Origin of the sequence: Nocardia sp. NPDC127606 (genome assembly GCF_042671725.1) — a bacterium.
Taxonomy (GTDB): Bacteria; Actinomycetota; Actinomycetes; order Mycobacteriales; family Mycobacteriaceae; genus Nocardia.
In genome coordinates, this window is sequence record NZ_JBHXWQ010000008.1 from 1 (window position 1) to 110346 (window position 110346).

The 110346-nt window shown below is 67.8% G+C and carries 117 protein-coding genes, 2 tRNA genes and 1 other RNA gene (1 of these 120 only partly in view); 62 read left to right on the plus strand and 58 right to left on the minus strand.

The window, feature by feature from the left end; all coding sequences use genetic code 11:
• The first annotated feature begins 208 nt into the window (after positions 1-208).
• The 3 genes from ACFVJ5_RS28040 to ACFVJ5_RS28050 are packed head-to-tail and all read left to right on the plus strand — an operon-like array spanning position 209 to position 2461.
• A complete protein-coding gene (locus ACFVJ5_RS28040) occupies positions 209-637 on the plus strand; it encodes a hypothetical protein (RefSeq protein ID WP_378996987.1) in 429 nt (142 codons plus the stop codon).
• A complete protein-coding gene (pip, locus tag ACFVJ5_RS28045) occupies positions 637-1599 on the plus strand; it encodes a prolyl aminopeptidase (RefSeq protein ID WP_379224579.1) in 963 nt (320 codons plus the stop codon). The genes ACFVJ5_RS28040 and pip overlap by 1 nt, the downstream gene beginning before the upstream one ends.
• Before the next feature lie 4 nt (positions 1600-1603).
• Entirely contained in the window at positions 1604-2461 is an 858-nt protein-coding gene (locus ACFVJ5_RS28050) for a CHAD domain-containing protein (protein ID WP_379224581.1), read from the plus strand.
• A gap of 9 nt (positions 2462-2470) precedes the next feature.
• On the opposite strand, the gene ACFVJ5_RS28055 is transcribed toward ACFVJ5_RS28050, so the two are convergent.
• Both ACFVJ5_RS28055 and ACFVJ5_RS28060 read right to left on the minus strand, forming a co-directional pair.
• Complete coding sequence (locus tag ACFVJ5_RS28055; RefSeq protein ID WP_379224583.1) at positions 2471-3901, minus strand: RNB domain-containing ribonuclease; 1431 nt, start codon at positions 3899-3901, stop codon at positions 2471-2473.
• Between the two features lie 20 nt (positions 3902-3921).
• On the minus strand, positions 3922-4254 hold the full coding sequence (locus tag ACFVJ5_RS28060) for a hypothetical protein (protein WP_379224585.1): 333 nt from the start codon (positions 4252-4254) through the stop codon (positions 3922-3924).
• Positions 4255-4668: 414 nt separating this feature from the next.
• Between ACFVJ5_RS28060 and ACFVJ5_RS28065 the strand changes: the two genes are divergently transcribed.
• Positions 4669-5040: a hypothetical protein gene (locus ACFVJ5_RS28065; RefSeq protein ID WP_379224587.1), complete on the plus strand. Its 372-nt coding sequence runs from the start codon at positions 4669-4671 to the stop codon at positions 5038-5040.
• 64 nt (positions 5041-5104) lie between these two features.
• Here ACFVJ5_RS28065 and rnpB read toward each other — a convergent pair.
• An RNA gene (gene rnpB, locus ACFVJ5_RS28070) (RNase P RNA component class A) lies at positions 5105-5512 on the minus strand.
• 36 nt (positions 5513-5548) lie between these two features.
• On the opposite strand from rnpB, the gene ACFVJ5_RS28075 reads away from it, so the two are divergent.
• On the plus strand, positions 5549-6436 hold the full coding sequence (locus ACFVJ5_RS28075) for an alpha/beta hydrolase (RefSeq protein WP_379224589.1): 888 nt from the start codon (positions 5549-5551) through the stop codon (positions 6434-6436).
• A gap of 40 nt (positions 6437-6476) precedes the next feature.
• Complete coding sequence (locus ACFVJ5_RS28080; RefSeq protein ID WP_379224591.1) at positions 6477-7019, plus strand: NUDIX domain-containing protein; 543 nt, start codon at positions 6477-6479, stop codon at positions 7017-7019.
• Positions 7020-7083: 64 nt separating this feature from the next.
• Here ACFVJ5_RS28080 and ACFVJ5_RS28085 read toward each other — a convergent pair whose 3' ends face one another.
• The 3 genes from ACFVJ5_RS28085 to ACFVJ5_RS28095 form a co-directional block, all read right to left on the minus strand.
• Positions 7084-7773: a S1 family peptidase gene (locus tag ACFVJ5_RS28085; RefSeq protein ID WP_378639444.1), complete on the minus strand. Its 690-nt coding sequence runs from the start codon at positions 7771-7773 to the stop codon at positions 7084-7086.
• 141 nt (positions 7774-7914) lie between these two features.
• The gene (locus ACFVJ5_RS28090; RefSeq protein ID WP_379224593.1) at positions 7915-9045 is read right to left on the minus strand and encodes a bifunctional RNase H/acid phosphatase; all 1131 of its coding nucleotides are present in this window, start codon (positions 9043-9045) and stop codon (positions 7915-7917) included.
• A gap of 16 nt (positions 9046-9061) precedes the next feature.
• Positions 9062-9799 carry a zinc ribbon domain-containing protein gene (locus tag ACFVJ5_RS28095; protein ID WP_378639441.1) on the minus strand — a complete coding sequence of 246 codons (738 nt, stop codon included), beginning with the start codon at positions 9797-9799 and terminating at the stop codon, positions 9062-9064.
• A 134-nt stretch (positions 9800-9933) separates the two neighbouring features.
• Here ACFVJ5_RS28095 and ACFVJ5_RS28100 point away from each other — a divergent pair, with 134 nt between their 5' ends.
• On the plus strand, positions 9934-10536 hold the full coding sequence (locus tag ACFVJ5_RS28100; protein ID WP_379224595.1) for a hypothetical protein: 603 nt from the start codon (positions 9934-9936) through the stop codon (positions 10534-10536).
• A 6-nt stretch (positions 10537-10542) separates the two neighbouring features.
• Here the strand turns inward: ACFVJ5_RS28100 and ACFVJ5_RS28105 are convergent, their stop codons facing one another.
• Complete coding sequence (locus ACFVJ5_RS28105) at positions 10543-11658, minus strand: Nif3-like dinuclear metal center hexameric protein (RefSeq protein ID WP_379224597.1); 1116 nt, start codon at positions 11656-11658, stop codon at positions 10543-10545.
• A 31-nt stretch (positions 11659-11689) separates the two neighbouring features.
• Positions 11690-12826: an Rv2231c family pyridoxal phosphate-dependent protein CobC gene (cobC, locus tag ACFVJ5_RS28110; protein WP_379224599.1), complete on the minus strand. Its 1137-nt coding sequence runs from the start codon at positions 12824-12826 to the stop codon at positions 11690-11692.
• Between the two features lie 44 nt (positions 12827-12870).
• Here cobC and ACFVJ5_RS28115 point away from each other — a divergent pair, with 44 nt between their 5' ends.
• Entirely contained in the window at positions 12871-13374 is a 504-nt protein-coding gene (locus ACFVJ5_RS28115) for a low molecular weight protein-tyrosine-phosphatase (protein WP_378639435.1), read from the plus strand.
• Complete coding sequence (locus ACFVJ5_RS28120; RefSeq protein ID WP_379224601.1) at positions 13374-14240, plus strand: SURF1 family protein; 867 nt, start codon at positions 13374-13376, stop codon at positions 14238-14240. The genes ACFVJ5_RS28115 and ACFVJ5_RS28120 overlap by 1 nt, the downstream gene beginning before the upstream one ends.
• 391 nt (positions 14241-14631) lie before the next feature.
• Here ACFVJ5_RS28120 and ACFVJ5_RS28125 read toward each other — a convergent pair whose 3' ends face one another.
• Positions 14632-15570, minus strand: coding sequence for a cobalamin biosynthesis protein (locus tag ACFVJ5_RS28125; protein WP_379224603.1), 939 nt, complete (start codon positions 15568-15570; stop codon positions 14632-14634).
• 117 nt (positions 15571-15687) lie between these two features.
• Between ACFVJ5_RS28125 and sigJ the strand changes: the two genes are divergently transcribed.
• Positions 15688-16614, plus strand: coding sequence for an RNA polymerase sigma factor SigJ (gene sigJ / locus ACFVJ5_RS28130; protein ID WP_379224605.1), 927 nt, complete (start codon positions 15688-15690; stop codon positions 16612-16614).
• 17 nt (positions 16615-16631) lie between these two features.
• Here the strand turns inward: sigJ and ald are convergent, their stop codons facing one another.
• A complete protein-coding gene (gene ald / locus ACFVJ5_RS28135; RefSeq protein ID WP_379224607.1) occupies positions 16632-17744 on the minus strand; it encodes an alanine dehydrogenase in 1113 nt (370 codons plus the stop codon).
• 28 nt (positions 17745-17772) lie between these two features.
• On the minus strand, positions 17773-17985 hold the full coding sequence (locus ACFVJ5_RS28140; protein ID WP_379224609.1) for a hypothetical protein: 213 nt from the start codon (positions 17983-17985) through the stop codon (positions 17773-17775).
• Between the two features lie 261 nt (positions 17986-18246).
• On the opposite strand from ACFVJ5_RS28140, the gene ACFVJ5_RS28145 reads away from it, so the two are divergent.
• Positions 18247-18480, plus strand: coding sequence for a hypothetical protein (locus ACFVJ5_RS28145; RefSeq protein WP_379224610.1), 234 nt, complete (start codon positions 18247-18249; stop codon positions 18478-18480).
• An 8-nt stretch (positions 18481-18488) separates the two neighbouring features.
• Here the strand turns inward: ACFVJ5_RS28145 and ACFVJ5_RS28150 are convergent, their stop codons facing one another.
• Complete coding sequence (locus ACFVJ5_RS28150) at positions 18489-19259, minus strand: MBL fold metallo-hydrolase (RefSeq protein ID WP_379224612.1); 771 nt, start codon at positions 19257-19259, stop codon at positions 18489-18491.
• A 71-nt stretch (positions 19260-19330) separates the two neighbouring features.
• On the opposite strand from ACFVJ5_RS28150, the gene ACFVJ5_RS28155 reads away from it, so the two are divergent.
• The 4 genes from ACFVJ5_RS28155 (at position 19331) to ACFVJ5_RS28170 (ending at position 21746) form a co-directional block, all read left to right on the plus strand.
• A complete protein-coding gene (locus ACFVJ5_RS28155; protein WP_379224614.1) occupies positions 19331-20287 on the plus strand; it encodes a GlxA family transcriptional regulator in 957 nt (318 codons plus the stop codon).
• An 8-nt stretch (positions 20288-20295) separates the two neighbouring features.
• Positions 20296-20811: a gamma carbonic anhydrase family protein gene (locus ACFVJ5_RS28160; RefSeq protein ID WP_101469311.1), complete on the plus strand. Its 516-nt coding sequence runs from the start codon at positions 20296-20298 to the stop codon at positions 20809-20811.
• A 115-nt stretch (positions 20812-20926) separates the two neighbouring features.
• Positions 20927-21115 carry a hypothetical protein gene (locus tag ACFVJ5_RS28165; RefSeq protein WP_101469192.1) on the plus strand — a complete coding sequence of 63 codons (189 nt, stop codon included), beginning with the start codon at positions 20927-20929 and terminating at the stop codon, positions 21113-21115.
• Positions 21116-21122: 7 nt separating this feature from the next.
• On the plus strand, positions 21123-21746 hold the full coding sequence (locus ACFVJ5_RS28170) for a TetR/AcrR family transcriptional regulator (RefSeq protein WP_379224616.1): 624 nt from the start codon (positions 21123-21125) through the stop codon (positions 21744-21746).
• Here the strand turns inward: ACFVJ5_RS28170 and ACFVJ5_RS28175 are convergent.
• Entirely contained in the window at positions 21714-23501 is a 1788-nt protein-coding gene (locus tag ACFVJ5_RS28175; RefSeq protein ID WP_379224618.1) for an Eco57I restriction-modification methylase domain-containing protein, read from the minus strand. The two genes, ACFVJ5_RS28170 and ACFVJ5_RS28175, sit on opposite strands and share 33 nt — an antisense overlap.
• Before the next feature lie 194 nt (positions 23502-23695).
• Here ACFVJ5_RS28175 and ACFVJ5_RS28180 point away from each other — a divergent pair, with 194 nt between their 5' ends.
• Together ACFVJ5_RS28180 and ACFVJ5_RS28185 are read left to right on the plus strand one after the other, a co-directional pair.
• Entirely contained in the window at positions 23696-25531 is a 1836-nt protein-coding gene (locus ACFVJ5_RS28180; protein WP_379224620.1) for a VWA domain-containing protein, read from the plus strand.
• Positions 25532-25647: 116 nt separating this feature from the next.
• Positions 25648-26343 carry a nitroreductase gene (locus tag ACFVJ5_RS28185; RefSeq protein ID WP_379224622.1) on the plus strand — a complete coding sequence of 232 codons (696 nt, stop codon included), beginning with the start codon at positions 25648-25650 and terminating at the stop codon, positions 26341-26343.
• A gap of 22 nt (positions 26344-26365) precedes the next feature.
• Here the strand turns inward: ACFVJ5_RS28185 and ACFVJ5_RS28190 are convergent, their stop codons facing one another.
• The 7 genes from ACFVJ5_RS28190 to aceE form a co-directional block, all read right to left on the minus strand.
• On the minus strand, positions 26366-26830 hold the full coding sequence (locus ACFVJ5_RS28190; protein ID WP_379224624.1) for a winged helix-turn-helix transcriptional regulator: 465 nt from the start codon (positions 26828-26830) through the stop codon (positions 26366-26368).
• A gap of 133 nt (positions 26831-26963) precedes the next feature.
• On the minus strand, positions 26964-28394 hold the full coding sequence (locus tag ACFVJ5_RS28195) for an acyl-CoA carboxylase subunit beta (RefSeq protein WP_379224626.1): 1431 nt from the start codon (positions 28392-28394) through the stop codon (positions 26964-26966).
• A 117-nt stretch (positions 28395-28511) separates the two neighbouring features.
• On the minus strand, positions 28512-29768 hold the full coding sequence (locus ACFVJ5_RS28200; protein ID WP_266299014.1) for a KasA/KasB family beta-ketoacyl-ACP synthase: 1257 nt from the start codon (positions 29766-29768) through the stop codon (positions 28512-28514).
• 9 nt (positions 29769-29777) lie between these two features.
• Positions 29778-30083, minus strand: coding sequence for a meromycolate extension acyl carrier protein AcpM (gene acpM / locus ACFVJ5_RS28205; protein WP_056821158.1), 306 nt, complete (start codon positions 30081-30083; stop codon positions 29778-29780).
• A gap of 81 nt (positions 30084-30164) precedes the next feature.
• A complete protein-coding gene (locus ACFVJ5_RS28210) occupies positions 30165-31079 on the minus strand; it encodes an ACP S-malonyltransferase (protein WP_379224628.1) in 915 nt (304 codons plus the stop codon).
• 127 nt (positions 31080-31206) lie between these two features.
• The gene (locus ACFVJ5_RS28215) at positions 31207-32508 is read right to left on the minus strand and encodes a PucR family transcriptional regulator (RefSeq protein ID WP_379225098.1); all 1302 of its coding nucleotides are present in this window, start codon (positions 32506-32508) and stop codon (positions 31207-31209) included.
• Positions 32509-32552: 44 nt separating this feature from the next.
• Positions 32553-35435: a pyruvate dehydrogenase (acetyl-transferring), homodimeric type gene (gene aceE, locus ACFVJ5_RS28220; RefSeq protein WP_379224630.1), complete on the minus strand. Its 2883-nt coding sequence runs from the start codon at positions 35433-35435 to the stop codon at positions 32553-32555.
• Between the two features lie 216 nt (positions 35436-35651).
• On the opposite strand from aceE, the gene ACFVJ5_RS28225 reads away from it, so the two are divergent.
• From ACFVJ5_RS28225 to ACFVJ5_RS28250, 6 genes are all read left to right on the plus strand, one after another.
• The gene (locus ACFVJ5_RS28225) at positions 35652-36200 is read left to right on the plus strand and encodes a hypothetical protein (RefSeq protein ID WP_378639088.1); all 549 of its coding nucleotides are present in this window, start codon (positions 35652-35654) and stop codon (positions 36198-36200) included.
• Positions 36201-36327: 127 nt separating this feature from the next.
• Positions 36328-36750, plus strand: coding sequence for a DUF3052 domain-containing protein (locus ACFVJ5_RS28230; protein ID WP_101469203.1), 423 nt, complete (start codon positions 36328-36330; stop codon positions 36748-36750).
• A 73-nt stretch (positions 36751-36823) separates the two neighbouring features.
• Positions 36824-37288 (plus strand): peroxiredoxin, encoded by a 465-nt coding sequence (locus tag ACFVJ5_RS28235; RefSeq protein WP_067456651.1) that lies wholly within the window; start codon positions 36824-36826, stop codon positions 37286-37288.
• A gap of 32 nt (positions 37289-37320) precedes the next feature.
• Positions 37321-37392: transfer RNA gene (locus ACFVJ5_RS28240), tRNA-Val, on the plus strand.
• 3 nt (positions 37393-37395) lie between these two features.
• Positions 37396-38892 (plus strand): IS607 family element RNA-guided endonuclease TnpB, encoded by a 1497-nt coding sequence (gene tnpB, locus ACFVJ5_RS28245; RefSeq protein WP_379224633.1) that lies wholly within the window; start codon positions 37396-37398, stop codon positions 38890-38892.
• Positions 38893-39078: 186 nt separating this feature from the next.
• On the plus strand, positions 39079-39297 hold the full coding sequence (locus tag ACFVJ5_RS28250; protein ID WP_379224635.1) for a hypothetical protein: 219 nt from the start codon (positions 39079-39081) through the stop codon (positions 39295-39297).
• 346 nt (positions 39298-39643) lie between these two features.
• Here the strand turns inward: ACFVJ5_RS28250 and ACFVJ5_RS28255 are convergent, their stop codons facing one another.
• Positions 39644-40396: a GTP-binding protein gene (locus tag ACFVJ5_RS28255; protein ID WP_379224637.1), complete on the minus strand. Its 753-nt coding sequence runs from the start codon at positions 40394-40396 to the stop codon at positions 39644-39646.
• 119 nt (positions 40397-40515) lie between these two features.
• Here ACFVJ5_RS28255 and ACFVJ5_RS28260 point away from each other — a divergent pair, with 119 nt between their 5' ends.
• A complete protein-coding gene (locus ACFVJ5_RS28260; protein ID WP_356982260.1) occupies positions 40516-40962 on the plus strand; it encodes an OB-fold domain-containing protein in 447 nt (148 codons plus the stop codon).
• Positions 40955-42157 (plus strand): lipid-transfer protein, encoded by a 1203-nt coding sequence (locus ACFVJ5_RS28265; RefSeq protein WP_301905639.1) that lies wholly within the window; start codon positions 40955-40957, stop codon positions 42155-42157. Before ACFVJ5_RS28260 ends, ACFVJ5_RS28265 begins: the two co-directional genes overlap by 8 nt.
• 70 nt (positions 42158-42227) lie before the next feature.
• Here the strand turns inward: ACFVJ5_RS28265 and ACFVJ5_RS28270 are convergent, their stop codons facing one another.
• Positions 42228-42881 carry an FMN-dependent NADH-azoreductase gene (locus ACFVJ5_RS28270; RefSeq protein ID WP_379224640.1) on the minus strand — a complete coding sequence of 218 codons (654 nt, stop codon included), beginning with the start codon at positions 42879-42881 and terminating at the stop codon, positions 42228-42230.
• A gap of 133 nt (positions 42882-43014) precedes the next feature.
• Between ACFVJ5_RS28270 and ACFVJ5_RS28275 the strand changes: the two genes are divergently transcribed.
• From ACFVJ5_RS28275 to ACFVJ5_RS28295, 5 genes are all read left to right on the plus strand, one after another.
• Positions 43015-43356 carry a winged helix-turn-helix transcriptional regulator gene (locus ACFVJ5_RS28275; protein WP_379224642.1) on the plus strand — a complete coding sequence of 114 codons (342 nt, stop codon included), beginning with the start codon at positions 43015-43017 and terminating at the stop codon, positions 43354-43356.
• Between the two features lie 210 nt (positions 43357-43566).
• On the plus strand, positions 43567-45339 hold the full coding sequence (locus ACFVJ5_RS28280) for a hypothetical protein (RefSeq protein WP_379225099.1): 1773 nt from the start codon (positions 43567-43569) through the stop codon (positions 45337-45339).
• The gene (locus ACFVJ5_RS28285) at positions 45336-45530 is read left to right on the plus strand and encodes a hypothetical protein (protein WP_379224644.1); all 195 of its coding nucleotides are present in this window, start codon (positions 45336-45338) and stop codon (positions 45528-45530) included. Before ACFVJ5_RS28280 ends, ACFVJ5_RS28285 begins: the two co-directional genes overlap by 4 nt.
• Positions 45527-45904 carry a hypothetical protein gene (locus ACFVJ5_RS28290; RefSeq protein WP_379224646.1) on the plus strand — a complete coding sequence of 126 codons (378 nt, stop codon included), beginning with the start codon at positions 45527-45529 and terminating at the stop codon, positions 45902-45904. The genes ACFVJ5_RS28285 and ACFVJ5_RS28290 overlap by 4 nt, the downstream gene beginning before the upstream one ends.
• Positions 45901-47229, plus strand: coding sequence for a hypothetical protein (locus tag ACFVJ5_RS28295; protein ID WP_379224648.1), 1329 nt, complete (start codon positions 45901-45903; stop codon positions 47227-47229). Before ACFVJ5_RS28290 ends, ACFVJ5_RS28295 begins: the two co-directional genes overlap by 4 nt.
• 5 nt (positions 47230-47234) lie before the next feature.
• On the opposite strand, the gene ACFVJ5_RS28300 is transcribed toward ACFVJ5_RS28295, so the two are convergent.
• Positions 47235-48377 (minus strand): serine hydrolase domain-containing protein, encoded by a 1143-nt coding sequence (locus ACFVJ5_RS28300; RefSeq protein WP_379224650.1) that lies wholly within the window; start codon positions 48375-48377, stop codon positions 47235-47237.
• Positions 48378-48562: 185 nt separating this feature from the next.
• Between ACFVJ5_RS28300 and ACFVJ5_RS28305 the strand changes: the two genes are divergently transcribed.
• The gene (locus tag ACFVJ5_RS28305; protein WP_379224652.1) at positions 48563-49207 is read left to right on the plus strand and encodes a GNAT family N-acetyltransferase; all 645 of its coding nucleotides are present in this window, start codon (positions 48563-48565) and stop codon (positions 49205-49207) included.
• A 51-nt stretch (positions 49208-49258) separates the two neighbouring features.
• Here the strand turns inward: ACFVJ5_RS28305 and ACFVJ5_RS28310 are convergent, their stop codons facing one another.
• The 3 genes from ACFVJ5_RS28310 to ACFVJ5_RS28320 form a co-directional block, all read right to left on the minus strand.
• Positions 49259-49531: a hypothetical protein gene (locus tag ACFVJ5_RS28310; protein ID WP_379224654.1), complete on the minus strand. Its 273-nt coding sequence runs from the start codon at positions 49529-49531 to the stop codon at positions 49259-49261.
• Positions 49521-50087 carry an RNA polymerase sigma factor gene (locus ACFVJ5_RS28315; protein ID WP_379224656.1) on the minus strand — a complete coding sequence of 189 codons (567 nt, stop codon included), beginning with the start codon at positions 50085-50087 and terminating at the stop codon, positions 49521-49523. Before ACFVJ5_RS28315 ends, ACFVJ5_RS28310 begins: the two co-directional genes overlap by 11 nt.
• A 232-nt stretch (positions 50088-50319) precedes the next feature.
• Entirely contained in the window at positions 50320-51081 is a 762-nt protein-coding gene (locus ACFVJ5_RS28320) for a class I SAM-dependent methyltransferase (protein ID WP_379224658.1), read from the minus strand.
• 146 nt (positions 51082-51227) lie between these two features.
• On the opposite strand from ACFVJ5_RS28320, the gene ACFVJ5_RS28325 reads away from it, so the two are divergent.
• Positions 51228-52118, plus strand: a complete 891-nt coding sequence (locus ACFVJ5_RS28325; protein ID WP_379224660.1) for a ribonuclease Z — start codon at positions 51228-51230, stop codon at positions 52116-52118.
• Positions 52119-52159: 41 nt separating this feature from the next.
• Here the strand turns inward: ACFVJ5_RS28325 and ACFVJ5_RS28330 are convergent, their stop codons facing one another.
• Both ACFVJ5_RS28330 and ACFVJ5_RS28335 read right to left on the minus strand, forming a co-directional pair.
• Positions 52160-52564 carry a hypothetical protein gene (locus tag ACFVJ5_RS28330; protein ID WP_379224662.1) on the minus strand — a complete coding sequence of 135 codons (405 nt, stop codon included), beginning with the start codon at positions 52562-52564 and terminating at the stop codon, positions 52160-52162.
• A gap of 74 nt (positions 52565-52638) precedes the next feature.
• Positions 52639-53292, minus strand: a complete 654-nt coding sequence (locus ACFVJ5_RS28335; RefSeq protein ID WP_379224664.1) for a TetR/AcrR family transcriptional regulator C-terminal domain-containing protein — start codon at positions 53290-53292, stop codon at positions 52639-52641.
• 94 nt (positions 53293-53386) lie between these two features.
• Here ACFVJ5_RS28335 and ACFVJ5_RS28340 point away from each other — a divergent pair, with 94 nt between their 5' ends.
• Positions 53387-53758: a nitroreductase family deazaflavin-dependent oxidoreductase gene (locus ACFVJ5_RS28340; protein ID WP_379224666.1), complete on the plus strand. Its 372-nt coding sequence runs from the start codon at positions 53387-53389 to the stop codon at positions 53756-53758.
• A 65-nt stretch (positions 53759-53823) separates the two neighbouring features.
• On the opposite strand, the gene ACFVJ5_RS28345 is transcribed toward ACFVJ5_RS28340, so the two are convergent.
• Complete coding sequence (locus tag ACFVJ5_RS28345; RefSeq protein ID WP_378639037.1) at positions 53824-54360, minus strand: DUF3145 domain-containing protein; 537 nt, start codon at positions 54358-54360, stop codon at positions 53824-53826.
• Positions 54361-54463: 103 nt separating this feature from the next.
• Complete coding sequence (locus ACFVJ5_RS28350; RefSeq protein WP_379224668.1) at positions 54464-55279, minus strand: serine hydrolase domain-containing protein; 816 nt, start codon at positions 55277-55279, stop codon at positions 54464-54466.
• Between the two features lie 39 nt (positions 55280-55318).
• On the opposite strand from ACFVJ5_RS28350, the gene ACFVJ5_RS28355 reads away from it, so the two are divergent.
• Positions 55319-56515: a serine hydrolase domain-containing protein gene (locus ACFVJ5_RS28355; protein WP_379224670.1), complete on the plus strand. Its 1197-nt coding sequence runs from the start codon at positions 55319-55321 to the stop codon at positions 56513-56515.
• 78 nt (positions 56516-56593) lie between these two features.
• On the opposite strand, the gene aztD is transcribed toward ACFVJ5_RS28355, so the two are convergent.
• From aztD to aztB, 3 genes are all read right to left on the minus strand, one after another.
• Positions 56594-57754 carry a zinc metallochaperone AztD gene (gene aztD, locus ACFVJ5_RS28360; RefSeq protein ID WP_379224672.1) on the minus strand — a complete coding sequence of 387 codons (1161 nt, stop codon included), beginning with the start codon at positions 57752-57754 and terminating at the stop codon, positions 56594-56596.
• A gap of 26 nt (positions 57755-57780) precedes the next feature.
• Positions 57781-58743, minus strand: a complete 963-nt coding sequence (gene aztC / locus ACFVJ5_RS28365; RefSeq protein ID WP_379224674.1) for a zinc ABC transporter substrate-binding protein AztC — start codon at positions 58741-58743, stop codon at positions 57781-57783.
• Positions 58744-58805: 62 nt separating this feature from the next.
• Positions 58806-60920, minus strand: a complete 2115-nt coding sequence (aztB, locus tag ACFVJ5_RS28370; RefSeq protein WP_379224676.1) for a zinc ABC transporter permease AztB — start codon at positions 60918-60920, stop codon at positions 58806-58808.
• Positions 60921-60968: 48 nt separating this feature from the next.
• On the opposite strand from aztB, the gene aztA reads away from it, so the two are divergent.
• Positions 60969-61646: a zinc ABC transporter ATP-binding protein AztA gene (gene aztA, locus ACFVJ5_RS28375; RefSeq protein ID WP_379224678.1), complete on the plus strand. Its 678-nt coding sequence runs from the start codon at positions 60969-60971 to the stop codon at positions 61644-61646.
• A 10-nt stretch (positions 61647-61656) separates the two neighbouring features.
• A complete protein-coding gene (locus ACFVJ5_RS28380; RefSeq protein WP_379224680.1) occupies positions 61657-62013 on the plus strand; it encodes an iron chaperone in 357 nt (118 codons plus the stop codon).
• Here ACFVJ5_RS28380 and ACFVJ5_RS28385 read toward each other — a convergent pair whose 3' ends face one another.
• The 3 genes from ACFVJ5_RS28385 to ACFVJ5_RS28395 form a co-directional block, all read right to left on the minus strand.
• Positions 62014-63144: an NDMA-dependent alcohol dehydrogenase gene (locus ACFVJ5_RS28385; protein ID WP_379224682.1), complete on the minus strand. Its 1131-nt coding sequence runs from the start codon at positions 63142-63144 to the stop codon at positions 62014-62016.
• 104 nt (positions 63145-63248) lie between these two features.
• Positions 63249-63773, minus strand: coding sequence for a DinB family protein (locus ACFVJ5_RS28390; protein WP_379224684.1), 525 nt, complete (start codon positions 63771-63773; stop codon positions 63249-63251).
• Between the two features lie 70 nt (positions 63774-63843).
• Complete coding sequence (locus ACFVJ5_RS28395; RefSeq protein WP_379224686.1) at positions 63844-64908, minus strand: phosphotransferase family protein; 1065 nt, start codon at positions 64906-64908, stop codon at positions 63844-63846.
• Between the two features lie 70 nt (positions 64909-64978).
• Here ACFVJ5_RS28395 and pabB point away from each other — a divergent pair, with 70 nt between their 5' ends.
• Positions 64979-67039 carry an aminodeoxychorismate synthase component I gene (gene pabB, locus ACFVJ5_RS28400; protein ID WP_379224687.1) on the plus strand — a complete coding sequence of 687 codons (2061 nt, stop codon included), beginning with the start codon at positions 64979-64981 and terminating at the stop codon, positions 67037-67039.
• A 66-nt stretch (positions 67040-67105) separates the two neighbouring features.
• Here pabB and ACFVJ5_RS28405 read toward each other — a convergent pair whose 3' ends face one another.
• The gene (locus tag ACFVJ5_RS28405; RefSeq protein WP_379224689.1) at positions 67106-67600 is read right to left on the minus strand and encodes a hypothetical protein; all 495 of its coding nucleotides are present in this window, start codon (positions 67598-67600) and stop codon (positions 67106-67108) included.
• Between the two features lie 279 nt (positions 67601-67879).
• Here ACFVJ5_RS28405 and ACFVJ5_RS28410 point away from each other — a divergent pair, with 279 nt between their 5' ends.
• A complete protein-coding gene (locus tag ACFVJ5_RS28410; protein ID WP_379224691.1) occupies positions 67880-69739 on the plus strand; it encodes a TerD family protein in 1860 nt (619 codons plus the stop codon).
• On the opposite strand, the gene ACFVJ5_RS28415 is transcribed toward ACFVJ5_RS28410, so the two are convergent.
• The gene (locus ACFVJ5_RS28415) at positions 69736-70026 is read right to left on the minus strand and encodes a hypothetical protein (protein WP_378637732.1); all 291 of its coding nucleotides are present in this window, start codon (positions 70024-70026) and stop codon (positions 69736-69738) included. The genes ACFVJ5_RS28410 and ACFVJ5_RS28415 overlap by 4 nt on opposite strands.
• Before the next feature lie 205 nt (positions 70027-70231).
• Between ACFVJ5_RS28415 and ACFVJ5_RS28420 the strand changes: the two genes are divergently transcribed.
• The gene (locus ACFVJ5_RS28420; protein WP_101469239.1) at positions 70232-70504 is read left to right on the plus strand and encodes a hypothetical protein; all 273 of its coding nucleotides are present in this window, start codon (positions 70232-70234) and stop codon (positions 70502-70504) included.
• A 163-nt stretch (positions 70505-70667) separates the two neighbouring features.
• Here ACFVJ5_RS28420 and ACFVJ5_RS28425 read toward each other — a convergent pair whose 3' ends face one another.
• The 6 genes from ACFVJ5_RS28425 to ACFVJ5_RS28450 form a co-directional block, all read right to left on the minus strand.
• On the minus strand, positions 70668-71156 hold the full coding sequence (locus tag ACFVJ5_RS28425; RefSeq protein ID WP_379224693.1) for an FBP domain-containing protein: 489 nt from the start codon (positions 71154-71156) through the stop codon (positions 70668-70670).
• Between the two features lie 117 nt (positions 71157-71273).
• The gene (locus ACFVJ5_RS28430) at positions 71274-72227 is read right to left on the minus strand and encodes a VWA domain-containing protein (protein WP_379224695.1); all 954 of its coding nucleotides are present in this window, start codon (positions 72225-72227) and stop codon (positions 71274-71276) included.
• 51 nt (positions 72228-72278) lie between these two features.
• The gene (locus ACFVJ5_RS28435) at positions 72279-72899 is read right to left on the minus strand and encodes a response regulator (protein ID WP_379224697.1); all 621 of its coding nucleotides are present in this window, start codon (positions 72897-72899) and stop codon (positions 72279-72281) included.
• Entirely contained in the window at positions 72896-74038 is a 1143-nt protein-coding gene (locus tag ACFVJ5_RS28440) for a sensor histidine kinase (RefSeq protein WP_379224699.1), read from the minus strand. The genes ACFVJ5_RS28435 and ACFVJ5_RS28440 overlap by 4 nt, the downstream gene beginning before the upstream one ends.
• Entirely contained in the window at positions 74038-74850 is an 813-nt protein-coding gene (locus ACFVJ5_RS28445; RefSeq protein ID WP_379224701.1) for an ABC transporter permease, read from the minus strand. The genes ACFVJ5_RS28440 and ACFVJ5_RS28445 overlap by 1 nt, the downstream gene beginning before the upstream one ends.
• The gene (locus ACFVJ5_RS28450) at positions 74847-75773 is read right to left on the minus strand and encodes an ABC transporter ATP-binding protein (RefSeq protein WP_379224703.1); all 927 of its coding nucleotides are present in this window, start codon (positions 75771-75773) and stop codon (positions 74847-74849) included. Before ACFVJ5_RS28450 ends, ACFVJ5_RS28445 begins: the two co-directional genes overlap by 4 nt.
• A gap of 371 nt (positions 75774-76144) precedes the next feature.
• Here ACFVJ5_RS28450 and ACFVJ5_RS28455 point away from each other — a divergent pair, with 371 nt between their 5' ends.
• Positions 76145-76696, plus strand: a complete 552-nt coding sequence (locus ACFVJ5_RS28455) for a nitroreductase family deazaflavin-dependent oxidoreductase (protein ID WP_379224705.1) — start codon at positions 76145-76147, stop codon at positions 76694-76696.
• Positions 76697-76729: 33 nt separating this feature from the next.
• Positions 76730-77509 carry an ATP-grasp domain-containing protein gene (locus tag ACFVJ5_RS28460; RefSeq protein WP_379224707.1) on the plus strand — a complete coding sequence of 260 codons (780 nt, stop codon included), beginning with the start codon at positions 76730-76732 and terminating at the stop codon, positions 77507-77509.
• A gap of 7 nt (positions 77510-77516) precedes the next feature.
• On the opposite strand, the gene ACFVJ5_RS28465 is transcribed toward ACFVJ5_RS28460, so the two are convergent.
• Positions 77517-78536: an aldo/keto reductase gene (locus ACFVJ5_RS28465; protein WP_379224709.1), complete on the minus strand. Its 1020-nt coding sequence runs from the start codon at positions 78534-78536 to the stop codon at positions 77517-77519.
• Positions 78537-78656: 120 nt separating this feature from the next.
• Here ACFVJ5_RS28465 and ACFVJ5_RS28470 point away from each other — a divergent pair, with 120 nt between their 5' ends.
• Positions 78657-79229 (plus strand): TetR/AcrR family transcriptional regulator, encoded by a 573-nt coding sequence (locus ACFVJ5_RS28470; protein ID WP_379224711.1) that lies wholly within the window; start codon positions 78657-78659, stop codon positions 79227-79229.
• A 101-nt stretch (positions 79230-79330) separates the two neighbouring features.
• Here the strand turns inward: ACFVJ5_RS28470 and ACFVJ5_RS28475 are convergent, their stop codons facing one another.
• Entirely contained in the window at positions 79331-80005 is a 675-nt protein-coding gene (locus ACFVJ5_RS28475; RefSeq protein WP_379224713.1) for a TetR/AcrR family transcriptional regulator, read from the minus strand.
• A 136-nt stretch (positions 80006-80141) separates the two neighbouring features.
• Between ACFVJ5_RS28475 and ACFVJ5_RS28480 the strand changes: the two genes are divergently transcribed.
• Positions 80142-80972, plus strand: a complete 831-nt coding sequence (locus tag ACFVJ5_RS28480) for an SDR family NAD(P)-dependent oxidoreductase (RefSeq protein WP_379224715.1) — start codon at positions 80142-80144, stop codon at positions 80970-80972.
• Positions 80973-81004: 32 nt separating this feature from the next.
• Here ACFVJ5_RS28480 and ACFVJ5_RS28485 read toward each other — a convergent pair.
• Both ACFVJ5_RS28485 and ACFVJ5_RS28490 read right to left on the minus strand, forming a co-directional pair.
• Positions 81005-81078 (minus strand) — tRNA-Ile (locus ACFVJ5_RS28485).
• Positions 81079-81445: 367 nt separating this feature from the next.
• On the minus strand, positions 81446-82450 hold the full coding sequence (locus tag ACFVJ5_RS28490) for a zinc-binding dehydrogenase (protein WP_379224717.1): 1005 nt from the start codon (positions 82448-82450) through the stop codon (positions 81446-81448).
• Between the two features lie 520 nt (positions 82451-82970).
• On the opposite strand from ACFVJ5_RS28490, the gene ACFVJ5_RS28495 reads away from it, so the two are divergent.
• Entirely contained in the window at positions 82971-83474 is a 504-nt protein-coding gene (locus ACFVJ5_RS28495) for a hypothetical protein (protein ID WP_379224719.1), read from the plus strand.
• 5 nt (positions 83475-83479) lie between these two features.
• Here ACFVJ5_RS28495 and ACFVJ5_RS28500 read toward each other — a convergent pair whose 3' ends face one another.
• The 5 genes from ACFVJ5_RS28500 to ACFVJ5_RS28520 form a co-directional block, all read right to left on the minus strand.
• Positions 83480-85252 (minus strand): SDR family oxidoreductase, encoded by a 1773-nt coding sequence (locus ACFVJ5_RS28500; protein ID WP_379224721.1) that lies wholly within the window; start codon positions 85250-85252, stop codon positions 83480-83482.
• 31 nt (positions 85253-85283) lie between these two features.
• A complete protein-coding gene (locus ACFVJ5_RS28505; RefSeq protein WP_379224723.1) occupies positions 85284-86378 on the minus strand; it encodes a PDR/VanB family oxidoreductase in 1095 nt (364 codons plus the stop codon).
• Positions 86375-87277, minus strand: coding sequence for a metal-dependent hydrolase (locus ACFVJ5_RS28510; RefSeq protein WP_379224725.1), 903 nt, complete (start codon positions 87275-87277; stop codon positions 86375-86377). Before ACFVJ5_RS28510 ends, ACFVJ5_RS28505 begins: the two co-directional genes overlap by 4 nt.
• A gap of 115 nt (positions 87278-87392) precedes the next feature.
• Complete coding sequence (locus ACFVJ5_RS28515; protein ID WP_379224727.1) at positions 87393-88397, minus strand: YdcF family protein; 1005 nt, start codon at positions 88395-88397, stop codon at positions 87393-87395.
• A 231-nt stretch (positions 88398-88628) separates the two neighbouring features.
• Positions 88629-89342, minus strand: a complete 714-nt coding sequence (locus tag ACFVJ5_RS28520; protein WP_379224728.1) for a rhomboid-like protein — start codon at positions 89340-89342, stop codon at positions 88629-88631.
• 81 nt (positions 89343-89423) lie between these two features.
• Here ACFVJ5_RS28520 and ACFVJ5_RS28525 point away from each other — a divergent pair, with 81 nt between their 5' ends.
• Genes ACFVJ5_RS28525 through ACFVJ5_RS28535 form a run of 3 tightly spaced genes read left to right on the plus strand, consistent with a single transcriptional unit; the run spans position 89424 to position 91484 of the window.
• Complete coding sequence (locus ACFVJ5_RS28525) at positions 89424-89702, plus strand: plasmid stabilization protein (RefSeq protein WP_379224730.1); 279 nt, start codon at positions 89424-89426, stop codon at positions 89700-89702.
• A 20-nt stretch (positions 89703-89722) separates the two neighbouring features.
• Entirely contained in the window at positions 89723-90682 is a 960-nt protein-coding gene (locus tag ACFVJ5_RS28530) for a TIGR03557 family F420-dependent LLM class oxidoreductase (protein WP_379224732.1), read from the plus strand.
• A gap of 28 nt (positions 90683-90710) precedes the next feature.
• The gene (locus ACFVJ5_RS28535; protein WP_379224734.1) at positions 90711-91484 is read left to right on the plus strand and encodes a DUF72 domain-containing protein; all 774 of its coding nucleotides are present in this window, start codon (positions 90711-90713) and stop codon (positions 91482-91484) included.
• 107 nt (positions 91485-91591) lie between these two features.
• Here the strand turns inward: ACFVJ5_RS28535 and ACFVJ5_RS28540 are convergent, their stop codons facing one another.
• Positions 91592-93625, minus strand: a complete 2034-nt coding sequence (locus ACFVJ5_RS28540; protein WP_379224736.1) for a CocE/NonD family hydrolase — start codon at positions 93623-93625, stop codon at positions 91592-91594.
• Between the two features lie 155 nt (positions 93626-93780).
• Between ACFVJ5_RS28540 and ACFVJ5_RS28545 the strand changes: the two genes are divergently transcribed.
• Positions 93781-94434, plus strand: a complete 654-nt coding sequence (locus ACFVJ5_RS28545; protein WP_379224738.1) for a TetR/AcrR family transcriptional regulator — start codon at positions 93781-93783, stop codon at positions 94432-94434.
• Positions 94431-95312 (plus strand): transcriptional regulator CynR, encoded by an 882-nt coding sequence (gene cynR / locus ACFVJ5_RS28550; protein WP_379224740.1) that lies wholly within the window; start codon positions 94431-94433, stop codon positions 95310-95312. Before ACFVJ5_RS28545 ends, cynR begins: the two co-directional genes overlap by 4 nt.
• A gap of 18 nt (positions 95313-95330) precedes the next feature.
• Here cynR and ACFVJ5_RS28555 read toward each other — a convergent pair whose 3' ends face one another.
• The gene (locus ACFVJ5_RS28555; RefSeq protein ID WP_379224742.1) at positions 95331-96095 is read right to left on the minus strand and encodes an ankyrin repeat domain-containing protein; all 765 of its coding nucleotides are present in this window, start codon (positions 96093-96095) and stop codon (positions 95331-95333) included.
• A gap of 198 nt (positions 96096-96293) precedes the next feature.
• Here ACFVJ5_RS28555 and ACFVJ5_RS28560 point away from each other — a divergent pair, with 198 nt between their 5' ends.
• Genes ACFVJ5_RS28560 through ACFVJ5_RS28570 form a run of 3 tightly spaced genes read left to right on the plus strand, consistent with a single transcriptional unit; the run spans position 96294 to position 98277 of the window.
• Positions 96294-96512 carry a three-helix bundle dimerization domain-containing protein gene (locus tag ACFVJ5_RS28560; protein ID WP_379224744.1) on the plus strand — a complete coding sequence of 73 codons (219 nt, stop codon included), beginning with the start codon at positions 96294-96296 and terminating at the stop codon, positions 96510-96512.
• Between the two features lie 59 nt (positions 96513-96571).
• On the plus strand, positions 96572-97657 hold the full coding sequence (locus tag ACFVJ5_RS28565; RefSeq protein ID WP_379224746.1) for an S-(hydroxymethyl)mycothiol dehydrogenase: 1086 nt from the start codon (positions 96572-96574) through the stop codon (positions 97655-97657).
• Entirely contained in the window at positions 97651-98277 is a 627-nt protein-coding gene (locus tag ACFVJ5_RS28570) for an MBL fold metallo-hydrolase (protein ID WP_379225101.1), read from the plus strand. The genes ACFVJ5_RS28565 and ACFVJ5_RS28570 overlap by 7 nt, the downstream gene beginning before the upstream one ends.
• 18 nt (positions 98278-98295) lie before the next feature.
• On the opposite strand, the gene ACFVJ5_RS28575 is transcribed toward ACFVJ5_RS28570, so the two are convergent.
• Entirely contained in the window at positions 98296-98679 is a 384-nt protein-coding gene (locus ACFVJ5_RS28575) for a DUF6223 family protein (RefSeq protein ID WP_379224748.1), read from the minus strand.
• A gap of 219 nt (positions 98680-98898) precedes the next feature.
• Here ACFVJ5_RS28575 and ACFVJ5_RS28580 point away from each other — a divergent pair, with 219 nt between their 5' ends.
• A complete protein-coding gene (locus tag ACFVJ5_RS28580) occupies positions 98899-99996 on the plus strand; it encodes a sensor histidine kinase (protein ID WP_379224750.1) in 1098 nt (365 codons plus the stop codon).
• Entirely contained in the window at positions 99993-100655 is a 663-nt protein-coding gene (locus ACFVJ5_RS28585) for a response regulator (RefSeq protein ID WP_379224752.1), read from the plus strand. Before ACFVJ5_RS28580 ends, ACFVJ5_RS28585 begins: the two co-directional genes overlap by 4 nt.
• A 3-nt stretch (positions 100656-100658) precedes the next feature.
• Here the strand turns inward: ACFVJ5_RS28585 and ACFVJ5_RS28590 are convergent, their stop codons facing one another.
• Positions 100659-101102, minus strand: coding sequence for a MarR family winged helix-turn-helix transcriptional regulator (locus ACFVJ5_RS28590; protein WP_379224754.1), 444 nt, complete (start codon positions 101100-101102; stop codon positions 100659-100661).
• An 82-nt stretch (positions 101103-101184) separates the two neighbouring features.
• Between ACFVJ5_RS28590 and ACFVJ5_RS28595 the strand changes: the two genes are divergently transcribed.
• From ACFVJ5_RS28595 to ACFVJ5_RS28610, 4 genes are all read left to right on the plus strand, one after another.
• Entirely contained in the window at positions 101185-101325 is a 141-nt protein-coding gene (locus ACFVJ5_RS28595; RefSeq protein ID WP_379224756.1) for a hypothetical protein, read from the plus strand.
• Between the two features lie 66 nt (positions 101326-101391).
• Positions 101392-102657, plus strand: a complete 1266-nt coding sequence (locus ACFVJ5_RS28600) for an acyl-CoA dehydrogenase family protein (RefSeq protein WP_379224758.1) — start codon at positions 101392-101394, stop codon at positions 102655-102657.
• A complete protein-coding gene (locus ACFVJ5_RS28605; RefSeq protein ID WP_379224760.1) occupies positions 102654-104090 on the plus strand; it encodes an LLM class flavin-dependent oxidoreductase in 1437 nt (478 codons plus the stop codon). The genes ACFVJ5_RS28600 and ACFVJ5_RS28605 overlap by 4 nt, the downstream gene beginning before the upstream one ends.
• Before the next feature lie 153 nt (positions 104091-104243).
• Positions 104244-105626 (plus strand): styrene monooxygenase/indole monooxygenase family protein, encoded by a 1383-nt coding sequence (locus ACFVJ5_RS28610; RefSeq protein WP_379224762.1) that lies wholly within the window; start codon positions 104244-104246, stop codon positions 105624-105626.
• A 60-nt stretch (positions 105627-105686) separates the two neighbouring features.
• On the opposite strand, the gene ACFVJ5_RS28615 is transcribed toward ACFVJ5_RS28610, so the two are convergent.
• Positions 105687-106274 carry a TetR/AcrR family transcriptional regulator gene (locus ACFVJ5_RS28615; protein ID WP_379224764.1) on the minus strand — a complete coding sequence of 196 codons (588 nt, stop codon included), beginning with the start codon at positions 106272-106274 and terminating at the stop codon, positions 105687-105689.
• An 86-nt stretch (positions 106275-106360) separates the two neighbouring features.
• On the opposite strand from ACFVJ5_RS28615, the gene ACFVJ5_RS28620 reads away from it, so the two are divergent.
• The 4 genes from ACFVJ5_RS28620 to ACFVJ5_RS28635 all read left to right on the plus strand — a co-directional run.
• Positions 106361-107254 carry an NADP-dependent oxidoreductase gene (locus ACFVJ5_RS28620; RefSeq protein WP_379224766.1) on the plus strand — a complete coding sequence of 298 codons (894 nt, stop codon included), beginning with the start codon at positions 106361-106363 and terminating at the stop codon, positions 107252-107254.
• A 171-nt stretch (positions 107255-107425) separates the two neighbouring features.
• Positions 107426-109093: a fatty acyl-AMP ligase gene (locus ACFVJ5_RS28625; protein ID WP_379224768.1), complete on the plus strand. Its 1668-nt coding sequence runs from the start codon at positions 107426-107428 to the stop codon at positions 109091-109093.
• An 11-nt stretch (positions 109094-109104) separates the two neighbouring features.
• Positions 109105-109371 carry an acyl carrier protein gene (locus ACFVJ5_RS28630; protein ID WP_378993964.1) on the plus strand — a complete coding sequence of 89 codons (267 nt, stop codon included), beginning with the start codon at positions 109105-109107 and terminating at the stop codon, positions 109369-109371.
• Positions 109368-110346, plus strand: partial view of a type I polyketide synthase gene (locus ACFVJ5_RS28635; protein WP_379224770.1) — the start only. Its footprint extends 3347 nt past the window's final position; only the first 979 of its 4326 coding nucleotides appear in the window; the start codon lies at positions 109368-109370; its stop codon lies off the right edge, out of view. Before ACFVJ5_RS28630 ends, ACFVJ5_RS28635 begins: the two co-directional genes overlap by 4 nt.

Sequence of the window (110346 nt, forward strand, 5' to 3'; positions counted from 1 at the left end):
GGTGCGTAGGCGACGAAGGAGCAAGCACCGGTGCCTGACCGGCGGCCCCTCAGGGCCGCGGACACGCGCGCGCCAGCGCGCCAACCAACACAGCGTTCACCGTTCTGGGACTACCGAACATCAGATCCAACCCGCCCGTCGGACCCGACGCACCACATCACAAACTGGCAGACTCGATGGCGACACTGTTCGACTAGCAGAGGTACCGATGCCGCAACGCCGTTGGATTTCTCGTTCCGTGCTGTTGATCGCGGGCGCGCTCACCGCCGCGACCCTGACCGCCTGCGGGGGTACGCCACCGGCCTCGACCGGCAGTGCGGGCACCACCACCTCGGCCGCGCCGACGACCACCGCGCCGGCCGGGACGCTGACGATCAGTCCCTCCTCCGCCGCGCAACTGTGCGACATGATCCGGCCCGAGCTGTCGAACTTCCGGGTGCAGGGGCCGACACTCGGGAGGATCTCACTCAACGCCATGGTGCACGACTGGGGCTTCCGCAACGGCGGCATCAACGGGCACGTACTCGCCGACAAGGCGATGATCGACCGGGTGACCACCGAGAGCTGCCCCGAGGTGCGGACCGAGGCGCTCACCGCTCTTGAATTGCCTTCCCTCGCAGCGGGATTGGCGTTCTGATGCGCGGCCTCTACCCCGAGGTCGAACCGTTCGAGCAGGGTCTTCTCGACGTCGGCGACGGCCAGTCGGTGTACTGGGAGGTCAGCGGTGATCCCGACGGCAAGCCGGTGGTGTTCGTGCACGGCGGACCCGGCGGCGGCACCGGGCCCCTGCAGCGGCGCTTCTTCGACCCGGCCGTGTACAAGATCGTGCTGTTCGATCAGCGCGGATGCGGAAAGTCCATGCCGCACATCGCCGATGGGGCTCCCCTGGACGCCAACACCACACCGAATCTGATCGCCGATATGGAGTTGCTGCGCGACCGGCTGGGGATCGAGCGCTGGCAGGTGTTCGGCGGTTCGTGGGGGTCGACCCTGGGCCTGGCCTATGCGCAAGCCCACCCCGAGCGGGTGACCGAACTGGTGCTGCGTGGCATCTTCTTGTTGCGGCGCAAGGAAATCGACTGGTACTACAACGGCGCCGCGGGCAACGTCTACCCCGCCGAGTGGGCGAAATTCCTGGCGCCGGTACCCGTCGAGGAACGCGGAGACGACCTCGTCGAGGTCTATCACCGGCTGCTGCACTCCCCCGATCCGCAGGTCGCGCTCGATGCCGCGGTCGCCTGGTCGACGTGGGAAGGCGCGACGAGTTCGCTGCTCCCGCAACCGGATCGGGTCGCCGAAACCGCCGAGGCACGCTTCGCTCTCGCGTTCGCCCGGATCGAAAACCACTATTTTCGCCACGGCGGCTTCCTCGACGAGGGACAGTTGCTGCGAGACATCGATCGGATCGCCGACATCCCCGGCGTGATCGTGCAGGGCCGCCACGACATCGTGTGCCCCGCGGTGAGCGCATGGGATCTGCACAACGCGTGGCCGTCCTCGACGCTGCACATCGTCGAGGACGCCGGGCACACCGCGCACGAGCCCGGCATCACCGCCCACCTGGTGGAGGCGACCGACCTGTTCGGAAAGCGAGGCTGACACCATGGCGACCGAGGCCGGAAAAGCCGTCGTCGCGGCACTGCGCGAGGACATCGACCGGCTCTTCGACGCCGAACCCGATGTGCGCGCCGACGCCGACGATTCGGTCCACCAGATGCGGGTGGCCACGCGCAGGCTCCGCAGTGTCCTGCGCTCCTATCGCAAGCTGTTCGACGCCGAGGAAGCCGCCGCCACCGAAGCGGAATTGAAGTGGCTCGCCGACCTGCTCGGCGTGGCCCGCGACGCCGAAGTCCGCGGCGAACGGTTCACCGACCTGCTGACCGGTTACGACCAAGTCCCCGCCGAGGTCACCGACGCCCTGGTCGGCGCCTCCCGTGCCGCCTACACCGACGCTCACGCCCAGGTACTGAGCGCAATGGACGGCAAGCGCTACCGCCGCCTGCGCAAAGTCCTGAAAACCTGGCGCACCGATCCCCCGCTCGCCCGAGAACTCGCCCGCGACAACGCGACCGAGGTCTTCGACAAGGTCCTGCGCCGCGACCGCAAACGCCTGCGCACACTCGTCTTCGCCGAGCCCACCGCCACCCCGGCGGACCGAGTGGAACTGCTCCACGACATCCGCAAGGGCGCCAAGCGTTTACGCTATTCCTGCGAAGCCGCCGCGACCGTCCTCGGCCCCGACGCCACCGACCTCGGCGCCCGAGCCAAGCGCCTCCAATCCGTCCTCGGCGACCACCGCGACGCCGTCGAATCCCGCGAAGCGATCCTGGTGGTGGCAGCAGGCACCCACGCGCCCGCGGCAACCATCTACGAACTCCTCGCCGACACCGAAGAAGCAGCCGCAGGCCGAGCCATCGCCCACTACCCGGCGGCCGCCGCGTTCATCTCCGCGGCGAACTGACAGTCCCCACTATCGACGTGGCCCGTCGTATTCGAACCCGATAGTCTGGGTTCCCGGATCAGCGACAGCCAACCGCACCGCGACTTTCTCCCCTTCCGGCGGCTGCCCCGCACACCGCGCGAGGATCGGCGGTTCACTGACAAAGATCTCAGCGGGCCGAGACCCGTTGGCATCACGCAAAACCACGGCGGCGAACTCGGTGCCGACCCGAGGCTGGAGGACGGTGGCCTCGGTCAGGTCGACGCAGGCGCGATCGACCTTGTTGGCTACGGCATCGGTGCGGCGCATCGTCTCGGCGGCGGTCTTCACACCGTCCACCACCCATTGCGGCACGTCGACTCCGGCATCGTAGGCCAGGCAGATCTCGGTGGTGAACCGGTCGGCCAGCCGTCGCAGTGGCGCCGTCACGTGCGCGTACGGTGCACCGATCGCACTGTGCGTCAGCTGTTCCGGGGTCGGGTCGTCGAGTTCGGCGAGCAGTGTGTAGCTCGCGCCGCGCAACAATCCGGTGGCTTCCGACATCAACACCAGCGCGGCGGGGGTATTCGCGTCGAGTCCCGCGAGCAGGCGGCCCACCGGGACCTCAGCGGGCCAGTCGACCCCCAATGCCGCCGCTGTGCGCCGCATCGAATCGATCGCGCTCTCCGGCGGTGGCGGCATCGTCCGGAGCAAGCCGACCCCTTTGTGCTCCAGCATGATTCGCGCCGCGCACATTCCGGTGAGCAGCGAGACCTGTTCGTTCCAGTCGTCGGCCTCGGTCCGGGGCTCCAACCGCAGGCGCCAGCCGTCTCCGTCGGGGATCACCTCCTGTGCGGGCAACCGCAACGAGATCGCGCCTCGGTCCAACCCCGCCTCGATCCGCAGCCGACCGAATTCGGGCAGCGCGGTCAGCGACGGCGGCAGAGTGCCTGCGTCGGCGGCAGCCTGGACCTGTGCGTAGTCGAACCGCTCCCGCGAGCGCACCACTGCGCGCTTCACCGAAAAACTCAGTGGCACAGCATCATTGTCGAGTTCGATGGTCCACAACGCGGCAGGCCGGTCGACGCCGGGCAGCAGACTCGCGGTGCCCTCGGACAGCACGCTCGGATGCAGCGGGACGTTGCCGTCGGGCAGATAGAAGGTCTGCCCGCGCACTTCGGCCTCGGTGGCCAGCGCACTGCCCGGCACGATCACCGCACCGAGATCCGCGATCGCGTAGTGCAGGGTGAAGCCGGTGGGAGTGCGTTCGATGTGCAGCGCCTGGTCCAGATCCAGCGCGCTGGGCGGGTCGATGGTCACGAACTCGATATCGGTCCGATCGACCCGGGTGCCCGCGAACGCGTCCACCGCGTCGCGGGCGTCGGAGACGGCCTCGGTCGGATACTCCGAGGCCAGTCCGAATTCGGAACGGATGGCGCCGAAGTCGACCGGGGCCGAGACGATCCGCTGATGGAGTTCCATCTTCGCAGAGTAGCGATTTCCTACTGCAGTGCGAGCATGGTCCCGTTGAGCTGATCGAACGGGCCGTACACCGTGAAAGTGACCCGGCCGTTGGGCACGGCGGAGGACACGGTCGCGGCCGCGTCGAGCGCCTGACCGAACGAGGCAGCCGACGGATGCGGCAGGCCGGCCACGGTCAGGCCGAATCGGGACTGATGCACCCAGGCGGTATCAGCCGGACTGAGGTCGACCTGAACCCCACCGTTGAGCGGGGTCACCGCGACCGCGCTCGCCGAACCGGCGCCGAGCGAGGCGAAAACCGCAGCGGCTCCGGCGATCAGTGCACCGGCGACAATGGAACGAACTACCCGCATGTAAATGTGACCTGCTTCCGCGATCGAATGTGTTGGGCTCGAGGAGGTGGCAGCGAGCCCTGCCGACGGCGATCACTCTATGACCTCGCTCACGTTCCCGGCGAGTTCCAGCGCATTTTCCCCTTCTCGACACACGATCGCCGTGACATTCCGGGCAATTGTTACTGTGGCGGCGGCGCACTCGGCAGCTGCCGGGTTGTGCGGCACTCACGTCGATAAATGGGAGTTTGCGAACGTATGTCGTGGCTGATTTTCGATTACCTGTCGCCGATCCTCGGACCGGACGCGGCCAGCTATTGGGCGCACCTGCTGGCGATCAACCCGGGATAGCTCACCGCTTCGATCCGGAACATGTCGCTTCCCGTTAACCACAGGGGAAGCGGCGTGTTTCCTGGGCGGCTAGCATCCCGCTGCGTGAGTAGAACTACCGCCGCCATCGCGGCCAGCGCCACCGTCTTCGCCCTGCTTCTGGCCGGCTGCAGCGACGACTCTTCCTCCGCCGGTTCCCCCGCCGCGTCCACCACGCCCGCGCCTTCCTTCCAGGTCGAGGCCAGCAAGGCGGGGATGTTCGTGGTGAGCTACCGCAACGCCTTCCCGAAGCTGGCGCAGGGGCGCGACGACGCCGCCGTGGCCGCGGTGCTGAACCATTCCTGCTCCGCGATCAAGGCGGGCAAGTCCGAGGCCGACGCGATCGCCACGATCAAGCAGGCGGCCAAGAACGGCGACACCGCCGCGACCACCGAAGAGGCCACGGCCGTCTACCAGATGTCCACCCTGATGTGCTGATCCGCCCTCGGGCGAAGCGAGGCGGCGGCTCCCGGTGGGAACCGCCGCCTTCTCGTTGCGTGGGCGGGCGAGCCGGCCTGTAAGCCGGATCCTGTCCCCGATTCGCATCGGGGGGCGACCATCCATCTGGACACACCGTTGCCGGGTGCCTCGAGCGGTCCACCCGCAGGCTCGGGCGAGCAGCCCTCGAACACCTGCGCAGCCGCATCGTTGCCGATGCGACCTTCGACCTTGCTCCGGGCGGGGTTTACCTAGCCGCCCCGGTCACCCGGGGCGCTGGTGCGCTCTTACCGCACCGTTTCACCCTTACCGCACGTGCGTGCGGCGGTTTGTTTTCTGTGGCACTGTCCCGCGGGTCACCCCGGGTTGCCGTTAACAACCGCCCTGCTCTGTGGAGTCCGGACTTTCCTCGGCACCGGGCAGCGGCACTGTTCGTGCCCGTTCCCGTTACCGCGGTCGCCCGGCCGACTCGCCCGCCGGTACAGAGTACTCGCTACGGTATTGACTCATGGAACGTGTCGACGTCAGTTTCCCTTCGGGTGAGCAGCAGTGCGCCGCGTGGCTCTACCTGCCCGACGGCGCGCCTCGTCCGCGGCCGTTGGTGATCATGGGGCACGGGCTCGGGGCCACCCGCGAGATGGGGTTGGATCGGTATGCGCGGCGGTTCGTCGCCGCGGGAATGGGGGTGCTCGCGTTCGATTACCGGAATTTCGGCGCCAGTGAGGGGTCGCCGCGCCAGGTGCTCAACATCGCCCGGCAGCGGCAGGACTGGAAGGCCGCAATCGCCTACGCGCGCAGCATCCGGGGCTTCGATGCCACGCGGATCGCGTTGTGGGGCACCTCGTTCGGCGGGGGACATGTGCTCGCGGTGGCGCCCGACGACGATTACCTCGCCGCGGTGGTGGCCCAGGTGCCGTTCACCAGTGGGTGGGCGTCGGGGATGGCGAAGGGCCCGATCAGCCTCACCAAGGTCGCCACCATCGCCGCCACCGACCTGCTGTTCGGCCCGATCCGCCGCAAACCCGTCCGCATCCGCCTGGCCGGGCGCAAACGCTCCGCGGCGTTGATGAGCGCCTCCGACGTGCCGGAGGGCTACGGCCGACTGGCCGAGGAGAGCGCCGACTACGATCCCAAAGTGGGTGCCCGCGTGGCGTTCTCGACCCTCTTCGACTCCCCCGGCCGTCGCGCCAAGTCCTTGAAGGTCCCCGTCTTCTACGCGATCGCCGAGAACGATTCGATCGCCCCCGCCGGACCGACCCGCAAGGCCGCCGAACGCACCAAACATGCTGTGGTCAAGCAGTATCCGGTCGGCCACTTCGACGTGTACTTCGACGATGTCTTCGAACAGGTCGTGCGCGACCAGACCGATTTCCTGGTGTCGGTCCTTCGCCCCTGAACTGCCCGGATGCCCCGGGCCCGTGGGGCACCATGGGGTGATGGAACAGATCAGCTCGCGCACGATTTACACCAACCCGTGGATGCGGTTGCGGGAGGACACTGTTCGGCGGGCCGACGGGTCGGTGGGGATCTACGGCGTCCTCGACAAAGTCGACTGGGCGCTGGTGATCCCGTTCGACGGCACGGGATTCCACCTCGTCGAACAGTTCCGCTACCCGCTGGGCATGCGGTGCTGGGAGTTCCCCGCGGGCACCCCGGCACAGGGAACCACTCCCACACCGATCGAGCTGGCGCACAACGAATTGCGTGAGGAAACCGGGCTGCGCGCCGAACACATGACCCCGCTCGGCGCCTTGGCCACCGCACCCGCACTGACCGACCAGCGCGGCCACTGTTTCCTGGCCACCGGCCTCACCCCCGGCGAGCCCGACCGCGAACACGAGGAGCAGGACATGCGCACCGCCTGGTTCTCCCGCTCCCAGGTCGAGGCGATGATTCTGCGTGGCGAGATCATCGACGCCCACGCGGTGGCCGCCTACGGCCTGCTGCTCATGCACGAGCGCGGCCTCGGCCCCCGCTGATCGCACGACGACAAGGGGCGCAGCACCAGTTCGGTACTGCGCCCCTTGGGTTGTCGCGAGTGGATCAGATGGGCTGGAAGCCCGCGCCCACGCCGCCCGCGCGGTTGAGCACGTCCAGGATCACCTGGATGGGCTGGAAGTAGGCGGGCGAGTGGATCGGGTTCGCGCCACCGGTGCACGGGACGTCGAAGTCGACCGGGCCGAGGCCGGTGAGACGGCCCTGGTTCATGCCGACGAGGCGGTCGCCGACAACGACGGGGCCGCCGGAATCGCCCGGCTGCGAGCAGTATTGGTTGATGGAGGTGCCTTCGAGCTCACCCCACACCACGCCACAGCTGCGACCGCTGGTGCGGCCGTCCGAGCACACCGTGGCGCCGGGGCCGGGCGAGGCGCCGATACCGGCGACGGTGGTCTGGCCGATGGTGCGCACCGGCAGAACCTTTGACGCATCCAGTTGCAGCACAGCGAAATCCAGGTAGTCGCCGTCGTCGGAGTACGCGACGGTCCCGATCACGCCCGCCTTGAGCGCCTGTTCGGCGCCGACCCGCGAACCGGTCGGCGCGCAGTGTCCCGCGGTGAGGCCGACGAGGCGACCCGCACCGTCGTGTCCGATGGCCGTGAGCGAACAACCGGAGTTGTTGTCGAAGACGATGCCCGAAGCCGCGCCGAGCACCACGCTCGGATCGGCCGTCACACTGCCCGCACCCGCGGACGCGGTGAGCACCCCCGCGATGGCCGCCGCAAACGCCGCCATCCGTAGAAACCTCATCAAGTACCTTTCCTGTGTGGCCGCGGCATTCCGCGCGCCCGAGAATATTTCGGGCGATGCGGCGTCGTCGTTACGCCGACCGTGCGCCGGGGCGACCGTACCGTGCCCGGGTGACGAGCGGCTAGCTCACAGGTACGAGGTGTCGTTGACCAGGCGCACCGAGGCGCCCCCGTCGGGATAGAACTCGGCAACGCTCAGCGACGCGAGGTCGAGGTGCAGGCGGTACAGCAGTGACGGCCCGACGCCCAGCGCCAGTTGCAGCAGGGTCTTGATCGGGGTCACGTGGCTGACCACCACCACGTTCTGGCCCGGGTACAGCGCCACCAGATCGCGGCGCACCCCTTCCACCCGTTCGCGGACCTGATCGAAACTCTCGCCGCCGGGTGCGGGGATCGACGGATCGCCGAGCCAGTCGCGGTGCAGCAGCGGATCGCGCTCGGCGGCCTCGGCGAAGGTGAGACCTTCCCAGACGCCGAAATCGGTCTCGGTGAGGCCGTCGAGGATGCGCAACGGCACGCCGAGGGCGGATGCCGCCGCTTCGGCGGTGGACCGGGCCCGCTGCAGCGGGGAGCTCACCACGGCGGCGATATCGCCTTTGGCGGCGAGCATCTTCGCGGCGCGTTCGACCTGTTCGCGACCGAGGTCGGTGAGCGGCGGGTTGCCGCGGCCGGAGTAGCGGCGCTCCACCGACAGCGCGGTCTGGCCGTGACGCAGCAGCAGCAGCCGGGTCGGCTTGCCGACGGCGCCGGTCCAGCCGGGCGAAACCTTGTTCGCGTCAGCCGATTTCGGCACCGCGACTTCGTCACCGGCGGCATGGCCGGCCGCGACGGCTTCGCGCACGGTTCCGGTGAGTTCACCGTCGTCCATCGCCTCGTTCGCGAGCCGGTCGGCGTGGGAGTTCTCCGCGCGCGGAATCCAGGTGAAGCTCACCCGATCGAATCCGGCGACCAGTGCCCGTGCCTGCTCGGCGAGCGGAATCATCGAGGCGTGCTTGATCTTCCAGCGTCCCGACATCTGCTCGACGACGAGTTTGGAGTCCATCCGCACCGTGACGACGCGGGCGCCCAGCTCGGCCGAGGCCGCCAAACCCGCGATGAGACCACGGTATTCGGCCACATTGTTGGTGGCGACGCCGATGTACTCCTTGCGTTCGGCGAGCACGCGCACGTGATCGGCGGCGAACACCACCGCGCCGTACCCGGCCGGGCCGGGATTGCCCCGCGAGCCGCCGTCGGCTTCGACGATCACCTGACTCATCGGCGCACCGCCGCGATCACAGCCCCGATTCCTTGGTGCGCACCATGATCGCGCTGCATTCCGGGCAGCGCAGGACCGCGTCGGGCGCGGCCTGGGCGATGCGCTGCATCTCGCCGCGGTCGATCTCGATCCGGCAGGCGCCGCAGCGACGGGCCTGCAGCAGGGCCGCGCCGACGCCGTGTGCCGCGCGCTGCTTGTCGTAGACGGCGATCAGGTCGGCGGGGAACAGGCCGATCAGCTCGGAGCGGTCCTTCTCGCAGCGCTGCTGCGCCACTTCGAGATCGGCCATCGCCTCGTCGCGCAGGCGTTCGGCGTCCTCGAGGTCCTGGTCGGCCTTGCTCAGCCGCGCACCGGCGTGGTCGTGGTCGGCGAGCATCGCCTCGCGCTGCTCCATCACGGTCAGCAGCTCGTCCTCGAGCACCGAGCGGCGACGCTCCAGGCTGCCCAGTTCGTGCTGGATCTCGGAGAGCTGCTTGGCGGCGACGGTGCCCGAGGTGAGCATGCCGCGGTCGCGGTCCTCACGCTTGCGGACAGCGTCGACCTCACCCTCCAGCTTGCGGATGTCGCGGTCCAGATCGTCGATGCCGATCTCCACCGCCACGGCCGCGTCCTTGTAGCCGTGACGTTCGGCCGCCAGACGTGTCACTTCCTGCTGTTCCGGCAGGGCGGAACGGCGGTGGGCGATGCGCGTCAACTCGGCATCGACTCCTGCGAGCTGCAACAGCTTGGTCTGGACCGACGGTTCGACATTCAACGCGCACGAACTCCTGAACACAGTGGACGGATGGATCGATCAACCGTACCGCGCCGCGGGGTGTGATCACGCCATGACCCGAAGAGATCGCCGAAGGCGGGAACCGAACGCGCCCCGGCCGCGTCCAAGCAAGTGTGACCACATCGAACCCGAGAATTGACCTGGCACTGCCGCTGCGACCACACATCTTCGACTCCCATGCCGAAGCGCGCCAGCTTCAGCTGACATTGGCAACGCCGTTACCCCCGGTGTGTCTCGTGCACGGGCAGGCCGCGATCGAGCCGAAGGAGCAGATCCTGCGGTTCTGGGGCAAGCCGGGCGCCTACCGCCAGGAAGGTGTCGGGCGGCTGCTGTGGGAGCTGCCGAAGAGTGCCCTCGGCGCCCTCGTGGTCGATTGCAACGAGCCGCTCGCGCTCGTCAAGGCGCGATGGCCGGAATGCAAGCAGTGCGCGGCGCGGGCCGATTCGCGTATCAAGAAACTGATCGTCTACTACGTGAGCAGCCTCGTGCCGCTGTTCGTCGGCGGGGCGCTGATGTTCACCCGTCCGTCCGCGTTCGCGTGGATCCTCTGCGCGGCCGGAGTCGGGCTCGTACTCCTCGCGGTGATGCTCGGTCCCGCGATGTTCGCGCGCACCGACCGCTACCTCGAGGCGACCCTGGCGCCGGACGCGAGCTCGGTCACCGTGCGCGCGCATCCCGACTTCGCCCGATCGTGGTCCGGTCAGGCGCAGTGGTGACACCGATCAGCCGCTGACCGTCCACGGGTCGGTGCGCAGCGTCGAAACGCGGGTCCGCACCGCGGGGAGGGCGACGTTGACGAACTGTTCGGCCTGACCGCACCAGGGGAACTCGGTGGCCCAATGAGCGGCGTCGATGAGGGCGGGGCCGCCGCGCCGCAGATGTTCGTCGACGGGATGGTGGCGCAGGTCGGAGGTGAGGTAGGCGTCGACGCCCGCGCGGATGGCCTTGTCGAGATAGGAGTCGCCCGCGCCGCCGCAGACGGCTACGCGTTCGATGACGCGTTCGGGATCGCCCGCGGCGCGCACGCCCCAGACGGTGCGTGGCAGGCCGGCGCCGACGCGCGCGGTGAACTCGCGCAGGGTTTCGGGCTGTGCGAGTTCACCGATGCGGCCGATGCCGAGCGAGGACGGCAGGGGCGCGCGTTCGGTGACGTGGTAGGCGGGTTCCTCGTAGGGGTGGGCGGCGCGCAGGGCGGCGAGAACGGCGAGCCGGGAGGTCGGGGGCGCGACCACTTCGACAGCGTCCTCGGTGACGATCTCGACCGTGCCGATCGCGCCGATCGCCGGGGCGGCGCCCGCGATGGGCAGGAATTGGCCGGTGCCCGCGGTGTACCAGGCGGCTTCGCGATAGTCGCCGATCGCGCCCGCGCCCGCGGTGAACAAGGCCGACATCAAGGAAGCCGTGTGGGTCTGCGGCACTTGGATGACCCACTTGTCCACGGAGGCTATCGGTTTGGGATCCAACGGGCCGGTGACAGTGAGGCCGACGGCCGCGGCCAGCGCGTCGGAGACGCCGGGGTCGGCGGAGTCGGCGTTGGTGTGGGCGGAGAACAGGGCACAGCCGGATCGGATCAGCCGGTGCAGCAGCGCGCCTTTCGGCGTATCGGCGGCGACGGTGTCGACCCCACGCAGCAGTAGCGGATGGTGGACGACCAAAGCCTGTGCGCCCCAGGCGATTGCCTCGTCGACCACAGCGGCGGTCGCGTCGACGGCGAAGACCGCCTTGGTGACCTCCTGTGTGGGGTCGCCACAGACGAGCCCCACCGAGTCCCACGACTCGGCCAGCCGCGGCGGGTACGCCGCGTCGAGTACCCCGATCAGTTCGGCCAGGTCGGTCACCGCCGCCTCCTTCGTCGCGTGGGAATGTTCGTCACCACAGTGCCGCCTTCAGTGTGTCGATCAACCGGTCGACTTCGGCGGCGCCACGGACCGCCACGCGGAGGTGGTCGGGCCCCAAGCCGGGGAACGTGTCGGCGCGGCGAACGGCGATGCCGCGGTCGGCGAGATGTTTGCGCAGGAGCGCGCCGTCGGGAACGCGGAGCAGCAGGAACGGGCCGGTGGCCGGGGTGTGCACATCGAGGCCGAGTGCGGTGAGACGGTCGATCATCGCGGTGCGGTCGACGGCGATGCGGTCTGCGTAGCGTTGTGACTCCGCGACGGCGGCGGGTTCGGCTGTCGCGATGATCGCCTCGAGCTGGAGAGTGCCGAGCGGCCAGTGCGGGCGGCCATGGGCGAGCCGGGCCAGGAGGTCGGGAGCACCGAGGGCGTAGCCGCAGCGGAGCCCGGCCAGTGCCCAGGTTTTGGTGAGACTGCGGAAAACGATGACATCGGGGGCCGAAAGACCGGCCAAGGACTCCGGCTCACCAGCAACCGGAGAACTCGCATCGGCCAGGTCGTCGCCGGAGCCGACGAGCCCGCCCATCGTCGATGGCGATTCGCCTGCGGCGGATCCGGTGGCGATGCTGACGACAGCGTCCGCGAACGCTTCGTCGACGACGATGATTCTGCCGGGACGGCGCAGTGCCTGGATGGATTCCACGGGGTGCAGGACCGAGGTGGGGTTGGTGGGGTTGCCGAGCACTACGAGGTCGGCGGCCTCGGGGACCAGGGTGGGGTCGAGGGTGTACGGGCGTTCGAGGATCACCCTGATGACCGGGACGTCTGCCTCACGCAATGCCAGTTCCGGCTCGGTGAAGGAGGGGTGGATGACAGCCGCGAGGCGGGGAGCCAGGCGGGGCAGCATCGCGAAGCCTTCGGCGGCGCCTGCCAGTAGCAATACCTCGTCCGGCGAGCGGCCGTGGCGGGCGGCGACGGCCACGCGGGCGGCATCCTCGTCGTCGGAACCCGGGTAGCGGCCGAGGTCGGCGAGGCGGGCGGCCAGGCGATCGCGCAGCCAGTCGGGTGGGGCGACGCCCTGGACGTTCACCGCGAAATCGAGCATGCCCGGGCGCGCCTCCACGTCGCCGTGGTGGCGCAACATCGCGGGGTCGACGGAGTCCTCGAGCACAACTGCACACCCTACGTGGCGGCGATTCGGCGCCACGGGCGAGAATGGCTCTCGTGGGTCCATTACATGTCTCGTTCATTTGCACAGGCAATATCTGCCGGTCACCGATGGCCGCGAAGATGTTCGAGGCGCACCTCTACCGCGCAGGTCTCGCGAACCGCGTGCGGGTGAGCAGCGCGGGGACCGGTTCGTGGCATGTCGGCGATGCGGCCGACCCGCGCACCGAGGCGACCCTGCGCCGAGCCGGCTACCCGACCGAGCACACCGCGGCGACCTTCGGTCCCGAACACAGTGACGCCGACCTGATCATCGCGTTGGACACCGGCCACGACCGCGAGCTCGCGCACCGCGGCGTCCCCACCGAGCAGCGCAGGCTGCTGCGCAGCTTCGACCCCGCGGCCGACGGCCGCGACGTGCCGGACCCGTACTACGGCGACCAGTCCGATTTCGACCTCGTCCGCGACCAGATCGAGGCCGCCATCCCCGGCCTGCTCGACTGGGTCCACGCCGAGCTCGACGCCCGCAACCCCGCCGACGTGCAGCTCTGATGCGCAAACTCACCTTCCTGCTGCGTCCCAGCTGGCTGATCCTCGCCGTGATCGTCGCCGCGTTCGCCTACCTGTGCTTCACCGTCCTGGCGCCGTGGCAGCTCGGCAAGAACGACAGCACCGAACACCGCAACCAGCTGATCGCCGACTCCGTGCAGGCCGACCCCGTGGCCGTCACCGATGTCCTCGACGGCGACTCCGATACCCACACCGAGTGGCGCAAGGTCACCGCGACCGGCGCCTTCGTCCCCGAGTCGACCGTCCTGGTCCGCCTTCGCCACCTCGACGGCGCCCCCGGCTACGCCGTCCTCGCCGCCTTCCGCCTCGACGACGGCCGCACCCTCCTGGTCGATCGCGGCCTGGTCGCCTCCGTCGACGGCACCCGCCCACCCGCGATCGCCGACCCGCCCGCGGGCCCGCAGCGCATCGAAGCCCGAGTCCGAGCCTCCGAAGGCGTAGTCCCCGACAAAACGCCCAGCACCCAAGACGGCTTCCGCCAGGTGTACACGGTCGACACCACCCAGGAATCCGCCGTCCTCGGCACCCCCCTCACCCCCATTCCGACCGGCACCGACAAGGGCGGCTACCTCCAACTGGCCGCCGACCAGCCGGGCGCCTTCACCCCGACCCCGCTCCCCCAACTGGACGCGGGCCCCTATCTCTCCTACGGCCTCCAATGGCTCGCCTTCGGCCTGATGGCCCCCCTCGGCCTCGGCTATTTCGTCGTAGCCGAGCTCAAAGCCCGCCGCCGAGACCGCGCCCAACCGTCCGCACCGACGAACCCCACGCCAACCGTAGACACCCCCACCCCCACCCAACCCACCACAGAAGCCCGCCTAGCGGACCGCTACGGCCGCAACCGCTGACAGCTGCTCGGCCTCCCTGCGAATCCATCACGTCGTCCAGTACCTCAACCGTCTCCCAGCCGCACACCGCGAACCCCACACCCCTTTCGCCACCCCGCCCCACCGTGCACCTCCCAGCCACACCGTGCACCCTCCAGTCACACACCGTGCGCCCCAGCCACACCGTGCGCCCCAGCCACACCGTGCACCCTCCAGCCACACCGTGCACCCCAGGTCCGCCATGACCGCCCTCCCGACCCCGCCCCCGCGACCCCTAGGGAGCGGCGGCCACGAAGTGGCCGGTCCGCGGCCGGGCCGCGGACACGCGCGCGCCAGCGCGCCAATAAACACAGCGTCAAACCGTCTGGGACTACTTATCCCCTGTCATCCCGCTCACTACCAAACCGCACGCCTACCGCCCGCCCCGCAGCCAGGCGATCACACCCGCAACCGCAACCGCCCCAACCTGCACAGCCCCGGACATCCGCACCGCACGCCGCAGATCCGCGGCCGTGGGCGTCGGCCCGTCACCCAGAGTCGGCCGAAGTTCGGTCCCGTGGCGATACTGCGTGCGTCCACCCAGCCCGATACCGAGGGCTCCCGCCATAGACGCCTCGACAACCCCCGCATTGGGACTCGGATGCCCGGCAGCATCACGCCGCCATGCGCGCAACGCACCCGAAGGTTTCCCGCCGACCACCGGAGCGAGGGCCGCCGTGAGCAGCCCGGTGACACGGGCAGGGACAAGATTGGCAACATCGTCGGTACGAGCAGCAGCCCAGCCGAACCGTTCGTACCGCTCGTTCCGGTAACCGACCATCGCGTCGAGAGTGTTGACCGCGCGATACCCCAGCACTCCCGGCAAACCCGCGACCGCGCCCCACAGCAGCGGTGCGACCGCCGCATCCGAGGTGTTCTCGGCAATGGATTCGAGCGCGGCGCGCGCGAGCCCATCGGCATCGAGCACCGACGGGTCCCGCCCACACAGCGAAGGCAACAGCTCACGGGCACCGTCGAGATCGCCGGCGTCGAGACGATCGGCCATGGCGTGTCCGGCACGAACGAGACTGCGACCACCCAACGCGGTCCAGGTAGCCAACGCGGTCAGCAGCACAGCACCACCCCCGCCCCGCCTTCGGGTAGCGAGCGCACCGAGCCCTACCACCGAGCCGACCGCGATCACCTCGTGGACCACCCCGGCACGTCGATCGTCGGCATAGGTCGTGGCTTCCAATGCCACTGCCGCCGAACCGAACCCGGCTACCGGATGCCACCGCTGTGGATCGGCGAAGACCCGATCGAGCACAAATCCCAGCACCAGCCCGACCGCCGTCGATGTCCCGTTCCGCACCGGCCGAGGGTAGCCCTCGCCGCGAATGTCACACCCATGACCACTGCTTCGTCATCACTGTGACGGCACTTCTAGACTCGCCGGAACCGAGCAAGATCAACCGAACGGGCGCACACCATGACCGCACCGCAGCCTCTCGATCAGGCCGAACTGGCCCGCCGCTTCGAGGAACACCGCCCCTACCTGCGGCGTCTCGCGTACAGCACGCTCGGCAGCATCAGCGACGCCGAAGACGTGGTGCAGGACGCGTGGCTGCGCCTGCAGCGGCAGTTCGACGCGGGCAAGGCGGACGAGATCGACAACCTGCGTGCCTGGCTCACCACCGTCATCGGCCGCCTCGCGCTGGACCAGCTCGGGTCCGCGCGCGCTCGCCGCGAACAGTACGTCGGCGAGTGGCTGCCGGAACCCGAGGTCACTTCCTGGAACGATCCGGCCGACCGCATCTCCCAGGACGAACGCGTCACCACCGCGCTGCTGGTCGTGCTCGAGTCGCTCTCGCCCGCCGAACGCACCGCGTTCGTGCTGCAAGACGTGTTCGGCATGTCCGGCCCCGAAGTCGCCGAGGTGGTCGGGCGTACGCCCGCCGCGGTCCGGCAGCTCGCCTCACGTGCCCGCAAGCACGTCGAGAACGGCACCCCACGTTTTCCCGCTTCGCCCGCCGAACAGGAGAAGGTCGTCTCGGCGTTCTCGCTGGCCTGGCGCTCGGGTGATCTGAGTTCGCTGCTCGGCATCCTCGACGAGAACGTGGTCCTCACCGCCGACGGCGGCGGCAAGGTGCCCGCCATCCGTCAGCCGGTGCGCGGCGCGGAGCTCATCGCCAAGATGCTGCTCGGCTGGTACACCGCGGCGAACGGCTGGGGTCGGGCGGTGCTGGTCAACGGCATGCCGGGCCTGGTCGTGTTCGACGGCACCAATATCGGCGTCTTCTCGTTCGTCATCGACGCCGGTCGCGTCGTCGCCATCAATGTGGTGCGCAATCCCGACAAGCTGCGCGACCTGCCCATCGACGGCGACCCGGACTGGTACCTGGGCGGCGGCAGGTAGCCGCGACGCGGCCCCGGTTACGCGCCGAGGGGATATCCGTGCGCGGCCGCGACTTCGGCGGACAGCAGCTTGCCGTCGACGGCCGTGAGTCCCGCGGCCAGGCCGGGGTCGGCGGCGCAGGCTCCGCGCCAGCCCTTGTCGGCGATCACCGAGGCGAACGGCAGGGTGGCGTTGGTGAGCGCCACCGTAGAGGTGTGCGGCACCGCGCCCGGCATGTTCGCCACGCAGTAGAACAGGGAATCCGCCACGGCGAAGGTCGGATTCGCGTGGGTGGTCGGCCGGGTCGAGGCGAAGCAACCGCCCTGATCGACGGCGATATCGACGAGCACCGAGCCTGGCCGCATCCGCGCGACGAGTTCGTCGGACACGAGTTTCGGCGCCTTGGCGCCCGGCACCAGCACCGACCCGATCACCAGATCCGCGGCGACAACGGCTTTTTCGATCTCCAAAGCGTGCGAAGCGAGGGTGCCGACCCGACCGGCGAAGCGAGCGTCGAGCGCACGCAGACGCGCCAGATTCGTATCGAGCACGCTCACCACGGCGCCCATCCCGACCGCGATACTCGCAGCGTTCGTCCCCGCGACACCGCCGCCGAGCACCACCACATCCGCCGGTCGCACCCCGGGCACACCGCCGAGCAGCACGCCGCCGCCACCCATCGGCGCCATCAGGTGATAGGCCCCGACCTGCGCGCTGAGCTTGCCGGCCACCTCGCTCATCGGCGCGAGCAGCGGCAGCGACCCGTCGGGCCCGCGCACCGTCTCGTACGCGATGGCGACGATTCCCGCGGACAGGATCGCGTCGGTGCACTCCTTCGATGCCGCCAGGTGCAAGAAGGTGAACAGCACCTGATCGCGGCGCATCAGTGAGTATTCCTGCGCGATGGGCTCTTTCACCTTCACCACCAGATCCGCCCGCGCCCAGACCTGATCGGCGTCGGCCACGATCCACGCACCCGTGGCGCGATAGTCGTCGTCGGCGAAGCCGGACCCGACACCGGCGCCGGCCTGCACGAGCACCTCGTGCCCGTGCGCGACCAGTTCGGTGGCGCCCGCCGGGGTGAGAGCCACCCGGAACTCCTGCGGCTTGACCTCCTTCGGAACCCCGACGACTACGCCCGTTCGCGTCATCCGGCAAGCCTAGGACCTGGGCCGGAGCTCAGCCGTCGGCTCGATCGCGTGTCGCGGTCGAGCCGATTACGCCGGGGCTGGAGCCGGCGGGCTGGACGTGGTTTCCGGGGCCGTCGCCGGAACGGTGGTGGTGGTCGGCGGTGCTGTTGTCTGCGTCGTCGTCACCGGCGGCGGCGTGGTGGTCGGGGCCACGGTCGTCGTGACCGGCGGGACCGTTTCGCCACACTCGTTGTGACCGCAAGAGTCTGTTCCGCAATCCGGGCCGGGCACACAGTTGTATCCGGGCGGGATACCGCATTCGTTGTGACCGCAGGAGTCCGTTCCACAATCCGGCCCCGGCACACAGGTGTACCCGGGCGGGATCTCGCCTTGCGCGGGCGACCCCGGCGCGGCCTGCGTGGGTGAGTGGTAATACGACGACTCCGGGGTCGATCCACCACCCGAACCTCCCGGAACAGCCGATGCCGCAGGCGAACTCGTCGGCGTTACCGACGGTGTCGCGGTGACCGACGTCTTCGATACCGAAGTCGATCCCGAATCACCGGAGTCGCCACCGTCCGACGAACAGGCACCGACTGCGAACACCACCAATGCCATCAGCACACCGAGCGCGATCCGGAACAGGTTGCCCCTCAGTAACTTCCGCAACATGTCTTCTCCTCAGCCCACGGACCCGCACCTGGCAGGAGCAGGTGCGGGTCGACGAAAAATGTTAGATAGCAGAACTATTCAATGAATCGCCGCTCAGACGGAAAACATTTCACCTCGCACCGGCACGATCAGCTGGTGCGCGCGATCGGCGTAGGCGAAGGTGCGCTCGAGGTAATCCAGCGACTCACTGAAGTGACCCCATCCCTCCGCGTGCACGGCGACGATCACGGCATCGCCGAGCACCGCGGCGGCCGCGACGGCGGTGCGGGCGTTCAACGTGACGTCACTGTCGCCGAACCGCCCCACATTGGCCCCGCCGATGTTCAACACCGCGGCGTCGATGCGCCCGATCCGCTCGACGATCTGCTCCACCAACTCCACCGAGGCGTTGTCGCCGGACACGTACACCGTGGGCTCACTCGGTGCACGCAGCACGAATCCGGTGACCACACCGCTGAACGGCTCGCATCCCGGCGGCCCGTGCAGCGCGGGCACCGCGGTGATCTCCACCGCCCCGACGGTCACCGTCTCCCACGGCGCCAGGCCGCGCACACCCTCGATCCGGCTCGCGGCATCCGGTGTCGAGAGGACCGTGTCGACCTCGGCGAGAAGCGCACGGCCCGCGGTGTCGAGATTGTCGGCGTGCTGGTCGTGCGAGAGGAGCACGACGTCGATCGTCCCGATCTCCTCGACCGACACGGCCGGACCGCTGAGCTTGTGCAGGGTGATCGGACCGGGGTAGTCGCCGGGCTCGTCGAACGTCGGATCGGTGAGCCAGGTCAGTCCGCCGTAGCGGAAACGCAGGGTCGGGCCGCCGATATGCAGGGCGGCTGCCAGGGCGGGGCGGGTGATCGTCTCGGTCATGCCGATAACTTTCGCCGAGCGGGCCACCGCCCGACAGTGGCCTGCAGGCCGTACACCGATAAGATCGGGCCATGACCTCGGTGGCCGTGATCGCGTTCGACGGAATCAGCCCGTTCCACCTGTCGGTGCCGAGCCTGGTGTTCGGCAGATCCGGTACCGGCGTCGACGACGCGTCGCCCTACGACGTGCGGGTCTGCGCCGAGGAACCCGGAACACTGTCCACCGCAGCCGGTTTCGACGTCACCGTTCGACACGGCCTCGATACCGTGAGCACCGCCGACCTGGTGGTCTTTCCCGGATGGGTACGTGACCAAGGGATTTCGCCCGCACTCAACGAGGCGGTCCACACCGCCCACGCCAACGGCGCCCGGCTGGTCGGGCTGTGCCTCGGCTCCTGGGCGATCGCGGCGACCGGGCTCGCCGATGGCCGCGAGGTCACCACCCACTGGGCCGCCGCCGACGCACTGGCCATGGCCTACCCCGACGTCCACGTACGCGCCGACACCCTGTGGAGCGACCTGGGCGACGTGATCACCTCCGCGGGCGTCGCCGCCGCGCTGGACTGCTGCCTGCACATCGTCCGCACCGACCTCGGCGTCCGCGCTGCCACCGAACTGGCACGATCGCTGGTCACCGCCCCACACCGCCATGGCTCGCAGGCGCAGTACATCCCGATCGCGGTGCCCGACGACGACCCCGACGATCCGATCGAATGCGCGATGGCCTGGGCTCGCGCCCGCCTCGACACCGCCGTCGACCTCGACAACTGGTCACGCGAGGCACTGATGTCGCGGCGCACCTTCACCCGCCGCTTCCGCGATCGCACCGGAACCAGTCCCCAGCAGTGGCTCCTGCAGCAACGCATCGACCATGCCCGGCTGCTGCTGGAGTCGACCGACGACACCGTCGACCGGGTCGCCCGCGACACCGGCTTCGGCAGCACGGTGAGTCTGCGCCACCACTTCCACCGCGTGCTCGGCACATCTCCGGCGGCCCACCGCGCGCAGTTCCGCGGTGCGGCGCAATAATGACGTTCATGATCATCAAGGTGAGCGGGTTCACTCCCGAGATCGACGACACTGCCTGGATCGCGCCGAACGCGACCGTGATCGGGCGGGTGCGCCTGGGCGCCGAGGTCGGCGTCTGGTACTCGGCGGTGCTGCGCGGCGACCTCGAACAGATCAGCATTGGCGCGCGCACCAATATCCAGGACGGCTGCGTGCTGCATGCCGATCCCGGTTTCGCGCTCACCGTCGGCACCGGGGTCTCGGTGGGACACAACGCGATTCTGCACGGCTGCACCATCGGCGACGACGTCCTCGTCGGCATGGGCGCGACCGTGCTCAACGGCGCGGTGATCGGCGCGGGCAGCCTGATCGCGGCCAATGCCCTGATTCCCGAGGGCGCGCAGATTCCGCCCGGCTCACTCGTGGCGGGCGTGCCGGGCAAGGTGCGTCGCGAACTCACCCCGGCCCAGCAGGACGGCATCAAGCTCAACGCGGCGGTGTATCTGCACAATCTGACCAACCATCGCGACGCCGAGGTGTTGTGACCCGTCACACTGAGCAAGTGACCAGTAGGGAACCCTGATAGCATTTGTCCTGCGTATTGCGTCCGATCATAAGAGCGGCGATCGGCACCGGATACGCGAGGCAGGAGGTATCACGGTGGCATACGTGCATTCCGGTGTACGCCGAGCGGCGGGACAGCTCAGCGTGGCCGATATCGCGGCCCAGCCCGGCGGGATCGAGGCACTCCAATCCCGTGTTCACGAACTCCGATCTCGCGGAGTACATTTCGCGGCCAATGCGATCGAGCAGGAGATGGCCGCACTGGATCTGCCGCCACGGGGATAATGGGGTAATGCCTACCGTTACGTCGATCCTCGCGCGGATACTCGAAAAACCCGTCACCGACGGGGAGAAGCTGCTCGACAGTGCGCTGTCGGCGTTTCTGGACTTCGGGATCAAGCGCACGAGCATGGGCGAGATCGCGCGGCGGGCCGGCATCAGCCCGGCCACCCTCTATCGGCGGTACGAATCCAAGAACGACCTGGTCGAAGCCGTCGGCGTGCGCGAGGCGCAGCGCTACGTGACCGAGATCGACGAGCGAGTACGCGCGGTCACCGAACCCGGCGAGCAGCTCGTCGAGATCTTCGTCGCCTTCGTCACCACCATCGCAGGCAACGAACTGCTACGCCGGTTGCTCAGCACCGAGCCGGAGATCATCCTGCCCCGACTCACCACCGATGCCGGGCCGATCCTCGCCGTCGGGCGCGCGTATCTGGCCGAGAAGCTGCGCGAGCTCCAGGTCAGCGCGCCGGTGCCCGAATTCGATCCCGATCTGGTCGCCGAGATCATGGCGCGGCTCGCGCTGTCGCTGGCGCTGACCCCCGACGGACTCATTCCGCTCGACGACGCGGAAGCCGGGCGGGAGTTCGCGCGGCGCACGCTGCTACCGATGGTCGGTCTCCGCGACATCCACTGAGACGCCGAAGGCCGCCGCCACCGCCTCGTCGATGCCCGAATCAGCTACCGGCACACCGTCTTCCAGCAGCGCGCGCACCCTCCGCACAATCTCGGCCGCCGCCGAGCAGCCAGGATCGGGCACCGGCAGTCGCGCAACGTACTGGGTGATCCAGCGGCGACGGCCCGAGTACAGCCGGTTGCCGCAGACGGCGTCGTAGAACCTCAGTCCCAGTGCCGAATTCGCCACGCCCATCAGCAGATACGCCAGATCGATGGCCGCACGGCCCGCACCGAGATCGGTGAGCGAGATCCAGTAGCAGTCACCGTTGACGACCGCACCCGACCGATCGAGGGCGAATCGCGGACGTTCACTGATGTCGGGAAACACCAATTTCGGTGCGCCCCAGAGATGTGGGCGCTGCGGAACCCAGATCTCGAACCACTTGCGACCACCGTCGAGTACATAACGCCTGCCCGACAGAGCTTGTTCGTGGGACCGAAGATACGCGGCGGCACACGGAAATTCGGCCAGATCGATCGGGGTGCGGCGTGGCTGCAGCAGATCGTAAGGGTAGAGCACCTTCGTGCCACGCGCCATCGCGACTCGCCAGGGTTGCAGATCGTGGTGAGTGATCAACTCCCGCAGCAGTTCCGGCTCCGGCGTGGGGTCCATCTGATCCCAGCGGTCCGAGATGAACACCCGATCGGCCGTCGTCTTGATCCCCACCCTGATCCGCGCGGCCTCCCCGAACGAGCGCCAGGTGCGATCGGCGATCCGGCCGAGCCAGTGATCGACCGCGGGGCGCGACATGCGCCACGCGGTGTCACCGTGACGGCCGGACCGGATACCGTCTCGCGGGTCGACCAGCTCTGCCGGCTCCGCGCTCACCGTCGGCGGGGTCGTCACCGTGGGCCGCACGTCCGGCACAGGCTCACGGGCCACCGCGTCGCCTGTCGCCAGCACGCCGACCTCCACCGCGAACACCCGCCCCCCGGCGCCGACGCGGCAGGCATCGTCGCCGGCCAGCGCGTCAAAAAGCTCGGTGGTGCAGTCGGGTTCGACTCCCAGTTCCTCATAGACCGAGACGTAGCGGCAGTCGGGTGGTCCGGTGGCACGCAGGGCGACGGTGATCGCGGGCAGCACCGCGGCGGCGAAGAGTTTGGTGTCACCGAGGTCGTAGAGCTCCATCGGCGTCAGTTCATCGGTGAGAATTCGCCGCAGATTCGATCCGGCGCGCGTGGTGAGAAACCGGTTGGCACAGAGTAATCCGAGCACTCCCCCGGCAGCCAGCAGCCGCGGCGCGATGGCGACGAAGGGATGGGTGAGGTCGATCCGCCCGCGCAGGCCGAACTGCTTGCTCAGCAGCTGTGCGGTCGCGCCGCCCAACTGCTGGGTCCGGACATACGGCGGATTGCTGATGATCAAGTCGAACGAGCCGTCGGCCAGATGTGCCGCCGCTGCCAGGAAATCGCCGCCGCGGCAGTCTATTTCGATGCCGAGCGCGGCGGCCCGGTCGGCGGTTTCGGCGACAGCTTGTCGATCCAGGTCATATCCCGTCAGGTGCACCGCCATATCCGGTGCGCTCGAGGCGATTTCCCGACGAACCGCCAGCAACAGCTCGCCGTCTCCGCACGCCGGATCGAGCACGCGCAGCACCCCGGCGCGTGGGGTGTACCGCAGCGCCCGTCGCGCCAGGAACCGCGCGAGCTCCGGTGGCGTGTAGTGCCTGCCGTGCCGTTTGCGCTCCTGCGCGTCGCGGGCCTGCAAAGCCATGCGTTCGATTGTGCCCCGGAACCGCCCCGATCCGCCGCAGGCGCGAGCCGGGCCGCAGCGCGGTGACCTCACCTGCGCAAACCCGATCGGGTGTTTCAAACAGTGGTTTGCACCACTGGATCAGGGGTGGAGCGAGCAGTGGGCGCTAGGTAACGTCTGTCCGGTTTCACCCCGCTGCACCGAAGCCGAGGACGATGCCGAGACTCAGCACGCTGACCGCCGCACTCACCGCCGTAGCCCTCACCGTGCTGCCCGCGTTACCCCCGGCCCTCGCGCAGGCCGACCCCGGCCGGTACGCACCGACCATGCTCATCCTCGACGCCTCGGGCTCGATGGAGCGTCCCGATCAGGGCGGCACCATGATGGATTCGGCGAAGCGTGCCGTGCGCACGTTCGTCGCCTCGGCGCCCGCCGAATCCTCGGTGGGACTCACCACCTACGGCACCGGCACCGGCAATGCCGAGGCGGACAAGGCGGCAGGGTGCCGCGACGTCCAGGTGTTGCAGCAGCCCACCACCATCGACAAGCCCGCACTCACCACCGCTGTGGACGGTATCCACGCGCGCGGCTGGACCCCGATGGGCACCGCGCTGCGCCAGGCCGCCGACGCGCTGCCCGATTCCGGGCCGCGTTCGATCGTGCTCGTCTCCGATGGTGACGACACCTGTTCGCCGCCGGACCCGTGCGAGGTCGCCAGGGAGTTGAAGCAGCAGGGGCTCGACCTGATCGTGCATTCGATCGGGTTCGCCGTCGACGACAAGGCACGCGCCCAGCTCACGTGCATGGCCCAGGCCACCGGCGGCACCTACGGCGATGCCGCCGACGGTGCCGCGCTGGAACGCATTCTGCCGCGGGTGAGTTCGGCCGCACTGCGCAACTACCAGGCCTCCGGCACGCCCATCACCGGCACCGACGAGTACCGGACCGCGCCGGTCGCGAAGGCGGGCCAGTACCTCGACACCATCGGTCAGCAGCAGAAACGCTTCTACGCGGTCGACGTGCCCGCGGGCGCGACCGCCTACTTCACCGGGATCGTCTCGTTTCCCCGGGCGAAGGGCGTCTCCATGACCGAGGACATGAACGCGCTGGAACTGCGGGTCTTCGGCCGCGACGGCGTCGACTGCAGTATCCGCGAGCGCGAACTCGAGACCAGGGCCAGTGACGGCGTCGCACTCACCGTCGCCAAGGCCTTCGAGGGGGCGACCCAGGAACCCACCAGTGCCGAGTCCGCCCAGTGCAAGGGCGGCGGCCGCTACTACTTCGAGCTGAACTGGGATCTGGTGGCCAAGGGCTCACCCGCGCGACTGCCGATGGAAATTCTGGTCGGCATCGAACCCGGGGTCACCGATCCCGGACCGGCCGCGGTGAACACCCCGGTGACCTTCACCGATCCGGCCGGGCCCGCTCAACCGATCAGTGGTGGCGGCTCGTTCACGACCGCCTCCACCCTGCCCGGCGGCGGCAACTACGCCGACACCCTCCAGTCGGGCGAGTACGTCTTCTACCGCGTGCGGCTCGACTGGGGACAGGGACTGGCCTACCGCGTGCGGTTCGCCGAGACCGGCGGCGCGAACAGCACCGCCGCGTCGAATGTGGAGACCACCCTGTATTCGCCGCTCGGTCGCGAAATCGACTCCGACACCGCCGCTTACACCGGTAGATCCAGCGCCGAGCTCGCGCTGGCGTCGGTGCCGGTCCGGTATGCCAATCGGGATCAGTCCGATTCGCAGGTGCAGCGGCAGGCGGTGGCCGGCTGGCACTACATCGCCGTCAAACTCGGCATCCCCATGGGCGCGGACGCGATGCCGCCGACGCCGATACAGCTCGACGTGACCGTGACGGGCGCGGCGGAACCCGGGCCGACCTACGTCGGCGCCAGCGCTCAGCCAGAAGCCGAACAGACGGTCGCTGTGAGCGGTCCGGCGACGGTCGCGCGGCCGTGGGCCCTGTACGTCCTGATCGGGGCAGGCGCGGCGCTGGTCGTCGGCGTCGGTATCGCGATCGCGGTCGTCGCCCGCCGACGCGACTGATTCCGGCTTCCGCCGGCACCTCGGCTTCGTGGTGCCGGCGGGTTCCGCAGCGGTGACCGAACTGCTAAATTAGTCTCAAAATGAGACCAGTTCTCCGTACCGTAGGGAGCCGCGCGATGGCGCAGACCGAGCACGACAGCAGCGATTTCGCCACCCTCCAACGGCTGGCCGACGAACGCTGGAGCTGCCGTCAGTTCACCTCCGAACAGGTCGACCGCGCGACCATCGAACAGCTACTGACCCTCGCGCAGCGCACCCCGTCGTGGTGCAATACCCAGCCCTGGCAGGTCGTGGTCACCGCGGGCGAAGGCACCGAGCGGTTCCGCAAGGAACTCCTCGACCACATCCAAACCGCAGGCAACACACCCGATTTCGAATTCCCCACGGCCTACGAAGGCATCTACCGGGACCGTCGCCGTGCCTGCGGGTTCCAGCTCTACGACAGCGTCGGCATCGTCAAGGGCGACCACGAGAAGACCATGCGCCAGATGGTGCGCAACTTCGAATTCTTCGACGCCCCGCACGTCGCCATCGTCACCTCCGAAGCCGACCTCGGCATCTACGGCGCCGTCGACTGCGGTCTCTGGCTCGAGAACTTCCTCCTCGGCGCCCAAGCCCTCGGCCTCGGCGCCGCGCCCCAAGCCGCCCTGGCCTCCTACGCCCCCTTCATCCGCGACTACTTCGCCATCCCCGACACCCGCAAAGTCGTCTTCGGCATCTCCTTCGGCCACCCCGACACCACCCACCCGATCAACACCTTCCGCACCGCTCGCGCACCCCTCGACGACCAGGTCACCTGGCACACGTCCTGACCCGGCGGATCACCGCGCCGCGTCAGGCGGGGTGCGCGGCCGAGGGCATTCCGGGACCGGCTTGCGGCTCGACGTCGCGCGCGGTGATCTCCGCCGCGCACTCATCGCACGTCAGATGCGCGTGCGCCTCCCCCGCGCAACCACGATGCCGGTATTCCACCGGCGGCCCGTCCGGTGCCATGTAGGCGTCGCCCCAGTCGCGGATCGCCATCAGAACGGGGTAGATCGCGTGCCCCTTCTCGGTGAGGCGATATTCCTCGTAGGCACCGTCATCGGCCGGGCGTTTCACCAGAATCTCGTGTTCGACCAGGCGCTCGAGGCGGTCCCGCAGCCGACTTCGCGAAATCCCCAGCGCGCTCTGGAACGCGTTGAAACGCCGCACCCCGGCGAAGCTGTACTTCAGGATCAGCAAGGTCCAGCGATCACCGAAGATCACCAGCGGCCGCGTGATGGAGCACGGGACGTCTGCGAGTTCCTCATAGCGCACCCCGCCATTATCCCCCGAACGGGCACGGCTGCGGCGCGGTAGACGGGGTTCTCCCCGAGCAGCCGGCTGACCCACGACGACTTCGGGCCCCGGAAGAATCTCCCGGGGCCCGAAGTTGCTGTGTCAGTTCAGATCACAGCGGGATGTTCTTGTGGTGGCTATTGCGGGCCGGAGCCGCAGCGAGGGCCGCGGCGATGATGCTGCGGGTTTTGGCAGGGTCGATGACCTCGTCGACGACGCCGATGGCGACGGCGCGTTCGACGCCGCCCGCGAGCTGCTCGTGTTCGGCGGTGAGGCGCTCGTGGAGGGCTTCGCGCTCGGATTCGGGGGCGGCGGCGAGTGCCTTCTTGTGCAGGATGCCGACGGCGGCCTTGGCGCCCATGACGGCGACTTCGGAACCGGGCCAGGCGTAGACGGCGGTGGCGCCGAGGGCGCGGGCGTTCATCGCGATGTAGGCGCCGCCGTAGATCTTGCGGGTCACCAGGGTGACGCGGGGGACGCGGGCTTCGGCGAAGGCGTGCAGCAGCTTCGCGCCGCGACGGACCACGCCCTCGAGCTCCTGGCCGACACCGGGGAGGTAGCCGGGCACGTCGGTCACCACGACCAGCGGGATGCCGAACGCGTCGCACAGACGCACGAAACGTGAAGCCTTCTCGGCACTTTCGGAGTTGAGGCAGCCGCCGAGGCGCAGCGGGTTGTTGGCCAGGATGCCGACGGTGCGACCGCCGAGCCGACCGAGGCCGGTGACCATGCTGCGGGCGTAACCACCCTGGAGTTCCTCGAAGGAGGACTCACCGTCGACGTTGTCGAGCAGCTCGTGCACGATCGGCTTCACGTCGTAGGCGCGCTTGGCCGACTCCGGCAGCATCGCCTTCAGATCGACATCGCCGTGCTCGGCCGCGACCAGGTCGAACTCACCCTGCTCGGCGAACATCGACACCAGCCGGCGCGCGCGGTGCATGGCGTCGGCCTCGTCGTCGGCGGCGATGTGGCAGACGCCGGACTTCTTGAAGTGTGTGGTGGGACCACCGAGGGTCTCCATGTCGACGTTCTCGCCGGTCACCGAGCGCACCACGTCGGGTCCGGTGACGAACACGCGGCCCTCCGGCGCCATGATGACCACGTCGGTCAGCGCCGGACCGTAGGCGGCGCCACCGGCGGCGAAGCCGAGCACCACCGAGATCTGGGGCACCAGGCCGGACGCACGAACCATGGCCTCGAAGACCAGGCCTACCGCGTGCAGCGCCTCGACACCCTCGGCCAGGCGCGCACCACCGGAGTGCCACAGCCCGACGACGGGAATGCCGGATTCGATCGCGGTGTCGATCGCGTCGACGATGTGCTTGCAGCCCTCCACGCCCATCGCGCCACCCATGACGGTGGCGTCGGAGCAGTAGGCCACGGTGCGGACCCCGTCGACCTCGCCGATCGCGGCGAGCACGCCGGAGCGGTCGCGCGGATGCAGCGGCAGGACGGTGCCGGGGTCGAAGAAGCGTTGGAGCCGACCCAGTGGGTCGCGCGGATCGGTGGTGGTGTCTTGAAACGCGGGAGCAATGATGGTCATCGCGCTCACTCCTTCGTAAAGATTGCCGCGGCGGCGGCTGCTGTGGCGAACCGCCGGTGGGAGTCGAACCATTCAGTTGGCACGACCCCCACCGGGGATCGGAATGCAGTCGGCGGCTTATGCCCGACCGAAGGCGAGCGCGACGTTGTGCCCACCGAAACCGAAGGAATTGTTGATCGCGTACTCGATTTCCTGGCGACGGGCTTCCCCGTGCACCACATCGAGATCGATCTCCGGATCCTGGTTGTCCAGGTTCAGTGTCGGCGGAACAATGCCGTCCCGGATCGCGAGCACCGTGAGGATCGACTCCAGGGCGCCGACGGCGCCGATCGAGTGACCCAGTGCCGACTTCGGCGCGTACACCGAAGCGTGCTTACCGATCGCCTTGTGGATCGCGTTCGCCTCGGCGGAGTCACCGATGGGCGTCGCGGTCGCGTGGGCGTTGATGTGGGTGATGTCGCTCTTGGTCAGACCAGCGGTCTGCATCGCGCGAGTCATCGCCCTGGCCGCACCGGTGCCCTCGGGATCGGGAGCCACCAGGTGGAACCCGTCGGAGGTGATACCGGCACCCAGCAGACGAGCGTGGATGGTGGCACCGCGCGCCTTGGCGTGCTCTTCGGTCTCGATGACCATGAGCGCGCCGGCCTCACCGAAGACGAAACCGTCGCGATCCTTGTCGAAGGGACGCGAAGCGCCCTTCGGATCGTCGTTGCGGGTACTCATCGCACGCATCATGGAGAACGCCGCGATCGGCACCGAGTCGATGAAGCCCTCGACACCACCGGTGACGACGATGTCGGCGTCACCCATCACGATCATCCGCCACGCGTTGGCGATGGCCTCCGAACCCGACGAGCACGCCGAGACCGGAGTGACCACTCCCGCCCTGGCCTTCAGCTCGAGACCGACGACCGCCGACGGACCGTTCGGCATGACCATCTGAACAGCCAGCGGCGAGATCTTGCGATAGCCACCGTTCTTCAGCTTGTCGACCGAGTCGATCAGGGCGTCGCCGCCGCCGAGTCCGGTGCCGATCGCGACGCCGAGACGGTCGTTGTCGACCTCAGGGCTGCCCGCGTTCTTCCACACCTCACGACCGAGAACGGTCGCCAGGCGCTCGACATACGCCATGCGGCGGATCTCGACCCGGCTCAACAGGGTGTCGGGGCTGACCTTCAGGTGACCGCCGATTCGCACCGGCAGGTCGTATTCCTCGATGAAGGAATCCTCGAGAACGTCGATTCCGCTCTCACCGTTGAGGAGTCCCTTCCACGTCGCATCGACATCACCAGCGATCGACGTGGTCGCCGCCATCGACGTGACGACGACGTTGGGGAAGTTCCCGTTCAAAGTACTGGGAGCAGGAGTGGTCAAAGTTCGGCCCTACTCGCCGGCGCTGTCGAACTTGGCCTTGAGCTCGGCGGCGACGTCGGCGTTCTCGGCCTCGAGCTTCTGGACGTAAGCGACGGAGTCGCCGACGGTCTTCAGGCTGGCCAGATCCTCATCGGGGATCTTGACGCCGTACTTGTCTTCCATCTGCACAGCGATCTCGACCATGGACAGCGAGTCGATGTCCAGGTCGTCGACGAAGGACTTCTCGAGGGTCACTTCGGAGGGTTCGATACCCGTAACCTCTTCGATGATCTTGCCGAGTTCTTCGACGATCTGTTCCTGGGTCAGAGCGGCCACTTTGGTGGCTCCCTTCTTGTTGCTATTTGTAGGGTTCGTGAACGGCCTGCACTTCGCTGTGCATGACCGCCGGGGGGAAAGCTAGCCCGAGGTGGTCAGTTCGACCAACGCGGGGAGGTCTTCCGGGGTCTTGAGGGCCAGATTGGGCGTGCCCTTCAGTTCCCGCTTGGCGATGCCGACCAGCGTGCCCGCGGGCGGCAACTCGACCACGGCCGAGACGGCCGCGGCGCGGATGGTCTCGTTGCACAGGTCCCAGCGCACGGGGCGCGTGACCTGAGCGGCGAGCTTTTCGATCGCGTCGGCGCCCGAGGTGACCGGTTGTCCGTCGAAGTTCGACAGCAGCGTCCGGATCGGGTCGCTCGGCGAGATCTGGGCGATGGCATCGGCGACAGCTTCCTGTGCCGGGGCCATGAAGACGGTGTGGAACGCACCGGCGACGGGCAACGCGCGGACCCGTGCCTTCTCCGGCGGGTTCGCGGCGAGCTCCGCCAGAGCTTCCAGGCGGCCCGCTGCGACGATCTGGCCTACCGCGTTGCGGTTGGCCGGGACGAGATCGAGTTCGGCGAGCCGTGCGAGCACGGTGGCCTCATCGCCACCGAGCACCGCGGACATGCCGGTCGGCTCCAGCGCACAGGCCTTGGCCATCTCCCGGCCGCGGATGGCGGCGAGGGCGACTGCCTCGTCGGCGGTGATGACACCGGCGACAGCGGCTGCGGCGAATTCGCCGACCGAGTGTCCGGCGACGACTGTATCCGCCGGAATCGACCCGGGGACGATTTCGGCGAACGCGAGCAGGGCGGCGGCGACCACGAGCGGCTGCGTCACCGCGGTGTCGACGATCTCCTCGGCCGTCGCGGTGGTACCGAGACGGACCAGGTCCAGGCCTGCGGCCTTCGACCAGAGCTCGAGGCGATCAGTCGCACCGGGAAGTGCGAGCCACGGCGTGAGCATGCCGGGTGTCTGGGACCCCTGTCCAGGGGTAAGCAACGCGATCACCCCCTAAGACAACACTGTGACCCCCGCCGCATGAGATGTCGGCGCGAATGAAGCTTTCCGATCGCTTTTGTAGGGGTCCCACAAAATCCGAGGTGGGGTGTCGGGATCGACCGTTTCCCCAATCCCGTTACAGGGGGTCGTGAGCCATTGGGACAGGCGGGGTTTCTGTGACAGGGGGAGACGATTCGTTATGCGTTCGTGTCAAACGGCCCACTGTTGCTGCGATTCGGAGCACATATGCGTCCCGGGGATTCATGGGATCGCGGCCGGTGACCTCACCGATTCGTTTGAGTCGGTACCGAACGGTATTTGGATGGACGTACAGCTGCCGAGCGCAAGTTTCTACTGCTCCGCCACAATCCAGGTAGGCGTCGAGTGTGTCGGATAACGAAGATCCGGCAGCAGCCAACGGGAGCACAAGATACTCGTTCAACGCCTCTATTGCAGCTCTATCGCCCAGCAAGGCGCGTTCCGGGAGCAACTCCGTGGCGTGAACGGGCCTTGGCGCCGCGCGCCAGCCCACCACGGCCTCCATCCCCGCCAACGCCTCGATCGCCGACGCGTGCGCGGCGCCGAGGGTGCGCATCGTCGGACCGATCACCACCGGGCCGTCGGAGAACACCTCGGCCAGCAGATCGGTGAGGAACGGCGAGCCGATGCCCGACTCCCCCAGATGCCCGCTGACCACCATCACCAGACGCGCACCCTGCACCACCGCCAGCGCGGCCCTGCCGTGTTTGGTCGCGATCGTGTGCACCGCGCCGACCGTCGACACACCCTGGTCCAGCGGCGGTGTGCCGACCAGCACCGTGGCGGGCGCCGTGGCGTCCCAGTTCAACGTGGCGGCCCGGGAAAGCATGTCCGGGCCCGTGTCGCCCCGGACCACCGCGTCGACCACCAGGGCCTCCAGGCGGGTATCCCACGCGCCACGCGACTCGGCGGCGCTGGCGTACACCGAGGCGGCCGCGAAGCCGAGCTCACGCCCGTACCGCAGCACCGCCTCGGTGAGCGCCACCAGCTGACGATCGTTGCGCGCCAGCGCGGGCAGCCACTGCTCGAAGAAGTCCATGGCCACCCGCACCATGTCCACGGTCTGGCGCAGCGTGAGCCGCCGCGCCAGATCCTGGGGAATCACCTGGAACGCGTCCAGGCTGAAGCGGATATCGGAATCGGGATCCTGCAACCACTCCAGGAAGTTCACGACGGCCGTCTGCACCAGCATCTGCACGCCCGCTCGCTGCGCGGCGTCCAGATCGGCGAAGAACGGCAGCCGATCCTGCATCGACCCCACCGCCTCGGTGGACAGCCGGCCCGAGAACTGCTTGACCCGCTTGAGCAGCGTGTCGGGCAGCGGATCACGGGTCTGCCGATTCGGGGACAGAGCCCCCGTCGGCAGATAGACCTCGTGTTCGCTGGTGCCCTCGGTGATCCGACGGGGCCGCGGCGGTTTGCGCTCCACAGTCCAATAGTCCGCTACGCGAGTTCCTCTGCCGCGTCCGCACTCGGCTTCGGCGCGGCGGCCACGCTGTCGATGCCGTATTTCGCGGCCGCTTCCACCGCCTTGGCCTTGTCGAACGTGCCGTCCCGGACGAGACCCTCCAGCACCGCGACCACGATCGACTGCGCGTCGACGTTGAACACCCGGCGCGCGGCCGTGCGGGTGTCGGAGAAGCCGAACCCGTCGGTGCCGAGGGTGATGTAGTCGCCGGGTACCCACTGCCGGATCTGATCGGGCACCGCGCGCATCCAGTCCGTCGCGGCGACCACCGGTCCCCGCGCGGCCGAGAGCGCCTGGGTGACATACGGCGAACCCGAATCGGCATCGGGGTGCTTGAGCGCCGCGATCTCCTTGTCGAGCGCCTCCCGGCGGAGCTCGCCGAACGAGGTCACCGACCACACGTCCGCGGCCACACCCCACTCCTGCGCCAGCATCTCCTGTGCGCGCAACCCGTCGGGCACGGTCACACCGGAGACGAGGATCTGGGCACGAACCTCGCCCTCGCCACCACCCTGGTACAGGTACAGGCCCTTGAGCAGACCCGCCACGTCGAGATCGTCGGGCTCGGCCGGCTGCTGGTAGGGCTCGTTGTACAGGGTGATGTAGTAGAAGATGTTCTCCCCGCCGAACGTGCCGACCGCGGACACCTCGGTGCCGGGCAGCTGACTGGCCGGGGCCTCGCCGCCGCCGTACATCCGGCGCAGACCGTCGCGCACGATGTGCGCGATCTCGAACGAGAACGCCGGATCGTAGGTCACCACAGCGGGATTCGACGATGCCAGCAGCAGCGACTGCCCGTCGTTGTGCTGCAGACCCTCACCGGTGAGGGTGGTGCGGCCCGCGGTGGCGCCGAGGACGAATCCGCGCGCGAGCTGGTCGGCCGCGGCCCAGAAGCTGTCGCCGGTGCGCTGGAATCCGAACATCGAATAGAAGATGTAGAGCGGGATCATCGGCTCGCCGTGGGTGGCGTAGGAGGTGGCGACCGCGGTGAACGAGGCGGTGGAACCGGCTTCGTTGATGCCCTCGTGCAGGATCTGGCCGACCGCGCTCTCCTTGTAGGCGAGCATCAGTTCCGCGTCGACCGAGGTGTAGAGCTGGCCGTTGCGGTTGTAGATCTTCAGCGTCGGGAACCACGAGTCCATGCCGAAGGTGCGGGCCTCGTCGGGGATGATCGGCACGATGCGCTTGCCGATCTCCTTGTCGCGCAACAGTTCCTTGAGCAGGCGCACCAGCGCCATCGTCGTGGCGACCTTCTGCTTGCCCGAACCCTTGCGCACCGAGCGGTAGGCCTCGTCGCCCGGCAGCTTCAGCGGCTTGGCCGGCGAGCGTCGCTCCGGCACGAAACCGCCGAGCGACCTGCGCCGGGCCAGCATGTACTCGATGGCCGGATCGTCCATGCCGGGGTGGTAGTACGGCGGCAGGTACGGGTCCTTCTCCAGCTCGGCATCGCTGATCGGGATGCGCTGCAGATCGCGGAAGTCCTTGAGGTCCTGCAACGCCAGCTTCTTCATCTGGTGGGTGGCGTTGCGGCCCTCGAAGTGCTTGCCGAGGGTGTAGCCCTTGATCGTCTTGGCCAGGATCACCGTCGGCTGGCCCTTGTGCGCCATCGCCGCCGAATACGCCGCGTAGACCTTGCGGTAGTCGTGGCCGCCGCGCTTGAGATTCCAGATCTCGCCGTCGGACATGTTCTGCACCAGCGCCTTCGTGCGCGGGTCGCGGCCGAAGAAGTGGTCGCGCACGTACGCGCCGTCATTGGCCTTGTAGGTCTGGTAATCACCGTCGGGGGTGGAGTTCATCAGGTTCACCAGCGCGCCGTCGCGGTCGGCGCCGAGCAGCGCGTCCCACTCGCGACCCCAGACCACCTTGATCACGTTCCAGCCCGCGCCGCGGAAGAACGACTCCAGTTCCTGGATGATCTTGCCGTTGCCGCGCACCGGGCCGTCGAGCCGCTGCAGGTTGCAGTTGATCACGAAGGTGAGGTTGTCGAGCGCCTCGTTGGCGGCCACCTGGATCAGGCCGCGCGACTCGGGTTCGTCCATCTCGCCGTCGCCGAGGAACGCCCAGACGTGCTGGTCGGAGGTGTCCTTGATGCCGCGATCGGTGAGGTAGTGGTTGAACCTGGCCTGGTAGATCGCGTTCATCGGGCCCAGGCCCATCGATACCGTCGGGAATTCCCAGAAGTCCGGCATCAGCCGCGGGTGCGGGTAGGACGGCAGGCCCTTGCCCAGGCCGCCGTGGCTGTATTCCTGACGGAATCCGTCGAGCCGGTCCGTACTCAGGCGGCCCTCGAGGAAACCACGCGCGTAGATGCCGGGCGAGGCGTGGCCCTGGATGTAGACGTGGTCGCCGCCGCCGGGGTGATCCTTGCCGCGGAAGAAGTGGTTGAAGCCCACCTCGTAGAGCGCGGCCGAGGACGCGTAGGTCGAAATATGGCCGCCGACACCGATTCCGGGGCGCTGCGCGCGATGCACCATGATCGCGGCGTTCCACCGGATCCAGGCGCGGAAGCGGCGCTCGACTTCCTCGTCACCGGGGAACCACGGTTCGTTCTCGGTGGGAATCGTGTTGACGTAATCGGTGGAGGTGAGCGCCGGAATCGAGACACGGCGTTCGCCCGCTCGCTCGAGCAGACGCAACATCAGGTAGCGGGCGCGACCCGGGCCTTCCCGGTCGAGCATGTCGTCGAAGGATTCCAGCCATTCGCTGGTTTCTTCGGGGTCGATATCCGGTAGATACGACGCCACTCCTTCGCGGATGACCCGTACCCGTTCACCGGTGGGTTTGGTGGTGGATTCACCGCCCCCGGTGGAGGTCGCTACTGGATCGTTGGAAGCTGCAGAGTGGATCAGGTCGGTCAAATCTGCTCCTCGTGATGGGGGCTGAACTGCTTGGTCGGCGTCGCTATCCCCGGGCCTGCCCGCTTGGTGTGCGGACCACCCGTTGCGAAAGGTTCGGGTGCACCCTCCATCCTTACCGAAACGGCTGCCGAGGTCATCACCTCAGCGCGAATACCATTAGGTAGGTTCTGCGGGGAAATACGAGTCACGCACGTGAGTGAGAGGGAACGCCGGACGATGAGGGTGCTGCACGCGCGCCGACTGGGGCTGATCTGTGCCTTTGTCGCCGTGACCGCGGGTTCGGTGGTGGCGGGTTGCGCCGAGCAGATCCCCGGCACACCGACGACCGACGCGGCCGAAGTCGCCGCCTACAAGACCACGGCCGCGGCGTCGTCCTCGGCCGCCGCGTCCTCGCGCGCCGCGGCCGCGCGCGAGCGCGCGATCACCGACAACTGCGGGCAGTTCGCCACCACCACCGGCGCCGGCGTCACCGCCTACAACGACTTCGTCTCCGCGCACGACACGAACGCTCCCGACTACGCCGCCAAGCGCGAGTCCGCGGCCACCACCCTCGACAACGCGGCGACCAAAGTGGAGTCGGGCGTCGTCGCCGCGGCGGGCGCGTTGCCGACCGAACTCGCCGACAAATTCACCGCCTATGTCGTCGCCGCGCGCGAGCTGGCCGTGCAGACCAGAAAGATGACCTACAACTCACCTGTCGGCAAGCTCAACGAGGCCAGTCGCACCATCAACCAGGCACGCACCGCAGTCCACGACGCCTGTTGAGACGGCCGATTTTGCCCTGCCGACACGCGGCATACGGTCCCAATTCATCCGATCAGCTTGCGCTGCGGCCGATAACCATGTTCGCTTGCACCTATCTTACTGTCGGAAGTTTAGGGAGGACACCACCGTGGTCGCCGCGGCGGACGCGCAGAACTACGCTCAGAAGCTTGGCATTTCTCACGGCTTGGTTGTTCAGGAATTGGGCTGGGACGAGGACACCGACGACGCATTGCGCGCCGAGATCGAGGAGGTCAGCGGCGGCGAAATGGTCGACGAAGACTCCGATGAGGTCGTCGACGCCGTCCTGCTGTGGTGGCGAGAAGGTGACGGCGATCTGGCCGACGAGCTGATGGATGCCATCAGCCCGCTGGCCGATGAAGGCTTCATCTGGGTCCTCACCCCCAAAACCGGTCAACAAGGCCATGTCGATCCGAGCGAGATCGCCGAAGCCGCACCCACGGCCGGCCTGACCCAGACATCCACCATCAGCCTCGGCAGTTGGACGGGCTCACGCCTCGTTCAGCCGAAGGCACCGTCCAAACAGCGCTGAATCCGCCGTTCGCTAGGGTCTCAGTTGGGCTCGTATGCCCGGCTGGGACCCGACACGACGGAGGATTCGTAGTATGCCGCTAGAGGTTGGCACGCTCGCGCCGGATTTCACGCTCAAGGACCAGAACAACCAGCCCGTCACCCTGTCGGATTTCCGCGGCAAGAAGAACGTGCTGCTGGTGTTCTATCCGCTCGCCTTCACCGGCATCTGCCAAGGCGAGCTGTGCAAGGTCCGCGACGAGCTGCCCAAGTTCCAGAACGACGACGCCGAGATCATCGCGATCTCCGTCGGACCGCCACCCACCCACAAGATCTGGGCCGCGGAACAGGGCTACCTGTTCCCCCTGCTGTCGGACTTCTGGCCGCACGGCGCCGTCACCCAGTCCTACGACGTCTTCAACGAGAAATCCGGTTACCCCAACCGCGGAACCTTCGTCGTCGACAAGTCCGGCTACATCACTTTCGCGGAGATGAACGGCCCCGGACAAGCCCGTGACCAGGCGGCTTGGGAGAAAGCTCTCGCCGCGCTAGATTCATAACCCGACACCGCCGGTACTCCCCGGCGGTGCCAGGGCGTATAGCTCAGCGGTAGAGCACTGGTTTTACACACCAGCGGTCGTAGGTTCGATCCCTACTGCGCCCACAGATGTTGTACAGGTCCACCATCACGACTAGTGAGTGTGATCACAGCAGCCGCAGGACGGGGGATCATGCTCTCGCTCGATGCAACTCCGGAGACTCCGAGTCACCCGGCAACGACCGGCTCTGTGCTCCGCGCGTTCGTCTTTGCGCTGGAACCCACCCCACCCAGCAGGACATGCTCCAGTCGCATTGCGGCGCCCAGCGGTTCGCCTACAACTGGGGACTCGCGATGGTTCGGGCCATCTTCGCGCAACGTGAAGCCGAACGCTCGTATGGTGTCCCTGTAGAAGATCTGACTCCGCATATGAACTGGTCGGCCTACGCACTCCGCAAACGATGGAACGCAGCCAAGCCGACAGCGGCTCCGTGGTGGTCAGAGAACTCGAAGGAGGCCTACGCGAGCGGGCTGGCCAACCTGGCCACCGCGCTGAATCGTTGGGCGCAGGGGCGGGATTCCGGTACGAACCGGGTTAGCCGATTCCCGAAGTTCAAGTCCAAGCGGAGTCGACAGTCCTGCCGATTCTCTACCGGCGCATTCGGGCTGGTGGCCACCGACCGACGACATGTCAAACTTCCCAGGATCGGCGTGGTCCGCACCCTGGAGTCGACCCGGTCGCTGGAACGGCGCATCCGAACAGGGGGCGCCCGAATTCGTTCTGCCACTGTCAGCTTCCGGAACCAGCGTTGGCAAGTATCGTTCTCGGTCGAGCTGTCCGGCCCCCCGACTACACCTGCAGGCAAACGGATTCCTGTTGTCGGTGTAGACCTCGGGATCAAGCACTTGGCGATTTTGTCGATGCCGATCCCTGGAATCTCCGATGAGGACGGGTTCGTCGCGGCGCCACCGGATGTCGAGCGCACCACGAAAAAGCTTCGTCGTCTGCAACGTCGCGCCACACGTCGGCACGGTCCCGATAGGCGGACCCACCGCACACCATCTCGGCGCTGGGAGAAGACCAGAGCAGAGATAGCGCGGGTGCACAAACAGCTGACGAATGCCCGCACAGACAGCCTTCACCAACTGACAACACAGCTGACCGCTTCCTGCGAGTCCATAGCCATCGAGGATCTGCATGTCGCCGGACTGATCCGAAACCGAAGGCTCAGTCGGAAGATTCAGCTTGCGGCGTGGGGCGAGCTACGCCGCCAACTCACGTACAAGTCGAAATGGCGAGGAACCTCGCTTGTTGTCGCCGATCGGTTCTACCCCAGCTCGAAGACTTGCAGCGGATGCGGCGCAGTGAAAAACAAACTGCACCTGTCCGATCGGGTCTTTCGATGCGAAAATTGCAGTGCCGAACTGGACCGCGACATCAACGCGGCCAGAAACCTTGCCTCGCTGGTTCATCAGCAGGACAGGCCGTCCGCGGCGAGTTGCGTCGGGACGCTAAACAAGCCCGATGGAAACCCGCGTAAGTCCGGCGTCTTGTCGGCAATGGGTACTGCCACGGGTAGGCCCCCGAGGTCAACGCCTCGCAGCAATGCGACAGCTGTCCGATGAGACAACGGTTCGATCCCCTCTGCGCCCCCGCAGCAGAAGTGGCAGGCCTTCGCCGCAGGAAAATCCCGCACGCGTCATCAATCACTGTGAGGTGACGAAGGAGGAAGCGCGCTTGCTGTCAAACGTGCCGATGCCCCAGGATTCGGGGGCGGTCGGAATCAGTTGATCGACCGTACGATTCCGGACATGACTCTCATCGGCCGGGCATTGCGCACTGGCACCGCGGCCCTCGCCATCACTGCCGGACTGGTCACCGCCGCCGGGCCCGCCGCCGCGGAAGCACCGTCGGGTTCGGGCAGCAGCTCGTTGGGCACCGGCTCCTCCGCACTGGTGCAGTCCGTGCTCACCGCGATCGGATGCGCCGTCGGCGCCAACTCCTGCGGGCCCATCGTCATCCCTCTGTAGATCGTTCACCGGACAGGGATTTCGGTCGGCGCAGGGCTAGTGCTCGCAGTCGTTGTGGATCGGCGGGCAGTAGATGGTCGTGGCGCAGGCGAGGCAGGTGTGCGTTCGGTGGTGTCCGCCGATTCGGACGCAGGGCAGCACGCTGACGAGCGACCGGCCTGTCCCGAGTCGGTGCCCGTTCGGGCAGAAGCGCGGCGCTGGTTCCGTCCAGCGTCCATTGCGCAGGTAGAGCCGAATCGAGTCGCACATACGTTCGATTATGCACTTCGCTGAGTGGATAGCGCGACTGGGCACACCGCCGCCACTACGACTGAGCCACGTCCCCGATCAGGTCCGAACGCGGCGGTCAGTAGTCGAGGGCGTGTTCCGGCTGACAGACGTACAGGGGCGATGGCAAGTAGCGGACAATGGCGTCCAGGAGCGGGGCAATGTCGTCACTTGCGAGGGGTGCGCCGCACAGGATGGGCACGATGTCGCCGTTGCGGGTGCGGCGCCGGATGCGGGCGTGCAGGTCGCGAACGGTGAGCGAGTCCGCAGGGTGTTGTTCGGTCAGGGTCGCCACGAGTGTGCGGTACCACCGCTCGGCGGGTTGCCCTGGGCTTCCCAGGGATTCGGTTGCCGCGGGTTCGAGTGCCGACAGCGGGACCAGGTCGATGACGTCGAAGTCGGCGCCGGTGCCGGCGGGAATCTGGAGTGCCAACGGCACCGCCCCGCGGGCATCGGCGATCGCGCGGACACAGCGGTCGAAGTCGGCGGCGGGTTGGTCGAGGCCGCTGACCAGGCACAGGCGGGCGACCTGGTGATCGTCGGCGACGCGCAACATGGTTTCGAGTCGAGGGGTGGCGTGCGCGGCGGCGTCCACAACAACGATGACCGCGTCGGCTACGCGGATAGATCGTTCGAGGTCGGCGATGAGCGCGTCGCCCGATAGCTCAGCGACGCGAATCGTGTGCTCGATACCGTCCATCGACCAGCGGACCGTGTCCTCGGCGTCGCCGAAACATCGGCGCAGGCGATGGACCACTCGCGCCGTCGCGTCGGCATCGCCGATGATCGTGACGTTGCGAATCGACTGCGGGTCAATAGCTTTGGTGCCCATCGCGCGGTACTCCAGATCGATGTCATCGCATCCTCGATCCGCTCACCGTACCTGCGCCCAAGCAGCGCTGGAACGGAATTCCGCCCCAAAGTAGAACGTGTTCCTATACCGTCGGCCACGTGCAGAAAGAACAACGCCCCGCCGTGGCTGACTGGTTCACTGCGGACGACGGCCAGGTACGCCTCAAGGGAACTCGCTGCAACGACTGCGGCACGCCGTACTTCCCGAAGAACACGCTCGCCTGCCGCAACCCGCAGTGCACCGGTACCCACGACGGCTCCGAGCTCGTCGAGTACCTGTTCTCCACGCGTGGCCGGATCTGGTCGTACGCGGACGCCCGGTACAAGCCGCCCGCGCCCTACGTCTCGGCCGATCCCTTCGTGCCCTATGTCGTGGCGGCCGTGGAGCTCGAGGTCGAGCAGATGGTGATTCTCGGGCAGGTCGTGCGCGGTCTCACCGTCGACGATCTGGCCGTCGGCATGCCGGTCGAATTGACCGTCGGGACGCTGTACGAGGACGACGACGCAGAGCACACGGTGTGGATGTGGAGGCCGGTCAATGACTGACACGAATGATCGCGACATCGCCGTCCTCGGCGCGGGCATGCACCCCTGGGGCAAGTGGGGGCGCAACTTCGTCGAATACGGCCTGGTGGCGGCGCGTGCGGCGCTGGCCGACGCCGGATTGAACCACCGCGACGTCGGCTACATCGCCGGCGCGGACACCATCCGCAACGGCTACCCAGGCTTCGTCTCGGGCGCGACTTTCGCGCAGGCGCTCGGCTGGTCAGGTGCGCAGATCTCGAGCAGCTACGCGGCCTGCGCCTCCGGTGCGCAGGCCATCGCCAACGCGCGCGCCCAGATCCTGGCCGGGCTGTGCGAGGTGGCGCTGGTGGTCGGCGCGGATACCACGCCGAAGGGCTTCTTCCAGCCGGTCGGTGGCGAGCGCCGCGATGACCCGGACTGGTTGCGCTTCCATCTGCTCGGCGCCACCAACCCCATCTATTTCGCGCTCTACGCCCGCCGCCGCATGGCGTTGCACGGCGCCACCCTCGACGACTTCGCCGCGGTCAAGGTGAAGAACTCCCGGCACGGCCTGAACAACCCGAATGCCCGTTACCGCAAGGAAGTCTCGGTCGAGGAGATCTCCGCCTCGGCGATCGTGTCGGACCCGTTGCGGCTGCTCGACATCTGCGCGACCAGCGACGGCGGGGCCGCGCTGGTGCTGACGTCGATGGATTACGCACGCCGCCACGGCATCGCCGATCCGGTGCGCATCTCCGCGCTGTCGACGGTCACGCCGACGTTCCCGAAGACCGTGCTCGATCTGCCGGATTTCTCGACGGATTCGGCCGTAGCCGTCGAGCCCCCGTCTCGCACCTTCCGGTCGGCTATCGCACACGCCGCCTACGAAGAGGCCGGAATCGGTCCCGCCGATCTGTCCTTCGCGGAGGTCTATGACCTCTCCACCGCGCTGGAACTGGACTGGTACGAGGACATCGGACTGTGCGAGACGGGTGAAGCAGAAGCTCTGCTGCGCAGTGGTGCAACGACATTGGGCGGACGGGTACCGGTGAACCCCAGCGGCGGCCTTGCCTGCTTCGGTGAGGCCATCCCCGCACAGGCCATCTCTCAGGTCTGCGAGCTCACCTGGCAGTTGCGTGGCCAGGCAGACGGCCGCCAGGTGGACAACGCCCGCGCGGGCATCGCGGTGAATCAAGGCCTCTTCGGCCATGGTTCGGCGATCATCGCCACTCGCTGACCCTGAATCATTCAGGTCGGTTACCGAAACCCCGGGCTATGTCCGGGGTTTCGGCGTCAACCGGGTGCACTCAGCCCGCTATATCGACGACTTCGCGCTCAGGAGTCAGGTCGGCAACCCGGTCGCGGGCGCGTTCGAGGGATCGCCGTAGGCGCTCGCCGCCGAATTCGTCGTTGCCCGTGTAGACGAACTCGACCTCATCGATACCGATGAAACCCAGAGCCGTACGCAGGTACGGCTCCACGTGGTTCATGCTCGCCAGCGGACCGCCCGTCTCGTAGCCGGCGTCACCGGTGCCGACGATGACGAAGGCGCGCTTGCCGGCGGTGAGTGGTGTGTACGGAGCCGCGGCCTCGGGATCGAAGGAGAAGGTGCGGCCGACCCGGACGATCTGGTCGATGTAGGCCTTCAGCATGGCCGGTACCCCGAAGTTGTACATGGGGACTCCGAGCACCAGCACGTCGGAGGCGAACAGCTCGTCCACCAGCTGGTCGCTGTAGGCCAGGGTGTCGCGCATCTGCGGGGTGCGCTCCCCCGGTGTGGTGAAGGCGGCGGCGATCCAGTCCTCGGTGAGGTGCGGAGGCGGTTCGTGGCCGAGGTCGCGACGGATCACCGCGTCACCGGGTCGACCCTCGCTCCAGCGCGCGACGAACTCCTCGACCAGCGTGCGGGTGTGGGAGCGCGATCGGCGCGGGCTGGCATCGAGCTGAAGTAGCTGGGCCATCTCTGAGACTCCTGTCGGGACTGGGTCGGCTTGCTGGATCGAGCCTGCCCGACGGGGAATATCCACGTAAGAACGCACATTTCTGTTACCCAGTACCCTTTTCCATACCTTTGCCGGTGAGACGAGGATGTGCATGGCGAAACGTAAGCAGGATCTCGATTTCGACTGCCCCGTCGAGGTCACCCTCGATGTGATCGGCGGCAAATGGAAGGGCATGATCGTCTTCCATCTGAGCGAGGGCACGGCCCGGTTCAACGAGATGCGCCGCGCGATGGCGCACGTGACCCAGCGAATGCTGACCGCGCAGCTGCGCGAACTCGAGCGCGACGGCGTGCTCACCCGCACCGTGTACCCGGAGGTTCCGCCCCGGGTCGAGTACGAGCTGACCGACTTCGGCCGCGGTCTGGTCCCGATCATTCTGCTGATGGAGGCCTGGGGCGAGCAGTACCGAGAGCAGCTGCGTCCGGCCGGGTAGACACCTCGCGCGGCTGAGCGCCTGCCCGCGACCTGTGCGCGCGGGGGTATCGGCGCAGCGCGGAATTCGAGATACTGTTCGGTACCCCGCAGACCGGGCGCTTCGACCTATCGGAGGACTGCCGTGGCCACAGTGTTGAGCGATCTGTCGACGATCCTGGCCGCGCCGGGCACCGAAGGCGGTGGCGCCGCCCTCGATCAGGTGGCGCTGATGACCGGGGCGGCCGCGGTGGTCGGCGCGGTTCTGCTCTGGGTGGCCTACCTGCACCGGACGCGACGCATCACCTGGCTGCGGCGGCTGGCCGACTTCAGCGGTCGCCTCATGAACCGTCCCGGCTGGGTGGCGCTGCCGATCGCGATGTTCCTCGCGACCATCCTGACCGCGTTTCTCGGCTTCATCTGGGATGTGAGTCTGCATGTCGGCAAGGGCCGCGACGACGGACCGCTGGCCAACCCGGCGCACTATTTCATCCTCGTGGGCCTGTTCTTCCTCTTCATGGCGGGCATGCTCGCGATCATCCTGCCGCTCGACGAGAAGCCGGGCAGGGCCGCGGTGAAGATCACCCGCGACTGGTACGCCCCCGTGGGCGGCATCTTGATCGCCGGCGCCGGTCTGTACGCGCTGATCGGTTTCCCGCTCGACGACATCTGGCACCGGCTGTTCGGCCAGGACGTCACGCTCTGGGGACCCACCCACCTCATGCTCATCGGCGGCGCCGGTCTGTCGCTGATCGGCGTGCTCCTGCTCGAGCTCGAGGGCCGATACAACCGGCCCGACCCCGAACGGACCGACGGGCGGATGCTGTGGGCGATTCAGGCCTTCGCTTTCGGCGGCCTGGTGATCGGGCTGTCGGTGTTCCAGGTCGAGTTCGACTTCGGCGTCGAGCAGTTCCGGCTGGTGCTGCAACCGATGTTGATCGTCTTCGCCGCCACGATCGCGTTGATCTCGGCGCGGTTGACGCTCGGCCCACTCAGCACGCTGCTGCTCGTGGCCTTCGCCTTCTGCGTGCGGTACATCGTGGCGGTCCTCGTCGGCACCGGATTCGAGGCGCCACGCAATGTGTTCCCGCTCTATCTCGGCGCCGCGATCGTGGTCGAACTGCTCGCCCTCGTACCGCTGATTCGCCGACCGCTCTGGTGGGGCGCGCTCACCGGGCTCGGTGTGGCGACGGTGGGCATCTGGCTCGAATCGCTGTGGATCGAGCGGATGTTCGTCAACCCCTGGGTCGGCGGGATGTGGCTGGAACTGCTCGCGATGGCGGTGCCGGTGGGTGTGGCCGGCGGTGTGATCGGCGCGATGCTGGGCACCGTCTTGCGCGGCGAGGCACTGCCCAGGCCCGCGGTGCGGCGTGGACTCGTGGTCGCCGCGGTGGTCATCGCGGCGGCGGCGACCGCGAACGGGCTGATCATTCGGGTGCCGGAGAACGCGTCGGCGACCGTCGCGCTGACCGACGCCGATCCCGAGCAGGGTGGGCGGATGGTCACCGCCGACATCCGGCTCTCCCCCGAGGACCTGATCGGTTCCGATCCCGAATGGGTGGAGATCCTGGCCTGGCAGGGCGGCACCGGCGATGACAGCCCCGGCCACGGCCTCGTCGTGGACAAGCTGCGTCGCGTCGCCGACGACCATTTCGTCTCCACCCGGCCCGTGCCAGTGCACGGCACCTGGAAGACGGTGCTGCGCCTGCAGGACGGACGCATGCAATCCGCGCTCCCGATCTTCATGCCGCTCGATCGCGGCATCGGCGCCGCGGAGGTGCCCGCGCCCGCGAGCTTCACGCGGCCGTTCGTCGAGGAGATCTCGGTCCTGCAGCGCGAGCGGTCCTTCGACCATCCTTCCTGGCTGATCGGCCTCGCGGGCCTGGTGGTGCTGGCGTGCAGCCTGGCCTTGATCGCGGCGATGGCGTGGGGCGCGGCCCGCGTGAACGACCGTTATCTGGCGGCGGGCAGCACCCCGAACCACAAGGCAACGGTCGGACCATGATTCGCCAGGAGAACGTCGACATTCTCGCCGACCACTCCCTCCTGCTGGCGATCCCCGCCTTCCTGCCCGCGGTGGCACTGGTCGGCCTGGTGCTGTTCATCGCGATGCGTGACCGGCGCGCGGAGAAACGCGAAAACGAGGACGCACGAGCACAATCCGCACCGACCGACGGCACCGAGGAGAACCCGTGACACATCGTCGGCTCCGGTACGGCTTCGTCACGGTCGTCGCGGGTTCGCTGTTGGTGGGCTGCTCATCGGGTGCGGGGTCCGAGCCGACCGACGAGCCCGCGAGCGCGGCCCGCACCATCGACATCCGGATCGCGAACGGCGCGGTGTCCCCGGCCAATACGCGCACCGAGGCCGCGGTCGGGCAACGCATCGTGTTGCGGGTCGACAGTGACGCCACCGACGAACTGCATGTCCACTCCGCCCCCACGCACACCTTTCCCGTCGCCGCGGCTTCCGGCCAGCAGTTCGACTTCACCGTGACGGTGCCGGGCCGGGTGGAGATCGAACTGCACCACCTCGGACGGACGGTGACGACACTGCTGGTCCGGCAGTGAATCTCCTCGCCCACGGCCTCAACGGTGCCGCCGACCTGCCGATTCCGCTCACCTACGCGTTGATCGGTGCGGCGTGGGCGCTCACTTTCTCGTTCGCGCTGCTGTTCCTCGCCTGGCGTCGACCACGACTCGACCCCGCCTCGCCGGGATTCCCGCTGCCCACGCCGGTTCGCCGGCTGATCGACGCCCGCGCGACGCGGACGGTCGTCGCCGTGGCGAGCGTGGTGGTCACCGTCGGCGTGATCGTCATCGCGGTGTTCGGTTCCTCGGATCCGGCCCTGAATCCGGTGCCGGGAGTGCTCTACATCGGTGTCTGGGTCGGGGTGATGGTGGCGTCCCTGCTGATCGGACCGGTGTGGAAGGTCGTCTCCCCGGTCAGGGCGATCCATCGATTCGGCTGCCTGCTGCTGCGGCGCCCGCCGGAGCACGGACTTCTCCGCTATCGCGAGGAATGGGGCTGTCTCCCGGCCGCCGCGGGCCTGTTCTCCTTCGTGTGGCTGGAATTGGCTTGGCGCGCACCGGGGTCGGTGAGCTCGGTGCTGATGTGGCTGCTCGGCTATCTGGTCGTGACCACGATCGGACTCGTGCTGTTCGGCACCGTCTGGGCAGAGCGGGCCGATCCGCTCGAGGTGTACAGCACGCTGCTGGCGCACCTGAGCGCCTACGGCCGCGACCGCGCGGGGCAGCCGGTGTTGCGGATGCCGCTGAACAATCTCGCGGGGACTCCCGGACTCGCCGGATCGGTCGCGGTCGCGGCGACGCTGCTCGGTTCCACCGCCTTCGACAGCTTCTCCACTTTCCCGCGGTGGCGCGAACTGGTCGACGACCTGGCCCCGGCCGTCGACGCGACGCTGGTGCGCACGGCGGGACTGCTGGTCTTCATCGGGGTGGTGGGCGGGCTGTTCTCCGTCGCCGCGCGTGCCACCGGGGGCCTCTCCCGCGCCGATCGAGCGTTGCTACCGCGGCGGCTGGCGCTCAGCCTCACCCCGATCGTGGCGGGCTATCTGATCGCCCATTACCTCACGTTCCTCCTCGAGAAAGGGCAGGCGACGGTGCTGCTGTTCGCGGATCCACTCCACCGTGGATGGAACGTCGCGGGCCTCGCCGATCGAGACGTCACCTACGTGCTGTCCAGCCATCCGAGTGTGCTCGCCACCTGCAAGGTGCTCGCTGTCCTGATCGGCCACATCCTCGGCGTCGCCGCCGCGCACGACCGCTGCCTGGTCCTGCTCCCGCCGCGTCACCGGCTGACCGGCCAGCTGGCGTTGATGCTGACCATGGTCGGCTTCACGTTCACCGGGCTGTATCTGCAGTTCGGGGGTTAGTCGAGTCAGGGGCACAGGGCGCGGGTCAGGATGGCCATCATGTCCGGCTGTTGGCTGGGCGGCTCGGTCCAGACGATCGTGGCGGCCCGCCCGTCGGTGGTGGCGCCGGAGAAGGTGGCGTACCCGGTGATTCCGCCGGTGTGCCCGATATAGCGTGTGCCGCAGGACAGTTCGGCCGACATCACGCCGAGACCGTATTCGGGCATGCTGTCCACGCCGGTGGGTAAGGCGGCGAGCATCTGCTGTAGTTCCGGTTCCGCCACCACCTTTCCCGCCACCAGGTCGAGGAAGTACCGGTTCAGGTCGCCGCCGGTGGAGACCAGTGCGCCTGCCGCCCACGGCACCGAGGGTTCGATCCGGGTGACGTCCGTGCGGGTGCCGTCGATCGGCGCGTAGCCGTGGGGGTGCGGGCCGCGCATATCGTGCTCGCCGGTGGCGGGCAGGTAGGTATCGGTCAGACCCAGCGGGCGAATGATCCTGTCCTGCAAGGCATCCACGTAGGGGCGTCCGGTGATGCGCTCGATCATCATCGCGGCGACGAGGTAGTTCGTGTTCGTGTAGGTGAAGCGGGCGCCCGGTTCGAACTTCGCTGGGTGCCGCAAGGCGAGTGCGAGCTCCTCGGTGGGTGTGAACGTGCGGCCCGCGAGGACGGCGCGGTATTCATCGATTTCCGGGGAGTCGGCGAACTCGGGCAGTCCGCTGCGGTGCTGCAGGATCTGGCGCACCGTGATGGCCCGCCCATCGACACCGTCGCCGACGATCAGGCCGGGAAGATACGTATCGATAGGCTCGTCGAGCTGAATTCGCCGCTCGGCCACCAGTTGCAGCACGATCGCCGCGACGAAGGACTTCGAGACGCTGCCGACCCGTACCTGCTGCGGCGGCTCGGTCGGAATCGGCGATCCACTGGCGCGATCGGCAACACCAGCAGCCAACGTGGTGGTCTTGCCGTTCTCGGTGAGTGTCGCGATCACCCCCGACACCCCCGAGGCCACTGCCGCGTCGATGTCGTCGCGCACCCGCTGCACCCGGTCGGACGATTCCGCGCGGTTCTCGGTGGGCGAGACCTCGGGGCCGTCCTCCGGACTCGAACACCCAACCAAGGTGACGACAACCGCCATCGCGGCAAGGATCGAAAATCTGCGCATGATCCGACCCTAGGAATCCCCCACCGCTGACACATCCGGAACAACCCTGGACCACACCCGGAGATCACGCGGAAGCCTCGCTCGGTCCGGACAGGGATTCGCACCCTCGATTCACCTGCGGCACTGGGGATTCACTGCCGTGAAAATGAGGTGAGAAGGGTCGGGTCCGCCCCGCAGAATGACTCATGCTCACCGATCACTGGCCACTGTTCGGACTGCGGCTGTCCACGCCCCGTCTGGAACTCCGCCTGCCCTCGGACGCGGAGCTCGCCGCGCTGGCCGACCTCGCGGCGGAAGGCGTCCACGACCCTGACCGCATGCCCTTCGCCGTCCCGTGGACAGACCTTCCTCCCCGCGAGCGAGCACGCTCGGTGGTTCAACACCACTGGCTCCAACTCGGCAACTGGTCCCCCGACAACTGGACGCTGCACCTCGCGGTCTTCGAGCACGGCCGAGTCGTCGGACAGCAGGCGATCGCCGCCCGCGATTACGCGACGTTGCGTGAGGTCGACACCGGCTCCTGGATCGGTCTTCGACACCAAGGGCGAGGCATCGGCACCGAAATGCGCGCAGCGGTCCTCCATCTGGCCTTCGCAGGGCTTGAAGCCACCGACGCGACATCCGGCGCCTTCGCCGACAACTCGCCATCGTTGCGAGTCTCCGAGAAGCTCGGCTACGAGCCGGACGGGATCCGGCGCCTCACTGTGCGAGGAAAGGCCACCGTCCAGCGCCGAGTACGTCTCTCGCGCGCGAAATGGGAAAGCCTGCAGCGGACAACCGTCGGGATCGACGGACTCACGCCGTGTCTGCCCCTGCTCGGCGCGGAGTGAGCTGCCTTCGAGCGGTCGGCCGGATGGTCGACCGCTCGAAGCCGTCAGCTCCTAGGAAGCGACTCGATGGGTGTCGCCGACGGTCAGCTTGCACTGGCCGTCTTCACAGGTGCGCTGGAGCCGCCCCCTCGAGATGGTCTGCATCAGTCCGATCGCCCAGCACGTGGGACACCCGCGCAGCGCGATCAAACCCATGGGCAGCAGCAACAAGCTGAGCGGCCCGACCACCGGGATCAGCGCCACCGACCCGATCAGCGCGCCGAACCCCACCCCGCCACGCACCAGGTGCTCGGACATGGACTTACTCGCGAAATCATCGCTCATCATTTCCTCCAGGAGCCTCGTCGGGCGTAGCCCGTAGCGCTTGTTGAACTGTCGCCCGCGCCCGGTGCAGCCGTGATTTCATCGCCGCCGTACTGAGCCCGAGCGCATCGGCGACCATCCGCCCGCTGTAGCCCTGGATGTCGCGCATGATCAGCACGCTGCGCTGGTCGGCGGGCAGGTCGGCGACCGCGGCCGCCACTCTGCCCGCTTCCAGACGTCGCAGCACTTCGTCCTCGGCCGAAGCAGCCGAGATGTTGTCCTGCACGAGGATTCGTCCCGACAATCCAGTCCGCGCGCGACGCAGGCACTCGTTGCGAACTATCCGGAACATCCACGACGCCAGCGCACCGGAGGCCCGCAACATCCCGATCTTGCGATACAGGATGATCAGCGCCTCCTGCGCCGCGTCCTCGGCGTCTTCCGGTGTGGCGCACAGGGAATGGGCGAACCGCTGGATATGCGGATGCGAACCCGACACCAGTGCCGCGATCGAATCCACGTCACCACCCTGAGCGGCGACGATCAATCGCTCATCGGGCCACCGCGACTCACCCACGCCCAGCTCGTTTGCGCTTCACGACCACCATGCACGTGCAGAGCAACACCAGACCGACGACAACACCGATACCGATGACCACAACAAACCTCCATGTCCTGTCCCGACGTTCGTCGCGACACACATAAGAGGCACCGGCGACCCCGAAGGATTCACCCGTCCCGAAACTCGTCGGGAACCGCCGCGCACCTCGGCATCGTTCGAATCTTGCACACAGGCACCTCGAAGACCGTCAGGGACGACGAGCGGTGATGAGCCACGACCGTGAGTCGAAATACACACCGGTTTCGGTCTCGTGGTCGGCCAGAACCTCGCGCAGCCGTGCTCGGGCTTGCTCGGCTTTCGTGGGCTCGAGCGCGGCGAGGAAGGCTGTGAAGCCTGTCAGGCGGAGCAGGTTGTCGTAGGCGGCCGCGCTGTCGGGACCGTAGTAGACGGGCTCGTCGATCTCGGTGAAGTCGATGTCGGTGAAACCCGCTGTCGTCAGCATGGATTCGGTGACGATCGGGTCCGCGAGCGAGAACGGTCCGCGGCCGGGCGTGGCGATCGACGCGGCGAGGACGTCGCTGAACACCGTCGCCCATTCGTTGCGGTCGTGGCCTTGCCAGACCAGCCACGCGAGACGACCTCCCGGACGTAGTGCGCGGGCGATGTTGGTGAAAGCGGCGACCGGATCGGCGAAGAACATCACACCGAACCTGCTGATACAGAGGTCGAAGGCGGTGGGCGGAAAGGTGTTCACCTGCGCATCGGCCAGCTCGAAACCGACATTCGATGGCCCTTCGTCGATGCTGACCCGGCGGGCCTGTTCGAGCATCACCTCCGAGATATCTACCCCCACCGCACTCCCGTCGACCGCCACGCGAGCCGCCTCGCGCGTGGCCTGCCCTGTGCCACAACCGATGTCGAGCACGCGATCACCGGTGCCGACCTTCGCGGCCGCGAAGAAGTGCGCCTGGTGCAGGCGTAGTTCGGCGTCGTAGTCGAACAGATCCATCGTCGTCCTCCGGGAGCTGTGTGATCGGTGCGAGCTTCGGCGTGCACTCGGTCCATCTCACCATCACCCTCGTCCGCGCACCCGCTCATCGCCCCCGACGATCGAATCGACGTGACACCGCCGCGGCGACCCGCCAGGATGGGCCGATGTCGACACGAGAACTCGTCGTCCTCGGCACAGCCGGAGCTGTGCCCACCCGCCGTCGCAACCACAACGGCTACCTACTGCGCTGGGACGGGCAGGGTGTGCTGTTCGATCCCGGCGAGGGCACGCAGCGTCAGATGGCCCACGCGGGCGCTTCGGCGACCGAACTGAACTGGTTGTGTATCACCCATTTTCACGGCGACCACTCGCTGGGCGTCCCGGGGATCGTGCAGCGACTCGGACGCGATGGGGTGCCCCACGGCGTGCACGCCGTCTACCCCGCCGAGGGCGCCGAGTACTGGGAACGGCTGCGGTACGCGACGAGCTACTACGGCTCTCCCACGCTGATCGAGCACCCGGTGAGCGGCTCCGGCGAAACGTTGCAGGGCAACGGTTTCACCCTCACCGCGCTTGCCCTCGCCCACAGCATCCCCACCTACGGCTATCGCCTCGCCGAACCGGACAGCCGGACGTTTCTGCCCGAGAAGCTGCGTGAACACGGCATCTCGGGCGCCGCGATCCGTGAGCTGTCAGGACCGCTGCTGGAGGAATGCTCGGCGCCGAGGCCGGGGCAGAAGGTCGCTTTCATCATGGATACGCGCCTGTGCGACAACGTCTTCGAGCTCGCGGATGGCGTCGACATGCTGATCATCGAGTCCACCTTCCTCGACTCCGAGACGGATCAGGCGCACGAACGCGGCCATCTCACGGCGCGCCAGGCGGGCGAGGTCGCGCGATCCTGCGGCGTGAAAACCCTTGTTCTGACCCATTTCTCAGAGCGCTACACCGCAAGCGAGGACCACCTGTTCCTCGAACAGGCAGACTTCCCCGACGCCGTCCTCGCCCACGATCTCGACCGCGTCGCCCTCCCGCCACGACGCACAGACAGCTGAGGACAGCCGCGGCGTACCGGCCGCGGCTGTCAGCGAATCCGCTAGAAGCTTCCGGTCGAGGGCGTCGCGGTCGGAACATTCACCGTGACCAACTCGGAGAACGCGAATTCGGCGCCGTTGACGCAGCCACCGCGGGCGGTGATCGTGGTGCCGGGCTCGAGGCCGTCGAGCGAGGTCACGACCGTCTTGCCGGGGTCGGCCAGCGATTCCGGTGCGCTGTCACCGAAGAACACGTGGTTGTTCTCGGGTCCGACGCCCGCTTCGGCCCAGCACTGTCCCCGGTCGTTCGGGTTGCGCAGGGTGGCGGTAACGGTGCCCGCCGCGGTACCGGCGAAGGTGATCTCGGGTGCTGCGAACGGGGTCGCCGCGCCCGCGGGCGCACCGGGACCGAAGGCGACGACCGCGGCTGACGCGGCCAGGATGGCTCCAGAAATTCGTCTGTTCATCACATGTTTGATGCTGCACCACAACGGATTCCGACACAAGGACGGCGGTGCCCCCGCAATCGGGGGCTGGCGCCTCAGCGCAGCACTCGGCGTGCCTCGAGCGCGTCCAGGATCAGATCCAGACCGAAACCGAACTCGCTCGAGTAGTCGTACCCCGGCCGCAGTGCGTGGTCGACGATCATCTCGGTGAGATACGGCAACTCGTCTGCCGGAAGGTTCGCGAGAATGCCGCCCGCGACTTCCTCGACGTCGGCCGGCACGGACACGGGCAGGTTCGCCTCTTGCAGGACGAACCCGCCGACGTAGCTGTCGATCAGCGAGACAGCGTGCGCGGCCATCGGCAGCGAGAACCCGGCCTCGCGAAGAACTCCGAGAACAGCATCGTGATGACGCAGCGTCGCCGATCCGGGATTCCGGCGCGAATCCATCAGCCCGAGCGCCCAGCTGTGTCGCGCCAGCACCGAACGCGCCGAACAGGCCCTGTCGCGGATCGCCTCCCGCCACTGCGCGCAGTCCGCCTTCGGTAACTCGATCGCCGCGAACACCGCGTCGACGACCCCGTCGAGCATCGCGTCCTTGTTCGGCACATGGTGGTAGAGCGACATCGCCTCCACGCCCAGCTCCTGCGCCACCCGCCGCATCGTGATGGCCTCCACTCCCCCACGGTCAGCGACCCGAATCGCGGCATCCAGCACACGATCGCGACTGAGCGGTTGCCGTCCGGGCATGGAACCTCCTCGGTGACGAAATGTTGACAAGCTTACAGATGTAAGTCAGCCTTACAGATGTAAGTTACACCGGGCCCGAACAAGGGAGCACCCCATGCCTATGCCGATTTGGTGGGGCCACATCAACAAACGCGTCTTCAACCCCCGCGCTGTCGCGGGCGGCAAATGGCCGGTGCTCACCCACACCGGCCGCACCTCGGGAAAGACCTACCGCACCCCGCTCGACGCCCACCCCGTCGACGGCGGCTACCTGTTCGTCCTCGTCTACGGATCAGCCGCGGACTGGGTACAGAACATCCTGGCCGCCGGCACCGCGCAACTCCGCAAGGACGGCAGGGAGGTAGCCCTCACCGCACCCCGCGTCGTCGGCAGAGACGAAGCGTTCCAGGCCCTCCCACCAGAAATCCCCCGCCCACCGAAACTCCTCCGCATCACCGAGTTCCTCCGCATGGACCTCGCCGACTGATCACCGAAGGCCGACTCGGGCCGACCGAGCACTCGGCGAGACTCCGACGCAGCACGGATCAGGTGTCAACCCACATCTCGCCGCAGCCAGGTGACTTCCGCGCCGACATTGTCGGTCCCCTGACGGAAGGCCTCGAGATCCTCGTCCCAGGGTGCGCCCAGTGCCCGGTCGAGTTCGGTGGAGAGGTCGAAGGTTCCGTGGACATCCAGTTCTTTGGCGGCTTGGAGTAAAGCGCGTAATCGCATTTCGCCCAGCATCACGTCACCGTTGGCGCCGGTGGATCCGTGCCAGAGGCCGAGGGTGGGGACGAAACTGTAGCGTTCGCCGTCGACGCCTTCGCTGGGGTCCTCGGTGACTTCGAAGCGGAGTACCGGCCAGGTGCGCAACGATTGGGCTATCCGGGCCGCGGTGCCGACGGGGCCGATCCAGTCGCTGCTGGCGCGGAGTTGTCCGTCGGCCGGTTGGGTGTTCCAGCGCAATTTCGCGGGGGACGACAGCGCGGTGGACAGCGCCCATTCCACGTGAGGGCACAACGCGGCAGGCGATGAGTGGATGTAAACCACACCCGCCGTCGCGTCAGCGAACTGACTCGATGCGCGCACTTACCAACACCTCCAGCCTCGACAAGGAACGTCTTCCCCAACGGCCCGTCGTGGTCTGGCGTGGCACGAGTGTACTGAAGTGTGCGGTGTTGCGCGTGTTACTTTACTGCGTGTTATGTGTCTCTGCGATAACGGAATCGCTGAATTTCGGCCACGCGGCTCTGGCCCAGTCACCGAAATTCTCGTCGCTCAACGCGATTGTCGCCACTCGGATTTCCGGGTCGACCCAGAGGAACGTGCCGGACTGGCCGAAGTGCCCGTAGGTGCGGGCGGAATTGGTTGTCCCCGTCCAGTGCGGGGTTTTCCCGTCGCGGATTTCGAATCCCAATCCCCAGTCGTTGGGGCGCTGGGAGCCGAATCCGGGGAGGACGCCGTTGCGGTCGGGGAATTGCACCGAGGTCGCCTCGTCCAAGGTTTGCTGAGATATCAATTGAGGCGTCAGCAACTCGGCGGCGAATAGCGTGAGGTCGGCGAGGGAGGCGCTGCACGCATGGCCGGCGGAACCGTCGAGGACCGCCGTGCGCATACTGAGCGGCTCGAAAACCGCCTCGCGCAGATACCGCGGAAATTCGATCCCGGTCACGTCGGTGAGGAAATCGGCGAGCAGTTCGAAGCCCGCGCTCGAGTAGATGCGCCGGGCCCCGGGCGCGGCGAGAACTTCGGGAGTGGCGAACGCGACGCCCGAGGTGTGGGCCAGCAGATGCCGCACGGTAGAACCGGGCGGACCCGCCGGTTGGTCGAGTTCGACCGCGCCTTCCTCGAGCGCCACGAGGGTGGCGTAGGCGACGAGCGGTTTGGTGACCGAGGCGAGCCGGAACACCCGCTCGGTGTCGCCGATGCTCGACACACTGTCGGCGGTGACCACGGCGGCGGCGGCGTTCTCGACCGGCCAGTGCTGAACCTGCTGCAACGATCGCATATCGGCAGCGTACGAGACGCGGCTACGATCGTGGACACCATGAGTCCCGCACCATCGATCCACGGCGACGTGGCGGCCGGTTTCGGCCCCGTCGCCGACGCCTTCCGCCGCAACTTCACCGATCACGGCGAGATCGGCGCCGCCGTCGCCGTCTACTCCGGTGACCAGCCACTGGTCGACCTGTGGGCGGGCCATCGCGACCGCAAGCGCGAGGTGGCCTGGGAGCGCGACACGATCGTGCCGGTGTTCTCCTCGTCGAAGGGGATGTCGGCGTTCACCCTCGCGACGGCGGTCTCGCGGGGGCTGCTCGACTACGAGGCGCCGGTGGCGAAGTACTGGCCGGAGTTCGCCGCGCACGGCAAAGAGCGCATCACGGTGCGTCAGCTGATCGATCATCAGGCCGGTCTGTCGGGACTGGACCGGATCGTGAAACTGCGTGAACTGGTCGACCGCGACGCCCTCGGCGAGCTGCTGGCCGCGCAGAAGCCGGCGTGGGAGCCGGGCACCCGGCACGGTTATCACGCCCTCACGCTGGGTCTGTATCAGAGCGAATTGCTGCGGCGGGTGGATCCGGCGGGCCGTAGCCTCGGGCGGTTCTTCGCCGAGGAGATCGCGGGCCCGGTCGGTGCCGATCTGTTCATCGGACTGCCCGAGACCGAGTCGATGGACCGGGTCGCCCAGCTCTCGGCGACCAAGGGCTGGGACATCTGGCGCTACGAGCGGCGCGATCTGCCGCTGCGCATCGGCGGTGAGGTCTATGCCAAGCGCGGACATTCCTACGCGGCACTGACCAATCCGCGCCCGGGCGCCCCCGCCCGCGCCGCGCGGCGGGAGTTCCTCGACATCGAATGGCCCGGCATGAACGGTGTCGGCAATGCCCGCGCGCTGGCGAAGGTCTACGGCGCCGCCGCGGGCCGCACCGGTGTGCTGCCGATCAGCGAGGACGTTCTCGACCTGCTGGCCGCCGCCGACACCGCCGACGATGTGCCCGCCGACGACCTGGTGCTGCACACCAAGAGCCGCTACCACCTCGGTTTCCGCAAGTCGCGCGGCACCTTCCGCTTCGGCTCGGACAAGCGCGCGTACGGCACCACCGGTTTGGGTGGCTCCTTCGGATTCGCCGACCCGACAACCGGAGTGGGCTTCGGCTACAGCATGAACCGCCTCGGTATGGCGATCCTCGACGATGTGCGCAGCCGTAACCTGCGCGAGGTCGTCGTGCGGTGCGCCGCCTGAGTCCACGATCTGAACCGACGAGCACCACGCTCCCCGGTGTTGCGCGAGTCGAACACCGGGCGAGCGTGGTGATCTCGATCAGTGCGCGGTGACGCCGGTCAGCTCGTTCGGCGTGGCGGCCAGGGTGGCGCTGGCGGTGATGTTTCCGGCGGCCAGGTCGACGCGGTGTACCTGCTTGGACGCGGGGTCGCTCACGTAGGCGATGCCGTCGCGAACGAACAGGTTCGGGCGGGCGACCTGCCAGTCGAGCGGCTCCTGCCAGCTGCCGATCACCGCGATGGTGCGAACCACCGTGCCCGCGACAGGGTCGATGACGTGGATCTTGCCGTCGGTGCCCAGCACCAGAGCCTCACCCTGCGGGCCGCGGGCCAGCGAACGGAAGGTGTAGCTGGTGCCGATGTCGACCAGCCGCAGCGTGCCGTCGGTGGTGTTCACCAGCGAAATCTGCTGCGGACGTTCGAGTTCGGCGTCCTTGTCCTGCTTGTAGTCGCCGAGCACGATCGGCGACGCGTCGCTGCCGGACATATTGCCGATCCGCCCGTAGGCGGTCGGGCTGGTGACCTTGGTGATCCTGCCGTCGCGGTAGACGACGGCGCCGGTCTGGCAGCCGATCACGACCGCTTCGCCCTGGGCGGCCGCTTCGCCGTGCACACCGGGGCAGTCCTCGTTGCGGGTGAGCTCCTTGCGGCCCTTGTCGAGCGCGACGACGCCGACCCGCTTGTCCTCGGTGCCGAGGGTGAGCACCATGTTCCCGTTGCTCAACTCGATCGCGACACCGTGGTGCGGGGCGGCGGCCTTGTAGACCTCCGTCGGCTTACCGCTGTCGACCTGTGCGGTATCGAGCACGGTGACCTCACCGGAGCCGTCGGCGAACAGCACCGTCTTACCCGCGTGCCGGACGACGTGGCCCGGCTTGGCGGCGGGGAACTGGGTTCCGGTGAACGCGGCATCGTAGGCGTCGAAGACGCGGAAGCCGTCCTTGGTCGACACCATCAGATGATCGTCGTCCCCGACCGGGTTGAGCCGGTTGTAACCGTCGATCTTCACCTCGCCCCGCGGGGCCAGTGACGCGCCGTCGAGGACGTAGATTCCGCCGTCGTAGGTGAGGGCGATCGGTTCGGCACCCGGCGTGTGCTGGTGGTCGTGGCCGGAATCTTCTGTGCCGCAACCGCTCAGCGCCATCGCCGAGGCGAGAGCCGCGGACATGGCCACCATGGTGGTGGTCCGTGACCTGTTCATGTAGTGCTCCATCTCTTGTGCGTGAATTACGTGCTGGGCCCGGATAGACCACGGGCGATGGCCTCGGTGTTGGCGCGAGCCATCTCCAGATAGGTGGCCGCACCGCCACCGGGTGCGGTGAGCGACTCGGTGTGCAGGGCGATCACCTGCACCTGCAGGCCGGTGTGTTCGGCGAGGACGCGCGAAAGCCGGTCGGGCTGTGCGGAATCGGCGAAGATCGCGCTCACGCCGACGGTCCTGATCGCGGTCGCGAGGTCGTCGAGGTCGGAGGCGCTCGGCGAGGCCAGGGTGGTACCGCTGGGGATCACCGCGCCGATCACCTGGAACCCGAATCGCTGTGCGAGATAACCGAAGACGTGATGGTCGGTCACCAACTGCCTGCGCTCGGCCGGGACGGCGGCGAACCGATCGGTCATCCACCGGTCCAGCTCGTCGACCTCGCCGAGATAGCGCTGCGTGTTCGCCCGCACCGCGTCGCCATCGATGCCGTCGACCCGGGCGAGCACCTCGGCACTGATCACCTCGACGGCCGTGCGCACCCGACGCGGATCGGTCCAGAAGTGCGGATCGGGTTGTCCCGCCGACTCATCGGAGGTGTAGGCGATCGGATCCACCCGCTCGGCCACGGCGAGGGTGGGAACCCCGGCCGTGGCGGCAGCCCCCACATGCCGTGCCACGCCTTCCTCGAGCCCGAGCCCGTTGTGCACCACCAGCGCGGCTCGCTCGATCTCGGCTGCTCGGCGTGCGGAGATACCGAACGAATGCGGATCGGCCCCCGCCTGCATCAACACCGTCACCGGCACCGTGTCACCGACAACGGCCCGGGTCAGGTCGCCGAGGATATTGGTGGTCACCACGATCCCGGACCGCTCGGCCCCGCTGCCGCACGCACTCACCAGCGGCACGAGCAGGGCAGCCGCGAACAACAGTTGGACTGCGCGGCGGATCGTCCCCGTGATACGACGAATGTCGGAGCGGGGCAACGGCATCGACGAGACGGCAGTCTCCCGCTGTCGGCTCGAGGGCGGAACATGAGAGATGTGCGCGCGCTTCACAGGCCTGTCTCCACCATCAGCGAGGGCGCGATGTCCAGCGAGAACGTGCGCGCGACACGAAGATTGTCGTTGTAGGCGATCTCGTGGACGGTGCGCGCCCGAGAGTCGTTGATGTAGGCGCGCTCCGGGTCGACACTGATCACCGGATCTCCTTCGACGGGCCCGGCGATCAGCGCGGTCCGCGTTGTCTGCGTGCCGGTTACGGGGTCGATGCCGTGCAGCACACCGTCGCGGGTGAGCACCAGCAGCGGCGATCCTTCACCGGCGGTGTTCACCGCGACCGCGTCGGAGATCGCGGTTCGAGTCCAGGCCTTCTTCCTGATGTCGAGCGTCCACACACCGTCGCGACCCGCGAGCGCGGTCAGTGTGGTGCTGCCGGGGCGATGGGTGAAGGCGCTCGCCCGGTCCGAGGTCTGCGCGGGATAGGGAATCTTCTCGGCGACGAAATCGCCCTCGCGCTGTGCCACCACGAGCGCGCCGTCGGCACAACCGACAACAACTCCGCGCCTGGTCAGGGCCTGCCCCTTCGGCTGCGGACACGTGGCGGCCTGCGCCTGCCCCGCCGCGCCGTCACGCCCGCGCACCTCGACTCGACCCGCACTGTCAGCGACCACGATCCGCTCGGCAAACGGCACCGCGATGCCCTCGATTCGGCGTTGCGCCCGGGCGACACCGCCGTCCAGCGCCGGACGATCGAACAAGATCGACGCACCGGATTCCAGCACCACCGACGCGACGGCAGCATCGCTGTACGCCCCGGCAACGCCGGGACCACCCGCGCCGCCGCCTTCCGGTGCGGGAGAAACGCTTCCGGCGCCGGGCCCGGGAGTCGCACCACTGTCGGCCGCGGCAATAACACCGACCTCCCGGATGGGAGCCCGGTAGTAGTGCCGGTGGTCGCCGTGGTCGACGGTCCACGCCCCGCTGTCCACGACCCGGACCGACGCACCCGAACTCAGGTACGCGAAGCGCCCGTCCCCCACCGCTCCAACGGTCGACACCTCCTCGCCGCCACTGCTCGGCGACGGCGTAGCGCCGGCTGGCGCGCTCGAATGCGGTTGCGCTCGAACACTTTCCGCTGAACCCGCGTCAACAGCCGTGATCTCCCCGCTCAACAGATCGATCACCCGCACAGCCCCGGCCCCGTCGGCGACGACCACGCGTGTCTGAGCCTCGCTCATCTCCTCCGCACCCGCGACGAACCCGTGCGGCGCCGCCTCCTCGACGACCGGCACCTCCGTCGCCCCGCAGCCGACCAACGGCACGGCGGCGAGCGCGACCATGCCCACCCGACCGACCCGTTCCCGCACCGCGGAGATGAGCGCGGACACGAAGAACGAGCCGACGGCCACCGCAGCGATGGTGGCCCCTGCCGCGGTTCCCGCGTGCCACGAAATGACCAGTCCCCCAACGGTGGACAGCCCACCGATCAACGCGGCGACCGCCATCACCACCGGCACCCGGTTCGACCAGAACACCGCGGCGGCGGGCGGCGCGATCAGCAATCCGAAGACCAGCAGCGTCCCCACGACATGAAACGACGCCACGATCGCCAAGGTCACCAACCCCACCAGCGCCGCGTGCGCCTGTTTCGGCCGCAGCCCGAGGGTGTGCGCCTTGCGCGAATCGAAGGTCAGCGCCACGAACGCGCGATGTCCGAGCACCGCCACCACCAGCGCGACGCCGAGGGCCGCAACCAGATACCACAGGTCGACGGCTCGCACGGCCAGCACATCACCGAACAGGAACCCGGTCAGGTCCACCGCGAAGGACTGCGACCGCGACACGATGATCACCCCGGTCGCGAGCATCCCGACGAACAACAGCCCGATCGCGGTATCCGGCGCGAACCGCTTGCCGCGGCTCAGCAGCGACACCCCGGCCGCCATGGCGGTGCAACTGATCGCGGCGCCGAGCATCAGGTTCCCACCGAGCAACGCCGCGACCGCGACGCCGGGCAGCATCCCGTGCGCCATCGCGTCACCGAGAAATGCCATGCCGCGCACCACCACCCAGGTCCCGGCGAGGGCGCACACGCACGACACGAGCAGCCCACCCCACAGCGCGCGTTGCACGAAAGCCACCTCGAACGGGGCGAACAGCCAATCCATAGCGCGAGACGATATACTGAAAATGATTATCGTTTCAATTGAGGTGAGATGCAGCACACAGATGACGCAGCAATCCGGATCGAGCACCTGACCGCCGGCTACGCCCGACGACCCGTACTCCACGAGGTGACGGCCACGATCCCGCGCGGGCAGGTGACCGCGATCGTCGGACCCAACGGCTCGGGGAAATCGACTCTGCTCGGCGTTCTCGCCGGCACCGTGACGGCACAAGCCGGGACGGTGCACCGCACCACCACCCGGCGGCCGGCCTTCGTGGTGCAACACACGGCGATTCCGCCGACCCTGCCGATCACGGTGCGCGAAGTGGTCGCGATGGGGCGCTGGGCGCACCGCGGACCGTGGCGGCGCCTGACCCGCGCCGATCGCGAGATCGCCCGCACCTGCCTGGAGCGAATGGAGCTCGCCGATCTGGCGACCCGGCGGCTCGACACCCTCTCGGGCGGTCAACGTCAACGCACGCTGCTCGCACAGGCTTTGGCGCAGGAGTCCGATCTACTGCTGCTCGACGAACCGGCGGCGGGCTTGGACGAGGCGTCTCAGACCGAGATCTCCCTGGCCCTGGCGCAGATCAGCGCGGCCGGTGTGACTGTCGTCCAGGCCACCCACGACCTGGATGAGGCGAGCAGGGCAGACCACTGCCTCCTACTGCGGGACGGTCGACTGAAGGCCGCGGGTCGTCCGGAGAAAGTCCTGGTCAGAGCCTAGAGTCGAGGACATGACCGAGAAACCCGACTCCGTCGACGCCTATCTGGCGGCCCAACCGCCGGCGGAGCGCGCTGTCCTGCAGCGGATCCGCGAAACGATCCACCGCGCGGTGCCCGACACCGGCGAGAAGATCAGCTACGCCATCCCGGCCGCCACCATCGACGGCCGGGTGTTCATCTTCTTCGCGGGCTGGAAGTCCCACGTGAGCGTGTACCCCGTCCCCGACGGGGACGAGGCGCTCGAGAAAGCCATCGAGCCCTACAACTCGGGTCGTGGCACCTTGAAATTCCCACTCGGCGAACCGATCCCGTACGACCTGATCGCTCAGGTCGCGGTCCGTCTCGCCGAGCGGGCCGGCGGGAACTGACTACCAGTCGGCTTCGGTGAAGCGGATGATGCCGCGGATGTTCTTGCCGTCCAGCATGTCCTGGTAGCCCTGGTTGATCTCTTCGAGCGAGTAGCTGCGCGTGACCATGTCGTCGAGATTGAGCTGGCCCGCCTTGTAGAGCGAGAGCAGGCGCGGCGCGTCCTGACGGGCGTTGCCGCCACCGAAGATCGTGCCCTTCACCGTCTTCTGCAACATCGACAGCAGGAAGCTGTTCATCTTGACGTCGCCGGCGTCCATGCGCCCCATCGAGGTGACGACGAGAGTGCCCGCCTTGCCGGTGAGGATCAGGCCCTCTTCGATGTAGTCGCCATGCATCTCACCCATGGTGAGGATGACCTTCTCGGCCATCCGCCCCTCGGTGGCCTCGATCATCGGCATGATCGCGGCGGCCATGCTCTCGTAGGTGTGGGTGGCGCCGAACTTCTGCGCCTGTTCGCGCTTCCACGGATTCGGGTCGATGGCGATAACCTTCGACGCGCCGGAGAGCACGGCCCCTTGCAGCGCGCTCATGCCGACGCCGCCGATACCCGCGATCACCACGGTCTCACCCGGCTGCACCTGTGCCACATGGGTCGACGATCCGAACCCGGTCGGCACGCCACAACCTACGAGGCACGCCACCTCGAACGGGATGGTGGGGTCGATCTTCACCACGGAGGTGTGGTGCACCGTCATATACGGGGAGAACGTGCCGAGCAGGCACATCGGGATGACATTCTCGCCACGCGCCTGGATGCGGTAGGTGCCGTCCGAAATCGCCTGCCCCATCAGCAGTCCGGCGCCCAGGTCGCACAGCGCCATGTTGCCCGCGACGCACGAGGGACAGCGGCCGCACGCGGGGATGAACGACAGGATGACGTGGTCGCCCACGGCCAGGTCGGCCGGACAGTTCGGGCCGAGCTTGGTGATCACACCCGCGCCCTCGTGCCCACCCATCACCGGGTAGGACGGCATCGGCGTCGCGCCGGTGACGATGTGATGGTCGGAGTGGCACATGCCCGCCGTTTCCATCCGAATCTGCACTTCACCGGCGACGGGGTCGCCGACCTCGATCTCCTCGACCGACCATTCCTGGTCGGTGCCCCACAGGATCGCGCCCTTCGTCTTCATGCCGGTAGACCTCTCGCCAAGCTCGTGCCTCGTTGTGACTGCACTCACCCTAGCCACAAATCACCGGTTTCTGAAACACGTTCTAGAAAATATTCGAGAGATTTCTATCCGCGCACGTCATGGACGTGGTGCACGAGGTCGTGCAAGAAGTACCGACCCAGCGAGGTGACGGTGAACAGCGAACCGTCGCTGCGCGCGCCCCGCAGATCGAGCCGATCGGCGGGCACCGCACCGAACGCGGCAGCCACACGGTCGGCGGCGAGCGCCAACTCCCGAGCGACCACGGCGGGGTCCTGCTGGTCGTAGCGATCGGCGACGGCGGTCGCATCCTGATCCCAGTTCTCGAACCTGGGCGCCTCGACACCGTCACCGTCGAGCATCAGCGCGAGCCGGGTGTCGAAGATCCGGCACACATCGCGCACGTGCGCACCGTATTCGAGGACCGACCAGGTCAGCTCGTCGGGACGCACTCGGGCGTCGTCGCGTTCGAGCGCCGAGCCGATCCGGGTGGCGCTGTCGAGAACCACCGCGGGGACGGCCGAGTACGCGGTGGCCTCGGCATCGAATCCACACTCGGAGCAGGCGCGTTCGAGGACCCAGGTCCAGTTCTTGGTGTCGGGGACGATCATGGAAGTCAGCCTAGAATGTCCTCTTCTTGTGCTCCATCAATATCGAGCCAACTATCGGCGAGATCCGGCATCACTCGGCGAGCTGGTCCGCTTGCTCGAAGAGTTCCAGCGTCACCGCGTGCAGGAAGTCGCCGACCGGTTTCGGCGCCTTACCCGCGAACGCCCGCGCGTAGGTGCCCTCGAGGACGATGCCCAGCTTGAAGCAGGCCAGCACGGTGTACCAGGTGACGGCGCTCAGATCGCGGTCGGAGAACTTGCCGTAGTGCTCGATCATCTCCGCTTCGGTCGGCAGACCGCCGACGGTACCGAGGGTGCCCATCAGGCCCGCGCCAACGGTGCCGGGCTCGGGCCGGGTCGCCAGCTGCCAGCCCAGGTCGAGCAGTGGATCGCCGATCGTCGACATCTCCCAGTCGACCATCGCGGCCACCTCGGGGCCGTCGTAGTCGAACATCATGTTCGCCAGGTGGCAGTCGCCGTGCATGATGCCGGGCGTCCAGTCCGTCGGCCGGTGCCGCTCGAGCCAGTCGCCGATCCGCTCGACACCGGGGATCTGCGAGCCTGGGTAGCCCTCGTTGGCGTTGTAGGAGTCGAGCTCGCGCAGCCAGCGTGGCACCTGCCGCTCGAGGAAACCCGCGGGACGGCCGTAGTCGTCGAGGCCGAGCGCCTGGTAGTCGAGGGAGCCCAGCCGGGCGATGGCCTCGACCGCGGACAGACCCATCTGGCGGCGGATCTCGGGATCACCCGCGTGCAATTCGGGCAGTTCCGTCTGCGGGTTGAAGCCACGGATGGGCTCCATCAGATAGAACACCGCGCCGATCACCGACTCGTCGTCGCAGGCGGCGATCACCCGGGGCGAGCGCACCTCGGTGTCGGCGATCGCGCGCAGCAGTCGTGATTCCCGGCCGATCACCTCGTTGCTCTTGGCGCGCAGATGCTTGGGCCCGCGCCGCAGCACGTACTCGCGCCCGCCCCGGGTGAAGCGCAGCATCACGTTCTGGGTGCCGCCGCCGAGCGCGGTGACCGCGTCGAATTCCGTCCCGGGCAAGCCCTGTTCGTCCATCCACCGCCCGATCGCCGCGAAATCGGCGATCGCCGGATCAACATCGACAGGTTGAGAAACAGCCATGCCGCACATTGTGCCCGGAGATCGGCGGGGACTGCGCGGGAATGCGCACGCGCACGCCCGGCGTAATGTTTCTGCCACGATGCGCACGCTCTTGATCGACAACTACGACTCGTTCACCTACAACCTCTATCAGCTGATCAGCGAGGTCAACGGGAGCGAGCCGACCGTCGTGCGCAACGACGAGGCCGACGGCTCCTTCGACCTGGATCAGTTCGACAATGTGGTGATCTCGCCCGGACCCGGCCGCCCGGACCGCGCCCGCGACATGGGGGTGTCGACAGCGCTGATCGCGCAGACCGATCTGCCGCTGCTCGGCGTATGCCTCGGCCATCAGGGGATCGTGCTCGGCGCGGGCGGAACAGTGGAACGCGCGCCGCAGGCCAGGCACGGTTTTCTCGATCAGGTGACCCATGACGATCGGGATCTGTTCGCCGGTCTGCCGCAGGGCTTCACCGTGGTCCGCTACCACTCGCTCGCGGCGCGGGAGCCGCTGCCCGCTTCGCTCGAGGTGACCGCGTCGACCAGCGATGGGGTGATCATGGGGGTGCGCCATCGGGAGCGGCCACAGTGGGGTGTGCAGTTCCACCCCGAGTCGGTGTCGAGCGAATTCGGCGCCGCGCTGCTACGCAACTTCGCCGATCTCACCAAAGCGCGCACGCGGGTAGCCGCGCCGGTGGTCGTGCGCGGACCCGCCGTCGTGGCGCCCGTGTCACACGAACGCTCGTTCCGCTTGCGGCACAAGGTGATCGAACGCGCGATCGACACCGAAGCGATCTTCCTGCGCCGTTGCGCCGACGCTCCGAGTGCGTTCTGGCTCGACAGTGAGCACGTCGAACCCGGTCTGGACCGGTTCTCCTTCCTCGGCGACGCGAGCGGACCGCATGCCGAAATCGTCGGCTACCGGGTCGGCGACGCCCGCGTCACCGTGACGGACATCGAGGGCACCCGTACCGTCGCGGGCACGGTCCTGGACTATCTCGATCGCGAACTCCGGGCGCGGCACTGCGAGACGCCGCCGCTGCCCTTCGATTTCGCGGGCGGCTACGTCGGCTATCTCGGTTACGAGGTGAAGGCCGACTGCGGTGCGAACATCGCGCACCGCTCCCCCACCCCCGATGCCCAGTGGATCTTCGCCGACCGGCTGATCGTCGTCGACCACGAGGCAGGGCGAACCCACCTGCTCGCCCTGTGCGAACCCGCCACCGAGAGCGACGCCGAGCAGTGGCTGCGCGAGACTTCCGAATCTCTCGACGATCTCCCCACCTGGGTCAATCCCGCCGACCTGCCCGTGCCCGCCGATCCCGACGCCGTGCAGGCGAATCTGGTGCGTGGCCGCGACCGCTACCTCGCCGACATCGCGGTGTGTCAGGACCGGCTGCACGCGGGCGAGTCCTACGAGATCTGCCTGACCGACGCGGTCGCCGTCGCCGCGGCGCCCGAGGACGGATTCGCCTTCTACCGGCGACTGCGCCGCTGCAATCCGGCGCCGTACGCCGCGTACCTGCGCTTCGACGGTCTGGATGTGGCGTGTTCCTCGCCGGAACGGTTTCTGAAGATCGACCGGGACCGGGTGGTCGAGAGCAAGCCGATCAAAGGCACCGCCCCGCGTGGACGGACCGCCGACGAGGACGAGCGCCTGCGTCGCGCGCTGGCCGACGACCCGAAGACCCGGGCCGAGAACCTGATGATCGTCGACCTGTTGCGCAACGACCTCGGCCGCGTCTGTGAAGTGGGTTCGGTGCACGTCCCGAAGCTGATGGACACCGAAACCTATTCCACCCTGCACCAATTGGTGTCGACCGTGCGTGGCACGCTGCTTCCCGACGCCGGGGTGATCGACTGCCTGCGCGCCTGCTTCCCGGGCGGTTCGATGACCGGCGCGCCGAAGCTGCGGACCATGGAGATTCTCGACGAACTGGAAACCCAAGCACGCGGCATCTATTCGGGCACCATCGGTTTCCTCGGCCTGAACGGCACCGCCGACCTCAACATCGTCATCCGCACGGCCGTCCGCTACGACGACGAGTGGCGGATCGGCGCGGGCGGCGCGATCGTCCTCGATTCCGATCCCGAGGACGAGTACGCGGAGATGGTGCTCAAGGCGGCGGCGACATTCCGGGCTCTGACTCCCGAAACGTGAGTTCGACGCACCCGCGGCGACACCGATTGGGCCACATCGCTGCCGGATCGGACGACCTTCGAGGAATCAGCGTCGCCGACGGCCGCGTTTGTCCGGCTCCGGCTCCGGTGCGGGCTCCTCGCCCCCACGCCCGGTGATCCGCCCGAGCAGCCCGACACCGGGCAGCTTCGCCACCGCGCCGAACACGTCCTCACCCAGGGAGATCATCGCCTCGAGCCGTGGCAACAACCGGTCATAGGTGGCGAACACCGGATCAGCCAGCGCCAACGTGCGATCGAGCCGATCGATCGTGCTGTTGAGCCGATCGACCGCGATCGACAGGTTCTCCACCAGATCCGGCAACTGCGCGGCCAGCTGCGCCGACGCAGGCGGCAACCGAACCGCCGCATCGAAGGCATACCCCGCAGTCTGCTGAGCAGCATCGATGGCCTGCCCCGCCGCAGTCTGCGCCGCCCCCACCGCCGCCTGCGCCGCCGACAGCAAATCCGCCCCCGGCACCTTCCGCGCCTGCGTCGCCGGAGCAACGTCCTCCGCGCGTCCCCGCTTCCTCGGGTTCGTCATGACACCACTGTGCCGCACCCACGCCCCCTACGCAGGGAACCGCACCCCCGCTCACCTCCGTGTCCGACGTAGAACACTCCCGGCCCCGCACGACCCGACCTCGAGGAGGGTCCGCCGCGAAGCGGCGGTTCGCGGCCGTCCCGCTGTTCAGGTGCCGTTGCGTAGGCGACGAAGGAGCAAGCAACGGTGCCTGAACAGCGGGACAGGCGGGGCCGCGAACTCGAGCGCGCCAGCGCTCGAATAAACTCTGTCGGACCCCCATGACATCATGCGAGCACCATGGAACTACGCAAGGGTGCGCACGCGCCGGTCCCGACATCGCTTCTCGCCGTGGTCGTTTCATGGCGGTCAGCGCATACCGTAGACGCGCACGCCCTGCTGGTCACCGAGTCGGGCCTGGTCCGCGCCGACCGGGATTTCGTCTTCTTCAACGCGCCCCGACATGCTTCCCAGGCGGTGACTCTCGACCAGGAGCCCGCCCCCGGCACCGCGCGCCTGAGCATCTCACTGCCCCGCACCGAACCCGACGTGGCGCGCATCGTCGTCAGCGCGTCCCTCGACGACGCCACCTTCGACCAACTCCTCGACCTCACCTTGACCGTGCACGCCGCCGACGGCCCGATCGCCCAGTTCACCATCGACGGCATCGAAGACGTCCAGGCGATGATGTTCGGCGAGTTCTACCGCCGCGACGGCCAGTGGCGGTTCCGCGCGATCGGCCAGGGTTGGTCGGGCGGACTGGCCGGACTTGCCAGTGAATTCGGGGTCACGGTCGACGAGCCCACCACCGGACGCCCCGGCAGCACACCCGACGACAGCTCGCGGGTGCCCGCGCGCCCGAATGGGGCACCCACCGACGCCGCCCGCGCCGCCGATCGCGCACGGTTCGCGAGTGTGCCGTCACGACACGACGCGTCGGCGTCTGCCGCCGATCTGCCCGACGCCGATCACCGGGCGAACTGGGCGTCGTCCCCTGGATCTGCGGATCCAGCCGCATCGCGCCACGACGGACCGGCGTCGTCGCGCCCACCGGCCCTGTCCCGCCGCGTCATCGACGTGCCGCCCCCACCACCGGTCGACCCGGAGGTCGCCGACTGGCACCCGGACCCGGAAACCCCCGATCGACTCCGCTGGTGGGACGGGGACGAGTGGACCTCGAGCGTCCACCCGCACATCCACGACCACCGAACCCGCTGTACCCGCTGTGGTAACCCCTTACGGCGCAAGTTGTTCGGCGGTCACGGACCGTGCAAGAACTGTGCCGCCGAAATCGAGGAGTTCCTCACGCACTGGCGCAACCGGGCCAGGCGCGTCCTCGCGGGCCCCGGCACTATGTCGGTGGAATGGACCGAGGTGTGGGCCGCTCTGCGCTTCCAGCGCATCGACGAGGAGCGCGGCCGAACACTGCTGCGCGAGGCGGGTCTGACCCAGGTCGAGCGGATGGTCGCCTTCGCCTTCGCCGACGGTGAGGTGTTCGCCGAGGAACTGGACGCCTTCGAACACGTGGTCAGCGAGCTGGCACTGTCCGGCGGCATCGTCGACGATCTGCGTCGCCGAATGCATCGCGGCCGCACCCTGTCCCGCTTGCGCGCCGGCGAACTGCCCACCGTCAACACTCCCGGTCTACACCTCGACCCCGACGAACGCGTGCACCTCGATCTGCCCGCCGTACACATCCGCATGCTCGCGCGCGGCCCACGCAATACCGAGGGCCGCCTGATCGGCAGTTCCAAGAAGCTGCGTTTCGTCGGCGACGGTACCGGCATCGAACTGCCGTGGAACCGGGTGGTGTCGGTGCATCCCGAGCACGGCACCGTCGTGCTCGCGGCGACTTCGGCGCGCGGCGGCGCGACCTTCGGCGTCGCCGACCCCGACTATGTGGCGGCAGCGTTGGAAGGTGCACTGCGCGTATCGAAACGCCTGGTCCTGACGCCGGGACAGCTCGACAGCCGCAGCATCCCCCAGGATGTGAAAGCCCAGGTGTGGCAGCGCGACGGCGGCGCGTGCGTCGAATGCGGCGACGGCCACTACCTGGAGTTCGACCACATCATCCCGCTCAGCCGCGGTGGTGCGACGAGCGTGACGAACCTGCAGATCCTGTGCCGGGCCTGCAATCGCGCCAAGGGCGCGCGGATCTAACCGAGAATCGCGTTCATGATGGTGCCGCCACTGGTGGCGACGACGCCGCCGATCATCGCGCCCGCGATCATCTTCGGCGACTCCATCGCACTACCGTTCCACTTCTCCCAGGCGAACTTTCCACCGGCGACAGTGATGGCGAGCACGCCCGACAGGATCATGAACCAGGTCAGGTACTGAACCATCTTCATGATCTTGTCCGACAGCGGAGGCGCTTCCGGCGAGGGATTGCCGATCTGCGCATACGTGGTGATGGTGTCGGCCATCGACGTCAGAATGATGCTCATAGCCTGCTCCCCTATCGCGTGACGCGAACTGCGTTCCAGCCCTGCCGTATTCGATCGTGGTCCAGGATACGGGCGCGAACCCCCCGCACACCAACAAAACCGATCGGTACGGTCAGATGGGCGCCGACACGGTGGCACATGACCGGATACCATCAGTGCAGAGTTCATCGTCGTCCCGTTCCTCCGAGATACCGAGTGAGACCCCATGCTCCTGGCCGCCGTCACCGATACCTTGGCGCAGATCGGCAATCCGACCCCCGAAGCACCGCCACTGGCGGACAAGATCATGCAGCTGGTCAGGTACCTGACCTGGTTCATCTTGTTGTCCGGCATCATCGCCATCACTGTCGCGGGCGGAAAGTTCGCCTGGGAGAAGTGGACCGGCAGCTCCATGGAGTCGCCGAAGATGGTCGCGGGCGCGATGATCGGCGGCGTCGTCGCCACCAGCGCGGGCACCATCATGAACGCGATGCTCTAGGTTCCTGCTCCGCTCGGGACGGTCCGGATCAGCCCGGGCCGACTCGACCGGCTAGGAGCACATCGACCCGAGTTCTGTTGGAGTTCAACAGAACTCGGGCCTACCGGCGTGTCGAGTGTCGGCGCACAGCATCTACCTCCTGTCGTTCGGTGGGTCGGGTCGGCTAGGTGTAGAGCCGGTCCACGAAGGCGTTCAGGTTTTCCACCACTCGCTGGACCTTCTCCTGCGGCGTCAGATCCTCGCGATACCGGCTGCCCATCGACGGCCGCTTCTTGTTGCGCGCGTACAGCGAGCAGGCGAGATCGGTGCACATGTAGCTGCCGACCGTGTTGCCTTTACGCCCCGACTCGCCCGTCTTGCTCGCGGTCATCAGCGAAACGCCGCCGCCGGAATGCGTGGTGAGGCAGATCGTGCACATCTGTGTCTTGCCCGATCCGCCGGTCTCGTGCCGCAGCGCGACGCTGACCAGCCCGTCCTCCCGCGGCACCGAGATATAACAGCGCCCCGCGTACGAGGGGTCGGTCCAGCCGAGGAAGTCGAGATCCTCCCAGGGGCGTTCGCCGAGGTCACGCGGCACATTCAAGCGCTTGGCGTCGCCCTTCGAACAGTTGACGAACGACGACCTGATATCGCGTTCGGTAATGGGTTCCATGCGTTGATCCTTCCAGTCCGCACACTGCAAACGGTAGACACGCTAACGATCCCCACCTGCGGAGACAACCTGTTTTCCGGCCGCCGGTGACGAGCATCCCAGCCGATGGACCGGCTGTCAGCTGAGGATCCCCGCAGTGCGCGCGGCGCGCAGCCAGTCGGGGAACTCGCCGAGCAGCCTGCCGTACAGCTCGGCGTCGCTGATCTGGTCGATGTCGTCGAGGGCGAAGAAGCCCGCGTTGTCGACGACTCGGCCGTCGAGTTCGTCGAGGGTGCGCAGGACACCGAAGTTGGCTGTGCCGAGGCCGATGAACTGCCAGAAGGCGGGCAGGTGGGCGGCCTCGCGCATCAGGGCCGCGATCTCGCGCTTCTTCGCGAAGCCGCCGTCGGTGAAGAACAGCACGAGGGTGGGCTCGGTCAGGGTTTCGATGACCGCGCGCATGATCGGCAGTTCGTCGTTGCGGCCGCCGATGGCGTTGTAGTCGACGCCCTGGTGCGTGCCCTTGAGGTGGAGATAGGTGTGCGCCCACTGCTCCCCGCCCTCGACGGTGATATCGGGCAGTTTCACGTAGCTGAGCGCGTAGAGGTAGGCCTCGAGCACGCCGTCGTCATCGAGTTGCGTGGCGACCGGGATCATTCGCTCGACGACCCGATGCACCGTGCCTGCGCGATACATCTTCTCCATGCTGCCGGTCTTGTCGATCACCAGCACCACCCGCGCCCTGGCTCCGAAGGCGCTCTTGTCGATCAGCACCTTCACGACTTCGCGCTTGCGCATGTCCAGCTTCTGCCGCTTCTCGAACGACAGCGCCGCCTCGCCGGGAACGGTCCGAACCTCCGCGACCACGTCCGGCTCGTCGTCGACGCTCACCCCGTGATCGGTGACGCCGTGGAGCCGCACACCCGGCGCCTGCGGCTGATTGAAGAAGACGAAGTCCGCGTCCGAACGAACCTTCCCCGCCTCGGTCACCAGCAGTGCCGAGAGGTCGGCGGCCACGCCGCCCCGAACCGACAGCACCACCTCCCCCGAAGCCAAGCCCGCATTCTGCCCTTTGACCAGCGCAGCAGCCATCGCCATCCCTCTCATCACACCGTAATGCCCCACACCCTAGGCGAATACGGGCTAGATCCAGCCCTTCTCGCGTGCTTTGAGGGCGGCTTCGTAGCGATTGGACACCCCGAGCTTGGTCATTGCCGAGGACAGGTAGTTGCGGGTGGTACCCGGGGACAGGTGTGCGCGTTTGGCGATGTCCTCCACGGAGGCGCCGTCGGCGGCGAATTCGAGGACGTCGGCCTCGCGAGCGGTGAGAACGGTGTCGCCCGCGCTGATGGCTTCGGCCGCGAGTTCGGGATCGACGTATCGGCCACCGTTGTGCACCGACCGGATCACCTCGGCCAGCGTCGCCGCGGAGGTCGTCTTGGGCAGGAACCCGCGCACACCCGCCGCCAGGGCGCGCTTGAGATAGCCGGGCCTGCCATGGCTGGTGACGATCAGCGTGCCGGCGCCAGGGGTGATTCGGAGCAGTTCGACGGCGGTGTCGATGCCGTCGATACCCGGCATCTGCAGATCGATGACCGCGACGGCGACCGGCTCGCCGTCCTCGGCCCTGCGCCGCCACGCGGCGACGAGTTCCGTGCCGGAGCCGACGTGGGCGACGACCTCGAGATCGGGCTCCAGGCCGAGCATCGTCGCCATGGCGGCGCGGATGAGGGTCTCGTCGTCGGCGAGGAATACGGGGATCACTGCTTCTCCCAATGGATTTCGAGGGCGAATTCGTCGCCGGAGCCGGCGATGTCGAGCGTGGCGCCGACAGCGGCGAGTCGTTCGCCGAGGCCGCGCAGCCCGGATCGTTCACCGATCGCGCCCTGCGGTCGGTCGTTGCGCAGCGACATGCCGGATCCGCCGAGTGCGAGGGTCGCGGTCGTCGCCGCCGAGTGTTCGACGATATTGGTTGTGCCTTCCCGGACCACCCAGGCCGCGACTTCATGGAATGCCGCGGGCACCTTGGCCGCGTCACCCTCGACGACGAGTGCGCATCCCGCCGCCGACAGCAGTGATCGCGCCCCGGCCACCTCCCCGCGCAGGTCGATATTGCGGTAGCCGCGCACCAGGGTGCGCATCTGCCCCATCGATTCGACCGCCAGTGTTCTGACCTCTTCCATTTCCGCGGTCGCTCGATCGAGGTCGCCCGCTCGAGACAGTGCCACCGCCAGTTCGCTTTTCACCGCGATGGCCGAGAAGCCGCGTCCGACGACATCGTGGAGGTCGCGCGAGAAGCGCAACCGTTCCTCGGCGACCTGCAGTTGCGCCTCGATACCTTTGGTTCGCTCCAACTCGTCGATGATTCCCAGCCCCCACACGGTGAGCCGCGTCAACACGATCGCGAAGACCCCGGTGAACAGCAGCGCCGCCGCGCCCTGAAGGCCCGCACGGAGCGGGGTGCCGAAGACCACCAGCGGGGTGACCACGCTTAGGACGACCAGAATCCACCACTTGTGACGCGTGAACGGAATGACGGAGAAGATCGCCATCAACACCGCGGATACGCCCACCGTGCGCGCGCTGAGGACCGTCGCCTCGTCGGTGGCCACGCGGGCGACGACCCCGCTGATCGCCCACAGCGCGACCAGCATCGCGATGGCGACGGGCAACATCCGCGGCCGTGTCACCACACCGGGAACGGTGGCGAAATCGGGTTGTGCCTCCAACGCGAACCCGGCCGCGATGCCACCGGCGACGATCCCGAGCACCGACGGCACCGACTCGGCATTGACCGCCAGCACGACGACGAGCACGGCGATCACCGCCTGGAACGAGAGCCGGGTGTAGAGCCGGAACTTGGCGGCTCCCGACAGCTCGTGCCACCAGGCGGTCGCGCGCATCACCCGCGGTCGTCCCAGCGGAAGCTCTTGCGGGTCAGCACGAGCGCCAGCACGGTCCATAGCGCCAGTGTCGCAAACGGTCGGCCGGATTCGGTGACGGTGTCGGCGAAGCCGAGCGCGGCGTCGGATTCGGCGAACGCCGACAGCGTGCCCGACGTGCCGAGGGAGATGAGGTCGGAGACGGCGGCGAAGGGGGTCCAGTCGGCCACCTGCGCCAGCCGATCGGGCAGTACACCGCGGATCGAGGACATGCCGAGCATCGCGATGATCATCACCGGCAGCGAGGTGATCTGCGCGGCCTCGGCGTTCTTGGTGTACGCGCTGGTCGCCAGGGCGAGCAGTGAGAACAGCACGGTCCCGCCGACGAGTGCGACCACGATCGCCAGTGGGTTGACGGGCGCGGGGGCGCCGGTGCCGTAGACCACCACGGTGATCACAGCGGTGCACGCGAGCGTCATGATGGCGCCCGGGATGGCCGGAGCCAGCTGGATCTGCCAGTCGGCGGCCTCGCCCGTGCGCAACCGTTTCAGCACGCCTTCGCTGCGGCGGGTGGTGACCATCGACAGCACCGAGTAGTACTGCACGAACAGCAGGGCGAGCAGCGCCAGCAATTCGAAGGTCACCGCTGCCATCGCCGCTGTCGGCTCGGCGTCTTTGCGGGCGATGAAGAAGGTGGCCAGCGGAATTCCGATCGGGAACACCGTCGCCATGTAGACGAGAGTCTTGTTGCGCCGGAATTGCAGCCACTCCGCTGTGGCGAGCGCGGTGAGTGGTCGACGGCGAAATCCGCCGGCGGGCAAGGTGGTGGTCATCGTGCTCCGATCAGGGTGGGAGTGGTTGCCTCGGCGATATCGAGAAAGACCGATTCCAGGGATGCGGCGCGCGCTTCGAGTCCGGTCAGGAGCACACCTGCTTCGCGTGCCCAGCCGAGCAACTCGAACAGGTGGCCTTGTAGATCGTTGGTGCTGATGGTGACTCGCGCTTGCGCGTCGACGGCGGCGCCGCGGAACTGCGGCACGGGCAGGCCGGGGTGATCGAAGGCGATCCGCGCCGGATGGTCGTCGACGATGTCGCGCAGCGTGCCCCTGCGCGCGATCGCGCCCTTGTGCATGATCGCGATCTGATCGGCGAGCGCTTCGGCCTCGTCCAGGTAGTGCGTGGTGAGAACCATCGTCACCCCCGACGCTTTGAGGTCGGCGAGCAATTGCCATGTCCCCCGCCGGCTTTCCGGATCGAGGCCGGTGGTCGGTTCGTCGAGGAACAGCAGGCGCGGCTGTCCGAGCAGGGCGCAGGCCAGATCGACGCGGCGCTGCTCACCACCCGACAGCGAGCCGACCCGCACCCCGGTACGGTCGGTCAGGCCGACCTGCGCCAAGACGGCGTCGGCGGTGGTCGGTGCGGTGCACGTTCCGCGCCACATTTCCAGTGTCTCGGCGACGGTCAGCTCGGCGGGCAACCCACCCGACTGCAACATGATGCCGACCCTCGGGCGGACCTGGTCGCGGTGCCGGAGCGGGTCGAGGCCGAAGACCTCGACCTCGCCTGCCGATGGGGCGATGAGTCCTTCCAGCATGTCGAGGGTGGAAGTCTTTCCCGCGCCGTTGGTTCCGAGCAGCGCGAACACCTCCCCCTCGTGCACCTCGAGGTCCACGCCTTTGACGGCTTCGAACGCGTCGTCGCCGCGGCCGTAGGTTCGGCGCAGCCCGCGTGCGGTGATGACGTCTGTGTTTCTCATGCCCTCTACGGTGGTCGACGCGGGGCGCCGCCAGTAGTAAGCGCAGTCACCGATCCCCGATGGGATTCGCATGGGTCGGCCATGACATAAGTCATCGGTCCGCGGCGGTGCGCAGGAGTGCGACGCCGTAGGCGATGAACCAGGCCGACCAGTGCTGTCGCGAGGAAGGCGCCGTTCAGCGCGAGCAGGGCATCGTGCAGCGCCCACAGTGCGGCACCTTCCCCACTCGGCGTGCCCAGGGCACAACGGATTCCCGGCACCCTCCGCGAAGACCGCGCCCTCGCCCGCGAACTCCTCGCTTGACGATTCCGCCTCGGCCGACCGAGAACTTGCCTACTATCGGTCGTAGTAGACCGAATACTGGAGGGGCAGTGAGTGATCCGAACAAGACCGATCCCGGTCATGGCACCAAGAGGTCATCGATGGCACGGCTGGTGGAATCGTGCTCCCAATTCGTGAACAAGCGCGGCATCTACCTGGGCCGCCGATCGACGAAAATCCATGTGGCCCTGTACCGCCGGACCAACGGCCGACTGGGCGGTCACCTGCCCGCCTGGCCCGACGCCCGAATCCTGCTCCTCGACCACGTCGGCGCCAGAACCGGCACCCACCGAACCTCGCCCCTGATGTACCACGCCGACGGCGACACCATCGCCCTTGCGGCGTCCAAAGCCGGCCAACCAACCCACCCGGCCTGGTTCCACAACCTGAAAGCCAACCCGGACACCACGATCCAGATCGGCGCCCGGTCACACTCTGTCCGGGCTCGCGTAGCCACCGACGCGGAACGAAACCTGCTGTGGCCGAGGTTCATCGAGTTCTTCCCGAGCTACGACTTCTACCAACGCCACGCAGGCGACCGCAAGATCCCGATCGTGATCCTCACCCCTCGCTCCCAGGGCAATTTCCCAGCCATTTGCTGAAGCCACAACGCTTCCGGCAGGCATCATCAATGCATGAGTTTTACGGTGGCCTACCTGCAGTACGCCGGATCGGGTCCGATGCGGCACGAAGAGAAGCTCCTCACGGAAGGCCTCGCGAGACTCGACGTCCCCGTCCGCCACTACAGCCTGAAGCGCATTCACCGCAGGCAGTTGGCGTTGGGGCCCGGCATTTTCATCGCCGGGGACATGGATGCCATGCACGGCGCGATGCGCCAATTGGGCATCCCGATACCGCGACCCGACGACTACCCCGAAGTGCTGCGCGGGTTCCTGGGACGGAAGGTTTGGGCGTCGACACTGGGTGAGATCGAGCGCTCGATGGACGGCGGCTCCTCCCCGCCGGTCTTCGTCAAACCCGCGGACCGCCGAAAGGCCTTCACAGGCTCGGTCTGCTACTCGGAACACGATTTCGCGGCATGGGGGAATACCAGTCGGCGCCAGCGCGTCTGGTGCTCGGAGGTCGTCACCTGGGTTTCGGAATACCGCGTCTACGTCATCGGCCGGCAGATCGTCGCCGTCGACCACTACGAGGGTGACAACTCCGTGCCGCTGAACATGGAAGTAGTCGAGTCAGCGGTCACCGCCTACTACGGTTCCGGAACCGCCCCCACTGCCTACGCCATCGATTTCGGCGTACTGGCCAACGGTGACACGACACTCGTCGAGGCCAACGACGGCTACTCCCTCGGCGCCTACGACATCACCGCTGACCAGTACACCGCGCTGCTGATGCACCGATGGCGCGATCTACTCATGCCCGAGGCGCGGTCGACACGACCCACGAGCTTCTAGCGCCGACTCATCGACGACGGAGGGCGGGATCGAGCAGAGCTGGTGGGGTGTCGTGTTTTTCGTGTGGGGCGAGGTCGATGCCGGGGGCGACGATCGCGTCGATGGCGTCGAGGACGTCGGGCGGCAACGAGGTGTCGGCGGCGGCGAGTTGGGAGTGCAGGTGGTTCATCGTGCGGGGGCCGATGATGGCGCTGGTGACAGCCGGGTGGGCGGTGACAAATCCCAGGGCGAGTTGAATCAGGGTCAGGCCTGCCTGCTCGGCCAGCGCTGCGAGTTGTTCGACGGCGGCCATCTTGGCGTGGTTGGTCGCGATAGCGGTGTCGAAGCGGTCGGGCATGAAAGTCGAACGACTGGTGGCTATTTCGCGATCCGCGCGGATGGAGCCCGAGAGCCACCCGGATGCCAGCGGGCTCCAGGCGAGCACGCCGAGACCGTATTCCTCGGCGACCGGCAAGACGTGGGTTTCGATGCCGCGCTGCAGGATCGAGTAGCCGGGTTGTTCGGTGACATAGCGGCCCAGATGACGTTCTTCGGCCGCCCACTGCGCCTGCACTATGCGGTACGCGGGGAATGTCGAGGATCCGAAGTAGCGGATCTTGCCTGCACGCTGTAGATCCGTCAACGCCGAGAGAGTTTCCTCATCGCTGGTTTCGGGGTCCCAGCGGTGGATCTGATAGAGATCGACGTGGTCGACGTCGAGTCGGCGCAGGCTGTCGTCGAGCGCGGTGGTGAGCCAGCGGCGTGAACCGCCGCGATGATTGCGCTCCTCGCCCATCGGCATAGTCGCCTTCGTGGCCAGCACGATGTCATCGCGACGACCCGCGATGGCCTTGCCGACCAGCTCCTCCGATTCGCCCTGGCCGTACATGTCGGCGGTGTCGATGAGGTTGATGCCGCCGTCGACGGCGACGTCGATCATGGCGGTGACCTCGTCCTGCGTGGAATTTCCCAGCTTGCCGAAGTTCATCGCGCCGAGCACGAGCGTGCTGACCTGAACGCCGGTACGGCCCAGAGTGCGGTACTGCATGGCGGTTCCTCCCGGATGGGCTTGGTTCGGCTCGCCGATTCTGGCATCCTCGACCAAGCGGAACAATGTTCCGCTAATGAACATACGGAACGATGTTCCGTTTAACAAGAGGGAGGTCTCGTGGCCGACAACCCGACCGAGGCGCCGCGTCGGCGAGCCGACGCCCGGCGCAACCAGCAGGCCTTGCTCGACGCAGCCGCGGCCGCCTTCATCACCTCGGGCGTCGATGTCCCCGTCCGCGAGATCGCCGCCCGAGCCGGCGTCGGCGTCGGCACCATCTACCGCCACTTCCCCACCCGAGCCGACCTCGTCGTCGCTGTCTACCGCCACCAGGTCGAAGCCTGCGCGGAAGCGGGCCCGGCCCTCCTGGACGCCAACAGCTCCCCCCACGCCGCACTCGGCGAATGGATGACCCTCTTCGTCGACTTTCTCACCACCAAACACGGTCTGGCAGAAGCACTTCAATCCGACGCCGCCACCTTCGAAACCCTCCACACCTACTTCCTCGACCGCCTGGTCCCCACCTGCGAAGCCCTCCTCACCGCCGCTGCCGCCGCAGGCGAAATCTCCCCCGACACCGACCCCTACGAACTCCTGCGCGCCGTCGGCAACCTCTGCATCGGCGGCAACACCCCCCGCTACAACCCCCGCCGAATGGTCGCCCTCCTCATCGCAGGGCTGGGCGTGCAGTAGACGCACCAGAGCTCCCCGGATCCGGCAGTCGTCATCGAAAGCCCACCTCGGCCGAGAGCAAGCTCGGCGGAATCATTATCGCGCGCAGCCAGGTTCGCTGATCACCCCTCATCGCGGGCCGAGTACGTAGGTGGCCCGAAAGCCTTGAGGAAGGTTGTTGTGGCGGCGTCGGAGATGGTGCGTAGCTCAGGGGTGGCGAGGGGGTGGGTGCCCAGTTTGGAGCGGGTGTCGATGCTCCCGGTGAGCAGGGCGGTGAAGTGGGTGGCCGCCAATTCCGGATCATCGAGCTGGAGGGCGCCCGCGAGCGCTAGGCGGGAGAGGCGGTCCGCGAGGGACTGGACTACTCGGTGGGGGACCTCGGCGACGATGTCGATCAGGTCGGGGAACTGTGCGGATTCGGCGGCGACCAGTCGTCGTAGCGCGCGGGATTCTTCGAGGCAGTAGCAGGTTGCCAGTCGCAGTCCGACCTCGCGCAGGGTCGCGGGCAGGTCGGTGCTGTCGCCGCGGAGTTGGTCGACTGCGGCCAAGTTGGCCGCCAGGGCCGCATTCGTAAGTGACTGCACCACCTGGCGAAACACGGTTTCCTTGTCGCCGAAGTGGTTGTAGACGGTGGCTTTCGCGACCTGCGCCTCGGCGGCGATCTCGTCGACGCGGGCCTGCGCGTAGCCCACTCGCGCGAAGACGGTGAACGCCGCCGCCAGCACCGCCTGCTGTTTGTCGATCCGTCCGCGAGGTGTGACCGATGGCGATCGGGTCGGATTCGAAGCCGCACTCATCGCCCGATCCTATAGCCGATTCGACCAGAATGGACTCATCACCCTGTTTACATAGACTCGTGAGTCTGTTTAGACTCATGAGTATAGATAAGCAGCCCGCACAGTGCAGGCATCGAGAGCTACCGAGGAGATTCGTGTGAAAACCGTGGTCATCACCGGCGGAACCGACGGCATGGGCAAGGCTCTCGCGCTGACGTACCTGGGCCGCGGTGAGCAGGTGGTTGTCGTCGGCACCAATCCGCGGAAGGGCCGAGCGATCCTGACGGCGGCCGCCGAGATCGGGGCGGAACAGCGCGTCGAGTTCATCCAGGCGGACCTGAGCCTGGTAGCCGAGAATTGGCGGGTGATCGAGCGGATTCGGGCGACACATCGAACTGTCGACACACTGGTCCTGGCTGCGCGCTATTTCCGCGCGACGCGGTTCGTCACCGAGGACGGATTCGAAGCCAACTTCGCACTGTTCTATCTGAGCCGTTACCTGCTCGGCCACGGCCTCGCCGACCGACTCGATCAGGCCGAAGCACCGGTCATCCTCGACCTGTCCGGCCCGGGCGGCGACCTGTCCCGAATCCGCTGGGACGACCTGCAATTCGAGGAGTCCTACAGCCCCGACGAGGTCATGGGCCAGTGCGGCAAGCTGAGCGACCTACTGGCGGTGGCCTTCACCCGCCGCCACCTCCACCGTCGGATTCGCTACATCCTCCTGCACCCAGGCCTGACATCAACCGCCTTCACGGGCGAATACGACGCCGCCAGTGCGGCGTTGGTCGCCCGAATGCGAGAACAGGGCCAGCCCGTCGAAGCGGCCCTGCGCCGCATCCTCCGCCACCTCGACAACCCGCCGACCGCCCCACTGTCCGCATTCATGCAAGACGACCCGGTCGACGTCGACGGCGAACCCTTCGACCCCGAAGCCGCCGACCGATTGGCTGATCTCACCGGGAAACTATTGCTCCAGGCCGAATAGGCACTGAGAAATCGCAGTTCAGGAGGGGGAAGTGGGGCGGGTGGGGCTCGAACCCACGACCAGCGGATTATGAGTCCGCGGCTCTAACCGACTGAGCTACCGCCCCTCGCCGCGGGGGTCTCCGCGGGCGAGTCGCATGGTACCCGGCGGAGTGCGGGGTTGACCACTTGACGCGGTGGTCGTGTCGGGTCGGCGGGCACGAGAACGGCGATCGGGGTCGCGGCTTCCGAGGAAGACGCGGCCACCGATCGCCGTGGTGGTGCTACACCCGGGGGTAGGGTTTACGAGCTTTTAGCTCGCTGGCCTTCCCGCGCTCGTACATCGCGTTCGCGACGTTCGATGTTGCCCCCTGGGTTGCTGGCCAACTTGATGACTCCAACTACCAACAACAGAACCGCAGCTATCACTGCGATGATTATCAGTCCCTGCACAGAACATAACTTAACGTGTATTCCGTTGCAGCGCACAACAAGTTACAATGACGCGCCGACCGTCAACAAGGTACGACCGAGGGCGGAGCGGCTTTCGATCGCGGAGTGAGCCTGCCGCACCTGATCGATCGGGAAGGTTTGCCCGATCACGACTTCCAGCCCACCCCCGGCGACCGCTTCCTGAGCGCGTGCGGTGATGCCCACCCAGTCCACATCCTTGCCGACGATATCGAACAGACCGAGCACCGTGACACCACGCGCGGCAGCGGCATCGGCGTCGCCCGTCGCGAAATCGCCTGCGGCGGAACCATATCCGAGGAAGAGACCGGTATCGGCGGCGGCGGTCAATGCCGCGCCACCGAGGGCACCACCTGCCCCGTCGAGCACGACCGCCGCTCCCCCGCCGGTGATCTCGCGGGCCCGGTCCTCCCAGCCGTCGACGGAGTAGTCGACGACCGCGGTGGCGCCCAATCGCGTTGCGAGCGCAAGCTTTTCCGGTCCGCCCGCCGCGGCGACAACCTGCGCGCCCGCCGCGACCGACAGCTGGATGAGCAGCGTGCCGAGGCCGCCCGCGGCGGCGGTGATCAACACCCACAAATTCGGTTGCACGCCGGCCCTGTCGAAGACCGCGAGCGCGGTGCGACCGTCGTGGGCCAGGCCTACGGCCTGCTCGGTGGTCAGCCCGTCGGGGATCTCGGTCAGGGTGGCGGCCTTGGCGAGGGACTTCTCGGCGTAGCCGCCGGTCGGCAGGCCACCGCCGATGCCGCTGGCGGCGGTCTGGGTGACGACGCGCTTGCCGAGCCAGCGGGGATCGACCTCGGCGCCGACCGCGCTCACCACTCCACCGATCGCGCCACCGGGGACGTAGGGCAGGCTCAGCGGGAAGTAGTCCTGACCCCACCCGCTGCGCAGCCGGGTATCGAGGAACATCACGTCGGCGACCTCGACGTCGACGACCACTTCGACCGAATCCGGTTGCGGCGTGGGGACTTCCACCAGGTTCAGGACCTCGGGCCCACCGAATTCTTTGACCTGCACTGCGCGCATCGCGACTCCTTCGTGGTGTTGACCGAACGAGTCAAGGATGGAACCTGAAGTCGAGTTCAGGTCAAGCGCACTGGGACACAGGTCACACGATCACGAACCGCCGCCACAGCTGCTACTGCTGCCACCCCCACAGCTGCTGCTACTCCCACCGGAGCAACTGCTGCTGCTTCCACCGCTACAGCTACTGCCGCTCCCGCCGCCGCAGCCGCTCCCCCCGCCGCAACCGCTGTTCGAGCCTGCACCGCAGCCACCGGACGGGCTGCCCGGGTCCCACGGCTGCCCCGAGGTCCCGTCGACATACCCGGCCATCCCGGCCGACCCAGCCACCCACCGCCGGTCCAGCCGGCGCGCGTTCTGCGGCTGACTCGACTTCTGGATCAGCCACACGACGGTCGTCACCACCGCGCCGATACCTACCGCTATGAAACCGAGCACGATCACGAGCGTCAACACCATGTTCGCAGGCTAACGCCAGAACCCGGCCACAGCACCCCCACCGTCAGTGGCCTTACAGTGAATTGTGGCGTTCTCTTTCTCCCGGCCCGGCAGACGGCAAGTCGACCTTCCCACCGTCGACCGCACCGTCGCCGCCCTGGCCTTCCCCGAAGCGATCTTCAAAACCTCGCCCTGGCAGCCTCGCGAACTCGTGGAAACCGGTCTGCGCCAATGGTTACGGTGCTGCGGCGCCGCACTTCGCGACGACCAGGTGATCGGCATGCCCTCGCACGCGGTCGACGAGGCGTGGCACGGTTTCATCCTCTGCACCCAGCTCTACGCGACGTTCTGCGAGCAGGCCTACGGACGTTTCCTGCACCATTTCCCCGAAGGGGTCGGGGAGAGCACGCAGAGTCACGGCACCATGGTCGAACAGCTGGGCCGCACCGTGGTCGCCTGGTCGTTGGTGGCGCGACCCGATGAAGAGTGCGTGCTGTGGGACCTGGACCACAAGGTCGGCGTCGAGAACGCGTGGGGCGTGGACGCCCGGCACGTTGCCGCCGTGCAGGAGCAACTGCGCCGGGCGTAGTGGCCCTAGACCAGCTTCATCCGGCGCGCCGCGAACCGCACCGCACCGGGTGCGATCCGGTTGATCCGGTACTGCACCCACGACTCCGGCGTCACCGGCACGATGTCGCGCCCGGTCCGCACGGCCTTCACGATCTGCGCCGCCACCCGGTCGGGGGTGTAGCCGCGCCGTTCGTACAGCTTGTCGAACTTCTGCTGCGCGGCGGCCTCCTCGTCTGCGGAAACGCCCGAGATACGGGTGGTGGCAACGATATTCGTGTGCACGATGCCCGGGCACACGGTCGACACCGAGATACCACGGTCGGCCAGTTCGGCACGCAGGCAGTCGGAGAACATGAAGACCGCCGACTTGCTGGTGGCGTAGGCCGCCATGTCGCGCTGCGGACTGTAGGCGGCCATGCTGGACAGGTTCACGATGTGCCCACCGAGCCCGCGATCGGCCATCGCCGCGCCGAAGGCCCGGCAGCCGTTGACGACACCGCCGAGGTTGATCCGCAGTACGCGGTCGAATTCCTCCGACGGAGTATCGAGGAATCCGCCTGCCTGGCCGACACCGGCATTGTTGACCAGCACATCGGGCACGCCGTGCGCGGCGATCACCGTGTCGGCGTGCGCGCGCACCGCGTCCTCGTTCGACACATCGAGCGAATAGGAGTGCGCCACACCACCTTCCGAGGCGACGAGCTCCGCGGTGGCCTTGGCGGCGAGTTCGTTGACATCGGAGACCACCACGTCGGCGCCCAGGCGCGCGAAAGCCAGCGCGGTCTCCCGGCCGATGCCGCTGCCCGCGCCGGTGACGACCACCAGCTTGTGTTCGAATTCCCTTCGCGCAGCCCCCACTTCGGCCCTGGCCAGTCCGCGCGAGACACCGGCGCCGTCGAGCGCGTCGATCAGCTCGGTGGTCGCGGTCGCGAGGAGTTCCGGATGCGAGAACGGCATCCAGTGCCCGGCGGGAACGTCGCGACGCCACAGCCGGTCGGTCCACTTGCCCGAATCGTCGTAGCCCGCGGGCCGCACGGCGACATCGCGTCCTGCCACGATCAACTGCACCGGCACCTCGGTGCGACGCTCACGCGGGGAGAGCATGCGCGCCACGATGTTCGCGCGATAGATGAGCAGCCCGTCGACCATGTCACGGCGGAAGGTCGGTCCGAGCTTCACATTGGCGGCGGGAGTGTCGTTCATGATCGACACCGCACGCTGCCACACCTTTTCGGTGCCGATGGCGTTGAATGTCGCGCGCGGCAGCCCGGGAGTCATGAAGAAGAAGGTGTATGCCGAGGAGGCCAGCTGGGTCATCGGCTGCCACACATTGCGCAGGGTGGGCCGGGAGAGCCGGTCACGCACCCAGGAGGACAGGTGGTCGAGGTTGGGGCCCGAGACCGAGGTGAACGAGGCGACGCGCTCGGTGGCCTGCGGTTCACACACCGCTTCCCACACCTGCACCGAACCCCAGTCGTGGGCGAGCACGTGCACGGGACGGTCGGGACTCACCACGTCGATCACGGCGTAGAAATCGCGCGCGAGTTCGTCGAGGCGGAAGTCGCCGGTGCGCTGGGTGCGAGTGGATTCGCCGTGACCACGGGTGTCGTAGGCGACCACGTGGAAGCGCTCGGTGAGCAGCGGAATCACCCTGTCCCACAGGTGGTGGGTGTCGGGCCAGCCGTGCACGAGCACGACGGTGTCGGCGGCCGGGTCGCCGTATTCGAACACGGCGATGTCGAAATCACCGCTGCGGACGGTGCGCTGGTTCGCGGGCTGCGGGCTGTCGTTCGTCATGATCTTTCGGACTCCTTGTCCAGCAGAGAAATCACAGGTCGAGCACCAAACGCTCACCGCGAGAACGGGATACGCAGGCCAGCATGGCACCCTCGGCATGGTCGGCAGCGGACAGCGTGGTCTCGCGATGGTCGGGTTCGCCCGAGCGAACCCGCACCACGCAGGTGCCACAGAAGCCTTGCCTGCACGAGTAGGGCTGGTCGGGACGGGAATCGAGGATCGTGTCCAGCACGGTGCGGTCGGCTTCGACCGTCACCACCGCACCACTGGACGCGAATTCGATCTCGAACGGGGTGCCGTCGACGATCGGCGGCGGCGAGAACCGCTCGAAATGCAGTTCCACGTAGGCCATCTCGCGCACCGCGGCGACGATCGACGAGGTCATCGGGGTCGGGCCACACGCGTAGACCGCGGTGCCGGGCCCGACATCGGGCAGCAGGTCCACCGCGGCGGGTAGACCGTGCTCGTCATCGGTGCGCACCACGACGTTCGCGCCGAAGCCTTCGATCTCGTCCAGGAACGGGATGGTGTCGCGGCTGCGTCCGCTGTAGACCAGCGTCCACGGCACGCCGAGCCGGTGCGCGAGCCTGGCCATCGGCAGGATCGGGGTGATGCCGATCCCGCCGGCGACGAAATGCAGCCGCTGCGACGGTGATCCGTGGCCGGGCACCGCGAACGGGAAGGCGTTGCGCGGCCCGCGCACCACCAGCCGGGAGCCGACGGGCAGTTCGTCGTGCACCTCGATCGAGCCACCACCGCCGCCGGGGATGCGGCGCACGGCGATGCGGTACGCACGCTCGTCGGCGGGATCGCCGCACAGCGAATACTGGCGCAGCCGACCCGACGGTAGTTCCAGGTCCAGGTGCGCCCCGGGCCGCCAGCGCGGCAGCACGCGGCCGTCGGGTGCTTCGAGGCGAAGACTCACCACGTCCTGGTCGTGGGCTTCGATCCGGCGTTCGGTCACCACCACGGCCAGGCGGCGGTCATCGACGCGTGGACGCAGGTCACCGCGGTTGACCAGCGCGCTCCAGCGCAACCGGGTGGCCGCGATGGCGTCGATGACCTTCATCGCCGGATCGTGGCGGTACTTGCCGTAGAGATCGGCGGGGATGTCGCGCGTGGTCACGATGCTGCCGCGCGGGCGCCGGGCGAGGCGGCCAGATACGCGATCGCCTGCGCCGTCGAGCCGACCGATTGCGGGTTGTAGCCGGGCTGGAAGGTCGACAGCGCACTGGCCAGCAGCGACGGAACGCCGGGCAGCGCACCTCGCCACATCGCGCCGAACACTCCGGCGAGCAGCCGTGCATAGCCCTGATCCGGCAGTTGCGGATCCTGCTGGACCAGGAAGCGTGCACCGCGCACCAGCACGATGAGGAAGATCGGGAACACCAGCGTCATCGACGCACAGCGCCGGACGTAGCCGACCCCGAAATACTCCGCGACATCGTGGGCGACGTTGCGGTGTTCGACCTCCTCGGCACCGTGCCAGCGGAACAGGTCGGCCATCCGCGGGTCGGCGCCGAACTTCTCGAGGTCGGCGTTGAGCACCCAGTCCCCGAGCCAGGCGAAGAAGTGCTCGAGACAGGCGATGAAGGCGAGCCGCTCGACCAGCATCTGGCGTCCGGCGCGATTGTCGCCGCCGCGCGGGCCGAGCGAGATGCGGAACAGGTATTCCATCTGCGCCAGATAGGGACCCGCGTCGACGCCGTGGGCGGTGAAGACGTCGTCGAGCACCTTCCCGTGGGTCTGCGCGTGCATGGCCTCCTGCCCGATGAAGCCGAGCATGTCCTCGCGCAGCTTCTCGTCCTTGACGTAGGGCAAAGCCTCGCGATAGGTCTCGATGAACATGCGCTCGCCCTCGGGCAGCAGCATGTTCAGCGCGCTGATCAGGTGACCGGCGATCGGTTCCGCCGACATCCACTGGAGGTCGACCCCCGACCAGTCGAAGCTGACATTGCGTGCGTGCAATGCCACCACGCCCGGATCGATCTCCGGGCTTTCTCTTCCCCAAGGAAATAACTTCATCGGTACTCCTCGATCAACCGCGCACGAACATCCGTGCATCAGGTCGCGACGTTGCGTCCTGCTCGGTAGATCCGATGATACAACTATCCATAACTGTACGTAACACCTAAATGTGTCAGTTTGCCTCACCGAAGATCGCCAGCGCGACCGGCGCCGCCACCAGCAACCCGCACATCACGGCGTTGATCGCCTTGTGTTCGGCCAGGATCCCGACGTATTCGCGCAGGACAGCGCTGGGCAGGTAGTAGCGCGCGGTCGGCGCGCCGACGGCTTGGGCGTCGATCCCGACCGAGCGGGCGAGCAAGGCGGTACGCAGTACGTGGAAATTGCTGGTGACCAGCAGGATGCGGCTGTCTATCCCCTGCCTGGCGAGCAGTTCCCGACTGAACAGCAGATTCTCGCGGGTGGTCGTCGAGCGATCCTCCCGCAGGATCTCGTCGTCGCGCACGCCGTGTTCGACGAGGTAGGCGGCCATGGCCGTGCTCTCGGCGACCTTCTCGTCGGAACCCTTGCCGCCGCTGGTCACCAACAGCGGCGCGGGGCGGTGCGCGCGGTCGGTACGCCAGATCTGCAGCGCGCGGTCGAGCCTGCTCGCCAGCAGCGGCGGGACCCGGTCTCCGAGCAGGCCGGAGCCGTGCACCACGATCGCGACGGCATCGTCGGTGCGGGTCACCCAGCCGTAGACGACCGAATAGCACAGGAATGCGACCAGCACGAAGCCGAGATAGGCGGCGACGAGCACCACCGCGAGCAGCAACACCCCGAGCACCATCCACTCGGCGATCACCGCCACCACCAGCAGCGCGTACGGAACCAGCAGCGCCACGCCGAGACCGAAGGAGAGCAGGTTCGCCGGGCGCACGCCCTCACGGCGCAGCATCACCACCCCGTTGAGCATCAGCAGCCCGGCCAGCACCAGCACCAGCAGCGGCGAGAGCGCCAGGGCGAAGAAGACCAGCATTTCGGGGCCGGCCCCTTCGGCGCCCGACCCGATCAGCGCCGCGCCGACACACAGAATTCCGAGCAGCAACAACACCGCGTTGCTGAACCGGCGCCGCTCCTGACGAAAGCACAGCGCGAACACCCCGAGCAGAACCACACCTATCGCCAGCAAGATCACCGGGTCACCCTAACCGCAGCACCGGCGGTTTCGATCGCCGCGTTATTGCTGACACCTACTGGGTAACCTCGACATATGCGGATAGAAACCCTTTGACCAGCAAATATGTCAGCCCGATGGTTCCTTCATCCGCAACAACTGGGCAGTAACTGTCCGGGGCAGAGGGAAGGAGGTGAGCGACCATGGTCATCGATTACTTCCAGTGGTTGGCCAGGATGATGTTCGACTTCTTCATCTGATCCGAAGAAACGCACCGCGAAGGCGCGGGCTCGGATCCCAGTCTCGTGCCCGCCCTCGCGTCAGTGGATAGCACGCGAAGCCGATCAACGCCGCGCCCGCGTGGCCCACATCGGTGAACGTGCGGTCCAGGAACACCGGTGGCACACAGACCGCCAGGACACCGAGCACATACAGCACCCGCCACGGCAGCAACACACGGTAGGCGAGCACGGCGGCGACTCCGGCCAACCCGTAACTGACGCCCACGTCGAGCGCGAACGCCGCACGCTCCGGGGCTCTGTCGTGGTGAATCGCCCAGAGCAGCACGCCCTGGCTGAGATACGTGGCGCCGACATGCGCGAGGACGACCACGACCAGCCAGCGCAGCGTCCCGAGCCACCGTTCGGCGTTGGCGTGCACGAGGCTGAACAGCACCGCGTAGACCAGCCGGCCGCCGCCGTCGGTCCAGAACGCGCTGCCGATCAGCACACGGATCGGGTCTTCGCCGAGACGATCGATATTGGTCGAGCGGTGCCCGAGCCAGACTCTGGCTTCCTCCGGCGTGAGTCGCAGCTGGATCAGGGTGGTCACACCCAGCGCGGCCAGCCACACATAGGTGCCGGGGGCGCTGCGAATCCACCGCCACACCGAGGCGGCGGCCGCCCGCACGCTGCCCGAGGCGCTCACCACGCCAGTGTGCCAGTCCTCGATCACGGTTCCGGTCATCCTCGCCGGGCGGTTGTTTCCTCGGCCGATCCCCGGGTAGGCGGCAATCAGAGCCGTCCACCGACCCGAACGGAGCACGTGATGCCTCAGCAAGCCTGGAGCGACAAGCGCGAACGGCAGTACAAGGACATCAAGAAGTCCGAGCGCGACCGTGGCCGCAGCGAGAAGAGGGCTGAGGAGATCGCCGCGCGGACGGTCAACAAGACCCGCGCCGAGCACGGCGAGACCAAGGGGTCCGGCACATCATCGCGATCCGGCAAGACCCGCGATCAGCTCTACGACGAAGCCCGCCGCCGCAATATCGACGGCCGCTCCAAGATGAACAAGCAGGAGCTGGCCAACGCCCTCGGCCGTAGCTGACCCACTGCGAAAGGTTCGCCATGCAGCTCGGATTCAAACTGGCGGCCGAGGCATTCGGCCCGAAAGAGCTTGTTCGACAGGCAGTTCGGGCCGAATCGGCCGGTTTCGATTTCGTGGAGATGAGCGACCACTTCCACCCGTGGCTCGACGAGCAGGGCCACTCGCCCTTCGCCTGGACGGTCCTCGGCACGATCGCGGCACGCACCGAGAAGATCGGACTCGCTACCGGCGTGACCTGCCCGATCATTCGCTATCACCCCGCCATCATCGCCCAGGCGGCCGCCACCACCGCCTTGATCTCGGACGGTAGGTTCACCCTGGGAATCGGGTCGGGCGAGCGACTCAACGAGCATGTCGTCGGCCACGAGTTCCCGCCGGTGCTGATCCGTCAGCGGATGTTGCGCGAGGCGCTCGAGATCATCCGATTGCTGTGGCGCGGCGGGTATCGCAGCTATTACGGCGAGTTTCTGGAGCTGTCGGACGCGCGGGTGTTCGACCTGCCGGAGACACCGCCGGTGATCGCGGTGGCCGCGGGCGGGCCGAGCGCCGCGGCGATCGCCGCCGAACTCGGCGACGGACTGTTCGCCACCGAACCCGATCCCGCACTCGTGCAGACCTTTCACACCAAGGGCGGCTCCGGTCCGCGCTATGTCGAAGTGGGAGTCGCCTTCGCCGAGAACGATCGCGCGGGCGCCGAAGCCGCGCTGTCGACGAACCGGTGGTCGACCGGTGGCTGGAAAGTGATGAGCGAGTTGCCCAATCCGGCGAATTTCGCCGCGGCGTCGAGCACGGTGCGTGTGGACGACATGCTCGAATCCTTTGTCTGCGGCAATGATCCGAAGCGCTACGTCGAGGCGGTACGCAAGGCCGCCGACGCGGGTTTCGATCATGTGGTGTTGATGAACGCGGGACCCGATATGGACGCGTTCCTCGACTTCTACAGCAGCGAACTCGCGCCCCTGTTGCGCTCGGAGATCTGACGGCACGCGCTGCGGAGGGGAGGCCGAAATGACCATGTACGTCGGCACTTCCGGCTGGCAGTACCGGGACTGGCGGGGCGTACTGTATCCGCCGGGGCTGCCCGTGCGGCAGTGGCTCGAACACTATGCGCGGGCGTTCGCGACCGTGGAGTCGAACAACGCGTTCTATCGGTTGCCGAGCAGGGAGAACTTCGCCGCATGGCGGGAGCGCACGCCCGCCGGCTTCGTGATGTCGGTGAAGGCGAGTCGCTACCTGACCCATCTGAAGCGATTGCGGGACCCGGCTGAACCGGTGCGCCGCCTGCTCGACCGAACCGAGGGCCTGGGTGATCGGCTCGGACCGATCCTGCTCCAACTGCCGCCGACCCTGCGCGCGGACCCCGATCTGCTCGACAACTGTCTGCGCTGCTTCCCCGACACGGTGCGAGTGGCGGTGGAACCGCGCCACGATTCGTGGTGGACAGACGAGATCCGTGCCGTCCTGCAATCCCGTGGCGCGGCTTCGACCTGGGCGGACCGTGACTCGCGCCCGATCACCCCGCTGTGGCGCACCACCGACTGGGCCTATCTACGCCTGCACGCGGGCCGCGCCACTCCCCAGCCGTCCTACGGCAAGCAGGCATTGAGCGGCTGGGCGCATCGGCTGCTCGACACCTGGTCCCCCGACGCCGACAGCTACGTCTATTTCAACAACGACCACGGCGGTGCGGCCGTCCGTGACGCGGTGGCCTTCGCCCACCTCGCGGCGGCGGCGGGCGCGGATGCGACTCGAGTACCCGATGTGCACGCGACCGCGGGCTGATCAGTACGGGATCAGGCCGAACCCGGTCTCGACAAGACGGCGAACCCCGCCCCCGATGTCGCGCGATCGATGATCGGCGCGCCATCGGAGGCGGGGTGAACCGGTGCTCACCAGCCGGGATCGGTGTCCAGGGGAACGTTGATCCAGCTGGGGCGGGACGGGTCCAGCTCGAGGTGCTGGGTGCGCAGGCCGCTTTCGTTCAGCAACGGCCGCAGCGGGATTCCGCTGGGGAAGTTGCCCGCGAAGACGTCGACCCGCAGGCGGTGACCCGGCAGCAGGACACCGTCGGTGGCGCGGACACCGATGTCGATCGTCGTCGGCTCGCCGGGCACGATCGGCTGACGGGTATCCAGGGTGAGGTACGGATACGGGTCGGTGTAGTCGCCGTTCGGCGAGCGGGTCGCCTTACCCTCGTCGATCGTGCGCAGGGACGCCATCAGCTGCCCCTGGGACCAGACCGTCGACGTGCCGTCGGGCGCGACATCGTTCACCGTCACCGTCCAGTAGCCGTCGGTCGCGTCGAGCACGGTGTTCAGGTGGGCGGCGATCGGCCCGGAGATCCTCGTCGGCGCAGCCACCGGAGCCGTGGTGAAGGTGAGCGCGGCGCCCTCGCTGATCCGGGCGTCCTCGGCACAGATATCGGGCAGCGGAACCAGTCCGGCCGTGCCCTGCGCGGCATCACGCGAGCAGATGGTGGTCAGACTCGGATCCACCGAAACGCGTTGCGCGGCACCGGGAGCAGTGCGCAGGCTGCCGTCGTGGCGGGCGCCCGGCGCGGTGCCGGAGGAGGCGGCGTCGAGATACATCCGCCGGTACTGCATGCCCGGTCGCGGGAACGCGACGTCGGCGGTCCACTGCCCACTGCCCTGCTGCCACAAGGTGACCGGGTCGTAGCGATCGATACCGTTGTCGATTCCCTTGAGCCACTTGTCGAACCACGCGCGCTGCAACGAATCCGCCGGCGCGGGCGCACCCGGCTGTCCGAGTCCCGAGCTCACCGTCACGTGGTAGACGTCGTCCATTACGAGCTTCTTCTGCTCGGCGGGCACGTTCACCGCGTTGTAGATGCGCGGGGTGGAGTAGGTGAAGATGTCGTGCCAGCCGCCGTAGAGGAAGGTCGGCACCCGCACCTGATCGGGCGAGCCAACCCAGGCGGTCCGCAGCGCGCTCTCGTCGTCGAGGATCGACGCCATCTCCGGCGGGATCTGCTCCACGTTCGGAGTGGTCAGCGCGGCGATGAGCACGTTGAAGAAGGTGAACGGGTCGGTGACCCGGTCGCGCAGCCAGACCCAGTCGAATTTGCCGTTCAGCATCGACATCATGTCCGGCAGCAGCTTCGCGCCGTCGACGGCGAGCAGCCAGGCCGGGATGAACCCGATCCCGAGCGCGCCACCGGGGGCGGCGACATCGCGGATCAGGTCGCTACCGGGCACGATCGGGAAAATCGCCTTGAGCGCCTCGGGCTGCCGTTGCGCGGTCTGCAGCTGGTTGATCGCCGAGTAGGAGATGCCGCTCATCCCGATCTTGCCGTCGGACCAGCCCTGTTTCGCGGCCCAGTCGACGATTTCCACACCGTCGAGCTGCTCGCGTTCACCGAACACCTGCCAGGTGCCCTGCGAGAAGCCGGTGCCGCGCACGTCGACGACCACCTGGGTGTAACCGCCGCGGATCAGATTCCGGTCGACGCCGAAGGTGCGGGCCGCGCCGCCGGGCAGCGCGTGCATCATGTCGCTGAGGCTGCTGAAACCGAACGGCGTGAAGTCCAGGTTCTGCAGCACCGGCATCAGCAGGTCAGACAGTCCGGGAACCGCCAGCGCCGAGTCGGCGACGTTGGTGACCAGCTTGGTGTAGGGCGTCATGTTGACGATCGTGGGCGTCGGCTCGGCGACGGGCTGACCGTCCGCGCCGGCCGGGTGATAGACGTTCGCTTTCAATACGGTGCCGTCACTCATCGTGATCGGCACGTCCCACTCGATGAAGACGTTGGGGTACTGCTGCGGTCCGTTATGGGTGGCGACGAACTGCGCGTCGAGACCCTCGGCGTTCGGCGATGCCTGCCCGACCGGCGCGGATGCGACGGCGCCTGCCATTACGACGACGGATGCGACCAGCGCAGCCAGCCGCCCACGATGTGTGATCATGCTTCGGTTCAGCCCTCCACCATCGGGAACCACGACGTTCCCGTACCGGGAAGTAACGTAGCGTGGGTCACGTCCGATCGCAAGAACATGTTCTGGGCAATCCATGATCAGCGCCCGCGCGCACCCCACGGCGGCCACCTGACAGAATTGGCGTTGTGACAGCGTCCGAACTAGACGACGGCCGCCGGTACCGTGGCGCCGCCCCTGGGCAACGTCAGCAGGAACGCCGCACCCGGCTGATCGACGCGGCCACGGACGCCTTCGGCATCGACGGCTACCGCAACACCACCGTCACCACGATCTGCGCGGCGGCCGGCGTCGGCAAGCGCTACTTCTACGAATCCTTCACCGACAGTGAGGATCTGCTACTCGAGGTGTATCGCGAGACGGCCGCCAGGATGATCGAGGCGATCCATACCGGCCTGCGCGAGGCCGAGGCCGTCGACGCTCAGGTGCGTGTCGGTCTGACCGCGTATTTCCAGCTCATCCTCGACGACCCCCGGGTCCCCCGGATCGCGTTCTTCGAGATCCTCGGCGTGAGCCCCGCGGTCGACCGGGCCTACTACGACGTTCTCGACGCGTTGGTCGATATCTGCCTGGCCCTGATCACCCCGCATGTCGACCTGGAAACCCACCCGGCCGTCAGCGTGCGCACGGTGCTGTTCGGCCTGGTCGGCGCCATCGTGATCATCGCCCAGAAGTGGGTGCTCGACGCCTACCGCCAGCCGATGGCCGATGTGGTGGACAGCGCGTGCCTGGTCGTCAACGCGGTGCTGACGCGGATCGGACCGGACGGCAACCGGCCTTGACACCGGAACTCCGGCACCTTCGCTATCTGGCCGCCGTCGCCGAGCACGGGAACTTCACCCGGGCGGCCGAGGAGCTGCACATATCGCAGCCGACGCTGTCGCACCAGATCAAGCAGCTCGAGCGCGCCGTCGGGGCGGTGTTGCTCGACCGGGCGGGGCGCAGCGTGCGGCTCACCGACGCGGGCGCGGCCTATCTCGCGCACGCCCGCCGAGCTGTCGACGAGGTCGCCGCGGCGCAGCGGGCCGTGCACGACGTCACCGATCTCAGCCGCGGGCTGCTCCGCTTCGCCGCCACTCCCACCTTCACGCCCTACCTGGTCGGGCCACTCGTCGCGCGGTTCCGGGCCCGCTATCCGGGGATCGCCGTCGAGTTCGGCGAGTTGTCCCAGGACGCCATGGAGTCCGAACTGCTCGATGACCGCCTCGACCTCGGCATCGCGTTCGCTCCACCGCGCCTGCCCGGCATCACGGCCGAAGCGCTGTACGAGGAGACCCTGGCCGCGGTACTCGGCATCGCCGCGCACCCCGCGCTACCGGAGGCCATGACACCCGACGATCTGGTCGGCCACGATCTCGCCCTGCTCAATTCGACTTTCGCGACCCGCCACCACATCGACAGCTACCTCCACGACCATGGCGTTTCGCCACGAATCGCGGTGGAGGTCGATTCGATTCAGGCACTGCTGGAGGTGGTATCCGCCTCGGACCTGATGACGATCCTGCCCGAGGCGGTCACCGACACACATCCCCCACTCGCACGGATTCCGCTGCGACCCACCATGTCTCGGCGAACCGTCACCCTGCTGCATCCGGCGGAGGGGCACCGCAGCGCCGCCGCGACAGCTTTCGCCGAATCGGTCCGCGAACAGACGCGGTGAACGCATCGGCGCGCCCGCTCAGCGCAACAGAGCGACGATCGCGTCCTGGTCGAGGCGTTCGGCGTTCTGTAGCGCGGTGCGGCCTTCGGCGTCGCGGATCTGCGGGTCCGCGCCCGCGGCGAGCAGCGCGGTGACGGTTTCCTGGTAGCGCTGCGAGCCGTCGCCGTAGACGACCGCCTCCTGCAATGCCGTCCACCGCGGCTTGTTCACATGGTTGACGTCGACTCCCGCGGCGATCAGCATCCGCACGGTGCTCACATGCGCGTGCTCGCTCGCCGGGATGAGTGCCGTACCGCCGTAGCGGTTCACACTGCGCAGGTCCGCGCCGTGGCGCAGGGTCGCCGCGAGGATCTCGTCGAGGCCCTCCGCCCCGGCGTACAGATAGGCGGAGTCCTGGAGGTCGTCCTCGGCGTTCACGTCGGCGCCCGCCTCGATCAGTGCCACCGCGGCCGCGGTCGCCGTGTTCTTGGTGGCGGCGACCAGTGGCGTGCGTCCGTGGTCGCCCCGCGTCTCCATGTCGGCGCCGCGGGCGATCAGGTCGCGGACCCGGGCGGCGTCATCGGCGACCGCGGCGTCGTAGAGGTCGTCGTCCAGGGCGTGGTCGCGCTGCTCGGTCTGCGGCGCGGCGGCGGAAGTCGTCACCGACGTCTCCGGCGTCGCCGAGGCGGCGGCGGTTCGCGGCGTTCCCGGGTCGGCGGAGCAGGCACCGATGCCCACTGCGAGAACCGCGAGCGTGAGCACGGCCGCGCGGGGACCACGAACTGTCGGGCGAGCCGGATTCACAGTTGTCTCCTCTGGTCTGGTCACGCTCCACCGTGCCCAGCCCTTCGCCTCACGTCCAGGACGCAGCGCCGATCGCCACCATCGACACCGTCTATGCGCCGCCGTCGGGCCGCGATGCGCTGAACTGGGGGATCTGTGCTTTCGACGAAAGTAGGCGCCGACCCGTTGATCGACGGTGTCGCCGGGTACCCCCGGAATATGACTATTCACGAGAACCGACAACTCGACGAGGTCATCGAGCGGTTGATCATCCGGTACCCGACCATCGCACCCGCTGAGCTCGCCGACATCGTGCACAACGTCTACGACGCGTTCGGGAAGGTGCACATCCGCAACTATGTGCCGTTGCTCGTCGAACACCATGTGCGAGAAGAACTCGGCAGTCCGACAGGTGAGATCCCACCCATCCCGCATTGACCGGGCGAGCGGTCCCGCTAGCGTTGACGTAGACCCACGCCAACCATGAGGAGGTCCGCATGCCAGACACCGTCCGCGGAGTCATCGCCCGCGCGAAGGATGCGCCGGTCGAAACCGTCGACATCGTGATTCCCGACCCGGGACCGCACGACGTCGTCGTCCGCGTCCAGGCCTGCGGGGTGTGCCACACCGACCTGCACTATCGCGACGGCGGGATCAACGACGAGTTCCCGTTCCTGCTGGGTCACGAAGCCGCCGGTGTGGTCGAGTCGGTCGGCGCGGCCGTAACCCATGTGGCCGAGGGCGATTTCGTCGTCCTCAACTGGCGCGCGGTCTGCGGCGAATGCCGAGCGTGTCGGCGTGGACGTCCCTGGTACTGCTTCGACACCCACAACGCCAGCGTCCCGATGACGCTCACCGACGGCACCCCGCTCACCCCCGCCCTCGGCGTCGGCGCGTTCGCCGACAAGACCCTCGTGCACGAAAAGCAGTGCACCAAGGTCGATTCCGAGACCGACCCGGCCGTCGCCGGCCTGCTCGGCTGTGGCGTGATGGCCGGAATCGGCGCCGCCGTGAACACCGGAAACGTCTCGCGCGGCGACAGCGTCGCGGTGATCGGCTGCGGCGGCGTAGGTGACGCCGCCATCGCCGGCGCGCTCCTCGCGGGTGCGGGCACGATCATCGCGATCGACCGTGACCAGCGAAAGCTGGACTGGGCCAAGGACTTCGGCGCCACCCACACCATCGACGCGACCAGCGAGGACGTGGTCGAACGGATCAAGGAACTCACCGACGGTTTCGGTGCCGATGTGGTGATCGACGCGGTCGGCCGCCCGGAGACCTGGCAGCAGGCGTTCTACGGGCGCGACCTGGCGGGCACGGTCGTTCTCGTCGGCGTCCCGACACCCGACATGAAGTTGGAGATGCCGCTGATCGACTTCTTCTCCCACGGCGGCGCGCTGAAATCCTCCTGGTACGGCGACTGCCTGCCCGAGCGCGACTTCCCGATGCTCATCGATCTCCACCGGCAGGGCCGATTGCCGCTGGACCGGTTCGTCACCGAGCGGATCGGCATCGACGAGGTCGAGCAGGCGTTCGCCGCGATGGCGCAGGGCCGGGTGCTGCGTTCGGTGGTGGTCTGGTGACCCGCATCGAAAGAGTCGTCACCTCGGGCACTTTCGCGCTCGACGGTGGCACCTGGGATGTCGACAACAACGTGTGGCTCATCGGTGACGACAACGAAGTGCTCGTCATCGACGCCGCCCATGACGCCGATGCCATCGCCGGCGCGGTCGGCGACCGTCACGTCACCGCGATCCTGTGCACACACGGCCACAACGACCACGTGACCGTCGCCCCGGAACTCGCGAAGCGCCTGGATGCCCCCGTCCTGCTGCACCCCGGCGACGAGCCCCTCTGGCGCATGACCCACCCGACCGCCGACTACCACTCACTGGCGGACACCACCCGGATCACGGTGGCGGGCACCGATATCGACATCCTGCACACCCCCGGCCACTCCCCCGGCTCGGTCTCGCTGCACCTGCCCGACCTCGCGGCCCTGTTCACCGGCGACACCCTGTTCGCGGGTGGCCCGGGCGCCACCGGCCGCTCGTTCTCCGACTTCGACACGATCATCGACTCGATCCGAGACCGATTGCTCACCCTTCCCGAGGAGACCACGGTCCACACCGGCCACGGCGACACCACCACCATCGGCACGGAGCGGCCCGCGCTCGCGGACTGGATCGCCCGCGGACACTGACCGCGTGCCCGCCGCCGATCAGCGGTGGGCACGAAGGTAAGCGCGGATACCGAGCGCGACGGCCACCAGGCCGAGGAAGATCGCGATCGCCGCGCCGACGATGCCGTTTCCGGTGCCGGGGCCGCCGTCCGCGGTCGCGAATCCGATCACTCCCACGATCGCCGCGACCGCACCTGCCCCGATCGCGATGAACGATCGGGCGGGATTTCCGGCGCGCGACACTGCCCAACCACCCACGAGCACGGCAGCCAGACCGAGGAACGCGGCCGACGTCGCGACGAGGCGGTCTGTCGTCATCCCGTAGGAGTCGGCGAGTGTGGTGGTTGCCGCGGCGGCGGGTGCGGCGCAGATGAGGGTGAGCGCCGTGGCGACAGCGGCTGCGGTGAGTGGGCGGATGGACACAGGAGTGCTCCTCGTTCGTGGTTCTGTGGGGGACGGCTCTATCGTCGGCGACGCCAGGGCGTTCGGTCATCGCGCGGCGGTGGACAATTCGAGGTGACGCGGCTGCGGTATCGACTACCGCCGAGGTGGCAGGAGCTGCGCGGATACCGCAGCGGCAGTAGTCGGTAAGTCATCCGTGAGCGGGATTCGCCCGGGATCCGAGCGGACTAGGGTTTGCGCATGGGCAGAACCGTCGACTGGGTGATCGCCGTCGGCGTGGCCGCGGTGCTGCTGGTCACCGGGCTGAGCCGCGAGCACGCACCCGCCGATCTCGACTGGCTCGGCTACGCGTTGCTGGTCGCGGGCGGGCTGGCGCTTGCCGCGCAACGCCGGGCACCGGTGGTGGTGCTGGTCGTGACCGGAGTGTGCGCGCTGGGTTATCAGGCGCTCGGCTTCGATGTGCCGGCGGTCGCCTTCCTGTTCGCGGTGTATTTCACGGTCCGCGCGGGCCATCGGCTGGTCGCCGTGCTGACCTCGGTGGCGGTGCTCGCCGCGCTCCCTCTTGCGGCGCTGGTCTCGCTGCACGACACGACCCAGGCGCTCGCCCGCGCCCGCGACGCGCTCGAGATCGCCTGGCTCATCGCGGCGGGGGCCGCGGGTGAAGCGCTGCGCCAAGCCGAGCGGCGAGCCGACGAGGCCGAGCGCACCAGGGAGGAGACCGCGCGACGGCGGGCCGACGAGGAGCGCCTGCACATCGCGCGCGAGCTGCACGATTCGCTCACCCACCAGATCTCGGTGATCAAGGTGCAGTCCGAAGCCGCCGTCCACGTGGCACGCAAGCGAGGCGAAGAGGTCCCGCAGGCACTGTTGGCCATTCGCGATGCCGGTCGCGAGGCGGCCCGCGAACTGCGCGCCACCTTGGAAGCGCTGCGCGACGACGACACCTCCCCGCGCCCGGGCCTCGCCCACGTTCCCGATCTGGTGGAGCGCGTCCGCACCACCGGCTTGGACACCACTCTCACGATCGAGGGCGCGCACCAGAACGTGCCCGTCGCGGTCGACCGAACCGTCTACCGGATCGTGCAGGAGTCCCTCACCAACATCACCCGCCACGCCGCCGCCGCGACCGCAACGGTCCATATCGGTTACCGCACAGACAGTCTCGTCGTCGATGTCGAGGACGACGGCACCGCGAACCCCTCGGCCGCCCCGGTCCCGGGCGTCGGATTACTCGGTATGCGCGAGCGCGTCACCGCCCTCGGCGGCCACCTCCATGCCGCGCCACGCAGCAACGGAGGTTTCGCCGTGCACGCCGAATTGCCGGTGGACAGACCATGATTCGTGTCCTGCTGGTCGACGACCAGCCCCTCATCCGCAGCGGTTTTCGCGCGCTGCTCGACATCGAGGACGACATCGAGGTGGTCGCCGAAGCCGCCGACGGCCGCGAAGGCGTCGAGCTGGCCCGAACGCATCTGCCCGACATCGCGCTCATCGATATCCAGATGCCGGTGGTCGACGGCATCGAAGCCACCCGCCGCATCGCCGCCGACCCGGCACTGTCCGGCGTTCACGTCGTCATCCTGACCAATTACGGCCTCGACGAATACGTCTTCGACGCGCTGCGAGCGGGCGCCGCGGGCTTTCTCGTCAAAGACATCGAACCGGAGGACTTCCTGCACGCCATCCGCGTGGCCGCCCGTGGCGATGCCCTGCTCGCGCCCTCGATCACCCGTCGGCTGATCCACCGCTACGTCAGCCGGCCCCGCACACCGATCCCGGGCGCGGCCCTGGACGAACTGACCACCCGCGAACGCGAGGCCGTGGTTCTCGTCGCGCAGGGTCTGTCCAACGACGAGATCGCCCTCCACATGGTGATCAGCCCGCACACCGCGAAAACCCACATCAACCGGGCGATGACCAAACTCCACGCCCGCGACCGAGCCCAATTGGTCGTTCTCGCTTACGAATCCGGCCTGGTGGTCCCTCGAACCCCGTGAGCCTCAGTCGCGAAGATCGATGACGGACTCCTGGTAGGCCACTGCCGCCCGCGCGAAGTAATCGAAGAGCACATCCCGCTGTTCGGGGGTATAGCTCGCGATGATCTCGCCGATCCGACGCCGTGCCGGGGCGAGCACCTTGTCGAGCTCGGCAGGCTGGTCGACCGGTTCGACGATGACCTTGCGCCGGTCGCTCGGGTCGGCACCGCGACGCACGTACCCCGCCTGCTCCAGACGGTCGACGAGACGGGTGGTCGGGCCGGTGGTGAGACCGGTGCGCGCACCGAGCTCGCCCGGCGTCATCGCGCCGCTCAGCGCGAGGATGTTCAGCGCGTACAGGTCGGTCGCGTGCAGATCGACTGCTTTCGCACCCGCCTGAGCATGCAGCACCACCGAACTCAGGTACCGGCGGAAGATCGCGCTCGGGTCGTCGTCGGATACCGGCATGCTCGCCACTCACTTCCTCCACGCAGACACTTCGTCGCCAATGATAGATCTCGTCCGCAGGCGCCGAGGGGCGATGTCAGCGGTGCCGCAGCAGAAAGTCCGTCGTAGCCTTCGCGACTCGGTCGGGACGCTCGGCGGTCAGGCAATGCCCGGCGCGGTCGACGACGACGCGCTCGGCTCGTGCCCCGATGCGGTTCTGCAACTGCGCGGAGCCCTCGATTGAGCACCCGTTGTGATCGCGCTGCGCGCAACCCGTGAATCCGGCATCGCCCTGCGCGATCGTGGAGGCATGACTTCCACCGCCGCGCCGTCGACCACCGATTCCGAGTTGGACGCCATCTTCGCCCCGATCTTCGACCGGATCGCCGCGGGCGCGGTCGAACGGGAGGTCGATCGGCGGCTGCCGTTCGACGAAGTGGGCTGGCTGAAGGAGGCCAGGTTCGGGGCGTTGCGGGTGCCGGTCGAGTTCGGTGGGTACGGCGTGAGTGTGCGGCAGCTGTTCCGGCTGCTCATCGACCTGGCGGCGGCCGAGTCGAATCTGCCGCAGGCGCTGCGGGTGCACTGGTCGTTCGTCGAGGATCAGCGCCTGGCGGAGGCGGGGCCGGAGCGGGAGCGGTGGTTGCGGGCTGTGGCGGCGGGGACTCTGGTCGGCAACGCGATCACCGAACCGGGGGTCGGTGCGGTCGACCGGTATCGCACCCGGTTGACCCGCGACGGTGACCGACTGCTGCTCAACGGGGTGAAGTACTACAGCACCGGCTCGCTGTTCGCCGATCACATCCTCGTCGCGGCCGACAGTGACGGCGAGCGGCTCGGCGTGCTGGTCGACGCGGACGCCGAAGGGGTTGTGCAACACGATGACTGGGACGGATTCGGGCAGCGGCTCACCGCGAGCGGCACCACCGAGTTCACCGATGTCGTAGTGGCCGAGGACCGCGTCCTCGGTCCCGGTTACGGTGTCGCGGGCCCCACCTACGGCACCGCCTACCTGCAACTGGTGCAGCTGGCGGTGCTCGCGGGGATCGCCGCGCGCGCCGAACGTGATGCCAGGGAATGGGTGAGCGCGCGCACCCGCACCTACACCCACGCCGCCGCTGATCTGCCGCGCGAAGACCCCCTCGTCCAGCAGGTGATCGGCAAGCTGTCGGCGGCGGCGTTCACCGCACGAGCGTCGGTGCTCGCGGTGGCGGATGTGCTCGACCGAGTATTGGACGACGGGGCGAAGGACGAGAAGGATCTCGTGGCCGCCGAATTGGCCGCCGCGCAAGCACAACTCGGGGTGATCGACATCGTGCTCGGCGCCACGACCCAATTGTTCGAGCTCGGTGGGGCCTCGATCGTGTCCGAACAGCTGCGCCTGGATCGCCATTGGCGCAACGCCCGCACCATCTCCGTGCACAATCCCGCCATCTTCAAAGCTCGCGCGGTCGGCGACTACCTGCTCAACGGCACCGACCTGCCGTTCGGCTGGAGCGCGGGCGAGCGAAACACCGGCACAACAGCTTCCGCGAATCCGGAGCCCGAGGATTCGAGCACCGTGGCGGCGACTCGATGAGCAGGCCGATCCGGTTCAACGCCTTCGACATGAACTGCGTCGCCCACCAATCCCCAGGGCTGTGGCGTCATCCCGAGGATCAGTCACACCGCTACACCGATATCGGCTATTGGACCGAACTCGCCAAACTGTTGGAACGCGGGCGATTCGACGGGATCTTCATCGCCGATGTCCTCGGCACCTACGACGTGTACGGCGGCAACGACATCGCCGCCCTGCGCCAGGGCGCGCAGACACCGGTCGCCGATCCGCTGCTGCTGGTGTCGGCGATGGCGGCGGTGACCGAGCACCTCGGGTTCGGGATCACGACCGGCACCGGCTTCGAACACCCGTTTCCGTTCGCGCGCCGCCTGTCCACCCTCGACCACCTCACGAACGGGCGGCTCGGCTGGAACGTGGTGACCGGGTATCTGCCCTCCGCGGCAAGGAATTTCGGCGCCGACGATCAACTCGACCACGACGAACGGTACAACCGGGCCGACGAATACCTCGAGGTGCTCTACAAGCTCTGGGAGGGTTCGTGGGAGGACGACGCGGTGGTGCGCGATGCCGAACGCGGCATCTACACCGATCCGTCGAAGGTGCACCACATCGGCCACTACGGCAAGCATTACACCGTGCCCGGGATCCACGTCTCCGAACCGTCGCCGCAGCGGACGCCGGTGATCTATCAGGCGGGCGCCTCCCCGCGCGGTGTGCGGTTCGCGGCCGAGAACGCCGAGGCGATCTTCATCGCCGGTCCATCGAAACGAATACTGGCGCAGACTGTTTCACGTGTGCGCGACGCGCTCGAGGCCGCCGGCCGTGACCGGCACGCGGCCAGGATCTACGCGCTGGCCACCATCATCACCGACGAGACCGACACCGCCGCACGGGCCAAACGCGAGGAATACCTGTCCTACGCGAGCATCGAGGGCGGACTGGTGTTCATGTCCGGCTGGATGGGAATCGACCTGTCGCAGTACGACCTCGACGACCCGATCGGCGATGTGCAGAGCAACGCCATCCAGTCGGCGGTCGCGGCGTTCCAGGAATTCGACGACGACGGCCGTGAATGGACGGTGCGCGATATCGGCCGCTGGGCGGGCATCGGCGGCATGGGCCCGGTGTTCACCGGCTCCGGCGAAACAGTCGCCGACCAGTTGCAGGAGTGGGTCGCCGACACCGATCTCGACGGCTTCAACCTCGCCTACGCGATCACGCCGGGGACATTCGAAGACATTGTGCGCCACGTGGTTCCGGTCTTGACCGAGCGCGGCGTCTACCGGACCGACTACGAGCCGGGCACATTGCGCAATGCCCTGTTCGGTGCCGGCGATCGGCTCCCGCCGGAGCATCGCGGGGCCGGGTATCGCGTCGGCGGTCCGCGGTCCACCGTGTTGCCGCCCGAGCAGTCGCGTCCCGAACCGGTGGAGGCACTCGCCCGTCCATAGCGTGGTGTTGTCGCCGATCAGCGCCAGGACACACTCGTCCTGGCGCGATCGGCGTGCGCTCATGGCTGGATCCGTTGGGGTGCAAGGTATTCGGATCGATTCCCGCTGATCGCAACACTCATCATCGGGCGAAGGTGAGCGCACCATTCCGGTATGACATCGCAGACACCCGTTTCCCGTTCCCCTCGTTCGGCCGCGGTAATCGGCGCCGGCCAAACCGGCGTCACTGCGGCGCTAGGTCTACTCGACGCCGGTTTCACCGTGACCCTCTACAGCGACCGAGATCAACGCTCACTCCGTGACGACGTCCCCGCCACCGGCACCGCCCTCGAATTCGGCGAGACCCAACAGGCCGAGGCGGCGCTCGGGCTCGACAGCTACACCGGGCGCGCGCCCCGCCACACCGGGCTCAGCGTGCGCATCGCCGGACCGGAGAACGCCGAACTGATCGCCTTCGACGGCACCTTCGACGGTTATGTCGGCGTCGCCGTCGACACCAGGCTCAAGGCCGATGAGCGCCTCACGGCCTTCCTCGAACGCGGCGGCGATTTCGTCGTCGAGCCGGTGACTCCCGAATCCCTCGACGCCATCGCCGCCGCCAACGACCTCACCCTGGTCGCCACCGGCCGCGGCGGGCTGGCCGACCTGTTCCCGATCGACGAGGAACGCACTGTCTACGACAAGCCGCAGCGCTCGCTGCTCACGGTCACCGTGACCGGCCTGGACTTCGACCCCGGCGTCTTCGCGCACCGCAGCCCGGCGGGCGGCGCGCACAGCCTGTTCTCCATTCTCGCCGAACAGGGCGAGGCGTGGTGGGGTCCGTACCTGCACAAGGACGCGGGCCCGAGCTGGGCGTTCCTGGGCTGGGCCCGACCCGGCAGCGACTGGGAAACGCGTTTCGCCGCAGCCGATTCCGCCGAATCGGCGTTGCAGATCGTAAAGGATCTCTACCGCGACTACATCGACTGGGACCTGCCGGAAGTGCAGGCCACCCAGGTGATTGCCGAGGACCCGCACTCCTGGCTCAAGGGCGCGGTCCGGCCGGTCGTGCGGGCCGGGGTGGGACACACCGCGGGCGGCCATCCGGTCGCCGCCCTCGGTGACACCGCGGTCGCCTACGACCCGGTCGCGGGTCAAGGCGCGCAGAGCGGACTGATCCAAGCGCAGCGCCTGGTCGCGGCCGCCGCCGTACACGACGGACCGTTCGACGCCCAGTGGATCACCGACCAGTACGCCGCGTTCCTCGCCGCCCGCAGCGACGCCGCCGCCAAGGTGACCCGCCTGTTCCTCAGCGACCCCGAATTCGGCGACATCGGCGGTCAGTTCTTCGCCACCGCCGCCGTGAACCCGAAGTTCGCTTCGGCGTTGGTCGGTCTGCTGCACCGTCCGCAGCCGTTCCTGCCGATCGACTCCCCCGCCGATGCCGCCGCCTACATCACCGAGGTCACCGGCACGGACGCGGCCGAATTGCTGGCGAAGTTCGCCCCCGCGGGCCGCTTCGAACGCTCGACGTTCGCCCCGGCCGCCGTCGGGTAAGAGTTGGATCCGGGCGGCCGCAGGCACCTGCGGCCGCCCGCTGGGGTCTCCTCCTGTCGGCTATGCCGAAGCCCCGGGGCCGGTGATCTCCCAGGCCGCCTCGATCATCCGGAAGATCTCGTCTACCGCGGCTTCCGGATCGGCGGCCTCCCGGCCCAGCGAATAGGCGTCGATCACGAACCTCGCGATCGCCGCGCTCTCCGTCGTGGTCCGCGCCAGTGCGGGGTCGGCGGCGATGGCCGCTGCCAGCGCCTGCGCATGGCGCACCCGCATCGACTCCCCGTACCTGCGCAACGCGGACGATTCGTCGATCATGTGCCAGATCGGGGCGGCGCTGTCCGCCGAGCAATGTCGCACCATGGAATGGATTTCGCGCCGCAGCGCGGGGATGAGCGGTTCGTGGGCCGCCCGGTCGGTGACCGCCCGCACGAGCCCCTGTTCGAAGTCTTCGTCCCGCTCGAACACCAGGGCCTCTTTGGCGGCGAAGTGGGCGAACAGTGTCGTGACGGCCACGTCGGCCTCAGCGGCGACTTCGCGGATGCCCACCTCGTCGTATCCGCGTTCCAGGAACAGCCGCAGGGCGGTATCGGCGATCTTCTGGCGGGTCGCGGCCTTTTTGCGCTCACGACGTCCGGTCGGCACGGTCATGCCAGGAGGCTACCAGTTATGAATCTGTACCAGTTATGAATTCATACCAGTTTCAAAACACTAACCGTTAGTGTTATGTTCGGAGCATGAAGAAGGTGAGCTTCGCCGAGTTCGGCGGTCCGGACGTCCTGCAACTCATAGATGCCGAGGAGCCCCACGCGGGCCCCGGCCGGATACGCATCGCGGTACGCGCGGCGGGCGTCAACCCGGTCGACTGGAGGCTGCGCGAAGGACAAGTCCTCGGGGCCCATCCGATCGAACTGCCCGCCGGCGTCGGACTGGACGCGGCCGGGGTGGTGGACGAGGTCGGCGCGGGCGTCGACGGAGTCCAGGTCGGCGACCCGGTGTTCGGCGAAGGCTCGAGCACCTATGCCGAGTTCGCCGTGCTGACGGCCTGGGCCCGCATGCCGGAGACCCTGACGTTCGAGGAGGCCGCCGGGTACCCCTCCGTGGTGGAGACCGCGCTGCGCGTCATCGGCGAGGTCGGTGTGCGGGCCGGACAGACGCTGCTGGTCAGCGGCGCGTCCGGGGGCGTCGGATCGGCAGTGCTGCAGATCGCGCGCGATCGTGGCATCACGGTGATCGGCACCGCCGGGGCCGCGAACCAGGACTACCTCCGGAGCCTCGGCGCCCTCACCACGACGTACGGCGAGGGGTGGGTCGAGCGGGTGCGCCGGTTCGGGCCCGTCGACGCGGCCCTCGATCTGGCGGGCTCGGGGGTGATCCGCGAGCTCGTCGAGCTGACCGGGGATCCACAGCGGGTGCTCACCATCGCCGATCTCGGTGCGCCGGCGCTCGGGGTCCGATTCTCCGGCGTGGCCGGGAGCGTGCCGGACGCGCTCGCCGAGGCCACCGCTCTCATCGCACAGGGCACACTGCGTATCCCGGTCGAGAAGTCGTACGCACTGTCCGACGCCGCCGCGGCGCACGCCGACAGCCAGGCCGGTCACTCACGCGGACTCCGGGTCATCGTCATCTGAGGTGTGCACGCGCACATCGCGCCGAGGCCACGGTGGCCTCACACCCAGGGGTGGACAGCGGCCACCCCCGGGTTCGCTGGGTGATACCTGCGGGCACTATCCGGACCGGCACAGAGAGCGGATAGTCATAGTCAACCCCTATGACTTTCTCCCCGGTGAAGGAAAGGCCACATGCACCCCAGCTACGTGCACCACGTCAGGCAGCAGGTTCGCGTCTACGGCGAGACCCGCTCCTACATCTACCTGCGTGAGGCGGGGCGCGAGCTCGTCGAGGAGGTCGTCACCTACCGGGAACTCGATCGCGATGCCAGGGCCCTCGCCGCATGGCTGGCCGACCGCCCGGAATCCGCCGAACCCGTCGTCCTGCTCTACCACGACGGTATGGCGTTCCTGCGAGCCTTCCTCGGCTGCCTCTACGCGGGCGTCATCGCGGTGCCCGCGCCCCTGCCGCACGACGAGCGCAGCACCCGACGCGTAGCGGGCATCATCGCCGACTCCGGCGCCCGCCTGGTTCTCACCACCGCCAACTTCCAGCCGATGGTCGCCGCGGCCACCACCGCGGCCGTGGTGGCCACCGACGAACCCCTCGGTGACCCCGACGCGTGGCGCCTGCCCGACATCGACACCGGGACCATCGCGTTCCTGCAGTACACGTCCGGCTCGACCGGCACCCCGAAGGGTGTCGTCGTCACCCACGGCAACCTCCTGCACAACGAAGCCGCGATCTCCGCCGCGATCGGGAGCGACGACACCTCGACCGGCGTCACCTGGATCCCGCAATTTCACGACATGGGCCTGATCGGCTCGCTGCTCGCCTCGATCTACGTCGGCGCGAACCTGGTGTTCATGTCGCCCACCACCTTCCTCAAGCGTCCCGTGCGCTGGCTGCAGGCGATCGACAAGTATCGCGCCACCTGCACCGCAGCCCCGAACTTCGCCTATGAACTGATCGCCAAGCGCGTCACCGACGAGCAATTGGCCACCCTCGACCTGTCCTCCCTCGAGGTGGCGTTGTGCGGCGCCGAGCCGGTCCGTGAACGCACCATCACCGCGATGCGCGAACGGTTCGCACCCGCGGGGTGGCGACCGACCGCACTGCTGCCCGCCTACGGCCTGGCCGAGGCGACGCTGCTCGTCACCTCCGGGCCGGTCGATGCACAGCCCGTCGTCACCGAAGGGCCCGACAGCATGCTGGTCGGTTGCGGACAACCGGCGCGCGGTCTCACCGTCCGCATCGTCGACCCGCACACCGGACAGCAGGTCACCGACGACACCGTCGGCGAGATCTGGGTTCGCGGCGACAGCGTGGCAGCCGGCTATTGGAATCGGCCCGAGGAGACCCGGCACACCTTCGACGCGCATCTCGGCGACGAAGGGCCGTTCCTGCGCACCGGCGACCTCGGAATGCTGCGCGAGGGCGAACTGTTCGTCACCGGGCGGCTCAAGGACCTGCTGATCATCAACGGCCGAAACCTCTACCCGCAGGATGTCGAGGAACTGGTGGAGGCGTTGCATCCCGCGCTCACCACCGGCGTGGCCGTCTCCGTCGAAGCAGGCGCCCGGGAACGGCTCGTCGTCGTGCAGGGCATCAAGACAGCGCTGCTGCGCGGTACCACCCTCGCCGAGCTGACCTCGACGATCAAGATCGCGGTCGCCCGCGGTTTCGATGTCCCCGCACCGAGCGTCGTCCTCATCGAGAGCCGCTCCGTGCACCGCACCACCAGCGGCAAAGTCCAACGGGCCTCCATGCGCGAGGCCTTCCTCGACAACAGCATCTCGACCGTCCTGCACGAAGACCTCGAACCGGCCCTGAGCCGATCCTCGACCGCGACCCACTGAGGAGCCGAAACATGTTCGCCACCATCACCACGCACTCCACGACGACCCAGGACTGGCTCATCGAGCGCGTCGCCGACTACACCGAACGCGCACCGCACCAGGTGGACCCGACGATCCCGCTCGCCGAACTCGGCATGGACTCGGTGTCGGCAGTGGCCCTGTGCGGCGAGATCGAGGACCGGTGGATGCTCGACATCGACCCGACCCTGGTCTTCGAATACCCCACCATCGCGGCCATCGCCACCTACCTCACCGCTGAAATCGCCGTCGCGGCATGACCGATATCGCTGTCGTCGGCCTCGACTGCCGCTTCCCGCACGCCGCCGACCCGGCGCGGTTGTGGCAGTTGCTGATCGACGGCCGCGACGCGATCTCCGAAGTCCCGTCGAGCCGCTGGAACGCCGACGACTTCCACGACCCGGCAGGCGCGCCCGGCACCATCAACACCCGCAGCGGCGGATTCATCGACGACGCCGACGCTTTCGACGCCGAATTCTTCGGCATCACCTCGCACGAGGCCGAGTCGATGGACCCGCAACAACGATTGCTGTTGCAGGCCACCTGGCGAGCCTTCGAGGACGCCACCCTCGACCCCCGGGCGCAGGCAGGCTCTCGGACCGGCGTCTATGTCGGCGTGATGGCCAACGAATGGGCCAACCTGCAGATGAGCGACTACGCCGCGATCACGCCGCAGCACGGATCCGGCAACGGATACTTCATGACCGCGAACCGGCTGTCCTACCAGTTCGACCTGGAAGGACCGAGCATCGCGGTCGACACGGCATGCTCGTCGTCGCTGGTCGCGGTCCATCTCGCGTGCAATGCCCTGACGGCGGGCGATTGCGACCAGGCGGTCGCCGGGGGCGTCAATCTCGTGCTGACCCCGGCCGTCGGCGTGTTCTACACCCAGGCGGGTCTGTCGGCGCCGGACGCGCGGTGTAAACCGTTCAGCGGCAACGCCGACGGGATCGTGCGCGGTGAAGGCGTGGCGGTGCTCGTCCTGCGCCGCCTGGCGGATGCCGAGGCCGCGGGGCTGCCGATCTACGCGGTGATCAAAGGCAGCGCGGTCAACTCCGACGGGCGCAGCAACGGCATCACGGCGCCGAACCGGTGGGCGCAACAGAAGGTGATCGGCGAGGCCTGTCGGCGAGCGGGCGTGCGGCCCAACGACATCGATTTCATCGAGGCACACGGCACCGGAACGGTTCTCGGCGACATGATCGAGGTCAAGGCGCTCGGTAAGCTGCACGGGA

Bases quoted from the DNA above. Each gene is read 5' to 3' on its own strand.
- ACFVJ5_RS28510 (WP_379224725.1), bottom strand. From the start codon at position 87,277: ATGAAGTTATTTCCTTGGGGAAGAGAAAGCCCGGAGATCGATCCGGGC.
- ACFVJ5_RS28175 (WP_379224618.1), bottom strand. From the start codon at position 23,501: ATGGCTTTGCAGGCCCGCGACGCGCAGGAGCGCAAACGGCACGGCAGG.
- ACFVJ5_RS28060 (WP_379224585.1), bottom strand. From the start codon at position 4,254: ATGCGGGTAGTTCGTTCCATTGTCGCCGGTGCACTGATCGCCGGAGCC.
- ACFVJ5_RS28580 (WP_379224750.1), top strand. From the start codon at position 98,899: ATGGGCAGAACCGTCGACTGGGTGATCGCCGTCGGCGTGGCCGCGGTG.
- ACFVJ5_RS28600 (WP_379224758.1), top strand. From the start codon at position 101,392: ATGACTTCCACCGCCGCGCCGTCGACCACCGATTCCGAGTTGGACGCC.
- pip (WP_379224579.1), top strand. From the start codon at position 637: ATGCGCGGCCTCTACCCCGAGGTCGAACCGTTCGAGCAGGGTCTTCTC.
- ACFVJ5_RS28465 (WP_379224709.1), bottom strand. From the start codon at position 78,536: ATGCAGTACCGCACTCTGGGCCGTACCGGCGTTCAGGTCAGCACGCTC.
- ACFVJ5_RS28300 (WP_379224650.1), bottom strand. From the start codon at position 48,377: ATGCGCAGATTTTCGATCCTTGCCGCGATGGCGGTTGTCGTCACCTTG.
- ACFVJ5_RS28385 (WP_379224682.1), bottom strand. From the start codon at position 63,144: ATGAAGACGAAGGGCGCGATCCTGTGGGGCACCGACCAGGAATGGTCG.
- aztB (WP_379224676.1), bottom strand. From the start codon at position 60,920: ATGGATTGGCTGTTCGCCCCGTTCGAGGTGGCTTTCGTGCAACGCGCG.
- ACFVJ5_RS28310 (WP_379224654.1), bottom strand. From the start codon at position 49,531: ATGAGCGATGATTTCGCGAGTAAGTCCATGTCCGAGCACCTGGTGCGT.
- ACFVJ5_RS28560 (WP_379224744.1), top strand. From the start codon at position 96,294: ATGACTATTCACGAGAACCGACAACTCGACGAGGTCATCGAGCGGTTG.
- aztC (WP_379224674.1), bottom strand. From the start codon at position 58,743: ATGCCGTTGCCCCGCTCCGACATTCGTCGTATCACGGGGACGATCCGC.
- ACFVJ5_RS28115 (WP_378639435.1), top strand. From the start codon at position 12,871: ATGGCTCTCGTGGGTCCATTACATGTCTCGTTCATTTGCACAGGCAAT.
- ACFVJ5_RS28090 (WP_379224593.1), bottom strand. From the start codon at position 9,045: ATGAGTCAGGTGATCGTCGAAGCCGACGGCGGCTCGCGGGGCAATCCC.
- ACFVJ5_RS28585 (WP_379224752.1), top strand. From the start codon at position 99,993: ATGATTCGTGTCCTGCTGGTCGACGACCAGCCCCTCATCCGCAGCGGT.
- ACFVJ5_RS28540 (WP_379224736.1), bottom strand. From the start codon at position 93,625: ATGATCACACATCGTGGGCGGCTGGCTGCGCTGGTCGCATCCGTCGTC.
- ACFVJ5_RS28615 (WP_379224764.1), bottom strand. From the start codon at position 106,274: ATGACCGTGCCGACCGGACGTCGTGAGCGCAAAAAGGCCGCGACCCGC.
- ACFVJ5_RS28185 (WP_379224622.1), top strand. From the start codon at position 25,648: ATGGCGCAGACCGAGCACGACAGCAGCGATTTCGCCACCCTCCAACGG.
- tnpB (WP_379224633.1), top strand. From the start codon at position 37,396: ATGTTGTACAGGTCCACCATCACGACTAGTGAGTGTGATCACAGCAGC.
- ACFVJ5_RS28225 (WP_378639088.1), top strand. From the start codon at position 35,652: ATGAGGGTGCTGCACGCGCGCCGACTGGGGCTGATCTGTGCCTTTGTC.
- ACFVJ5_RS28160 (WP_101469311.1), top strand. From the start codon at position 20,296: ATGATCATCAAGGTGAGCGGGTTCACTCCCGAGATCGACGACACTGCC.
- ACFVJ5_RS28265 (WP_301905639.1), top strand. From the start codon at position 40,955: ATGACTGACACGAATGATCGCGACATCGCCGTCCTCGGCGCGGGCATG.
- ACFVJ5_RS28085 (WP_378639444.1), bottom strand. From the start codon at position 7,773: ATGGCGGCGTTTGCGGCGGCCATCGCGGGGGTGCTCACCGCGTCCGCG.
- ACFVJ5_RS28425 (WP_379224693.1), bottom strand. From the start codon at position 71,156: ATGGAACCCATTACCGAACGCGATATCAGGTCGTCGTTCGTCAACTGT.
- ACFVJ5_RS28410 (WP_379224691.1), top strand. From the start codon at position 67,880: ATGGAACTACGCAAGGGTGCGCACGCGCCGGTCCCGACATCGCTTCTC.
- ACFVJ5_RS28530 (WP_379224732.1), top strand. From the start codon at position 89,723: ATGCAGCTCGGATTCAAACTGGCGGCCGAGGCATTCGGCCCGAAAGAG.
- ACFVJ5_RS28080 (WP_379224591.1), top strand. From the start codon at position 6,477: ATGGAACAGATCAGCTCGCGCACGATTTACACCAACCCGTGGATGCGG.
- ACFVJ5_RS28415 (WP_378637732.1), bottom strand. From the start codon at position 70,026: ATGAGCATCATTCTGACGTCGATGGCCGACACCATCACCACGTATGCG.
- sigJ (WP_379224605.1), top strand. From the start codon at position 15,688: ATGACCGCACCGCAGCCTCTCGATCAGGCCGAACTGGCCCGCCGCTTC.
- ACFVJ5_RS28170 (WP_379224616.1), top strand. From the start codon at position 21,123: ATGCCTACCGTTACGTCGATCCTCGCGCGGATACTCGAAAAACCCGTC.
- ald (WP_379224607.1), bottom strand. From the start codon at position 17,744: ATGACGCGAACGGGCGTAGTCGTCGGGGTTCCGAAGGAGGTCAAGCCG.
- ACFVJ5_RS28590 (WP_379224754.1), bottom strand. From the start codon at position 101,102: ATGCCGGTATCCGACGACGACCCGAGCGCGATCTTCCGCCGGTACCTG.
- ACFVJ5_RS28155 (WP_379224614.1), top strand. From the start codon at position 19,331: ATGACCTCGGTGGCCGTGATCGCGTTCGACGGAATCAGCCCGTTCCAC.
- ACFVJ5_RS28390 (WP_379224684.1), bottom strand. From the start codon at position 63,773: ATGATCGTCCCCGACACCAAGAACTGGACCTGGGTCCTCGAACGCGCC.
- ACFVJ5_RS28280 (WP_379225099.1), top strand. From the start codon at position 43,567: ATGACCGGGGCGGCCGCGGTGGTCGGCGCGGTTCTGCTCTGGGTGGCC.
- ACFVJ5_RS28255 (WP_379224637.1), bottom strand. From the start codon at position 40,396: ATGGGCACCAAAGCTATTGACCCGCAGTCGATTCGCAACGTCACGATC.
- pabB (WP_379224687.1), top strand. From the start codon at position 64,979: ATGCGCACGCTCTTGATCGACAACTACGACTCGTTCACCTACAACCTC.
- ACFVJ5_RS28430 (WP_379224695.1), bottom strand. From the start codon at position 72,227: ATGGCTGCTGCGCTGGTCAAAGGGCAGAATGCGGGCTTGGCTTCGGGG.
- ACFVJ5_RS28445 (WP_379224701.1), bottom strand. From the start codon at position 74,850: ATGACCACCACCTTGCCCGCCGGCGGATTTCGCCGTCGACCACTCACC.
- ACFVJ5_RS28395 (WP_379224686.1), bottom strand. From the start codon at position 64,908: ATGTGCGGCATGGCTGTTTCTCAACCTGTCGATGTTGATCCGGCGATC.
- ACFVJ5_RS28340 (WP_379224666.1), top strand. From the start codon at position 53,387: ATGCCTATGCCGATTTGGTGGGGCCACATCAACAAACGCGTCTTCAAC.
- ACFVJ5_RS28050 (WP_379224581.1), top strand. From the start codon at position 1,604: ATGGCGACCGAGGCCGGAAAAGCCGTCGTCGCGGCACTGCGCGAGGAC.
- ACFVJ5_RS28325 (WP_379224660.1), top strand. From the start codon at position 51,228: ATGTCGACACGAGAACTCGTCGTCCTCGGCACAGCCGGAGCTGTGCCC.
- ACFVJ5_RS28075 (WP_379224589.1), top strand. From the start codon at position 5,549: ATGGAACGTGTCGACGTCAGTTTCCCTTCGGGTGAGCAGCAGTGCGCC.
- ACFVJ5_RS28420 (WP_101469239.1), top strand. From the start codon at position 70,232: ATGCTCCTGGCCGCCGTCACCGATACCTTGGCGCAGATCGGCAATCCG.
- ACFVJ5_RS28275 (WP_379224642.1), top strand. From the start codon at position 43,015: ATGGCGAAACGTAAGCAGGATCTCGATTTCGACTGCCCCGTCGAGGTC.
- ACFVJ5_RS28625 (WP_379224768.1), top strand. From the start codon at position 107,426: ATGCACCCCAGCTACGTGCACCACGTCAGGCAGCAGGTTCGCGTCTAC.
- ACFVJ5_RS28350 (WP_379224668.1), bottom strand. From the start codon at position 55,279: ATGCGATCGTTGCAGCAGGTTCAGCACTGGCCGGTCGAGAACGCCGCC.
- ACFVJ5_RS28490 (WP_379224717.1), bottom strand. From the start codon at position 82,450: ATGCGCGCAGTGCAGGTCAAAGAATTCGGTGGGCCCGAGGTCCTGAAC.
- ACFVJ5_RS28180 (WP_379224620.1), top strand. From the start codon at position 23,696: ATGCCGAGACTCAGCACGCTGACCGCCGCACTCACCGCCGTAGCCCTC.
- ACFVJ5_RS28330 (WP_379224662.1), bottom strand. From the start codon at position 52,564: ATGAACAGACGAATTTCTGGAGCCATCCTGGCCGCGTCAGCCGCGGTC.
- ACFVJ5_RS28440 (WP_379224699.1), bottom strand. From the start codon at position 74,038: ATGCGCGCGACCGCCTGGTGGCACGAGCTGTCGGGAGCCGCCAAGTTC.
- ACFVJ5_RS28475 (WP_379224713.1), bottom strand. From the start codon at position 80,005: ATGAGTGCGGCTTCGAATCCGACCCGATCGCCATCGGTCACACCTCGC.
- ACFVJ5_RS28380 (WP_379224680.1), top strand. From the start codon at position 61,657: ATGACCGAGAAACCCGACTCCGTCGACGCCTATCTGGCGGCCCAACCG.
- ACFVJ5_RS28605 (WP_379224760.1), top strand. From the start codon at position 102,654: ATGAGCAGGCCGATCCGGTTCAACGCCTTCGACATGAACTGCGTCGCC.
- ACFVJ5_RS28450 (WP_379224703.1), bottom strand. From the start codon at position 75,773: ATGAGAAACACAGACGTCATCACCGCACGCGGGCTGCGCCGAACCTAC.
- ACFVJ5_RS28235 (WP_067456651.1), top strand. From the start codon at position 36,824: ATGCCGCTAGAGGTTGGCACGCTCGCGCCGGATTTCACGCTCAAGGAC.
- ACFVJ5_RS28250 (WP_379224635.1), top strand. From the start codon at position 39,079: ATGACTCTCATCGGCCGGGCATTGCGCACTGGCACCGCGGCCCTCGCC.
- ACFVJ5_RS28120 (WP_379224601.1), top strand. From the start codon at position 13,374: ATGCGCAAACTCACCTTCCTGCTGCGTCCCAGCTGGCTGATCCTCGCC.
- ACFVJ5_RS28620 (WP_379224766.1), top strand. From the start codon at position 106,361: ATGAAGAAGGTGAGCTTCGCCGAGTTCGGCGGTCCGGACGTCCTGCAA.
- ACFVJ5_RS28535 (WP_379224734.1), top strand. From the start codon at position 90,711: ATGACCATGTACGTCGGCACTTCCGGCTGGCAGTACCGGGACTGGCGG.
- ACFVJ5_RS28270 (WP_379224640.1), bottom strand. From the start codon at position 42,881: ATGGCCCAGCTACTTCAGCTCGATGCCAGCCCGCGCCGATCGCGCTCC.
- ACFVJ5_RS28460 (WP_379224707.1), top strand. From the start codon at position 76,730: ATGAGTTTTACGGTGGCCTACCTGCAGTACGCCGGATCGGGTCCGATG.
- ACFVJ5_RS28565 (WP_379224746.1), top strand. From the start codon at position 96,572: ATGCCAGACACCGTCCGCGGAGTCATCGCCCGCGCGAAGGATGCGCCG.
- ACFVJ5_RS28150 (WP_379224612.1), bottom strand. From the start codon at position 19,259: ATGACCGAGACGATCACCCGCCCCGCCCTGGCAGCCGCCCTGCATATC.
- ACFVJ5_RS28500 (WP_379224721.1), bottom strand. From the start codon at position 85,252: ATGACGAACGACAGCCCGCAGCCCGCGAACCAGCGCACCGTCCGCAGC.
- ACFVJ5_RS28195 (WP_379224626.1), bottom strand. From the start codon at position 28,394: ATGACCATCATTGCTCCCGCGTTTCAAGACACCACCACCGATCCGCGC.
- ACFVJ5_RS28055 (WP_379224583.1), bottom strand. From the start codon at position 3,901: ATGGAACTCCATCAGCGGATCGTCTCGGCCCCGGTCGACTTCGGCGCC.
- ACFVJ5_RS28040 (WP_378996987.1), top strand. From the start codon at position 209: ATGCCGCAACGCCGTTGGATTTCTCGTTCCGTGCTGTTGATCGCGGGC.
- ACFVJ5_RS28630 (WP_378993964.1), top strand. From the start codon at position 109,105: ATGTTCGCCACCATCACCACGCACTCCACGACGACCCAGGACTGGCTC.
- ACFVJ5_RS28285 (WP_379224644.1), top strand. From the start codon at position 45,336: ATGATTCGCCAGGAGAACGTCGACATTCTCGCCGACCACTCCCTCCTG.
- ACFVJ5_RS28520 (WP_379224728.1), bottom strand. From the start codon at position 89,342: ATGACCGGAACCGTGATCGAGGACTGGCACACTGGCGTGGTGAGCGCC.
- ACFVJ5_RS28525 (WP_379224730.1), top strand. From the start codon at position 89,424: ATGCCTCAGCAAGCCTGGAGCGACAAGCGCGAACGGCAGTACAAGGAC.
- ACFVJ5_RS28610 (WP_379224762.1), top strand. From the start codon at position 104,244: ATGACATCGCAGACACCCGTTTCCCGTTCCCCTCGTTCGGCCGCGGTA.
- ACFVJ5_RS28320 (WP_379224658.1), bottom strand. From the start codon at position 51,081: ATGGATCTGTTCGACTACGACGCCGAACTACGCCTGCACCAGGCGCAC.
- aztD (WP_379224672.1), bottom strand. From the start codon at position 57,754: ATGAACAGGTCACGGACCACCACCATGGTGGCCATGTCCGCGGCTCTC.
- aztA (WP_379224678.1), top strand. From the start codon at position 60,969: ATGCAGCACACAGATGACGCAGCAATCCGGATCGAGCACCTGACCGCC.
- ACFVJ5_RS28305 (WP_379224652.1), top strand. From the start codon at position 48,563: ATGCTCACCGATCACTGGCCACTGTTCGGACTGCGGCTGTCCACGCCC.
- ACFVJ5_RS28335 (WP_379224664.1), bottom strand. From the start codon at position 53,292: ATGCCCGGACGGCAACCGCTCAGTCGCGATCGTGTGCTGGATGCCGCG.
- ACFVJ5_RS28355 (WP_379224670.1), top strand. From the start codon at position 55,319: ATGAGTCCCGCACCATCGATCCACGGCGACGTGGCGGCCGGTTTCGGC.
- ACFVJ5_RS28405 (WP_379224689.1), bottom strand. From the start codon at position 67,600: ATGACGAACCCGAGGAAGCGGGGACGCGCGGAGGACGTTGCTCCGGCG.